This is a genomic window from Sphingomonas sp. IC4-52, assembly GCF_020707225.1.
Lineage (GTDB): Bacteria > Pseudomonadota > Alphaproteobacteria > Sphingomonadales > Sphingomonadaceae > Sphingomonas.
In genome coordinates this window covers 1,072,174-1,184,801 of the sequence record NZ_JAJFEU010000001.1, presented here as the reverse complement: position 1 = coordinate 1,184,801, position 112,628 = coordinate 1,072,174, and the positions used below count along the sequence as shown (strand labels likewise).

The 112,628-nt window shown below is 64.4% G+C and carries 113 protein-coding genes, 4 tRNA genes, 1 other RNA gene and 1 pseudogene (2 of these 119 only partly in view); 62 read left to right on the top strand and 57 right to left on the bottom strand.

Features of this window, described 5'->3' with window-relative positions; all coding sequences use genetic code 11:
* From lon to LK535_RS05840, 3 genes are all read left to right on the top strand, one after another.
* Positions 1–501, top strand: partial view of an endopeptidase La gene (gene lon / locus LK535_RS05850; RefSeq protein WP_227770898.1) — the end only. It extends 1,896 nt beyond the left edge of the window; the window shows 501 of its 2,397 coding nt (coding positions 1,897–2,397); its start codon lies beyond the left edge, outside the window; the stop codon is at positions 499–501.
* 159 nt (positions 502–660) lie between these two features.
* Positions 661–933: an HU family DNA-binding protein gene (locus LK535_RS05845; protein WP_088331639.1), complete on the top strand. Its 273-nt coding sequence runs from the start codon at positions 661–663 to the stop codon at positions 931–933.
* An 80-nt stretch (positions 934–1,013) separates the two neighbouring features.
* Positions 1,014–1,088: transfer RNA gene (locus LK535_RS05840), tRNA-Val, on the top strand.
* 199 nt (positions 1,089–1,287) lie between these two features.
* On the opposite strand, the gene LK535_RS05835 is transcribed toward LK535_RS05840, so the two are convergent.
* Positions 1,288–1,902 carry a class I SAM-dependent methyltransferase gene (locus tag LK535_RS05835; protein ID WP_227770897.1) on the bottom strand — a complete coding sequence of 205 codons (615 nt, stop codon included), beginning with the start codon at positions 1,900–1,902 and terminating at the stop codon, positions 1,288–1,290.
* 192 nt (positions 1,903–2,094) lie between these two features.
* Here LK535_RS05835 and LK535_RS05830 point away from each other — a divergent pair, with 192 nt between their 5' ends.
* From LK535_RS05830 to LK535_RS05795, 8 genes are all read left to right on the top strand, one after another.
* Positions 2,095–3,384: an MFS transporter gene (locus LK535_RS05830; RefSeq protein ID WP_227770896.1), complete on the top strand. Its 1,290-nt coding sequence runs from the start codon at positions 2,095–2,097 to the stop codon at positions 3,382–3,384.
* A gap of 104 nt (positions 3,385–3,488) precedes the next feature.
* On the top strand, positions 3,489–4,739 hold the full coding sequence (locus tag LK535_RS05825) for an argininosuccinate synthase (RefSeq protein ID WP_227770895.1): 1,251 nt from the start codon (positions 3,489–3,491) through the stop codon (positions 4,737–4,739).
* A 234-nt stretch (positions 4,740–4,973) separates the two neighbouring features.
* Complete coding sequence (locus LK535_RS05820; RefSeq protein ID WP_227770894.1) at positions 4,974–5,237, top strand: hypothetical protein; 264 nt, start codon at positions 4,974–4,976, stop codon at positions 5,235–5,237.
* Positions 5,238–5,242: 5 nt separating this feature from the next.
* Positions 5,243–6,817 carry a L,D-transpeptidase family protein gene (locus LK535_RS05815; protein WP_227770893.1) on the top strand — a complete coding sequence of 525 codons (1,575 nt, stop codon included), beginning with the start codon at positions 5,243–5,245 and terminating at the stop codon, positions 6,815–6,817.
* A 163-nt stretch (positions 6,818–6,980) separates the two neighbouring features.
* Positions 6,981–8,495 (top strand): NAD(P)/FAD-dependent oxidoreductase, encoded by a 1,515-nt coding sequence (locus tag LK535_RS05810; protein WP_227770892.1) that lies wholly within the window; start codon positions 6,981–6,983, stop codon positions 8,493–8,495.
* A gap of 103 nt (positions 8,496–8,598) precedes the next feature.
* Positions 8,599–10,419, top strand: a complete 1,821-nt coding sequence (locus LK535_RS05805) for a hypothetical protein (RefSeq protein WP_227770891.1) — start codon at positions 8,599–8,601, stop codon at positions 10,417–10,419.
* A 9-nt stretch (positions 10,420–10,428) separates the two neighbouring features.
* Positions 10,429–12,099, top strand: a complete 1,671-nt coding sequence (locus LK535_RS05800; RefSeq protein ID WP_227770890.1) for a hypothetical protein — start codon at positions 10,429–10,431, stop codon at positions 12,097–12,099.
* A 107-nt stretch (positions 12,100–12,206) separates the two neighbouring features.
* Positions 12,207–12,968 carry a DUF2490 domain-containing protein gene (locus tag LK535_RS05795; RefSeq protein ID WP_227770889.1) on the top strand — a complete coding sequence of 254 codons (762 nt, stop codon included), beginning with the start codon at positions 12,207–12,209 and terminating at the stop codon, positions 12,966–12,968.
* Position 12,969: 1 nt separating this feature from the next.
* On the opposite strand, the gene LK535_RS05790 is transcribed toward LK535_RS05795, so the two are convergent.
* The 4 genes from LK535_RS05790 to LK535_RS05775 all read right to left on the bottom strand — a co-directional run bounded on the left by LK535_RS05790 (position 12,970) and on the right by LK535_RS05775 (position 15,695).
* Entirely contained in the window at positions 12,970–14,100 is a 1,131-nt protein-coding gene (locus LK535_RS05790; protein WP_227770888.1) for a GNAT family N-acetyltransferase, read from the bottom strand.
* Between the two features lie 184 nt (positions 14,101–14,284).
* On the bottom strand, positions 14,285–14,749 hold the full coding sequence (locus LK535_RS05785; RefSeq protein WP_227770887.1) for a RidA family protein: 465 nt from the start codon (positions 14,747–14,749) through the stop codon (positions 14,285–14,287).
* Positions 14,750–14,781: 32 nt separating this feature from the next.
* A complete protein-coding gene (locus tag LK535_RS05780; RefSeq protein WP_227770886.1) occupies positions 14,782–15,423 on the bottom strand; it encodes an HAD family hydrolase in 642 nt (213 codons plus the stop codon).
* Entirely contained in the window at positions 15,420–15,695 is a 276-nt protein-coding gene (locus tag LK535_RS05775) for a DUF3572 domain-containing protein (protein WP_227770885.1), read from the bottom strand. Before LK535_RS05775 ends, LK535_RS05780 begins: the two co-directional genes overlap by 4 nt.
* A 37-nt stretch (positions 15,696–15,732) precedes the next feature.
* Between LK535_RS05775 and LK535_RS05770 the strand changes: the two genes are divergently transcribed.
* Positions 15,733–16,095, top strand: coding sequence for a response regulator (locus tag LK535_RS05770; RefSeq protein WP_227770884.1), 363 nt, complete (start codon positions 15,733–15,735; stop codon positions 16,093–16,095).
* Between the two features lie 17 nt (positions 16,096–16,112).
* Here LK535_RS05770 and LK535_RS05765 read toward each other — a convergent pair whose 3' ends face one another.
* Both LK535_RS05765 and mgtE read right to left on the bottom strand, forming a co-directional pair.
* Entirely contained in the window at positions 16,113–16,544 is a 432-nt protein-coding gene (locus LK535_RS05765) for a DUF1489 family protein (protein WP_227770883.1), read from the bottom strand.
* Between the two features lie 10 nt (positions 16,545–16,554).
* A complete protein-coding gene (gene mgtE, locus LK535_RS05760) occupies positions 16,555–17,964 on the bottom strand; it encodes a magnesium transporter (protein WP_227770882.1) in 1,410 nt (469 codons plus the stop codon).
* Positions 17,965–18,100: 136 nt separating this feature from the next.
* Here mgtE and LK535_RS05755 point away from each other — a divergent pair, with 136 nt between their 5' ends.
* A complete protein-coding gene (locus LK535_RS05755; RefSeq protein WP_227770881.1) occupies positions 18,101–18,556 on the top strand; it encodes a peptidylprolyl isomerase in 456 nt (151 codons plus the stop codon).
* Positions 18,557–18,662: 106 nt separating this feature from the next.
* Here the strand turns inward: LK535_RS05755 and LK535_RS05750 are convergent, their stop codons facing one another.
* The gene (locus tag LK535_RS05750; protein WP_227771094.1) at positions 18,663–19,553 is read right to left on the bottom strand and encodes a LysR substrate-binding domain-containing protein; all 891 of its coding nucleotides are present in this window, start codon (positions 19,551–19,553) and stop codon (positions 18,663–18,665) included.
* A gap of 326 nt (positions 19,554–19,879) precedes the next feature.
* Here LK535_RS05750 and LK535_RS05745 point away from each other — a divergent pair, with 326 nt between their 5' ends.
* Positions 19,880–22,171 (top strand): CDC48 family AAA ATPase, encoded by a 2,292-nt coding sequence (locus LK535_RS05745; RefSeq protein WP_227770880.1) that lies wholly within the window; start codon positions 19,880–19,882, stop codon positions 22,169–22,171.
* 54 nt (positions 22,172–22,225) lie between these two features.
* Here LK535_RS05745 and rlmN read toward each other — a convergent pair whose 3' ends face one another.
* The 3 genes from rlmN to LK535_RS05730 form a co-directional block, all read right to left on the bottom strand.
* The gene (gene rlmN / locus LK535_RS05740) at positions 22,226–23,407 is read right to left on the bottom strand and encodes a 23S rRNA (adenine(2503)-C(2))-methyltransferase RlmN (RefSeq protein ID WP_227770879.1); all 1,182 of its coding nucleotides are present in this window, start codon (positions 23,405–23,407) and stop codon (positions 22,226–22,228) included.
* A gap of 93 nt (positions 23,408–23,500) precedes the next feature.
* Positions 23,501–23,953: an invasion associated locus B family protein gene (locus tag LK535_RS05735; protein WP_227771093.1), complete on the bottom strand. Its 453-nt coding sequence runs from the start codon at positions 23,951–23,953 to the stop codon at positions 23,501–23,503.
* A 29-nt stretch (positions 23,954–23,982) separates the two neighbouring features.
* On the bottom strand, positions 23,983–24,624 hold the full coding sequence (locus LK535_RS05730) for a histidine phosphatase family protein (protein ID WP_227770878.1): 642 nt from the start codon (positions 24,622–24,624) through the stop codon (positions 23,983–23,985).
* A gap of 135 nt (positions 24,625–24,759) precedes the next feature.
* On the opposite strand from LK535_RS05730, the gene LK535_RS05725 reads away from it, so the two are divergent.
* The 3 genes from LK535_RS05725 (at position 24,760) to dnaN (ending at position 27,463) form a co-directional block, all read left to right on the top strand.
* Positions 24,760–25,350 carry an outer membrane protein gene (locus tag LK535_RS05725; RefSeq protein WP_227770877.1) on the top strand — a complete coding sequence of 197 codons (591 nt, stop codon included), beginning with the start codon at positions 24,760–24,762 and terminating at the stop codon, positions 25,348–25,350.
* A 223-nt stretch (positions 25,351–25,573) separates the two neighbouring features.
* Complete coding sequence (locus LK535_RS05720; RefSeq protein ID WP_227770876.1) at positions 25,574–26,224, top strand: outer membrane protein; 651 nt, start codon at positions 25,574–25,576, stop codon at positions 26,222–26,224.
* Between the two features lie 120 nt (positions 26,225–26,344).
* The gene (gene dnaN / locus LK535_RS05715; RefSeq protein WP_227770875.1) at positions 26,345–27,463 is read left to right on the top strand and encodes a DNA polymerase III subunit beta; all 1,119 of its coding nucleotides are present in this window, start codon (positions 26,345–26,347) and stop codon (positions 27,461–27,463) included.
* 116 nt (positions 27,464–27,579) lie between these two features.
* On the opposite strand, the gene LK535_RS05710 is transcribed toward dnaN, so the two are convergent.
* The gene (locus LK535_RS05710) at positions 27,580–28,101 is read right to left on the bottom strand and encodes a ferritin-like domain-containing protein (RefSeq protein WP_227770874.1); all 522 of its coding nucleotides are present in this window, start codon (positions 28,099–28,101) and stop codon (positions 27,580–27,582) included.
* Between the two features lie 35 nt (positions 28,102–28,136).
* Positions 28,137–28,991 (bottom strand): MBL fold metallo-hydrolase, encoded by an 855-nt coding sequence (locus LK535_RS05705; protein WP_227770873.1) that lies wholly within the window; start codon positions 28,989–28,991, stop codon positions 28,137–28,139.
* Positions 28,992–29,361: 370 nt separating this feature from the next.
* On the opposite strand from LK535_RS05705, the gene panB reads away from it, so the two are divergent.
* The 5 genes from panB to LK535_RS05680 all read left to right on the top strand — a co-directional run bounded on the left by panB (position 29,362) and on the right by LK535_RS05680 (position 34,300).
* Positions 29,362–30,222 (top strand): 3-methyl-2-oxobutanoate hydroxymethyltransferase, encoded by an 861-nt coding sequence (gene panB / locus LK535_RS05700; protein WP_227770872.1) that lies wholly within the window; start codon positions 29,362–29,364, stop codon positions 30,220–30,222.
* 65 nt (positions 30,223–30,287) lie between these two features.
* Positions 30,288–31,001 (top strand): tetratricopeptide repeat protein, encoded by a 714-nt coding sequence (locus LK535_RS05695; protein ID WP_227770871.1) that lies wholly within the window; start codon positions 30,288–30,290, stop codon positions 30,999–31,001.
* Complete coding sequence (locus LK535_RS05690; RefSeq protein ID WP_227770870.1) at positions 30,998–32,320, top strand: PQQ-like beta-propeller repeat protein; 1,323 nt, start codon at positions 30,998–31,000, stop codon at positions 32,318–32,320. The genes LK535_RS05695 and LK535_RS05690 overlap by 4 nt, the downstream gene beginning before the upstream one ends.
* Positions 32,321–32,425: 105 nt before the next feature.
* Complete coding sequence (gene der, locus LK535_RS05685) at positions 32,426–33,781, top strand: ribosome biogenesis GTPase Der (RefSeq protein ID WP_227770869.1); 1,356 nt, start codon at positions 32,426–32,428, stop codon at positions 33,779–33,781.
* A gap of 81 nt (positions 33,782–33,862) precedes the next feature.
* Positions 33,863–34,300: an Hpt domain-containing protein gene (locus LK535_RS05680; protein ID WP_227770868.1), complete on the top strand. Its 438-nt coding sequence runs from the start codon at positions 33,863–33,865 to the stop codon at positions 34,298–34,300.
* A gap of 150 nt (positions 34,301–34,450) precedes the next feature.
* Here the strand turns inward: LK535_RS05680 and bfr are convergent, their stop codons facing one another.
* The 9 genes from bfr to LK535_RS05635 all read right to left on the bottom strand — a co-directional run bounded on the left by bfr (position 34,451) and on the right by LK535_RS05635 (position 41,748).
* On the bottom strand, positions 34,451–34,936 hold the full coding sequence (bfr, locus tag LK535_RS05675; RefSeq protein ID WP_227770867.1) for a bacterioferritin: 486 nt from the start codon (positions 34,934–34,936) through the stop codon (positions 34,451–34,453).
* A gap of 97 nt (positions 34,937–35,033) precedes the next feature.
* On the bottom strand, positions 35,034–35,204 hold the full coding sequence (locus LK535_RS05670; RefSeq protein ID WP_227770866.1) for a bacterioferritin-associated ferredoxin: 171 nt from the start codon (positions 35,202–35,204) through the stop codon (positions 35,034–35,036).
* 73 nt (positions 35,205–35,277) lie between these two features.
* Positions 35,278–36,474, bottom strand: a complete 1,197-nt coding sequence (locus tag LK535_RS05665) for a DUF418 domain-containing protein (RefSeq protein WP_227770865.1) — start codon at positions 36,472–36,474, stop codon at positions 35,278–35,280.
* 104 nt (positions 36,475–36,578) lie between these two features.
* A complete protein-coding gene (locus LK535_RS05660; RefSeq protein WP_227770864.1) occupies positions 36,579–36,752 on the bottom strand; it encodes a hypothetical protein in 174 nt (57 codons plus the stop codon).
* Positions 36,753–36,826: 74 nt separating this feature from the next.
* Positions 36,827–37,627: a sulfotransferase family 2 domain-containing protein gene (locus LK535_RS05655; RefSeq protein ID WP_227770863.1), complete on the bottom strand. Its 801-nt coding sequence runs from the start codon at positions 37,625–37,627 to the stop codon at positions 36,827–36,829.
* 92 nt (positions 37,628–37,719) lie between these two features.
* A complete protein-coding gene (locus LK535_RS05650) occupies positions 37,720–38,946 on the bottom strand; it encodes a hypothetical protein (protein ID WP_227770862.1) in 1,227 nt (408 codons plus the stop codon).
* Positions 38,943–39,713: a hypothetical protein gene (locus LK535_RS05645; RefSeq protein ID WP_227770861.1), complete on the bottom strand. Its 771-nt coding sequence runs from the start codon at positions 39,711–39,713 to the stop codon at positions 38,943–38,945. Before LK535_RS05645 ends, LK535_RS05650 begins: the two co-directional genes overlap by 4 nt.
* 127 nt (positions 39,714–39,840) lie before the next feature.
* The gene (gene rpoH / locus LK535_RS05640) at positions 39,841–40,740 is read right to left on the bottom strand and encodes an RNA polymerase sigma factor RpoH (protein ID WP_227770860.1); all 900 of its coding nucleotides are present in this window, start codon (positions 40,738–40,740) and stop codon (positions 39,841–39,843) included.
* A 60-nt stretch (positions 40,741–40,800) separates the two neighbouring features.
* Entirely contained in the window at positions 40,801–41,748 is a 948-nt protein-coding gene (locus tag LK535_RS05635; RefSeq protein ID WP_227770859.1) for an RluA family pseudouridine synthase, read from the bottom strand.
* 18 nt (positions 41,749–41,766) lie between these two features.
* Here LK535_RS05635 and LK535_RS05630 point away from each other — a divergent pair, with 18 nt between their 5' ends.
* The 12 genes from LK535_RS05630 (at position 41,767) to LK535_RS05575 (ending at position 51,000) form a co-directional block, all read left to right on the top strand.
* Positions 41,767–42,171, top strand: a complete 405-nt coding sequence (locus LK535_RS05630) for a M67 family metallopeptidase (RefSeq protein ID WP_227771092.1) — start codon at positions 41,767–41,769, stop codon at positions 42,169–42,171.
* Between the two features lie 24 nt (positions 42,172–42,195).
* Positions 42,196–42,840: a histidine phosphotransferase family protein gene (locus LK535_RS05625; protein ID WP_227770858.1), complete on the top strand. Its 645-nt coding sequence runs from the start codon at positions 42,196–42,198 to the stop codon at positions 42,838–42,840.
* 39 nt (positions 42,841–42,879) lie between these two features.
* Positions 42,880–45,156 carry a chemotaxis protein CheA gene (locus tag LK535_RS05620; protein ID WP_227770857.1) on the top strand — a complete coding sequence of 759 codons (2,277 nt, stop codon included), beginning with the start codon at positions 42,880–42,882 and terminating at the stop codon, positions 45,154–45,156.
* Positions 45,153–45,584: a chemotaxis protein CheW gene (locus tag LK535_RS05615; protein WP_227770856.1), complete on the top strand. Its 432-nt coding sequence runs from the start codon at positions 45,153–45,155 to the stop codon at positions 45,582–45,584. The genes LK535_RS05620 and LK535_RS05615 overlap by 4 nt, the downstream gene beginning before the upstream one ends.
* A 61-nt stretch (positions 45,585–45,645) precedes the next feature.
* Entirely contained in the window at positions 45,646–46,011 is a 366-nt protein-coding gene (locus tag LK535_RS05610) for a response regulator (protein WP_227771091.1), read from the top strand.
* 5 nt (positions 46,012–46,016) lie between these two features.
* On the top strand, positions 46,017–47,078 hold the full coding sequence (locus LK535_RS05605; RefSeq protein ID WP_227770855.1) for a chemotaxis protein CheB: 1,062 nt from the start codon (positions 46,017–46,019) through the stop codon (positions 47,076–47,078).
* Positions 47,075–47,893: a protein-glutamate O-methyltransferase CheR gene (locus tag LK535_RS05600; protein ID WP_321576539.1), complete on the top strand. Its 819-nt coding sequence runs from the start codon at positions 47,075–47,077 to the stop codon at positions 47,891–47,893. Before LK535_RS05605 ends, LK535_RS05600 begins: the two co-directional genes overlap by 4 nt.
* 75 nt (positions 47,894–47,968) lie before the next feature.
* Positions 47,969–48,658: an N-acetylmuramoyl-L-alanine amidase gene (locus tag LK535_RS05595; protein ID WP_227770854.1), complete on the top strand. Its 690-nt coding sequence runs from the start codon at positions 47,969–47,971 to the stop codon at positions 48,656–48,658.
* Positions 48,659–48,866: 208 nt separating this feature from the next.
* Positions 48,867–49,667, top strand: coding sequence for a phytanoyl-CoA dioxygenase family protein (locus tag LK535_RS05590; RefSeq protein ID WP_321576538.1), 801 nt, complete (start codon positions 48,867–48,869; stop codon positions 49,665–49,667).
* A gap of 78 nt (positions 49,668–49,745) precedes the next feature.
* An RNA gene (rnpB, locus tag LK535_RS05585) (RNase P RNA component class A) lies at positions 49,746–50,136 on the top strand.
* A 40-nt stretch (positions 50,137–50,176) separates the two neighbouring features.
* The gene (locus LK535_RS05580) at positions 50,177–50,713 is read left to right on the top strand and encodes a J domain-containing protein (RefSeq protein ID WP_227770853.1); all 537 of its coding nucleotides are present in this window, start codon (positions 50,177–50,179) and stop codon (positions 50,711–50,713) included.
* On the top strand, positions 50,710–51,000 hold the full coding sequence (locus LK535_RS05575; protein WP_321576537.1) for a (2Fe-2S) ferredoxin domain-containing protein: 291 nt from the start codon (positions 50,710–50,712) through the stop codon (positions 50,998–51,000). The genes LK535_RS05580 and LK535_RS05575 overlap by 4 nt, the downstream gene beginning before the upstream one ends.
* Positions 51,001–51,096: 96 nt before the next feature.
* Here the strand turns inward: LK535_RS05575 and LK535_RS05570 are convergent, their stop codons facing one another.
* Positions 51,097–51,966, bottom strand: coding sequence for a LysR family transcriptional regulator (locus LK535_RS05570; RefSeq protein WP_227770851.1), 870 nt, complete (start codon positions 51,964–51,966; stop codon positions 51,097–51,099).
* Positions 51,967–52,062: 96 nt separating this feature from the next.
* Here LK535_RS05570 and bla point away from each other — a divergent pair, with 96 nt between their 5' ends.
* Positions 52,063–52,929 (top strand): subclass B3 metallo-beta-lactamase, encoded by an 867-nt coding sequence (gene bla / locus LK535_RS05565; protein WP_415837099.1) that lies wholly within the window; start codon positions 52,063–52,065, stop codon positions 52,927–52,929.
* 63 nt (positions 52,930–52,992) lie between these two features.
* Here the strand turns inward: bla and LK535_RS05560 are convergent, their stop codons facing one another.
* The 10 genes from LK535_RS05560 to LK535_RS16760 all read right to left on the bottom strand — a co-directional run bounded on the left by LK535_RS05560 (position 52,993) and on the right by LK535_RS16760 (position 56,521).
* Positions 52,993–53,409, bottom strand: coding sequence for a SufE family protein (locus tag LK535_RS05560; protein WP_227770850.1), 417 nt, complete (start codon positions 53,407–53,409; stop codon positions 52,993–52,995).
* Between the two features lie 61 nt (positions 53,410–53,470).
* The gene (locus tag LK535_RS05555; protein WP_227770849.1) at positions 53,471–53,710 is read right to left on the bottom strand and encodes a hypothetical protein; all 240 of its coding nucleotides are present in this window, start codon (positions 53,708–53,710) and stop codon (positions 53,471–53,473) included.
* 22 nt (positions 53,711–53,732) lie between these two features.
* Entirely contained in the window at positions 53,733–53,978 is a 246-nt protein-coding gene (locus tag LK535_RS05550; protein ID WP_227770848.1) for a hypothetical protein, read from the bottom strand.
* Between the two features lie 26 nt (positions 53,979–54,004).
* Positions 54,005–54,292 (bottom strand): hypothetical protein, encoded by a 288-nt coding sequence (locus LK535_RS05545; RefSeq protein ID WP_227770847.1) that lies wholly within the window; start codon positions 54,290–54,292, stop codon positions 54,005–54,007.
* A gap of 11 nt (positions 54,293–54,303) precedes the next feature.
* Entirely contained in the window at positions 54,304–54,633 is a 330-nt protein-coding gene (locus LK535_RS05540; RefSeq protein WP_227770846.1) for a hypothetical protein, read from the bottom strand.
* A gap of 14 nt (positions 54,634–54,647) precedes the next feature.
* Entirely contained in the window at positions 54,648–54,944 is a 297-nt protein-coding gene (locus LK535_RS05535; protein WP_227770845.1) for a hypothetical protein, read from the bottom strand.
* A 25-nt stretch (positions 54,945–54,969) separates the two neighbouring features.
* The gene (gene pspC / locus LK535_RS05530; protein WP_227770844.1) at positions 54,970–55,353 is read right to left on the bottom strand and encodes an envelope stress response membrane protein PspC; all 384 of its coding nucleotides are present in this window, start codon (positions 55,351–55,353) and stop codon (positions 54,970–54,972) included.
* Positions 55,353–55,640, bottom strand: coding sequence for an envelope stress response membrane protein PspB (pspB, locus tag LK535_RS05525; RefSeq protein ID WP_227770843.1), 288 nt, complete (start codon positions 55,638–55,640; stop codon positions 55,353–55,355). Before pspB ends, pspC begins: the two co-directional genes overlap by 1 nt.
* A 1-nt stretch (position 55,641) precedes the next feature.
* Positions 55,642–56,310: a phage shock protein PspA gene (pspA, locus tag LK535_RS05520; protein ID WP_227770842.1), complete on the bottom strand. Its 669-nt coding sequence runs from the start codon at positions 56,308–56,310 to the stop codon at positions 55,642–55,644.
* Between the two features lie 79 nt (positions 56,311–56,389).
* Positions 56,390–56,521, bottom strand: a complete 132-nt coding sequence (locus LK535_RS16760; RefSeq protein WP_265333985.1) for a hypothetical protein — start codon at positions 56,519–56,521, stop codon at positions 56,390–56,392.
* A 267-nt stretch (positions 56,522–56,788) separates the two neighbouring features.
* Between LK535_RS16760 and pspF the strand changes: the two genes are divergently transcribed.
* Both pspF and LK535_RS05510 read left to right on the top strand, forming a co-directional pair.
* On the top strand, positions 56,789–57,844 hold the full coding sequence (gene pspF, locus LK535_RS05515; RefSeq protein ID WP_227770841.1) for a phage shock protein operon transcriptional activator: 1,056 nt from the start codon (positions 56,789–56,791) through the stop codon (positions 57,842–57,844).
* Positions 57,845–57,910: 66 nt separating this feature from the next.
* Positions 57,911–58,519 carry a superoxide dismutase gene (locus tag LK535_RS05510; RefSeq protein WP_227770840.1) on the top strand — a complete coding sequence of 203 codons (609 nt, stop codon included), beginning with the start codon at positions 57,911–57,913 and terminating at the stop codon, positions 58,517–58,519.
* A gap of 304 nt (positions 58,520–58,823) precedes the next feature.
* Here LK535_RS05510 and LK535_RS05505 read toward each other — a convergent pair.
* The 3 genes from LK535_RS05505 to moaA all read right to left on the bottom strand — a co-directional run bounded on the left by LK535_RS05505 (position 58,824) and on the right by moaA (position 60,748).
* Positions 58,824–58,898 (bottom strand) — tRNA-Asn (locus tag LK535_RS05505).
* Positions 58,899–58,964: 66 nt separating this feature from the next.
* Positions 58,965–59,744: an NAD kinase gene (locus LK535_RS05500; RefSeq protein WP_227770839.1), complete on the bottom strand. Its 780-nt coding sequence runs from the start codon at positions 59,742–59,744 to the stop codon at positions 58,965–58,967.
* Positions 59,741–60,748 (bottom strand): GTP 3',8-cyclase MoaA, encoded by a 1,008-nt coding sequence (gene moaA, locus LK535_RS05495; protein ID WP_227770838.1) that lies wholly within the window; start codon positions 60,746–60,748, stop codon positions 59,741–59,743. Before moaA ends, LK535_RS05500 begins: the two co-directional genes overlap by 4 nt.
* 94 nt (positions 60,749–60,842) lie before the next feature.
* Between moaA and LK535_RS05490 the strand changes: the two genes are divergently transcribed.
* Genes LK535_RS05490 through LK535_RS05480 form a run of 3 tightly spaced genes read left to right on the top strand, consistent with a single transcriptional unit; the run spans position 60,843 to position 63,354 of the window.
* Positions 60,843–62,417 (top strand): bifunctional diguanylate cyclase/phosphodiesterase, encoded by a 1,575-nt coding sequence (locus tag LK535_RS05490; protein WP_227770837.1) that lies wholly within the window; start codon positions 60,843–60,845, stop codon positions 62,415–62,417.
* Positions 62,414–62,827, top strand: a complete 414-nt coding sequence (locus LK535_RS05485) for a YybH family protein (protein WP_227770836.1) — start codon at positions 62,414–62,416, stop codon at positions 62,825–62,827. The genes LK535_RS05490 and LK535_RS05485 overlap by 4 nt, the downstream gene beginning before the upstream one ends.
* Positions 62,828–62,859: 32 nt before the next feature.
* Entirely contained in the window at positions 62,860–63,354 is a 495-nt protein-coding gene (locus LK535_RS05480) for a DUF488 family protein (protein WP_227770835.1), read from the top strand.
* 21 nt (positions 63,355–63,375) lie between these two features.
* Here LK535_RS05480 and LK535_RS05475 read toward each other — a convergent pair whose 3' ends face one another.
* The 4 genes from LK535_RS05475 to LK535_RS05460 all read right to left on the bottom strand — a co-directional run bounded on the left by LK535_RS05475 (position 63,376) and on the right by LK535_RS05460 (position 67,729).
* Positions 63,376–63,819 (bottom strand): PaaI family thioesterase, encoded by a 444-nt coding sequence (locus LK535_RS05475; RefSeq protein ID WP_227770834.1) that lies wholly within the window; start codon positions 63,817–63,819, stop codon positions 63,376–63,378.
* 8 nt (positions 63,820–63,827) lie between these two features.
* Complete coding sequence (locus LK535_RS05470; RefSeq protein ID WP_227770833.1) at positions 63,828–64,178, bottom strand: DUF952 domain-containing protein; 351 nt, start codon at positions 64,176–64,178, stop codon at positions 63,828–63,830.
* A complete protein-coding gene (gyrA, locus tag LK535_RS05465; protein WP_227770832.1) occupies positions 64,175–66,961 on the bottom strand; it encodes a DNA gyrase subunit A in 2,787 nt (928 codons plus the stop codon). The genes LK535_RS05470 and gyrA overlap by 4 nt, the downstream gene beginning before the upstream one ends.
* A gap of 111 nt (positions 66,962–67,072) precedes the next feature.
* Positions 67,073–67,729, bottom strand: a complete 657-nt coding sequence (locus LK535_RS05460; protein WP_227770831.1) for an SDR family oxidoreductase — start codon at positions 67,727–67,729, stop codon at positions 67,073–67,075.
* Positions 67,730–67,854: 125 nt separating this feature from the next.
* On the opposite strand from LK535_RS05460, the gene LK535_RS05455 reads away from it, so the two are divergent.
* A complete protein-coding gene (locus tag LK535_RS05455) occupies positions 67,855–69,147 on the top strand; it encodes a hypothetical protein (protein WP_227770830.1) in 1,293 nt (430 codons plus the stop codon).
* A 184-nt stretch (positions 69,148–69,331) separates the two neighbouring features.
* Here the strand turns inward: LK535_RS05455 and LK535_RS05450 are convergent, their stop codons facing one another.
* On the bottom strand, positions 69,332–69,802 hold the full coding sequence (locus tag LK535_RS05450) for an Lrp/AsnC family transcriptional regulator (protein WP_227770829.1): 471 nt from the start codon (positions 69,800–69,802) through the stop codon (positions 69,332–69,334).
* A 184-nt stretch (positions 69,803–69,986) separates the two neighbouring features.
* On the opposite strand from LK535_RS05450, the gene LK535_RS05445 reads away from it, so the two are divergent.
* Together LK535_RS05445 and LK535_RS05440 are read left to right on the top strand one after the other, a co-directional pair.
* The gene (locus LK535_RS05445; RefSeq protein WP_227770828.1) at positions 69,987–71,666 is read left to right on the top strand and encodes a sensor histidine kinase; all 1,680 of its coding nucleotides are present in this window, start codon (positions 69,987–69,989) and stop codon (positions 71,664–71,666) included.
* Positions 71,667–71,668: 2 nt separating this feature from the next.
* A complete protein-coding gene (locus LK535_RS05440) occupies positions 71,669–72,688 on the top strand; it encodes a polysaccharide deacetylase family protein (RefSeq protein WP_227770827.1) in 1,020 nt (339 codons plus the stop codon).
* Between the two features lie 79 nt (positions 72,689–72,767).
* On the opposite strand, the gene LK535_RS05435 is transcribed toward LK535_RS05440, so the two are convergent.
* The 5 genes from LK535_RS05435 to LK535_RS05415 form a co-directional block, all read right to left on the bottom strand.
* On the bottom strand, positions 72,768–73,532 hold the full coding sequence (locus LK535_RS05435) for a Crp/Fnr family transcriptional regulator (protein ID WP_227770826.1): 765 nt from the start codon (positions 73,530–73,532) through the stop codon (positions 72,768–72,770).
* 122 nt (positions 73,533–73,654) lie between these two features.
* A tRNA-Pro gene (locus LK535_RS05430) sits at positions 73,655–73,731 on the bottom strand.
* A 52-nt stretch (positions 73,732–73,783) separates the two neighbouring features.
* Positions 73,784–73,856, bottom strand: a tRNA-Ile gene (locus tag LK535_RS05425).
* Between the two features lie 143 nt (positions 73,857–73,999).
* On the bottom strand, positions 74,000–74,266 hold the full coding sequence (locus LK535_RS05420; protein WP_227770825.1) for a hypothetical protein: 267 nt from the start codon (positions 74,264–74,266) through the stop codon (positions 74,000–74,002).
* A gap of 130 nt (positions 74,267–74,396) precedes the next feature.
* Positions 74,397–75,803, bottom strand: coding sequence for a M20/M25/M40 family metallo-hydrolase (locus LK535_RS05415; protein ID WP_227770824.1), 1,407 nt, complete (start codon positions 75,801–75,803; stop codon positions 74,397–74,399).
* Between the two features lie 106 nt (positions 75,804–75,909).
* Between LK535_RS05415 and ettA the strand changes: the two genes are divergently transcribed.
* Positions 75,910–77,589, top strand: a complete 1,680-nt coding sequence (gene ettA, locus LK535_RS05410; protein WP_227770823.1) for an energy-dependent translational throttle protein EttA — start codon at positions 75,910–75,912, stop codon at positions 77,587–77,589.
* A 90-nt stretch (positions 77,590–77,679) separates the two neighbouring features.
* On the opposite strand, the gene LK535_RS05405 is transcribed toward ettA, so the two are convergent.
* From LK535_RS05405 to LK535_RS05385, 5 genes are all read right to left on the bottom strand, one after another.
* The gene (locus tag LK535_RS05405) at positions 77,680–79,308 is read right to left on the bottom strand and encodes a M28 family metallopeptidase (RefSeq protein ID WP_227770822.1); all 1,629 of its coding nucleotides are present in this window, start codon (positions 79,306–79,308) and stop codon (positions 77,680–77,682) included.
* Positions 79,308–80,132 (bottom strand): NYN domain-containing protein, encoded by an 825-nt coding sequence (locus LK535_RS05400; protein WP_227770821.1) that lies wholly within the window; start codon positions 80,130–80,132, stop codon positions 79,308–79,310. The genes LK535_RS05405 and LK535_RS05400 overlap by 1 nt, the downstream gene beginning before the upstream one ends.
* Positions 80,133–80,165: 33 nt before the next feature.
* Positions 80,166–80,405, bottom strand: a complete 240-nt coding sequence (locus LK535_RS05395; RefSeq protein WP_227770820.1) for a hypothetical protein — start codon at positions 80,403–80,405, stop codon at positions 80,166–80,168.
* A 52-nt stretch (positions 80,406–80,457) separates the two neighbouring features.
* Complete coding sequence (greB, locus tag LK535_RS05390) at positions 80,458–80,940, bottom strand: transcription elongation factor GreB (RefSeq protein ID WP_227770819.1); 483 nt, start codon at positions 80,938–80,940, stop codon at positions 80,458–80,460.
* Between the two features lie 75 nt (positions 80,941–81,015).
* Positions 81,016–82,992, bottom strand: coding sequence for a lytic transglycosylase domain-containing protein (locus tag LK535_RS05385; RefSeq protein WP_415837097.1), 1,977 nt, complete (start codon positions 82,990–82,992; stop codon positions 81,016–81,018).
* Positions 82,993–83,110: 118 nt separating this feature from the next.
* Between LK535_RS05385 and dapA the strand changes: the two genes are divergently transcribed.
* The 9 genes from dapA to LK535_RS05340 all read left to right on the top strand — a co-directional run bounded on the left by dapA (position 83,111) and on the right by LK535_RS05340 (position 93,811).
* Positions 83,111–83,986, top strand: coding sequence for a 4-hydroxy-tetrahydrodipicolinate synthase (gene dapA, locus LK535_RS05380; RefSeq protein ID WP_227770817.1), 876 nt, complete (start codon positions 83,111–83,113; stop codon positions 83,984–83,986).
* Between the two features lie 197 nt (positions 83,987–84,183).
* Positions 84,184–84,390, top strand: a complete 207-nt coding sequence (locus LK535_RS05375) for a hypothetical protein (protein ID WP_227770816.1) — start codon at positions 84,184–84,186, stop codon at positions 84,388–84,390.
* Between the two features lie 48 nt (positions 84,391–84,438).
* A complete protein-coding gene (smpB, locus tag LK535_RS05370; RefSeq protein WP_066781057.1) occupies positions 84,439–84,921 on the top strand; it encodes an SsrA-binding protein SmpB in 483 nt (160 codons plus the stop codon).
* Positions 84,921–85,505, top strand: a complete 585-nt coding sequence (locus LK535_RS05365) for a DUF2062 domain-containing protein (RefSeq protein WP_227770815.1) — start codon at positions 84,921–84,923, stop codon at positions 85,503–85,505. Before smpB ends, LK535_RS05365 begins: the two co-directional genes overlap by 1 nt.
* Before the next feature lie 41 nt (positions 85,506–85,546).
* Positions 85,547–87,625: a M13 family metallopeptidase gene (locus LK535_RS05360; RefSeq protein ID WP_227770814.1), complete on the top strand. Its 2,079-nt coding sequence runs from the start codon at positions 85,547–85,549 to the stop codon at positions 87,623–87,625.
* Between the two features lie 57 nt (positions 87,626–87,682).
* Complete coding sequence (locus LK535_RS05355) at positions 87,683–90,076, top strand: response regulator (RefSeq protein ID WP_227770813.1); 2,394 nt, start codon at positions 87,683–87,685, stop codon at positions 90,074–90,076.
* A gap of 63 nt (positions 90,077–90,139) precedes the next feature.
* Positions 90,140–90,487 carry a response regulator gene (locus LK535_RS05350; RefSeq protein ID WP_227770812.1) on the top strand — a complete coding sequence of 116 codons (348 nt, stop codon included), beginning with the start codon at positions 90,140–90,142 and terminating at the stop codon, positions 90,485–90,487.
* Between the two features lie 811 nt (positions 90,488–91,298).
* Entirely contained in the window at positions 91,299–92,630 is a 1,332-nt protein-coding gene (locus tag LK535_RS05345; protein WP_265334081.1) for an NAD(P)H-hydrate dehydratase, read from the top strand.
* Between the two features lie 5 nt (positions 92,631–92,635).
* Positions 92,636–93,811, top strand: a complete 1,176-nt coding sequence (locus LK535_RS05340; RefSeq protein WP_227771087.1) for a class I SAM-dependent RNA methyltransferase — start codon at positions 92,636–92,638, stop codon at positions 93,809–93,811.
* Positions 93,812–93,820: 9 nt separating this feature from the next.
* On the opposite strand, the gene aguB is transcribed toward LK535_RS05340, so the two are convergent.
* Both aguB and LK535_RS05330 read right to left on the bottom strand, forming a co-directional pair.
* A complete protein-coding gene (gene aguB, locus LK535_RS05335; RefSeq protein WP_227770810.1) occupies positions 93,821–94,666 on the bottom strand; it encodes an N-carbamoylputrescine amidase in 846 nt (281 codons plus the stop codon).
* A gap of 179 nt (positions 94,667–94,845) precedes the next feature.
* The gene (locus LK535_RS05330; RefSeq protein WP_227770809.1) at positions 94,846–95,628 is read right to left on the bottom strand and encodes an SDR family NAD(P)-dependent oxidoreductase; all 783 of its coding nucleotides are present in this window, start codon (positions 95,626–95,628) and stop codon (positions 94,846–94,848) included.
* 278 nt (positions 95,629–95,906) lie between these two features.
* Here LK535_RS05330 and LK535_RS05325 point away from each other — a divergent pair, with 278 nt between their 5' ends.
* The 3 genes from LK535_RS05325 (at position 95,907) to LK535_RS05315 (ending at position 98,240) form a co-directional block, all read left to right on the top strand.
* Positions 95,907–96,068, top strand: a complete 162-nt coding sequence (locus LK535_RS05325) for a hypothetical protein (RefSeq protein ID WP_227770808.1) — start codon at positions 95,907–95,909, stop codon at positions 96,066–96,068.
* 592 nt (positions 96,069–96,660) lie between these two features.
* Positions 96,661–97,776, top strand: a complete 1,116-nt coding sequence (locus tag LK535_RS05320) for an acyltransferase family protein (RefSeq protein ID WP_227770807.1) — start codon at positions 96,661–96,663, stop codon at positions 97,774–97,776.
* A gap of 218 nt (positions 97,777–97,994) precedes the next feature.
* Positions 97,995–98,240, top strand: a complete 246-nt coding sequence (locus LK535_RS05315; protein WP_227770806.1) for a DUF6894 family protein — start codon at positions 97,995–97,997, stop codon at positions 98,238–98,240.
* A 42-nt stretch (positions 98,241–98,282) separates the two neighbouring features.
* Here LK535_RS05315 and LK535_RS05310 read toward each other — a convergent pair whose 3' ends face one another.
* The gene (locus LK535_RS05310) at positions 98,283–99,071 is read right to left on the bottom strand and encodes a Crp/Fnr family transcriptional regulator (RefSeq protein WP_227770805.1); all 789 of its coding nucleotides are present in this window, start codon (positions 99,069–99,071) and stop codon (positions 98,283–98,285) included.
* Positions 99,072–99,485: 414 nt separating this feature from the next.
* Here LK535_RS05310 and LK535_RS05305 point away from each other — a divergent pair, with 414 nt between their 5' ends.
* Together LK535_RS05305 and LK535_RS05300 are read left to right on the top strand one after the other, a co-directional pair.
* Positions 99,486–99,692 carry a hypothetical protein gene (locus LK535_RS05305; protein ID WP_227770804.1) on the top strand — a complete coding sequence of 69 codons (207 nt, stop codon included), beginning with the start codon at positions 99,486–99,488 and terminating at the stop codon, positions 99,690–99,692.
* 192 nt (positions 99,693–99,884) lie between these two features.
* On the top strand, positions 99,885–100,841 hold the full coding sequence (locus tag LK535_RS05300) for a manganese catalase family protein (protein ID WP_227770803.1): 957 nt from the start codon (positions 99,885–99,887) through the stop codon (positions 100,839–100,841).
* Between the two features lie 730 nt (positions 100,842–101,571).
* On the opposite strand, the gene LK535_RS05295 is transcribed toward LK535_RS05300, so the two are convergent.
* Positions 101,572–103,701, bottom strand: coding sequence for a TonB-dependent receptor domain-containing protein (locus LK535_RS05295; protein WP_227770802.1), 2,130 nt, complete (start codon positions 103,699–103,701; stop codon positions 101,572–101,574).
* 278 nt (positions 103,702–103,979) lie between these two features.
* Here LK535_RS05295 and LK535_RS05290 point away from each other — a divergent pair, with 278 nt between their 5' ends.
* Positions 103,980–104,426 (top strand): globin domain-containing protein, encoded by a 447-nt coding sequence (locus LK535_RS05290; RefSeq protein WP_227770801.1) that lies wholly within the window; start codon positions 103,980–103,982, stop codon positions 104,424–104,426.
* 60 nt (positions 104,427–104,486) lie between these two features.
* On the opposite strand, the gene LK535_RS05285 is transcribed toward LK535_RS05290, so the two are convergent.
* Positions 104,487–106,136 (bottom strand): ShlB/FhaC/HecB family hemolysin secretion/activation protein, encoded by a 1,650-nt coding sequence (locus LK535_RS05285; RefSeq protein ID WP_227770800.1) that lies wholly within the window; start codon positions 106,134–106,136, stop codon positions 104,487–104,489.
* 121 nt (positions 106,137–106,257) lie between these two features.
* Here LK535_RS05285 and LK535_RS16980 point away from each other — a divergent pair.
* The 3 genes and pseudogenes from LK535_RS16980 to LK535_RS05270 all read left to right on the top strand — a co-directional run.
* Positions 106,258–106,698, top strand: a pseudogene (locus LK535_RS16980) (FecR domain-containing protein); the annotation flags it as partial.
* A gap of 940 nt (positions 106,699–107,638) precedes the next feature.
* Positions 107,639–109,174 (top strand): hypothetical protein, encoded by a 1,536-nt coding sequence (locus LK535_RS16895; RefSeq protein WP_321576536.1) that lies wholly within the window; start codon positions 107,639–107,641, stop codon positions 109,172–109,174.
* A gap of 60 nt (positions 109,175–109,234) precedes the next feature.
* On the top strand, positions 109,235–111,571 hold the full coding sequence (locus LK535_RS05270) for an EAL domain-containing protein (protein WP_227770799.1): 2,337 nt from the start codon (positions 109,235–109,237) through the stop codon (positions 111,569–111,571).
* Between the two features lie 36 nt (positions 111,572–111,607).
* On the opposite strand, the gene LK535_RS05265 is transcribed toward LK535_RS05270, so the two are convergent.
* Positions 111,608–112,628 carry the 3' portion of a sulfotransferase family protein gene (locus LK535_RS05265; RefSeq protein ID WP_227770798.1) on the bottom strand. It continues 374 nt past the right edge of the window, so only the last 1,021 of its 1,395 coding nucleotides appear in the window; the start codon falls outside the window, past its right edge; the stop codon is at positions 111,608–111,610.

Genomic DNA, 112,628 nt, shown 5'->3' with positions numbered 1-112,628 from the left:
GCCGAGACGGCGATGAGCTTCATCAAGGCGCGGGCGCCGTCTTACGGGATCAAGCCGAGCCTGTTCCACCGCAAGGACGTCCACGTCCACCTGCCCGAGGGCGCGGTGCCGAAGGACGGCCCGTCGGCCGGCATTGGCCTCGTCACCTGCATCGTTTCCACCCTGACCGGCGTGCCGGTGAAGAAGGAAGTGGCGATGACCGGCGAGGTCACGCTGCGTGGCCGGGTGCTGCCGATCGGCGGCCTGAAGGAAAAGATGCTCGCGGCGCTGCGCGGCGGCATCACCACGGTGCTGATCCCGCAGGAGAATGAGAAAGACCTCGCGGACATCCCGCAGAACATCAAGGATGGCCTGAAGATCATCCCGGTGACGCATGTCGACGAGGTGCTTCGCCTGGCGCTGACCGAGCCGCTGGAGGCGATCGACTGGACCGACGCGGACGAACTGGCGGCCCAGCCGCCGGCCCCGATCGCGCCGGCCGGGGGTGAACTTCACCACTAAGTCGGCTTCAGCGTAGGAAAACGGTAACCACGGCGGTTCATCGCAGCCGCCGTGGTTTCGTTTGACACTGAACGGACCAGCCGTCTTACTGGTACGACCGGCCCTGCGCGGCCGAGTCCACTTTTTTGAATATCCGCACAGCGAAACGGGGGTCGGTGCATGAATAAGCAGGAGTTGATCGCGGCGGTTGCGAATGTGTCCGGGCTCGCAAAGAACGATGCGACCCGGGCCGTCGAAGCCGTGTTTGATACGATCAGCGCGCAGTTGAAGAAGGGCGATGAAGTGCGTCTCGTCGGCTTTGGCACTTTCGCGGTGACCAAGCGGAAGGCATCCACTGGTCGCAACCCACGCACCGGGGAGCCGATGACGATCAAGGCGTCCAGCCAGCCGAAGTTCAAGGCCGGCAAGGTGCTGAAGGATTCTCTGAACTGATCCAATTTTTGCGAACGGAGCGGTTTGCGGGCTGGACAGGGGCAATCTTGCCCCCTAAAGGCCCGCTTCCGGTTTCGATCGGGCGCGTAGCTCAGCGGTAGAGCACACCCTTCACACGGGTGGGGTCACAGGTTCAATCCCTGTCGCGCCCACCATATACAAAGCCCCGCGGTCGCCATGACCTGCGGGGCTTTTTGGTTTTCAGCGGTTTGACGATGGGGCGCTCCGGCGGGTCACTCGCGCCGGAGCGGATCTGACGGTCTCGCCGCGAGGGGACGGTGTCAATATCTCGAGGAGAGATGCCGGCGGCCTGGCCGGCACTTCTAGGGGAAGGGGACGGACCGAAACCGGCCGTCAGTCTTTCCAGCACCAGTAGAGCTGGGCCGGCGGCACGTTCCACCATTCCATGTCGTGGTCGATGCGCCCGAAATGCGGCGCGAGGAAGTCGCGGACCTTGGGGCTGAACTGATAAACGAGAAAGGCGCCGCCGGGGCGGATGACCCGGTGGGTGGCGGATGCGATCGCCGGGCCGACGCCGGCCGGCAACGTCGAGAACGGCAGGCCGGAGAGGACGTAGTCGGCCGATTCATGCCCACGCTCGGCAACGATCGACTCCACGTCGGCCGCGGAGCCATGCACCGCCTCGAAGCGCGAGTCCGAGATGGTGTGATTGAGGTAGCGGATGAAGTCCACGTTGGTGTCGACGGCGATAAGCGTCGCGTCCGGCGCCATCCGTTCGAGGATCGGGCGGCAGAACGTGCCGACCCCAGGTCCATATTCCACGAAGAGCTTGCAATTGGCCCAGTCGACCGGCGCAAGCATCTTGTCGATCAGCTTCGCCGACGACGGGATAACCGATCCCACCATCACTGGATGCTTCAGGAAGCCGGAGAAGAACATCTGCCACGGCTTGGGCACGCCATTGGCGCTGGTTTTCACGCGGCGCGCCGCACTGGTGGAGCTTGACATGAAGGAACAACAACTCCCCGAAAGATCGTAACTGTGCCGAACGCGGCACAAGCAGGAGAGTTGCCATAGCGGGGTTGCGCGCGGCTCCCAAGCGCCTAATCGAACCGTATGACAGGGGATCCGGCACAAGAGAGGAGCGCCGCGAGACGGCGCAAGCGGCCGCGACGTACGTTCGACAAGCGATTCGCGCTGATGTTCATGGTCATGCTGACCATCGCCGCCGGCAATACTGCACTTCAATCGGTATTGCCTGCGCTTGGTCGTTCGCTGGGCGTCGCCGACAGTGCCGTTGCGGCGGCGTTCTCGGTGTCGGCATTGCTCTGGGTGATCGCGGCGCCGTTTTGGGCCAACCGCTCCGATCGGCATGGCCGCCGCATGATGATCCTTCTCGGAATGGGCGGCTTCTGCCTTAGCCTCGCCACCTGCGGCGTGTTCCTGGCGGCGGGCATCAATGGCTGGATCAGCGGGACGGCCGCGTTCATTCTCTTCATCATGGGCCGCCTGATCTACGGCACCTTTGGTTCGGCCGCGCCGCCGGCCGTGCAGGCGATGGTCGCCGGCGATACCACGCGGGAGGAGCGGACCCGCGCGCTGACCCTCATTGCCAGTGCCTTTGGGCTGGGCACCATCCTGGGCCCGGCCATCGCTCCCTATCTGATCCTCGGCCACATCGGTTCGGTCGAGGTCGGGCTCGCCGGGCCTGCCTTTGTCTTCACCATTTTCGGCGTGGCGATGTTTCTGACGATCCGCGCAATGCTGCCGGACGACCGCAACATGGCGGAGGCGGTCCATGGCGGGACCAACGGCTATCCGTCGATCGGCGGGCAGGGGACCGGCGCCAGCGTGCGCGGGGCGACGGAGCCCAGGGGCGGGGTAAAGATCAGCTACTTCGATCGCCGCATCCGCACCTGGATGATCGCAGGGCTGGTGATGGGCCATGCGCAGGCTATGACGGGGCAGGCGATCGGCTTTCTGGTGATTGACCGCCTGAACCTGCCGCCGGCGCTTGCGCTGGAACCGACCGGCATCGTGTTGATGATGGGCGCCGGCACGGCACTGCTGGCGCAATGGGGCATCATTCCCACCCTGAATCTCGCACCCCGCGCGCTGGTGCTCGTCGGTCTGGTGCTGGCGGCGGCAGGCACGGCACTCACCGGCATGGCGACATCGCTCTACGGGATCGCCACCGCTTATGCGCTCGCGAGCCTCGGCTTCGGCTTCACCCGCCCCGGCTTCACCGCCGGATCGAGCCTGGCGGTCGGCCCGCAGGCGCAGGGCTCCGTCGCGGGCAAGGTGACGAGCGTCAACGGTGCCAGCTTTGTCCTGGGGCCATCGATCGGCGTTGGCTTGTATGAGGTCTGGCATTCGCTGCCCTATCTGGTCGCAGGGGTCGGATGCGTCGCATTGTTCGTTTATTGCTGGTTCGCCCTGCGCGAGCCGGACGAACAGGAAGTGGCCGCGTTCGACGATCCGGTGGTCTGAGCCTTCGCAAAGTGGATCCGGAACGGCGGCCATAACCGCGGGTGATCCACTGCTGATCCCCAAAGTCTTGTCGCGAGCGTCAACTGATCCTAGACGCGCGCGCCATGACCGACTCCTCCATCAAGCGCCCCGTCGGCGACGCCGGCATCAAGCGCGTCGTCCTTGCCTATTCAGGCGGCCTCGACACCAGCGTCATCCTGAAATGGCTGCAGCAGACCTATAACTGCGAAGTCGTGACGTTCACTGCCGATCTCGGCCAGGGCGAGGAGCTGGAGCCGGCGCGCCGCAAGGCGGAGCTGGCCGGGGTGAAGCCCGAGCATATCTTCATCGACGATCTGCGCGAGGAGTTCGTCAAGGATTACGTCTTCCCGATGATGCGCGCGAATGCGACGTATGAGGGGCTGTACCTGCTCGGCACGTCGATCGCGCGGCCGCTGATCGCCAAGCGCCAGATCGAGATCGCGCGTCAGGTTGGCGCCGATGCCGTCAGCCATGGGGCGACCGGCAAGGGCAATGACCAGGTCCGTTTCGAGCTTGGCTATTACGCGCTGGCGCCCGACATCAAGGTGATCGCGCCGTGGCGTGAATGGGAGCTCACCAGCCGCACCCGCCTGATCGAGTTCGCCGAGCAGAACCAGATCATGGTGACGAAGGACAAGCGCGGCGAATCGCCGTTCTCGACCGACGCCAATCTTCTGCACACCTCGTCCGAGGGCAAGGTGCTCGAAGATCCGTGGGAGGAAGTGCCGGATTACGTCTATTCGCGCACCGTGAACCCGGAGGACGCGCCGGACGCGCCGGAATATATCACGATCGATTTCGAGCGCGGTGACGGCGTGGCGCTGAACGGCGAGGCATGCTCGCCCGCGACGCTGCTGACCAAGCTGAACGAGCTTGGCCGTAAGCATGGCATCGGCCGGCTCGACCTGGTCGAGAACCGCTTCGTCGGCATGAAGAGCCGCGGCATGTACGAGACGCCGGGCGGCACCATCTATCACCTCGCCCATCGCGGCATCGAGCAGCTGACGCTCGATCGCGGCGCAGCGCACCTGAAGGACGAGCTGGCGATCAAATACGCCGAGCTGGTCTATAACGGCTTCTGGTTCTCGCCCGAGCGCGAGATGCTGCAGGCAGCTGTCGACTATAGCCAGGAGAAGGTCTCCGGCACGGTGCGGCTGAAGCTCTACAAGGGCAATGTCGGCGTCGTCGGCCGCAAGTCGCCCAACTCGCTCTACAGCGAGAAGGTCGTGACGTTCGAGGACGATCAGGGCGCCTATGACCAGCGGGATGCGGAAGGCTTCATCAAGCTGAACGCGCTTCGCCTGCGCCTGCTGGGTCGCCGCGACGGCCGCTAAGCCTTTCCCCTCTGGCGCATCGGTCCTCCGCCCCGGCTTCGCACCGGGTCGATGCGGCCATTCGCCCGGGGGGACTTGCAACTTGCGCCTTCGGCGCACTTCCGCCGCTAACTTTGAGATTGCGGTTTCTTCGACGGCCCCGCCGCGCGATCGTTATCCTTCAGGAACGATCCTGCTGCGATCGGCGTTGAACATGAGCCTGGGGCACTCGCCCCGAGTTCAAGGGAGATTGCAATGAAGGGTGCAACATTCGGCGCGCTGCTGCTTGGCGCGACCGTGCTCACCGCTTGTGCAAACAATCGGGAAGAAGTGGTAGCGCCGGCTCCGCCGCTTGGTCCGGGTGCGCTTGCCGGTACGGTGGCCGCCGACCGGGATGGCGACGGCATGGTCGACGGCTATTACACGCCGGACGGCACCTACGTGCCCTTCACCGCGCCCCCGTGCCCGACCCCGCCGCCACCGCCGCCGCCGCCCACGCCGCGCGGCGAGCGAGGCTGAGTTTGTTGGCCGGCCGCGGCGCGCCGGCCCGGCGCGCGGGCCGGCTGGCACTATCCATCCTCTTGCTTGCGTCGACGGCAGCCCTTCCGGGCGCTGCCGTCGCGCAGACAGGCTCCGAAACCAGCGCGCCCGCCAATGCGGTCGCTTCGGCGATCCGCCAGCAGGTCGGCGGCAAGCTGAGGGACTTCTATCGCGCGCGCGGCTATTGGCCGCTGTGGATCGTCGGTGAAGCACCGGGGCCACAGGCCAGCGCCCTGGTGGACGTGATCGAAACGGTGGAGGTCGATGGCCTCGACCCAGAGCGATACTCGCCGGAACGATTGCGGCGCCTGATCGACGATGCGGAAAGCGGAAACCTACGCTCGCTCGCCTCCCTCGAGGTGGCGCTAAGCGGCGCACTTGCGGATCTGGTGCGCGACATGCGCGAGCCGCGGATCGAGATCCGCTACCTCGAAGAATCGCTGGAGCCGACTCGCGCCAAGCCGGACGCGATCCTGCGCCGCGCCGCGCTGGCGAAATCGACGCTAGACTATGTGCGAAACCTCGGCTGGATGAGCCCGCTTTACGGTCAGCTTCGTGAAGCGTTGCTAAGCGCTGAACCCGGGAACGGCGATGCTCGCGTAAACGTACCTTCAGGTCCGCTGCTTCGCCCCGGCATGACGGGTGAGCGAGTGGCGCTGCTGCGTGCGCGCCTCGGCCTTCCGGAAGGGGATGCGTATGACGATGCGCTGAGGGATCGGGTGCGGCGGTTCCAGTCCTCGCGCGGCTTGCCGGCCGATGGTCTGGCGGGTGCTCGTACCGTGGCGGCGCTCAATCGCGGCGCGGCGAAGCCGCCGGTGGACCGGCGTGAACTTCTGCGGCTGAACCTGGAACGTGCGCGCTTGTTGCCGGACGCCTGGACCCGCCACATCGTTGTCGATGCCGCGGCTGCCCGCTTGTGGTATTATGAAGGTGGTGCCGAGCAGGGGACGATGCGGGTAGTGGCCGGCACTCCCGAGACGCAGACGCCGATGATGGCGGGCCTGGTGCGCTATGCCACGCTCAATCCTTATTGGAACGTGCCGGTGGATCTGGTGCGCAAGCGGATCGCGCCGAAGGTGCTGTCCGGCGTCTCCTTGGAACGACAGGGATATGAGGCGCTGTCCGATTGGACGGCGAACGCCCGCGTCATTCCAGCGTCGACGATCGACTGGCGCGGGGTCGAGGCCGGCACCGTCGAGCCGCGGGTGCGCGAACTGCCGGGTCGCGGAAACTCGATGGGATCGGTGAAATTCATGTTCCCGAATGATCTCGGCATCTATCTGCACGATACGCCGCAGAAGAACCTGTTTGCCAAGGCGGATCGGCACTTTTCAAACGGCTGCGTGCGGCTGGAGGATGCCGGTCGGCTCGGGAAATGGCTGTTCAGTCGGACGTTGAAACCGGAAAGCTCTGCGCCGGAGCAGCATGTCCCGGTGCCCGAACCAGTGCCCGTCTATCTGATGTATTTCACCGCCAGCCCCGATGCGGGCGGTGTCAAATATGTCGCGGACGTCTACAATCGCGATCGCCCGGCTTTGCAGCATCTGGCGAGCCGTTGATCCTCAGGCCGCCCGGTCAGGGGTGCCGGCTCGGCCACCTTGACCCGGGCCAGCATGGCCGCCGCTGCTTCTCGCGAGGGGCAGCGGCCGTGTCGCATCGTTAACCACAACTCAACCATCCTCCTCCATTGCCCCTGATGCACTGCTATGGGGCTGCACACAGATGGCGAAGAATGACGGCGCGGTTGATGTTGCGATCATCGGCGCAGGACCCGCCGGCCTCACGGCAGCATATCTGCTCGGCAAGGCCGGCTATTCCGTGACCGTGATCGAGAAGGATCCGCGCTACGTCGGCGGGATCAGCCGTACCGTGGAGCACAACGGCTACCGCTTCGACATTGGCGGCCACCGCTTTTTCTCCAAGTCTCAGGAAGTGGTGGATCTCTGGAATGAGATCCTGCCTGACGACTTCATCGAGCGGCCCCGGATGAGCCGGATCTATTATGAGGGCAAATTCTACAGCTATCCGCTGCGGGCGTTCGAAGCGCTGTGGAACCTCGGCATTTTCCGATCCGCTCTATGCATGGCGAGCTTTGCGAAAGCGAAGGCGCTGCCGAACCGCAAGGTGAAGAGCTTCGAGGACTGGACCGTCAATGCGTTCGGCTGGAAGCTTTATTCGATCTTCTTCAAGACCTACACCGAGAAGGTGTGGGGCATGCCCTGCGACGAGATGAGCGCAGATTGGGCGGCACAGCGTATCAAGGGGCTCTCGCTCTGGGGTGCCGTAACGGACGGCCTGAAGCGCAGCCTTGGCCTTAACAAGCGACCCAATGACGGCATGGCGGTAAAGACGCTGCTGGAGAGCTTCCGCTATCCGCGCCTTGGCCCGGGCATGATGTGGGAAGCCGCGCGCGATCTGGTGATCGGCCACGGCAATCGCGTGCTGATGGGGCACAAGCTGAAGCAACTCGCTTTCAATGAGGTGACGGACCAGTGGACGGTCACTGCGGTGGACTCGGCTGGCGAGCCGGTGGCCATCCGGGCGACTCATGTCATTTCCTCCGCTCCGATGCGGGAACTGGCCAGCCGGCTGCATCCGCTGCCCGCGACGCTGCCGGAAGCGGCCAACCTGAAGTATCGCGATTTCCTGACGGTGGCGCTGATGATCCGGTCGCCGGATTTGTTCCCGGATAACTGGATCTACATCCACGATTCCAAGGTGAAGGTCGGCCGCGTTCAGAACTTCCGCTCCTGGTCGCCGGAGATGGTGCCCGATCCTGACCTCGCCTGCGTCGGGCTCGAATATTTCTGCTTCGAAGGCGACGGGCTTTGGGCATCGAGCGATGAAGAGCTTGTTGCACTTGCGACGAAGGAAATGGCGCAGCTCGGCTTGTGCCGCGCGGAGCAGGTCGTCGGGGGCACGGTGGTGCGCCAGGAAAAGGCCTATCCCGTCTATGACGAACATTATGCGGCCAATGTCGAAATGATGCGGCAGGAGATCGAGGCCCGCTATCCGACGCTGCACTGCGTCGGTCGCAACGGCATGCATCGCTACAACAACCAGGACCACGCGATGATGACGGCCATGCTGACGGTGCGCAACATCGAGGCGGGCGCTCGGGTGTACGATATCTGGGCCGTGAACGAAGACGCTGAATACCATGAAAGCGGGAACGAGGGAGAGCAGGTCGCACTCGGCAGCCTGCGGGCCGTCCCCGAGCGATTGAAGGCCGCTTGAGCCCGGAGGGCGGCCGATTACTGCCCGAGTGACCTGCGAAACAGGCCGAACCGGCACCCTCAGCGAGCGAGATTTGGCGTCGATGCACGGAACAGCGACGGATATGAGCGTGCCCGCATCGCGGCAAACCGGCGCTGCTGCCGGCAGCGGGAACAGCGGCGGCGTGATGCGCGCTGCGCTCGTCGCTTGGCTCATCGCGTCGCTCATCTTCCTGATGATCGGCGCCAAGGATATCACTATCCTTCGCTTTTCGGACCCGGACGACGCAATGCGCCTTCTCGAAGTGCGCGACTGGCTCGCCGGTCAGAGCTGGTGGGACGTTGCCCAGCACCGGTTCAACCACGGCCACTTTCCCATGCATTGGTCGCGGCTGGTCGACTTGCCGTTGGCCGCCATTCTGATCGCCGCTACGCCGCTGTTCGGCGAACCTGCCGCAACGCGATTGGCCATGACGATCGTACCGTTGCTGTTGCTGCTCGCGACAATGCTGCTGTTGGTGCAGATCACCCGTCGCACGGCGGGGGTCGAAGCGGCTCGATATGCCGCATTGCTGACGCCGTTGACCCTGCCGTTGGTGGCGCAGATGCGCCCGCTGCGCATCGATCATCACGGTTGGCAGGTCGTCCTGGCACTGGTGGCGGTCACATGTTTGCTACACAGGCCCTCAGCGCGCCTTGGGGCGCTCGGCGGACTGGCACTGGCTGCCTTGCTGACCATTTCGATCGAAGGCTTGCCAATCGCGATCAGCATTGCCGCGGTTGCCGCCGTGGCCTGGGTCTGGAAGCCTGAACGGCGTTCGTTCCTGCTGGCGATGATGTGGGTTCTCGCGGTTTCCGCCATCGCACTCCATCTGGTGACTCGGGGGCCAGGCTTCTTCCAACCTGCGTGCGACGCCATATCTCCGGCCTGGCTACTGACGCTTGCGGTGGCGGCGGTGAGCACCTCGGTGGCTGTGTCCATCGGCCGATCCACGGCGATCGCTCGCTTCGCATCTTTGGCCATCGCAGGCGCGGTTACCGGGGTCGTTCTGATCCTGTATGCACCTCAATGCCTCTCGGGGCCGTTCGCAACGCTTCCGCCGCTCGCCTACCAGATCTGGTACCTGAATGTTCTCGAAGGCCGGCCGGTGTGGCAGCAGCCGATCTATCAGGCGTTTGTGACGATGGCAGTTCCAGTCGTGGGCCTGATTGCCACCTCCGCCGCATGGTTAAGGGCAGATTCGGAACACAAGCCACGCTGGGCCATGTTGCTTGTGCTTTTGATTGCGGCGACCACGGTGACGGTGTTCGTCGATCGCGCCGGAGCAACAGCCAATGCTCTGGCGATTCCAGGTGCCGCGGCCATGCTGCTCGCCCTGCTCATGCGAGCGCGCGCCATCCCCAATGTTGCTGTAAGAACAGCGGCAACCGCTGCAGCGCTGATCATCGCGTCACCTGGTTATCTCGCGGTCGCTGGTCTGGCGTGGGCGAGGAGCGGCGACCCAGTGTGGCACCATCGAACTGCGCTAAGCGAGGCCGGAAAGACCTGCAGGACGATCACTGACATCCGATCAGTCGCCGAGTTGCCACCCAGCTTGATCTTCGCGCCTCTCGACGTCGGTCCCGAGATACTCGCCACGACCCAGCACCGGGCGATCGGCTCCGGCTACCATCGTTCTCCGCAGCCAATGACGACAATCATCCGTTCCTTTGCGGCAGGGCCGGAACATGCAAGGCGGGCGATCCTCGCCAGCGGCGCTGACTATGTTGCGGTGTGCCCGGGGCTGAGCGAAACCGAACTGTATCGCCAGAAATTTCCTGCCGGCTTTTCGGCCCGCCTCGAACGTGGCGAGCAGTTCGACTGGCTCGAACCGGTCGCGCTGAGCGGGCCGGCACGGGCATGGCGTGTCATTCGGCCCTTGCCCTCGCCGACGCGCCGCCCGTAAGGCGGTCTGATGGACCAGTCGGGGGCGCCCCTTCGTTGGTGGCAGACGCGCACCTTTGTCGCACTCGCCACGCTGATCGCGATCGTTCCGTTACTGTGGCCGGATATTCCGCCGCTGGTCGATCTGCCGGGGCATATGGGGCGCTATCGCGTGCAGCTCACGCCGCTGGCGCATGCGCCGTGGCTAGCCGACTGGTACAATTTCGAATGGTCGCTGATCGGCAACCTGGGCATCGACTTGCTGGTGGTGCCGTTTGCCGCGCTTTTCGGACTGGAGCTTGGCGTCAAGCTGATCGTAATGACGATCCCGGCGCTGACGGTCGCTGGGCTGCTCTGGATCGCACGCGAGGTGCATGGCCGAATCCCGCCGACAGCCCTGTTCGCGCTGCCGCTCGCCTATAGCTACCCGTTCCAGTTCGGGTTCGTAAACTTCGCCCTTTCGATGGGCCTGGCACTTTGCCTCTTCGCCTTGTGGCTGCGGATGGCGCGTCTGAAGCGCATAGGGCTGCGCGCCGCGCTTTTCGTGCCGCTCTCCTGCCTGCTTTGGCTGTGTCACACCTTTGGCTGGGGCGTGCTCGGGGTGCTCGCCTTTTCTGCCGAGATGATCCGGCAGCACGATGCCCGCAAGGATGCGGGTTCGGGCCATTGGTTCGAAAGTTGGGTGCGGGCCGGGCTCGGCTGCGTTCCGCTTGCGCTGCCGATGATCCTCATGATCTTCTGGCGGTCGGGTGATCATGTCACCGGCCAAACGGCCGATTGGTTCAACTGGCAGGCGAAGGTCGCCTGGGTGATGATGGTCCTGCGCGATCGGTGGGAGTTCTGGGACGTAGCGTCCACCGCCGTGTTCCTGCTGGTTCTCCTCAAGGCCATTCGCGATCCGGCCATCGAATATTCTCGCAATCTGCTCCTGTCGGCCCTGTTCCTGGCCGCCGTCTACCTCCTGCTGCCGAGGATCGTCTTCGGATCGGCCTATGCGGACATGCGGCTTGCGCCCTTCGTCGTCGCCGTCGCCCTGATCGCGATAAGGCCGCGGATCGGCATGACGCTGCGCCATGCCGGCGTGCTCGCGATGCTTGGGATGAGCTTCTTTCTGGCGCGCACTGCGGGCACTACGGTCAGTTACTGGCTGTTCGATCGTGATTACGACACCGAGCTTGCCGCATTGGACAAGGTGCCCGTGGGTGCGCGCCTCGTATCCTTCGTGGGAACGAACTGCCGCAACGAGTGGAAGATGAGTCGCCTGGAGCATCTGCCGGCGATCGCTCTCGTCCGCCGCCTCGCCTACACGAATGATCAATGGTCCATGCCCGGCGCGCAGCTGCTCACGGCTCGCTACACGGCAGCCGGCATGTTTGCGCACGACTCCTCAGAGATCGTGACGCCCGGTTGGTGCCCGCGGGAGTGGTGGAAGCCGATCGACTTTTCGATCGCCCGTTTTCCCCGAGAAGCGTTCGATTACGTCTGGTTGATCCGGACTCCGCCCTTCAACCCTCGCTACGCGAGTGATCTCGATCGGATCTGGCGCTCGCCAACTGGCGCAAGCGCGCTACTGACCGTCAACCGCGAACGGCCGACGCCGCAGATTACGGACGAAGAACTCTACCCGCGATGGTTCCTGGAACTTCGCGCGCGTCGTATCCGCGAGCAGCAACTTCAGCTTCCCCCTCCGCCGCGCTCCTGAACCGTCGGCGCATCGTTGCATCGCAGAAATTTTGCTGCGCCGCGGCACTTGTCGCCTGTTCAGGTGTTCAGACCTGAAAAGGGGAGGGTCACGCCTTGAAGGGATGCTTGGCGGCTGGAGCCGCGATGCTGATGTGCCTGTCGGCACCGGCAACTGCGGATACGAACCACGGCGGGCAGATCTGGGGCAGTATCCAAGTTACCGCACCACTGACCGACGACGTCTTTTTGACCGGTGAAGTTCAGCCACGCTTTTCGACCCGCAATGCTGCAACTGCGCCAATCACCATCATTCCGCCGATCATCTCGTGGCGTAAGAGTGAATCTCTGATCCTGTCCGCCGGCTATCTCTACGCCTTTATCGATGGTGCGCGCCTGCCGCGGGACCTGCACGAAAACCGATTCATCCAGCAGGCATCCTACCGAGTTGGTGCGATCGGGCGCATCGGTATCCGCGCGCAAACCAGGTTTGAGCAGCGCCAGAGATCTACGGGCAAAGACTGGAACCTTCGCGTGGCGCAGCAAATCCTGCTCGCAACGCCGCTAACCAAGAAGGAGAGCGGTGGCCCCGTCGGCGTTGTTTCCGCGGAACTTTACTGGAACCTTACCGAGGCTGACTGGGGCGCTCGCAAGGGCTATGACGATCTGTGGACCTTCGTCGGAGTTCAGCTGCCGGTATCGTCGAGCACGGCGTTCGAGCTCGGCTATCTCAATCAGCGGCAGCGGCAGGTGAACGGGCGCGTGAACATGAACCATGCGGCGGTGATCGGCGTGTCGTTCCAACTAGCCCGAAAGATCGTACCGCCGAAGGTTGTGCCGACGACCGGGCCGGGGCTTCAGGCGGTGGCTGATCGTGAGCCCGTCCGCTAGGTCAGCCCCCCTTTCGGAACGGAGTGAGACGTTCAAGAAACTGCTGGTCCATCTCCACGGCCGCCCGCTCGCGCACCAGAAAGTCGGCCACAGCGCGGCGGAAGCCCGGATTGGGGATGTAATGCGCCGACCAGGTGGGAACGGGAGCATAGCCGCGGGTGAGCTTGTGCTCGCCCTGCGCACCAGCCTCTACACTGGTCAGCCCGCGCGCGATCGCTGCATCGATCGCCTGATAGTAACACAGTTCGAAGTGCAGGAATGGCACTTCCTGTGTCGCGCCCCAATATCGCCCGTAAAGTGCATCCGCCCCGATCAAGTTCAAGGCACCCGCGATCGGAACGCCGTCCCGCTCCGCAAGGATCAGAAGCAAGCGATCACCCATTCTTTCTCCCAACAAAGGGAAGAAGGAGTGGGTGAGATAGGGGCGGCCCCATTTGCGGCTTCCGGTGTCCTGGTAAAATGTCCAAAAAGCTTCCCACTCTCGCGTGCCGATCTGGGCACCAGTGAGATGGCGGATCTCCAACCCCTGAACGGCAGCGGCGCGTTCCTTGCGGATCGCCTTGCGTTTGCGGCTGGCCAGGGTCGAGAGAAAATCATCGAACGAGCCGTAGCCTTCGTTGCGCCAGTGGAATTGCGTTCCTTCGCGAATCAGCCAGCCGGCCGCCTCGAATGCAGGCACCTGATCCAGCGAAACGAATGTGGCGTGGGCCGAGGAAAGGTCGTGCTGGTCAGTAACGGCCTCCAGCGCCCCGATTAGCGCCGGCGCGGCGTCTTGATTACGGAGCAGCAGGCGAGGGCCAGGGACTGGGGTGAACGGAGCTGCGATCTGCAACTTCGGATAATAGGACCCTCCGGCCCGCTCCCATGCGTCGGCCCAGGCGTGGTCGAACACATATTCGCCCTGGCTGTGTGACTTGGCGTAAGCGGGCGCTACGGCGACGGGCGCGCCATCCGCGCCGTCCACGACGACGGGCACCGGTTGCCAGCCGCTGCGGCCGCCAACGCTTCCCGAATCTTCCAGAGTGGAGAGGAAGGCGTGGCTAACAAAGGGATTTCCGTTGCCCGCGCAAGCGTCCCACGATTCGGCAGGGATTTCGGCAACGCCACTTGCCAGATGGGCGGTGACGTTCATGGCCCGTCGTGCCCGCAGCGATTTTGGCCGCTTTTGATTATCTCAGAGGCGGCAACGGGAGCTCGGGTGGCGAGGCGCCTGGAGCAGGATCGCCGCTCGCCATTGCTCGACGGGAGCGAGTGTGATGACAAGCGGGGATCGTACAAAGGCACGCTCAGCCTGAACGGAGCAGTGAGACTTAAGTTCAGTTGTTCACCGCGATGATGGCGTCGACCTCAACAGCGGCGTTGCGCGGCAGGGCGGCGACACCGACGGCAGCACGGGCATGCTTGCCAGCATCGTCGAACAGCGCAACCATCAGGTCCGACGCACCATTTGCCACCTCGGGCTGATCGCCGAAGCCGGGCGCCGAATTCACGAAAACACCGAGCTTCACGATGCGCGCAACGCGCGACAGATCACCAAGCGCCCCCTTGGCCTGCGCAACCACCATCAGCGCGCACAGCTTGGCCGCTTCCTGGCCGGCGGCAACATCCAGATCGCCGCCGAGTTGGCCGGTCACAACCTTGCCGTCGCGGAATGGAAGCTGGCCGGAAACGTGAAGAAGACCTCCGGCCTCCACGGCTGGAACATAGGTGGCAACGGGCGCGGCGGCGGTCGGCAGGCTGAGGCCGAGCTCCGCAAGCTTTTGATCAATACGGTCAGTCATGCGGGAGTTTCAACACCAGCGATCGGCGTCGGTCAATGCTGCGCAGGCTGACCTGCGGCAAACCGGTCGGTGATCCACGTCAGCGCCTCGGGCCAAACGTCGATGCGAGCGTGAGCGGCGGGGGCAGGTGGTACGCCCGGTGCGAGCGTCGGCTCCGCGACCATGTGCAGCCGGTGCACGTGAGGCGCGAGCTCCGCCACGGACTGATGGTGCATGGGAAGATCATCGATGAAGACCGTTACCGGGTTGCCATGTTCGGCCACGAGCGCCGCCACCGGACCTCCCTTGGGGCCCTGATTACACTCGACGCGATGCTCGATGCCGAACGCGGCGAGCTGGTCGATGCGGTGGCTGCGGCATTGATCCTGAAGGTTGGTCAGGATCACAATATCCGCGACCTCCGCGATTTGCGCCAAGGCCTCGCGTGCGTGGGGGACGAGCGTCTGACGGTGCATCTCTCCCGGAAAGAAGCCGTCCAGAAAGCCCATCATTTCCTCGCGCGACGGAACGCCGCCGTCGTGGCGACGACGCATGTTGCGGCCCAGTTCCCAACTGGTCGGCTCAAAATCGATCTCGTGCGCTTCGCCCAGCCAGCTTCCGAAATGGCGTACCATGTGCAGGAGTACTTCGTCACAGTCCGAAATGAGCAATGGTCGTGAGGGCTGAGTGATCATAGCGACTCCAGTTGGTGACGGGCGCGTACCAACGCTTCCGGCGGAACATCGAGCGATTGCGCACAGGCGATAAGGTCGGGTTCGTGCGCTTCAAGGAACTGAAGGCACGCAGCCAAAACCGACGAATCGGTCAGGCGGGCGCGAAGATCGTCGGGATCGAGGCCGGTGAGTGAAAGCAGCCGACCTGCCCGATCGGAATCCGACAAAGTCCAGGCGAGGGCGCGAAGAGCAAGCGCGTCAGCCGGTTCTTCGTTTGAAACGCCTCGTTTCATTGCCTATCTTCGCCTGCCAAACGGGGGAAAGACGCGCGTGGCAAAGAAGGTGCTCGTTGTCGAGGACAACGAACTGAACCTGAAGCTGTTCTGTGACCTGCTGCGTGCGCACGAATATGCGGCTGAACCAGTGCGTGACGGCCGGGAGGCGGTATCGCGGGCGCGAGAGCTTTCACCAGATCTGATCATCATGGACATTCAGATGCCCCATGTGACTGGCTATGAATTGATCCTGGAGCTGAAAAAGGACGGCGAACTGCAAGCCATTCCGGTGATGGCAGTGACAGCCTATGCGGGACGGGATGATGAGGAACGCATCCGCGCCGCCGGGGCGGAAGCCTATGTGTCAAAGCCGATCAGCCTGTCGCGGTTCATGGATGTGGTCGGCACCCTGATCTAGATGTCGCAGTGCTGGATCTAGACCAACCCAAGCTCCGCGAGTTTTCCCATCAACGCCGGCGGGAGAGCGGCCATGCCGCTACGGTCGCCGCCCAAGTCCTCCGGGGCATCCGCGTGCTCAAGATAGCGCCACCCCTGATGCGCGCGTTTGGGTCTCGCCGCGACCAGCCGCAGGACAGGATCAATGTGGATCGCAACTCGGCCGCCCTCAGCCTCGCCGAAGGATAGAATGGGCGATCTGGCCACTAGCTGGTGCTTGATGATCCAGAAGAGCGAGCCGCGACCGGTGATCTCCTCATGGCGTTTCGGCAGGTAGCGCGTCGTCAGGAACAATGGCCCATGTTCGCCGCGTTCCCGCAGGCGCTCCGCGAGATGCTCGACGGTGGTGTGGCCGAAGGCGACTTTGGTGATGTGTAGAGGCGAGGTTTCAGACGGCATGGAAGCCGCCATGTGGGGAGCCTCAGCCTACGAGGCCAGAGGCAGTCGCGAGCCCCAGAAACGCGAGGAAGCCGATTGAGTCGGTCGTCATGGTGACGAACACCGATGACGATACCGCCGGATCGGCATTAAATCGCTCAAGCATCACCGGGACCAACACGCCCGCGAGGCCGGCGACCAGAATGTTGGTCATCATAGCGGCCGCTATAACGCCGCCCAGCATGGGATTGGCAAAGATGAGCGCCACGCCTGTGCCGATCACCAGCGCCACGGTGGCGCCGTTCAGCAAGGCCACGCGGATCTCGCGCGTGATCGCGCGCGCGGTGTTTGACTGAGTCAACTGATTGGTGGCCATGGCACGCACGGTGACTGCCAAGGTCTGCGTTCCGGCATTCCCCCCGACGCCGGCAACGATCGGCATCAACGTAGCCAAAGCGACCATGCGCTGAATCGTGTCTTCGAACCGCGAGATGATGAATGACGCGAGCAGCGCGGTGAACAGGTTGGCAATCAGCCAGCGCACGCGCGCCTTATAACTGTCGATCACCGGCTCATTGATATCGCCTTCGCCAGCGCCCGACAGAAGCAGGGCGTCCTCGCCGGCCTCTTCCTGGATGATATGAACGATGTCGTCGACCGTGATCATGCCGACCAGCCGGCCGGAACCATCAATCACGGCGGCGGAGATCAAGGCATATTTCTGAAAGCGAAGCGCCACCTCCTCCTGATCCATATCGACGGGGATCAGCGTCTGTTCACGCTTCATCACGTCGGACATGGAGATCGACCGGGGGGTACGCAGGATCCACGACAATGCACAGGTGCCGACGGGCTTGTGCGCCGGATCTACGACGAACACTTCCCAGAAGTCGGTTGTCAGCTCCTCGTGGCCACGCAGGTAATCGATGGTGTCGCCAACCGTCCAATGCTCTGGCACCGCGATCAATTCGCGCTGCATCAGGCGGCCAGCAGATTCCTCCGGATAGCTCAGCGCCTCTTCGATGGCGGCGCGATCGTCAGGCTCCATGGCCCGGAGCACTTCGCGCTGCTCCTCGGCATCGAGATCCTCGATGATGGCTACGGCGTCATCGGTGTCAAGTTCGGACGCAATGTCCGCGACTTGGCGAGCGTCAAGCGCATCGATCAACTGTTCGCGAACATAGTCGTTCATCTCGGCGAACACGTCGCCGTCGAGCAGGTCCGCTACTGCTGCCGCAAGCGGCGCGCGCTGATCCTCTGGAGTAAGTTCGAAAAGGTCGGCGATGTCGGCGGGATGGAGCGGCTCGACCAGGCGTTTGGCCTCTTCAGTCTCGCCCGCCTCAACCGCCTGCAAGACGGCATCAACGAATTCGGGCTTCAGCCGATCGTCTTCGTCTAGCTGGTGTTCGCCTTCTTCGATGCGATCGTCGCCGCGGAGTTCGGTATCGCTCATCGCCCGCCTCCCAACCGGCTGCCTGCTCTTGTCGCGCCTCTAGCGGCAGAGCCTGCCGGTGCCAACCACGGCGATTTGCGTTCGCGTCGGGGCGCGGGTAGGGCGCCGCATTCCCGATGACCGGAAGGAGCCTGCCATGGCCGATACCTATAGCACGCTGGTGATGACGCTGGACGGCGGCGACGTCACGATCAAGCTGCGCCCCGATTTGGCGCCCGAGCACGTCAAGCGCATTGCCGAGCTTGCCAACGAAGGCTTTTACGACGGCGTCGTATTTCATCGCGTGATCCCCGGCTTCATGGCTCAGGGTGGCGACCCGACTGGAACCGGTATGCACGGTTCCGATAAGCCGAACCTCCGGCAGGAGTTCTCCAAGGAGCCGCATGTGCGTGGAGTCTGCTCTATGGCTCGTACGAACGATCCGAACAGCGCCAATTCGCAGTTCTTCATCTGCTTCGACGATGCCCGTTTCCTCGACGGTCAGTATACCGTCTGGGGCGAAGTCACCGAGGGCATGGAACTGATCGATGCGCTCCCGAAGGGCGAGCCGCCGCGCCAGCCCGGCAAAATCGTGAAGATGCGCGCTTCTTAAGCGACGTCGGCCAGGTTGTTGCGGGGTGTCGGCAAACCGGCAACCCGCACGACCCCAGCGTTGATGACGCGTCATAAGGTCGCTTAGCGACGCCGATCGGAAGCTTTTATACGGTCTCAGAGCCCAAAGTGCTGATCAGCCAATCCCGAAATATGCGCACCTGTTTCAGTTGAAGCGCGCGGGGACGGCAGACGAACCAGTAGCTGTAAGGACTCACTACCTCGATATCGAAAAGCCTGACGAGCCGGGGGTCGGCTGCGTCCTGGAAATGGCTTTCGTGCATAAAGGCGACGCCCAAACCCTGGGCCGCAGCCTCCAGCATCAGCGCTCCAGAGTCGAAATGATCAATGGCGAGAGGCTCGATGTCGTGCAGCCCCGCCGCCGTCCGCCAGGCGACGAATGTGTCTGGCATCTCCCGGTGAACCAGCGCAGTTAGCGTCGCGAGCTGTTCAGGGCGCACAACCGGATCGGAGCGCTCGATCAGCGACCGAGCGCCGATCACGTAAACTCTGTTCCGGTCGAGGCGGCGGGCGTACAAACCCGGGTCGACATCCCGTGCAAGGGCAATCACCGCGTCCAACCCTTCGCCCAGACGCGCCACGCCATGAGCACCGGTATCAATATCGAGGTGGATTTCGGGATGGGCGGCGCGGAGTTCCGCCAGCCTCGGAAAGAGCCGCTGAGATGCGAACAGCGGCAGCACCCCTAAGCGGAGCCGAAGAACTTCCACGGCGCTGGTCATCGATTCTACAGCGTCGGATAATTGGTCCAGCAGCGGCGCGATTTGGGCAAGAAGCCGGTCCCCGTCGCCGTTGAGCACCATAGCTTGATGCCGGCGTTCGAAAAGCGAGCGCCCGAGGAAGCGCTCCAGTGTCTGCAGCCGGCGGCTGAGTGCCGGCGCGGAAAGCGCCAACTCTTCCGCAGCAGCTTTAACAGACCCAAGCCGCGCAACGGCGACGAACGCCTCGATCGCGGTGAGCGGAGGAAGTCGGCGCATGGGACGTTCAATCCTTCGCTGAGCGAGGTTGCCACTGGACACGTATCAGCCGCGAAACCCGTACTGTCCGTTTGCATATTTTGCAATCGCAGCGTTCTTCTTCGCACTTGCACAATAAGCGGGTTCGACGCACATAGGGCGGGCCTTTCAGGCATCCTCTCCTAAAAACTTCCATGGGCTGGCCTTCGGGCCGGCCCTTTTTTTGTGTCTTTGCCGGGGCATAGAACATTCGTGCGTCGCGCACGAAAAAGGCCGCCGGGCCGGCTACTCCAAAAGCGTTCGTGCGTATCTATCTTAGCGGACACGGATACCGAAGGAGAAGCGGCTTGGCCGACAGCGACACACAAGCCACCAAATTGCAGGTTGCCAACGCCCGCCCGGAAGACAGCGGGCGCGGTATCGCGCATTTGCCGCGGGCGTTCATGGCGTCGCTTGGCCTCACCGAAGGCGACGTGATCGAGATCATCGGCAAGAAGACCACGCCGGCGCGCGCGGTCGGCCCCTATTCCGAGGACGAGGGACTGGCGATCGTCCGCATCGACGGCCTGCAGCGCGCCAATGCCGGCGTCGGCTCGGGCGATTTCGTCGAGGTGCGCAAGGCCGAGTCGAGCCCGGCGACGCGCGTGGTGTTCGCGCCGGCGGCGCAGAACCTGCGGCTGCAAGGGTCGACCGTGGCGCTGAAGCGCACCTTCATCGGCCGGCCGCTGGCGCAGGGCGATGTGGTGGCGACTGCCGGGCACCAGCGCGTGGCGAACATGCCGCCGGGGATGCAGCAGTTCGTCAACGCCCCGGCCTATGCGTTGCAGGAGATCCGGCTGGTCGTCGTGTCCGCGGCGCCCAAGGGCATCGTCCACATCGACGAGAATACCGAGGTCGAGCTGCGGCCCGAGTATGAGGAGCCGAACGAGGCGCGCCGCGCCGACGTCACCTACGACGATATCGGCGGCATGGCGGCGACGATCGACCAGCTGCGCGAGATGGTCGAGCTGCCGCTGCGCTACCCCGAGCTGTTCCAGCGGCTGGGCGTCGACCCGCCCAAGGGCGTGCTGCTGCATGGCCCGCCCGGCACCGGCAAGACGCGGCTGGCGCGCGCGGTTGCCAATGAAAGCGACGCGCAGTTCTTCCTGATCAACGGCCCCGAGATCATGGGCTCCGCCTATGGCGAGAGCGAGGGCCGGCTGCGGCAGGTGTTCGAGGAAGCGGCCAAGAGCGCGCCCTCGATCGTGTTCATCGACGAGATCGATTCGATCGCGCCCAAGCGCGGGCAGGTATCGGGCGAGGCGGAGAAGCGCGTCGTCGCGCAGCTGCTGACGCTGATGGACGGGCTGGAGGCGCGCGCGAACCTGGTGGTGATCGCGGCCACCAACCGGCCCGAGGCGCTGGACGAGGCGCTGCGGCGGCCGGGGCGGTTCGACCGCGAGATCGTGGTCGGCGTGCCTGACGAGCGCGGGCGACGCGAGATCCTGGGCATCCACACTCGCGGCATGCCGCTGGGCGACAAGGTGGACCTGGGCGAGCTGGCGCGCACCACCTTCGGCTTCGTCGGCGCGGACCTTGCCGCGCTGACCCGCGAGGCGGCGATCGAGGCGGTGCGGCGGATCATGCCGCGGCTGAACCTGGAGGAGCGGACCATTCCGCCCGAGGTGCTCGACACGCTGGCGGTGACTCGCGAGGACTTCATGGAAGCGTTGAAGCGCGTCCAGCCGAGCGCGATGCGCGAAGTGATGGTGCAGGCGCCGACCGTCCGCTGGGACGATGTCGGCGGGCTGGACGATGCGCAGATGCGCCTGAAGGAAGGCGTCGAGCTGCCGTTGAAGGATCCCGATGCGTTCCGGCGCCTCGGCATCCGGCCGGCCAAGGGCTTCCTGCTCTACGGGCCGCCGGGCACCGGCAAGACGCTGCTGGCGAAGGCGGTGGCGCGCGAGGCGGAGGCGAATTTCATCGCCACCAAATCGAGCGACCTCTTGAGCAAATGGTATGGCGAGAGCGAGCAGCAGATCGCCCGCCTGTTCCAGCGCGCGCGGCAAGTGGCGCCGACGGTGATCTTCATCGACGAGCTCGACAGCCTGGTGCCGGCGCGCGGCGGTGGCCTCGGCGAGCCGCAGGTGACCGAGCGGGTGGTGAACACCATCCTTGCCGAGATGGACGGGCTGGAGGAATTGCAGTCCGTGGTGGTGATCGGCGCGACCAACCGGCCCAACCTGGTCGATCCCGCGCTGCTGCGGCCGGGGCGGTTCGACGAGCTGATCTATGTCGGCGTGCCGGACGAGGCCGGGCGGCGGCGCATCCTGGGCATCCAGACCGCCAAGATGCCGCTGGCGCATGACGTGGACCTCGACCTGGTGGCGCGGCGGACGGAGCGGTTCACCGGCGCCGACCTTGGCGACGTGGTGCGTCGCGCGGGCCTGATCGCGCTGCGGCGGTCGCTGGGTGCGCGCGAAGTGTACATGGGTGACTTCGAGGCGGCGCTGGAGGAATCCCGCGCGAGCGTGACCGAAGAAATGGAGCGCGATTACCAGCAGATCGCATCCAAGCTGAAGCAGGACGCGGCCTCGATCCAGCCGATCGGCTTCATCTCGCCGGGGCAGCTCAGCCCGCGCAACGACCGACGCGGCTGAATGCGAAACGGGGAGGGCGATGCCCTCCCCGTCATGGAAGTCGTGTCGACGCGATCAGGCGGTGGCGGCCTCGGCTGCCGCCTCGCGATCCAGCTGCGCACGGCTCTTGCGCTCGGCCGCGGTCTTGAGCTGGCCGCAGGCAGCGTCGATGTCGCGGCCGCGCGGCGTGCGGACCGGCGCGGAGATGCCCGCCTCGAAGATGATGTTCGAGAAGGCGCGGATCCGCTCCGGCGTCGAACATTCGTAAGCGGTGCCCGGCCAGGGATTGAACGGGATCAGATTGACCTTCGCGGGGAGCCGATAGTGGCGCAGCAGGCGGACCAGCTCGCGCGCGTCATCGTCCGAATCGTTCTTGTCCTTCAGCATCACATATTCGAAGGTGATGCGGCGGGCGTTGTTCGCGCCGGGGTAATCGGCGCACGCCTGAAGCAGTTCCTCGATGCCGTATTTGCGATTGAGCGGCACGATCTCGTCACGCACCGGCTTCGTCACGGCGTGGAGCGAGACGGCAAGGTTGACGCCGATCTCCGCGCCGGCGCGCGCCATCATCGGCACGACGCCCGAGGTCGAGAGCGTGATGCGGCGCTTCGACAAGGCAAGCCCGTCGCCGTCCATGACGACCGAGAGCGCGTCGCGCACATTGTCGAAATTGTACAGCGGCTCCCCCATGCCCATCATCACTATGTTGGTGAGCATGCGCCCTTCCGGCTGGCTCGGCCATTCGCCGAGGCCATCGCGCGCCAGCATCACCTGACCAACGATCTCGCCGGCGGTGAGGTTGCGCACCAGCTTCATCGTGCCGGTGTGGCAGAAGGTGCAGTTGAGCGTGCAGCCGACCTGGCTCGACACGCACAGGGTGCCGCGGTCCGCATCGGGGATGAAGACCATCTCGAAATCCTGGCCGTCGTCCGAGCGGAGCAGCCACTTGCGCGTGCCGTCCGACGACACCTGCGCCTCGACCACCTGCGGGCGACCGATCACAAAGCGTTCGGTGAGCCACGGGTGCTGCGCCTTCGCGATATCGGTCATCGCGGTGAATTCGGTCGCGCCGCGATTGTAGATCCAGTGCCAGATCTGCTTGGCGCGCAGCTTCGCCTGCCGCGGCTCGAGCCCGGCGGCGGCGAGCGTCTCGCGCAATTCGTCCTTGGACAGCCCGACGAGGTCAATACGGCCATCGGCGCGCGGGGTGACCGCACGGGCGACGGGCACGGGATAGAAGTGCCCCGGGATGGGCATGGGAGCGGCCGACACTGTCTGCATCGCGCGCATATAGTGGAAAACAGCGGCCGTTTCCAGCCGCGGTTGCTACTTCAACGGCGCAAGTCGGCCTTAGCGTCTTGCACATTCGAGCGCGGCGGCATCGATCGCGGTAGCGGCACCACTCAAAGCATAGCTATCGGCGAAGGGCCGTCCGCGCATGCTGACTGCGGAGATGCTCATGCTGCGGCCGCCGCGCATCGCGGAGATGATCGCGCGGTCGGTGGCGGCGTCGGGCGACCATGCCGAGCGAGTGTTGCCGGACAGGGTGAAGCGGCGTTCTCCGATTGCGAGCGTGATCGGGGCTGCCTGTGCGCGCCGTTGGGAGAGGTAGATGTAAATTGCCGGCCGTCCGCTGCGCCCGAAGCGTGCAGCGACGCTGGCGAACCCTTCGGTTCGGGCGCGCGTGGGCGCGCTGATCGCGTAGCAGCTGGCCGGTGATCCCTGGCGAAACGCACCCCAGGCGCCGTAAATGCCGACCGTCGCGCGCTCACCCGCCAACAGGCCGGCCAATGTCAAGACCATCGACAACAAACTAGCTCAGGTACAGTGGGTTAGGCCGGGGCATAGCCAGTGCCGAGGTGCACCACCGTCTCCCGGCCGCGCTCGATCATGGTTACCGTCCCCTGCGGGTGCCCCGCGAGAACCGGAGCGCCGCAAGGATCCACCGGTGCGCCGGTCATCACCCCTCGCATAACCCGACTGGAGATGCCGTGCATGATCACCAAGCGGTCGCCCTCGTCATCGTTGGTATCGGCAAGCCAGGTCGAGACGCGGGCGGCGATCGCCTCGTAACGCTCGCCGTCTGGGGCGCACCGCAGAAGACCGCGTTCATCCACAACGGGCCCCACTTCTCCGACAACGTCGGCATAATAACGGCCGCCCCAACTGCCCATGCCGATCTCGATCAGCCGATCGTCGTGACGCGCATCGTGCCAGTCGAGCTCAAGGTGTTCCGCGATAATCGCCAACGTCTGCAACGCCCGACCTGTCGACGACGCCCACATCGTCAGCTTCGGCTTGGGACCAAGGAAGTCGCGGAGAGCGCGCCCCATCTCCTCGGCTTGAGCAAAACCAGCGCGGGTGAGGGGCGTGTGCGGGGCATCACCTTGGAGCCGGCGAGCAGCGTTGAAGACTGTTTCGCCGTGGCGGGCGACGAAATCGCGACCGCGACGCTCAAGAGGATTCATCGTCATATCCGCGTCATTGGTCGCAGCGGGCGCGAAAGCAACGGCTTTCGGCGCGGCCGTGTGTCGGACGTCAGCAGGAGAACGGAAAGAGGCGGGGCAACGCCGCCATCCCGGCGGCAGTTTGGGAATGAAAGGGAACCCATGCGCCTCTTGCTTATCTCCACCGCGGCTGTGGCAGCCATGATGACCTCGCCCTGCGCAGCGCAGGAGAAGCCGGACTTCAGCGGCTTTCGCCTGGAGGCATTGGGTGGTTACGACCATCTTTCCGGAGGTGGCGACGGCAAGGACGGATTCGTCTACGGTGCCGCTACCGGCTATGATGCCGCGCTCGGTCGCGCCCGGCTCGGCCTCGAAGGCGAGATTACGGACTCGACAGTTCGACAGCGTGACGTCGACGTGCTTACCGCAGGTGATCGACTGCGCGCAGATGCGGGGCGCGACTTCTACATTGGCGTGCGCGCCGGGTACGTTCTATCCCCGAAGCTGATGGCCTATGCGAAAGCCGGCTACACCAATGCCCGGGTCAAAACGCGGTACACCAGTGGTACGGTGACGACGCGAGAGGCGGAAAATCTCGATGGTTTTCGGCTCGGCGCGGGTCTGGAATATGCGATCTCTCCGCGCTTCTTCGTGAAGGGCGAGTACCGCTACTCTCACTACGGCGACCAGAACGGCGAGGAGATCGATGCCGATCGTCACCAGGTGATGGCCGGCGTGGGTGTGCGTTTCTGAGCCTTGAGGCTCAGCGTCTCGCGGAGGAGCGCCGGTCACGAACGGGCTGAGCTGCCCCATAAGCAGGTGCCGCGTCGTTAGGCCGGCACCTGCTGAGTTCAAGTCACTGTGGCGTAAAAACAACGAAAGATGCTGTTTATCTGAGGTTCATGCAACAACCGCGTTGATCGCCCATTTGCGCACTGCCCGCCGACGTTGAAGGCGGAAGTAGATGGAGTTTTTTATGCGTAACCTCATCCTGGCGACCCTTGCCGCCACCACCGTTCTCGCCGTTCCCGCGGCTGCGCAGGATGCCGGTCCGTTCACCGGCCCGCGCGCCGGCGTAATCCTCGGCTATGATGCGCTGCGTCCCGGTGACACCCAGGACTCGCTGATCCGCGGCGACCAGGGCAGCGACGGTTTCCTGTACGGCGGCGACATCGGCTATGATGTAGCGTTCAACAACCTCGTCGTCGGCGTGGAGGGCGAAATCACCGGCTCAACCGGCAAGGTCACCAACGATCCGCGCAACCCCAACGATTTCGGCTACGGCCGCGTGAAGGCGGGCCGTGACCTGTACATCGGCGGCCGCATCGGCGTGATCGCCGCGCCAACCACGCTCATCTACGGCAAGGTTGGCTACACCAACGCGCGCCTCGACCTGACTCGTGACGACACGGTCACGACCACGGGCCAGAACTTCAATCTCGACGGCTTCCGCCTTGGTGCGGGCGTTGAGCAGTCGCTGAGCCCGAACACCTATGCGAAGCTCGAGTACCGCTACTCCAATTATGGTGATGCGCGTCTGAACTACCCGAACGGCGCCAGCACCGGCACCTTCGGCGTCGACACCGATCGCCACCAGGTTGCAGCTGGTCTCGGCTTCCGCTTCTAAGCGGCAGATCGAACTATCTGGCGAAAAGGAGGGTCGGGGCGCTTGCTCCGGCCCTTTCTGTTTGGCTAGGAAACGGGCGAGTTGCCCCTGGTCGATTCCTGAGGGCTGGGGGATGAAGTGATGAAGGCGACGATCGAACGCGCAACGCTCCTGAAGGGGCTGAGCCATGTCCAATCGGTGGTGGAACGCCGCAACACCATTCCGATTTTGTCCAACGTACTGATCGAGGCGACTGCCGAGGGATCGCTGCGCCTGATGGCCACCGATCTCGACTTGCAGATCAACGAAAGCGTGGCCGCGGCGGTAGACCAGCCTGGCGCGACGACGGTTTCCGCGCACACCCTGTTCGACATTGCACGCAAACTGCCCGAGGGCGCGCAGGTGTCGCTCACCGCGGCGGAAGGTCGCATGACGATCGTGGCCGGCCGTGCACGATTCTCGCTCGGCACGCTGCCTCGCGATGATTTTCCCGTCATTGCCGAAGGTGAACTGCCGACCCAGTTCGAAATGCCGGCCGAGGCCTTGAAGCAGATCATCGACAAGACTCGCTTCGCCATCTCGACGGAAGAGACACGTTATTATCTGAACGGAATATTCCTGCACGTGTCGGAGGAAGGTGGTTCGCAGCCAGTGCTGAAGGCGGCGGCGACCGACGGTCACCGACTGGCACGGGTTACCTTGCCGCGACCGGAAGGCGCGGAAAACATGCCGGACGTGATTGTACCGCGGAAGTGTGTGGCGGAGCTGCGCAAGTTGCTTGACGAGATCGACGGCTCCGTCGGCGTGTCCCTGAGTGGCACCAAGATCCGCTTCGACTTGGGGCAGGCGATCCTGACGTCCAAGCTGATTGACGGCACGTTCCCGGATTACAGCCGCGTCATTCCGACCGGCAATGACAAGATCCTGAAGCTGGACCCGTCTGCCTTCATGGAAGGCGTGGACCGTGTCTCGACCATCGCGACCGAAAAGACGCGTGCGGTGAAGATGGCTCTTGATCGCGACAAGATCACCCTCTCGGTGACCAGCCCTGAAAATGGCACGGCCGCCGAGGAAGTGCCGGGCGAATATGTTGCGGCTCCGTTCGAGATCGGTTTCAACAGCCGGTACCTGCTCGATATCCTCGGCCAGATCGACGGTGATCTGGTGGAAGTGCACCTTGCCGATGCTGCTGCGCCGACCCTGATCCGTGAGAATGACAAGGCGCCGGCGCTCTATGTGCTGATGCCGATGCGCGTCTGACCCGGTGGGTTTGATGAATTGAAAAGGACCGGACAGTGCGCTGTCCGGTCCTTTTTCTTACTGGGCAGGAGAAGCTGGATTGCTCCTGCCGGAGAGCCAAATTCGCGGAGCCCGGATCAGACCTTCGCTTCGGCTGATCCGCCCTCGGCGTAGAGCGAGGCATAACGGCGGGTTACCACCGGCAAGTTCTCGTCAATCCAGCGGGCCATGCTTTCTTCCTCGCCGAGCGATTGCTTGAGCAATGGCAACGCTTTCGAGAAGCCGCCATCTTCCGCCATCACGAGCAGCGACTTGTAGGCCGCAATTTCGAAGTGCTCGAAGGCATAATTCGCGAAGCTGTTCTTGATGATCTCGTCGCCGGCAACGCTATGCGCCAGCGCGGCCATGCCGCCAGACATGCTGAGACCAAGATCCTTAAGCGCCGATCCGCTGCTGTCGAAATCCGCGAGCAGTTCATCGATCCGCGCAATTTGGCCATTCGTTTCATCGATGTGGAGCCGTAGGCGATCGGCCACCTCTGGATAGTTTTCGATCCGCGAGACCTGCGGTGTCATGATGGAAAGCGCCTGCTTTTCGACGGCGTGGGCGTTCTTCAGGCCTACTACGAACAACTCGCGCAGAACGTCTTGATTCGTCATGTCTTGAAGCTCCTTTGCTATGGAAACGCCGGGCATCACATCGGGTTGCCTGCCTGGCACCGTTCCAGTTCGACGGGATCGTGCGTGCAGGTCACGGTCACTTCATCGCGGCGCTCGATCGAAAGTGCGCGCAGCCGCGCCTGGTTCGCCAGCCGGCTGGTGGCATCCACCTCCATCAGCCGCTGATAGGCGCGCAGGCCCGGGGTGCACTTGCGCCGTGCCGATCTCATCTCGCCGCGGTAGAAATAGGCGTCGCCGGCATGGAGGAGCCAGCGGCCGCTGTCTTGCCGCACCGCTACGCCGGCATGGCCCCAGGTATGTCCTGGCAGAGGAACAAGCAGGATCTCGGGAGGCAGCCCGTCGAGATCCCGGACCGCATCGAAGCCGAACCATGGCTCTCCGCGCGCACCATAGCGGCGCCAGTTGTGCACGTCGTTCAGCTGCCGGGTTCGCCAGCGGTTACGGGCGACGATGCCGGCGCGTGGGCCAGTGGCGTCGTCATACTCGCGCTGCATCACGTGAACAAATGCGTTCGGAAAATCTTCCAGGCCGCCAGCATGATCGAAATCAAGATGCGTGACGACGATGTGCCGCACATCTGACGCCTGAAATCCCAAAGCCTCGATCTGCCGAATTGCGGTTTCGTGCTCGTGCAGCCGGATGTTCAGCATCATGCGCCAAGGGACCGAGATGCGAGGGTCCGGCCGCTGGTGGGGACGAGCGACGTCGCGCAGGCCATAACCGGTATCTACCAGCACCAGGCCGCGCGCCTCCGTTTCAATCAGAAGGCAATGGCAGACGATATGCCCGAGCGGACCGATGCTGCGCCCATCAAACAGCGCGCCCCCAAGCGGGCAATCCGTGCCGCAGTTCAGATGATGAATGCGCATCTCAGCTCCTCACCCAAGTCGGTGTCACCGGCGCACTGGCGCATGGGAACCATGAGCCCTCAAGAGGGCAAGGCCACCGTTCCTCCGACCATCGATCGAGTGGGCTGGCGTGTCTGCACATTCGCTGTTCTCCGCACCGCGACCCCGACAGAGGCCGACCAAACAACACGTGAGTCGCGAGGAAGTTGTCGAGCGGCGTGCGCCTTTTCGGGCGAATGCAGTGATCTGGATCAAGCTGGGGTACGATTTCAGCGTAGGGCGGGCCGTTCCCAGGCGAGAAGCAGCTGAACCTGACCCGCTTCCGGGGCTCTCGGCGCCTTGGAGCGGTGAGCGGCTGGATCGTATGGGCTGAACCGGCTAAGCGCCGTGCATGTCCACCACCTTCACCATCGATAGCTCGACCAGCCGCGCCACGCCCGTGTCCGCACCGATGAAGCGCGTGACCGTTCCTGCCGTGCGCCAGCGCAAGGGCAAGGAGCCGCTCGTGATGCTGACAGCTTATACGGTGCGCACGGCCCAGATTCTGGATCCGCACTGCGACATGCTGCTGGTGGGGGACAGCCTGGGGCAGGTGATCTACGGGCTGCCATCCACGGTGCCCGTCACGCTGGAGATGATGGCCGCGCACGGCGCAGCAGTGGTGCGCGGCAGTTACCACTCGATGGTGGTGGTCGATATGCCGTTCGGCAGCTACGAAAGCAGCCCGGAAAAGGCTTTTGAAAGCGCCGCCTGGCTCCTGAAGCAGACCGGTGCGGCTGCTGTGAAGCTGGAAGGCGGGACAGCGATGGCGTCGACGGTCGCGTTTTTGTCCGAGCGTGGCATCCCAGTGATGGGGCATGTCGGTCTGACCCCGCAGGCGGTGAATGCGCTAGGCGGCTATGGCGCGCGCGGCCGTTCGGAGGCCGAGGCGCAGAAGATTGTTGGCGACGCGCAGGCGGTGGCCGGTGCGGGTGCTTTCTCCGTCGTGATCGAAGGCGTGGTCGAGCCGATCGCCATCGAGATCACGCGCACGATCAACGTCCCGACGATCGGGATCGGCGCATCTGCGGAGTGCGACGGCCAGGTCCTGGTGGCCGAGGACATGCTCGGCATGTTTGAGCGCGTGCCGCGCTTCGTGAAGCGGTACGGCGACATGGCCGGCTATATTGGCGAGCGCGCCGCCACCTATGCCGAGGAAGTGCGTTCGCGCTCTTTCCCGACCGCAGAGCAGACCTACGCCCCGAAGGCGTGAGCGGCTTTCGTTTTCCGGCGCGCGCGACTAAGGTCCGCCGCCTTCCCGCCAAGTTGGAGTAAGCCGTGGCGCTCACGCCGCAAAATAACGAAGCATTCCTGCGCGAGGTCGATGAGGAACTGCGCAAAGAGCAGGCGGCCGCCTTGTGGCGGCGTTGGGGCCTCGCGATCGCTGCTCTCGTCGCGCTGGGACTTGCCATCTTTGCCGGCTATCTTTTCTGGCAGCATCGTCAGAGCGAGGCTGCGGGCCGCGAGGGAGAGCAGCTGCAGCTGGTCTGGGACAATTTGGCCGCAGGTCAGACTGCGAAGGCGACTCCACAGATCGCCGAGCTCGCCAAGTCGGATTCAAGCGGGTACCGGGCGATTGCCCTGTTCACGCAGGCAGATCTTTCTCTTGAGAAGAATGATCTGAAGAATGCAGCAGCGAAGTTCGGCGAGATTGCCGCCGATGAGTCGTTGGCCGAGCCGTTCCGACAGCTCGCGCTCGTCCGGCAGACCATGGCCGAATTCGACACGATCAAGCCCGAACAGGTCGTGGCGCGGCTGCGGGGTGTGGCGGTGCCGGAAAACGCTTACTTCGGCAGTGCTGGCGAACTGGTGGCGCTCGCTTATCTGAAACAGGGCCGCCGCGATCTGGCAGGGCGGCTATTCGGGCAATTGGCTCAGGCTGAGCAGGTGCCGCCGTCGATCCGTCAACGCGCCGTTCAGATGGCAGGCGTACTGGGCGTCGATGCCGTGCCGGCTGACGCAGGCGCGAAAGAGGACGTGACGAAGCAATGAGGAAGTCGATCGCCGCTCCTGTCGCGCTTGCCGCGTTGATGGGGCTCAGCGCCTGCGGGGTTTTCAAGTCTGACCCGAAGAAGACGCCGACGGTCGGCAACCGCGTACCTATTCTTGCAGCTGAAAATGCGGCGGAGATCGATCCGGCGCTGTCAGGCGTTCAGGTGCTGCTGCCTCCGGCAGTCGCCAATGCGGAATGGTCTCAGCCGGGTGGCAATGCCTCCAAGTCGATGGGGCACCTGGCGCTCGGCGGGTCGCCATCGCGGCTGTGGAGCGCCACGATCGATGGTGGGTCCAATCGCCAGCGGCTCGGCGCAGCACCGGTCGTTGCCGAAGGGCGCGTTTTTGTCGTCGACGTAGACGCTCGTGTTCATGCTTTTTCTGCTGACAGTGGCGCAACGCAATGGACCGTAGCGCTATCCGACAGCGAAGAGAACAAGGCGGCGCGGTTCGGCGGCGGCGTCAGCTATGACGGCGGCCGAGTGTATGCCACGGACGGTCTTGGCGACGTCGTGGCCCTGAGCGTGACGGATGGTTCCGTGGCGTGGCGGGCAAAGCCGGGCGGGCCTTTGCGCGGCGCGCCGACGATCGCGAACGGCCAAGTCTATGTCCTGAGCCAGGACAACCAGCTGTACGCGCTCGATCAGAATGACGGCAAGGTGGTGTGGACCGGTACTGCCAGCGTGGAAACGCAGGGCGTGTTCGGTGTCGCGGCGCCAGCGGCGGCGGCCGGGACGATCGTGGCCGGCTTCTCGTCGGGCGAATTGAACGCCTATCGATATGAGAACGGGCGCACGCTGTGGCAGGATGCCTTGTCGCGCACGAGCATCTCGACTTCGGTGTCCAGCCTAGCCGACATTGATGCCGATCCGGTGATCGAGGATGGGCGCGCTTATGCCGTCGGTCAGGGGGGGCGCATGGTGGCGGTCGAAATTGCGACCGGCCAGCGGCTCTGGGAACAGAATTTCGCCAGCATCACGACCCCGTGGCTGGCCGGCGAGTGGCTTTTCGTCATCACCGATGACGCCCGCCTCGTTTGCCTTTCGCGCGCCAATGGCAAGGTGCGCTGGATCGGGCAGTTGCAGGCGTATCGCAACGTCGAGAAGAGGAAGGGCGCCTATACCTGGTACGGTCCCGTTCTGGCCGGCGACCGGCTGTGGCTGACCAATTCGCATGGTGAGCTTGTTGCTGCGTCTCCCGCTGATGGCAGCGTACAGGTGACGATCGATGCGGCGAAGTCGTTCACTTTGCCGCCGGTCGTGGCGAACCAGACGCTGTACGTTCTCGATCAGCAGGGCAAATTGTCCGCCTATCGTTGAGCCTTGCGGGGCGCCGCCGCTTCAGTGGCGCCCCGTGCGGCCCTTGGTCGCCGATTATAGGCGATCGTGCTTTCGCTACTGCGGCGGGAGTTGTAGGGGCACGCGATGGCACGCCTTCCCACCGTCGCAATCGTTGGTCGACCTAATGTCGGCAAGTCGACGCTGTTCAACCGTCTTGTCGGAAAGAAGTTAGCGCTGGTCGATGATCGGCCCGGCGTCACTCGTGATCGCCGTGAAGGCGACGCGACCCTCCTCGGCCTCAATTTCCGCGTCGTGGATACTGCCGGCTACGAGGATCACGACGCTCACTCGCTCCCCGGCCGAATGCGCCTCCAGACGGAGGCGGCAGTGGCTGCCGCAGATGTGGCGCTGTTCATGGTCGATGCGCGCGCCGGCGTGGTACCGTTGGACGAAGAGATCGCCCGCTGGCTGCGTGGATCCACGACGCCCATCGTGCTGGTCGCGAACAAAGCCGAGGGACGCGCGGGCGAACAGGGCATCCTGGAGGCACTGGCGCTAGGCTTTGGCGACCCAGTGCAGCTCTCCGCGGAGCATGGTGAAGGCGTTGCAGACCTGTTTGAGGCGCTTCTGCCACATCTTGAGCGCGAGGATGAGGCCGAGGCCGAGTCGGATGACGATGAGGATCTCGCCGCTCCTCTAAAGCTCGCCATTGTTGGGCGGCCGAATGCCGGCAAGTCAACGCTGGTAAACCGGATGCTCGGTGAAGACCGTATGATCACCGGCCCTGAAGCCGGAATCACGCGCGATTCGATCGCAATCGATTGGGAGTGGCAGGGGCGACCCGTCCGGCTCATCGACACAGCCGGGATGCGCAAGCGGGCGAAGGTGCAGGACAAGCTGGAAAAGCTGTCGGTGGCGGATGCGCTACATGCCGTGGACTTTGCAGAGGTCGTCGTGCTTCTGCTGGACGCTACGCTTGGACTTGAGTCCCAGGACCTTCGCATTGCCGATCGCGTCTTGGAGGAAGGGCGTGCGCTGATCATCGCGCTGAACAAGTGGGACGTGGCGCAAGATCCGTCCTCTTTGTTCAATGGCGTTAAGGCAGCGCTTGGCGACGGGTTGAGCCAGGTAAAGGGGGTTCCGCTGATTACCGTGTCCGCAATGACGGGACGCGGCATCGATCAGCTGCTGTCGGCGGCTTTCGAAACAAGGGAGGCCTGGTCTCGCCGCGTGCCGACGGGCGAGCTAAACCGTTGGTTCGAACGCGCGATCGAAGCCAATCCGCCACCCGCCCCGGGGGGCAAGCGGATCAAGATGCGATACGTTACCCAAGTGAAAACACGGCCGCCGAGCTTTGTGATCTTCGGCACACGGGTCGACCAGCTTCCGGCGAGTTACGAGCGCTATCTGGTAAACTCGCTGCGTCGCGATCTGGGCTTTGGTGCGGTTCCCATCCGTCTCACACTTCGCGCCCCGAAGAATCCATTTGGGGGACAATGACTATCTTCTCTTTACGCGCGCTATATTAGCCTGCGATGGAGAAGCATTCGGTCGCTTCGGGCCTGATTGAGGGACAAGATCGTGTCGTTCGAAGGTAGCACCCTTGTAGACTGGCCCTCGTTCGCCAAAACAAAGGCTGAGCTTGGCGCTGACCTGCTGCGTATCCTGGGTTACTTCCGCGAGGACGGGGTTAAATCAGTATCTGCCATCGAAGATGCGATGCGCGCCGGGAACGCTGCTGGTCTGGTGATCCCGGCTCATACATTAAAGGGCGAAGCGCGTCAGTTCGGCGCGTTTCCGCTGGCCGACCTTGCCGAGAAGATCGAGTTCGTTGCCCGCGATCTCGTGGAAACCCGCGACACGCCGGAAGCGGTGCTTGAAGACGTCGTGGGGCTCCGCCCATTGTTCACGCAAACGCTTGCGCTGCTGGAGCGCGAAGCCACTCCCGTGAGGGATCGCCGACCCGTGCTGGGCTTTGGCCGCCGTCCGGTTCAGGGTGGCGGCTTCGGTCGGGCCTGAGCGCCATCTGAGAGCGGGTGGTTGCTGCCCATCAAAGCGCTGGCGATCGGTGGCATAGCGAAGCCGTTGGCTGACCTTGATCAACCCTGACATTGATCCTGGATAATATGTCGCGCGAGCGTGTGACCAAGCCCGCGCGACGACAAGGTGTCAGCCGTGCGGCTTGTCCGCTTCGGCGTTGAGCTGAATGTAGTTCTGCAGGCCCATCCGCTCGATCATCTCGAACTGGCGCTCCAGCGTGTCTACATGCTCTTCCTCGCTGAGCAGGATCCGCGTGAACAGGTCGCGGCTGCCGAAGTCCTTGACCTCTTCGCAATAGGTGATCGCGGCCTTGAGTTGTGCGACAGCCTCGATCTCCATGGCGAGATCGGCCTTGAGCACCTCCTCAACGGTTTCGCCAATGCGCAGACGGCCGAGGAGCTGGAAATTGGGCAGGCCATCAAGGAAAAGGATGCGCTCCGCCAGCCAATCGGCGTGCTTCATCTCGTCGATGGATTCGTGCCGCTCATATTCAGCAAGCTTCTTGACGCCCCAATGCTCGAGCAGTCGGTAATGCAGCCAATATTGGTTGATGGCCGTTAGTTCATTCTTGAGCGTCTCGTTCAGAAACTCGATGACGCGCGCGTCGCCCTTCATTGTAGTGCCTCCGTGTTGGCATCGCCTCTACCTTGGCGAACCTACATGCAGCAATCAAAAAAGGGCGGATTTCTGCGGATTTTAAAAGCTGCGACTGTTACGCAGCAGCACGCTCTTCATCGATAATCGCTCGCGCAAACGGCGTGCACTGACCACATTTCGGCTGGCGCCCCAACGACCGATAAGCCTGGCACGCAGTTGTCGACCCAGCACGCGCGGCTTCACGAACTTGGCTTTCCCGGATGGCGTTGCAAACGCAGACAACCAATGGACCACTCCTTCTTGCGGCACGTCAGGTACCGCTAGTGCGAGGAGTTCGCAAGTAGTTTTGCGCATGGTTCTCAAAAGCGGTTCTCAGCCGTTGGTCGCAGTTGATTCATTTTACCTTGTGCAAGGGAGCGCCAGAGCCACTCGAACGGCCCATAGCGGAATCGGCGCAGCCACAGATGTGACCACACTAGCATCAGGACCCATATCGTCAGGACGACTGGATAAAGTTGCCACCGGGTCAGGTACCCGAACCACCCGAGGCCGTAACCGCAGAACACGAAGGTGCAGACGAGGCTGGTACACAGATAGTTGCTGAGCGCGGTGCGCCCGACGGCGACCAGTCGGGCGACGAATGGGGAACAGTACCCCATCTTAACGCAAAGAATGATGACGGCCGCATGCGCCAGCGTCATTCCCGGGCGGAGAAGCACCAGGTGAAGCGGGTCGGAAAGTAACAGAGTGATCGGATCGAAACCCGAACGATCAATCCACCACACCAAAGGTAGATACAACGGCAGGCACAGACCGTAACCGACAAACAGCACGGATTCGTATCGACGGCGTGACCACCCGCCGCTGAAGAATCCGCTTCGGTACAGCGCCATGCCGAGGAGCATCAGGGCGATCGTCTCCGGGAGCGTGGCTGGCAGGGCGTGTCGATGTGCCTCGGCGGTCATGGCAAAGCGCATCGGCAGCACATTGCTCCAGCCTCCGCGGAATGCCTCTAGCTCTGCGGTGGGGACGGCACGAAGCTGGTCCAGGCTGTTCCGATATTTCGTCCATTCGTCGCGAAGAGAAGTGGACGCGTGAGTAGCAGTCGCCCGCTCCTGGAACTGACGTGCAGCAGCATAATCCAGTGTGCCGCTTGCAAGCTGCGCCGCCATGAGCAGCGCTGCGACCGCAACCAGACGAGAGGTGTCCCAGCGCCAGGCGAAGAAAACGACGCAGCCGCAAAGCGCGTAGAGTACCAGGATGTCGCCGGACCAGATCATGTACGCGTGCACCATGCCGATCCCAAGCAGGCTGACCATGCGGGCAGCGTGCCGCCGTATGGGTGAAGCGCCGCTCGCAACCGTTCTCTCGGCAATCAGGATCGTCGAGGCGCCAAACAGCATCGTGAAGAGGCCGCGCATCTTGCCATCCGCCAAAACAAAGGCGAGCGCCCACGCCCACCAATCGGCTCCGGTCGCGCCACCATAGAATGTCGGATCGCTATAGGCATAGCGTGGCAGCCCGAAGCTCACGATGTTGAGCAGCAGGATGCCCATCACCGCGAAACCGCGCACGGCGTCAATCGTCTGGATTCGGGCAGTCTCCGCAACCGTCCTGACTTGGTCAGGAGAAGGCGCCTGGACTGCGAGAGGCTGCTGGGTCAGTCGATGAGCTCGCCGGCTTGATCGCCGTGTCCACGACGGACCCGGCGGCGCGCGTTCTTGCGGCGAGGCGATACCCTCTCGAGGGCGATGATTGTGACGACCAGCAGAACCAAAATACTGGCGAAGAAGATTCCGTAATCGGACGATAGATCAAATCGAAGCAGGCCCATGATCAGCTCGTCAGCCTAGCCCTCAAGGGCCAATCCGTGCTGCGATACAGCTGTCCGGGCAGGGAGGAAAGCCTTCAGCCAACCGGACGCGCCGTCTGCCGGAACGCGCGCCACTCGTCACGGGCTGCGAGCAGTTTGCGTCGAACCAGATCGTACAGCGCAGTATCACGCTGGTTGAATGCAGCGATCATCTCGCGAAGCGCGGGAGTGTCCTCGACCGCATTGTCGGCCGTGTCCTCCGTCTTGCGCTTGTGTTCAGAAGGCATCCGATCATGACCGAGCAACAACGACAGGATATTGAATGAGAGAGGGTACATCTCGAGCAAGCCGATGAAGGCATAGTTGGTGCTGATGAAGACATCGATCTCGGCTGGCGTGCGGACGTTTCCCGGCATGACGAACCTGGCCATCTTGTCCTGAGTCTCTGATGCCTCAACGTAGCTTTCAATCGTCGGGAAGCGCTCGATCGTCTCCTTGTACGTGGGGTGCGTTGGGGTACGCGAATATCGATAGTCCGAAATGACCCGCTTCACCGGGTCACGCAGGAACGTGAAAGCACGTGTGTCTTGGCGCGCCGCCCGAATGGGCTCAGCCTGCGTCCATGAGAAGTGGCCGGAGCATGATCGCGCCTCGATCAGCGCACCGCTGTCGATCACAGTCGCGATCTCGTCCTCGATCCGGGAGAAGGTTACGGTATCGCCATAGAAATAGCGGCGGTGGATGTTGTGATAAGGCGGGCGCATCCGGTCCAGCTCTGCCGAAAGCGATGACCCGGCAGTCTTGGGGATGTGGATAAACACGCAGAGTTCGCGGTCGAAGCGGTTCGAGTCGACGAACTCTTGCAGCGTACCCCGAGTAATGTCGCCAAACCCCACGATCGATCCTTTTGTTAAGCCGTGCCGGCGGCGATGGACGCAGCGAATGACAATCTACAAGCGGGCATCCGACCAGGCGTGAGGCGAAGGCATCAAGCTGCCGGTCGCAATCTCCGACGTTCCGGACGGTTATTATTCTCCAGGACGTCGTCCGCGATTCGCACGATCGGCGCGCGCTCAGTGACGTTTCGACCGATCCGCAGCCCCGGCGATTCGTAGATGCGTATACCCAGGGCGAAGCTGTCGGCGAGTCGATTGTTTTCAACCAATCCGCTGGCGTGAGCGAACATCAAGGCGTCGTCTCCTGTGCCGCGAAAATCGTTGCCGGTCACCAGATGGCCTCGCGTCTGACTCGGTTGCATCGGGTGGCCGATCTGAGGCCCGCCACTGCTACTCGCCAAAGCGAAGCGGATGCCGTTGATCGGTGGGGGCGGCGAGATCGAACAATCCTCAATCGTCACATAGTCGACGCGATGGAAGATGCCCCGAGTTTCCATCAACCAGCGGACGCCGCGAAAGGTGATGTGCGCACCGTCCGTGAAGCGATAGGCGTCACGACCAAATTTGGATTTTACGCCTATAAGATCGCCGGGCCGAAGCCGGGGCATGTTTCGGCCTTCCCGCAAGTTGAAGTGCCACCTGCCCTTTCCGCCCGGCGCTCGGACCGCTGACAGCCAGTTTACCTGCGGTTGCTCGACGTCGATCTGTGGCCCTTGCGGCGTCTCGTTGAAGCGGCGCAGCCATTTCCGATTGACCTCGCGGCCGTCGGCATATTCTTCCTGTACATTCGATAGCAGGCTCGTAGGCGCCGGAAAGCCTTGCGGTATATCGATGGTCACGGAATTCGGCGTCAGCGCCACGACATGGCCCTGCGTCGTTTCGATCTTCCGCCTCGTCATGGTGAGGTCCGCGACGGTGACGCAGCTGGTGCGTCGGCCCATGATTCCGACTAAATCGTCGTCAGTGATGATTGTGGTGCGGTCTTTGCCCGCGCCGGTGATCGTCAGCATGCCGGGGCAAGCGTCGATACGCGATAGATCGATAGAGGCGGCGCGTGCATCGCCGCCACTCAAATCATGAACGCCTGCGGGAAGGGCGATCGTGTAGCGCGATCCCGGCGATCGGGCGATCGCCGCTCGCGCATCAGCAATCGCGCCGGCGAGCGAAACTTGGGTCACGGTGCTCAGCCGCTGACCCGCCAACTGCCCGGACTGGGCGGAGAGCTGGGCGCTTCCCGCCAACGAGAGAAGCGCCGCGCCGCTCATCATTGCGGCATAAAGGCCGGCGGCGCGGCCGGTTGCCTTGGTGGCGCGCGTCAACGCTTCAACTCCCGCACTGGCGCTCCGTCGCGCAAGGAGACACCCCTGCGATCGGCTGCGCGTTTAGCGGCGAGGTAGGCAGCGCCCACAGTTGTGAGCGCGAGAAAGCCAACCACCAGCGCGTCAGCGGCCATCATGATCCACACGAGCCATTCCGGCCGCCCGATCGCGCCATAACCAAGGGCGTAGTGCAGCGCCATCAGCGGTAGTGCGCCGGCCACCATATACGCCACTGTACGCCAGAAACTGCCGGCCATGATCGCGATTGAGCGCAGGGGGCCGATCTGCGCATTGCCGAGCGGCCACGCTACCAGCCACGCGGTAAGGTAAACCGCGACGACGCTGACCCCGACTGTGGCGATCAGCTCAGCATAGCTGGACAGACGCGGCGCAAGGCCCAGCACGACGCCAATGGGAGGACCGAAAAGCGCCAGCCATTGCCATGCCGCCTGGATACCGAATTGCACCCCGAAAAGGGTTGCGGCCGGCCGCTCGATCCGCTTTGCCCGACGTGCGTCGCGATTCCAGGCGATGAAGCGTACGAACCAATAGCCCGGCAGAAGGAGGGCCAGGACCTTGGCAAAGCCAAGGGTAAGACGCCGTTGATCGAACGCGGCGGAGGCGGTGAGGCCGTGCTGGTAGAACCCGAGATCTATTTCTAGAACGTGTTGCGCAAACTCGATCACGACCGGGATCGAAAACAGGATCGGCAACGCCAGTGCGAACGCCGCACTGTCCGCATATAGCTGTTTTACGTCCCGCCACATGGTGGAAGGCTTTAGGGAAGTATCGAACCAGCCGCGAGTGCGGTGATGACGGACCGTGACACGAATGGTCCGTTGCGGGGATTACCGTGCTCCAGCGAAAACCGGAGCACGGGATGACCAACCGAAATCAGGCCGTGAGGAGACGCTTTTCGCCAGCGATCTTCATCATCGCCTTTTGCAGCTTCTCAAAGGCGCGAACCTCGATCTGACGGACACGCTCACGGCTGACGCCGTACACCTGGCTGAGCTCCTCCAGGGTCTTCGGATCGTCGGTGAGACGACGCTCGGTCAGGATGTGCTTCTCGCGATCGTTGAGGCTGTCCATCGCGTTGACGAGCATGCCGTGACGAACGTCCGCTTCTTGAGCTTCAGCGACGACCTGATCCTGCAGGGGCGAGTCATCCTGCAGCCAATCCTGCCACTGGCCCTCGCCATCCTCGCGCATGGAGACGTTGAGCGACGTGTCGCCACCCATCGCCATGCGGCGATTCATGCTGACCACATCTGCCTCGGTCACGCCGAGGTCGGTGGCGATCTTCTGCACATCCTCGGGGCGCAGGTCGCCGTCCTCAAACGCATCGAGTCGCGCCTTCATGCGCCGAAGGTTGAAGAACAGCTTCTTCTGCGCCGCGGTGGTGCCCATCTTCACAAGGCTCCACGACCGCAGGATGAATTCCTGGATCGAAGCGCGAATCCACCACATCGCATAGGTGGCGAGACGGAAGCCGCGATCCGGCTCGAACTTCTTCACACCCTGCATCAGGCCGATGTTGCCCTCGCTGATCAGCTCAGACACGGGCAAGCCATATCCGCGATAGCCCATCGCGATCTTCGCAACGAGACGCAGGTGGCTGGTGACGAGCTGGGCTGCCGCCTCAGGATCGCCATGTTCCTGAAAGCGCTTCGCGAGCATATACTCCTGCTCGGGCGCCAGGATGGGGAACTTCTTGATCTCGGCGAGGTAGCGGTTGAGGCTCTGCTCGCCGCCGAGCGCGGGGATCGTCGCAGGGACGTTGCCGCTAGCCATGAGTACCTAATCTCCCTTTCCGGGGAAACGCCCGTCGCCTGTTGGCGAGGCGCTTTGACCCTATACGTCGAGTTGACTGAACAGTTCCTGCATGTCTGCAGGCATCACGCTTTCGAACGATAAAGCGACACTTGTGATCGGATGAACGAACCCCAGCCTGGCGGCGTGAAGCGCCTGGCGGCGGAATGAAAGTTCATCAAGTTGACGCTTATGAGCTGGTTTTGTTCTACCATAGACCGGGTCGCCCAGCAAGGCGTGGCCGATCGAGGCCATGTGCACGCGGACCTGGTGCGTGCGTCCGGTTTCCAGCCGGCATTCCACCAACGCAGCTTCACGCAGGCGCTGCTCCGTACGGTAGTGCGTGACCGCTCGCTTGCCATTCGAGACAATCGCCACCTTCTTGCGGTTGTGCGGCGAGCGGGCGAGCGGGGCATCCACAGTGCCCGCAGGCGGCATGGGATAGCCGCCGACGATCGCCTTGTAACGGCGGTCGATCGTATGCGCGGCAAATTGCTTCGCCAGGCCTTCATGCGCGCGATCAGTCTTGGCCGCGACCATCAGGCCGGAGGTATCCTTGTCGATGCGGTGGACAATCCCCGGCCGGGCAACCCCGCCGATACCCGAAAGCGAGCCGCCACAATGATGCAGCAGTGCGTTCACCAGCGTCCCGTCCAGATTGCCGGCAGCGGGATGGACGACCAGCCCCGCAGGCTTGTCGATAACGATGAGGTGTTCATCCTCGAACGCCACCACGAGCGGAATATCCTGCGCTTCGTTGTGCGCGGGCGCCGGCGCCGGGACAGCGACCGCGAAAACCTCTCCAGCGGACGCACGCTTCGCAGGATCGCGGACCAACGTGCCGTCCCGTTCAACGTGCCCTGCGTTGATCAGCACCTTGAGCCGCTCACGCGAAAGGGTAGGCACGGCATCCGCCAGGGCGCGATCCAGCCGCCAGCCATCTGCAGCTGGAGCGATGGTCGCTTGAATGACAGAAACCCCCCGGTCCATTGAGTGTACTAGATGGATATGACGCTCCAGATTTCAAGATTGCTGGCCGCCCAAATCGTTTCGGAAACGATGCGTTTTCCGGTTGAGACCTGCGGGCTCCTACTGGGCAAGGATAGCGTCGTGGAAGCAATCGAGCCATGCGATAACGTCCACCCCGAGCCGGCTACCCATTTCGAACTGGATCCCGCAGCCCTGTTCCGTGCCCTGCGGCGGGCGCGTGCAGGCGGGCCGCAGGTGATCGGGCATTATCATTCACATCCGTCCGGCATCGCGATCCCCTCCGCGACTGATGCTGCCCAGGCGGCTCCCGATGGCGCCTTTTGGATGATCGTGGCAGGTACCGATCTGACCGCGTGGCGCGCATCAAGCGACGGAGCGGTGCACGGCCGCTTTGATCCGGTGGCGCTCGCCATTGCACCCTAAAGTCGGCTGCGTCATGGAGCGGTAATGACGATTGATCCCGTTGAGTTCGCAAGCCTCCTTTGCTCGCGGTTGTGCCATGATCTGCTGTCGCCGATCGGGGCCCTCAACAACGGGCTGGAGCTGCTTGCCGACGAAACCGACCCGGCAATGCGCGAGCGGTGCATGGAGCTGATGGCCGAAAGCGCGCGCACGTCGGCGGCAAAGCTCAAGTTTTTCCGCCTGGCGTTCGGGGCGGCTGGTGGCTTCGGCGAAGCGGTAGACACGCGGGAAGCGCAGCAGGCAATCGAGGGGCTGTTCGGCGAGACCAAGCGATTGCAGGTCAATTGGCTCGTGGATGAGCCGATGATGCCAAAGGCGGCAATCAAGGTGCTGCTCAACATGGCGATGATCGCCGGCGACACTCTGGTCCGCGGCGGCTCGCTCGATATCGGTAGCGAGACGAACGAAACCGCCATCGAGATCGTGCTAAAGGTTGAGGGGCCCCGCATCACGCTGGACGAAGAGCTGCGATCGACGCTGGTGGAAGGGCAGGCCTCCGAAGCGATCACCCCGCGCGCCGCCGCCGCCTTCCTGGTGCATGAAATGGTGAAAAGCGCGCAAGGACGCGTGCTGGTCAGCGCGCCGGCAGACAATGTCATGCTGTTCGGCGCGACGATGCGCCCAAGGTAAACCAGGAATTTACCCGTGCCGGTGCAAGGCCGGTACGCAATGGACGATCTGCTGCAGGAATTTATCGCGGAAACCCGCGAGACATTGGCCGCTCTGTCAGGCGAGATCGTCGCTTGGGAGGCAGACCCGTCCGATCGCGCGCGGCTCGACGCGATCTTCCGCTTCGTTCACACCGTCAAAGGCAGTTGCGGGTTCCTGGATCTGCCGAGGCTCGCCCGGCTGAGCCATGCGGCCGAGGACGTGCTTCAGGCGGTACGCTCCGGCGAGCGGGCGCCCGATCCTCAGCTCGTATCCGCGGTACTCGCGATCATCGACCGGATCGGCGAGATCGTGGAAGCGATCGATGCTGGCGCGGGACTGGACGACAGCGGCGAGGATTTGCTGCTCGCCGCGCTGGAGGGGAAAGAGAGCCCGGCGCCGCTGAAGCTGGTACCGCCGACGCCAGCGAACGCCACTGCGCCAAGGGCGGCGACCCGAAGCATTCGGCTATCCGTCGACCTGCTCGACCGGATGATGAACGGCGTGTCGGAGATGGTGCTGGCGCGCAACGAGCTTGCCCGCCGGCTGCGCGAGAGCGGCGATCCGTCGCTTGAGACCGCCATCGATCGGCTCTCGCTCACCGTTTCGGAACTGCGGGATACTGTCACCCGCACCCGAATGCAGGCAATCGAATCGCTGTTCTCGGCCTTGCCGCGGCTGGTTCGCGACACTGCGGGAACACTGGGCAAGAAGGTGTCCCTGGCCATCGACGGAGCGGACGTCGAGCTTGATCGCGAGATGATCGAACTGCTGCGTGATCCGCTTGTGCACATCGTGCGCAACGCGATCGATCACGGCATCGAAGCGCCGGACGACCGGCGGCGCGCAGGCAAGCCGGAGGCCGGGCGGCTGTCGATTGTCGCGCGGCAGTCCGGCAACCGGATCATCGTCGAAATCAGCGACGACGGGTGCGGCATCGACACGGCGCGGCTGCTGAAGAAGCGCATCGAGCAGGAGCCTGCGCGCGCGGCGGAACTGAGCGCGCTGAGCGAACGGGCACGGCTGGATCTCGTGTTCGAACCGGGGCTTTCGTCGCGCGATGATGTGACCGCGACGTCGGGGCGCGGCGTCGGGATGGATGTGGTGCGCACCAACGTCGAGCAGATCGGCGGCAGCATCCGGCTTCACAATATTCCCGGTCGGGGCCTGACGACGACCATCGAAGTACCGCTCACGCTGGCGATCCTGTCGGCGGTCATCATCGGTGCCGGGTCGGATCGCTATGCCGTGCCGCGGCAGGCGGTTGAAGAGATCGTGGCTGTCAACTCGGCGGCCGTGCGCATCGACACCGTGGGCGACGCGCTGCTGGCGACGGTGAGGGGAAGGCGGTTGCCGGTGGTGAGGCTTGGCGAGGTGCTGGGAACCACCGAAACGCTGGGCGACATGCTGATGATCGTGAACCTGCCCGGTGGCAGCTTTGCGCTCGGGGTGGATTGCGTCGACGATACGCAGGAACTCGTCGTGAAGCCGGTCGCACCCGCAGTGATGGCGGCGGGCCTGTATGCGGGGCAGATGTTGCCCGATACGGGCGTACCGTTGCTGCTGCTGGACTGTGCCGGTGTTGCTGCGGCGGCTGGCGTTTCGTTCGAGCGCGCGGTGGAAGCCGAGGTTGAAGAGGAAGAGCCGGTCGCTGAGGGTACGTCGGCGCTGCTGTTCGAGGCGCTGGACGGCGAGCGGCGGTTGATCCCGTTAAGTGCGGTGGAGCGCATCGAAGCGGTTCAGGCGGAAGCGATCCGTCAAGCCGGCGGGCGGTGGTGGGCGACGGCGCGCGAGGGACTGACAGCGTTGTTCGTCGATACGGAGGCGCCGCCGATAGAAGGGGAGCTGGCGGTGCTGATGCTGCCCGATGTGGAAACCGCCACCGGATTTCTCGTCCGCCGCGCGCTCGATATCGTCACTTACAGCGATGACCTCTTGCCCTCGGGCAAGTTCGGGGTCAGCGGCATCCTGGTGCTGGATGGCGAGCCGGTTGAGGTGATCGACCCGGCTTGCCTGACGCAGCAACCCGCCGGCAGCGGCACGCCCCCGATCTGCCTGATGCAAGGCGGCGATACCGCATGGGTCGAGGCGATGCTGAGCCCGTTGATCGAGGCTGCCGGCTATCGTGTGACGCACCAGCTGGCGCCGGGCGAGAGGGCGGCGGTGACGTTGGCCGCCGGTGACGACGTACCGGCCGAGGGGCAAGTGGTACGGCTGACCCGCGATCCCGACACGGGCCGGCCGCTACTGGATTCTCGTGCGCTGGCCAATGCGCTGGCGGCGGGGGCAGGGCGATGAGCGGCACGCTTCATCTCCTCGCGCACGTAGGCGGCCGCGCCATCGCGGTTCCGGCGGATGCCGTGGAGTCGGTCGTTGATATCGCCACGATCGTGGCGGCACCACGCGCGCATCCGGCAGTACGCGGCCTGGCCGCGCTGCGCAGCCGGGTGGTAACGGTGATCGACACCTGGCGCTTGCTCGATCTTCCGCCGCCGGACGAGGACGCAAGGCGTGCGATCATCACGGTGGTGGATGGGCATCACCATGCGGTGCTCGTCGACACGCTGGAAGATGTTGCACCGATCGAAGTGGAGCCGGTGCCGCCGGGCCTATCGTTCGGCCAGCGCTGGGCCGATGTAACGACCGGATCGGCAGACCGCAGCGGGGAACCGCTGCTGGTGATCGATATCGCTCGGCTGGTCAGCTCGATCGTGGCGGCCGGTTAACACCGTTCTTACGCTTGCCGTCCCATAATTGATGAACCAGCCAATGATGAGGTTCCAAATCATGAAGTCGTGTCTCGTCGTTGACGACTCGAAGGTTATCCGGAAGGTCGCGCGACACATTCTGGAAGGACTCGATTTCACCGTGTCCGAGGCCGGCGATGGGCAGGAGGCGCTTGATGCCTGTCTTGCCAGCGCACCTGACGTAATCCTGCTCGACTGGAACATGCCGGTGATGAGCGGCATGGATTTCCTGCGTGCGCTGCGTGAAACCGACATCAGCCCGCGGCCAAAGGTGGTGTTCTGCACCACGGAGAACGGCATGGCGCACATCCGCGCCGCCATCGAGGCGGGCGCCGACGAATACGTCATGAAGCCGTTCGATCGCGAGACGCTGGCCAGCAAGCTGCAGATCGTCGGCGTCGCCTGAACGCCATGGCCCGATCCCAGGCCTTGTCCGCGGCTCCGGCGAGTGCGCGTGCCCGCGTGCTGATCGTCGACGATTCCTCCGTCGCGCGCGCCGTGCTGACGCGGATGGTGGAGGAAGCGGCGGCCTGTTCGGTGGCGGCGGCGGTGCCCGATATTGCAGGGGCGCTGCGGTTCCTTGCCGCCGATCGGGTCGATGTGATCCTGCTCGACCTCGAGATGCCGGGCATTCATGGGCTGGTTGGCCTGCCGGATATCATTGCGGCGGGGGCCGGGGCGAAGGTGCTGGTGGTTTCCTCGGCGGCCGGCGAGGGCGCTGCCGCGACCATCGAGGCGCTGGCGCTGGGGGCGGCGGATACGCTGGTGAAGCCGGGCCGCTACGTGACGGCAGGCAGCTTCGCCATGACTCTGGCGGAAAAGCTGATCCGGCTGGCCGAGCAGTCGGAGCCGGTCCTGCGGCCTGCAACGGCGCAGCCTGCCGCTCACCATGACTTCGACGTGGTCGCGATCGGGGCCTCTACGGGCGGGATTCATGCGCTGAACAGCCTGCTCCAGGCGCTGCCGGCGACGTTTAGAAAGCCGATCGTGATTACCCAGCATCTGCCCGCCAGCTTCATTCCCTATTTTGCGGGACAAGTGGCCACCGCCACCGGACGCATGTGCCAGGTTGCGGCTGACAAGATGGTGATTGGCGACGATATGATCCTGGTCGCGCCAGGTGACGCGCATGTGACGGCGGTGCCGCTGCCGAAGGGACGGGCCGCCATCCGGCTGAACCGCGATCCCGTGGCGAACGGCAACATGCCGTCCGTTGATCCGATGTTCGAAAGCTTCGCGGATTGCTTTGGGCCCCGCCTGCTGGCGGTGGTGCTGAGCGGCATGGGGCGTGACGGCTTTGCCGGGGCACGACGGGTGCGGTCGGCAGGCGGCACCGTGGTCGCGCAGGATCAGGCAAGCTCCGTCGTGTGGGGGATGCCGGGCGCCGTTGCGGCTGCCGGTCTCGCCAACGCCGTGCTGACGCCCGGAGCAATCGGCGACTATATCGCCGCTCAACACGGCGTAGCGGCGTGATCGCTGATCGCACCCTTGCGCTGAGCGATGCCAGCGCAGTCACCATGTCCGCGCTCGCCGCCCTGCTGGAGGCGCGCACGGGTCAGCGGATTGCGCCCAATCGCGCGTGGAGGATCGACACCGCGCTGAAGCCGATCGCCGTCGAACGGGGCGCCGCCTCGATCGACGAACTGGTCGCGGGTGTGCGCGACGGTAGCAACATCGCGTTGGCCGATCGCATCGTCGACGCGCTGTTGAACCAGGAAACGTCCTTCTTTCGCGACGGGGGCGCGATCGAGTCCGCGGCGGAGGCGATCACCGCCGTCTCGAACGGCACGCCGCGCATCTGGTGTGCGGGCTGCTCCACGGGACAGGAGCCGCTGTCGCTTTCCATTGCCCTGACCGAGAGAGGGACGGCGCACGAACTCGTCGCCACGGATGTCTCCGGCCTGGCGATCAACCGAGCGCGCGCTGGCCGCTACTCACAATTCGAGATCCAGCGCGGACTGCCCATCCGCCGCATGTTGCGCTGGTTTGATCAGGACGGCTCGGACTGGATCGCTCAGCCCGAGCTGGTGCGGCGGATCACTTGGCGTCGCAGCAATCTGGTACTGGATGCGCCGCCCGCAGGAGGGCTTGACGGCATTTTCTGCCGCAATGTCCTGTTTTATCTCGCGCCCGATCTTCGCCCGCGCGTGCTCGACACAATCGCGCGCGCGCTTCGGCCTGGCGGTTTGCTGATGCTGGGCGCCGGGGAGACGGTGCTTGGTCAATCGAGCCGCTTTGCACCCAGCAAGCGCTTCCGGGGCCTGTACGAGCTGAGCCCAAACGGGTGATGGGCATGGCCGTAGCCGGGTAGCGGCACGGGATGCTAGGGTCGCGCATCCTATCGCGGGGCCGCAGGAGTAATCATGACGCCAGTTGAGGCGCCATCGCCGAATTTTGATGATCGTATGCTGCCGATCACGATGATCGTGCTTCATTACACCGGCATGGTGGACGGGGCCTCGGCGCTGGCCCGGCTTCGTGACCCGGAAGCGAAGGTTTCCGCGCACTATCTGGTCGACGAGGACGGAACCGTCACGCGGCTGGTGCCGGAGGACAAGCGGGCCTGGCATGCCGGCAAGTCACACTGGCGCGACATCGAGGATGTGAATTCCGCCTCTATCGGGATCGAGATCGTCAATCCCGGTCATGAGTTTGGCTATCGCCCGTTCCCGGACGTGCAGATCGACGCGGTGATCCGCCTGGTGCATGAAATCAAGGACCGGTACGAAATCACCCGCGGCAACATTGTCGCGCATTCGGACGTCGCACCGGCACGTAAGCGCGATCCGGGCGAGCTGTTCCCCTGGGGGAAGCTGGCACGGTTGCGGCTGGCATTGCCGCGGCCGACCAAGAACCTGATGGACCCCATGTGGGGAGAGGCTGCGTTCCTGCTGGCGCTTGAACGCTTCGGCTATGACGTGAGCGACAAGATGGCGGCGATCATCGCCTTTCAGCGGCGCTTCAGGCCCGAGCTGATCGACGGCGAAATCGATGCCGAGTGCCGCATGATCCTTCTGGCGCTGCTGCTGCCCAGGCCGCAGGGGGATGATTGAACTTTCGGCAGTTCAAGCGGCGACGATTGAGGCAGCTGCTGCCGTGAGCGGCGGATCTGGGGTCGAGCGCAGGAACGTTCTGCCGAAGATCCCACTCTTCTGTTAGCCTGCTCACCTGAGTTGATGCACGGTCTGTCACTGCCACGTATTGGTCGGCACACCGGCGACATGCTGTCAGTTGCTCTGACTCAAGAAGATTGGAGCGACGGTGTCCGAGCGACGCGAGCCGTCATTATCACGATTCGTGTCAGGACGAGACGCGCTCGAGCGCGATGGGTTTGTGGTGTTCGACCACGTATTCACGCCGGAGGAACTAGGCGAGGTCGAACGGCTTGCCGACCTTCTCCTGGGCGGCACCTTGCCAGTCCACCAGCAACGCCGGCTGCAGCAATTCATGGGCGATATGGCGCCGTTGGAAGGCGCCGAAGGGAATGCGCACGATGGGGGGTGGCGACAGCCCGAGCTGGAATATGCGTCCTGTCTGCAGCCGGGATTGCTGGACACCGGGGTGTTCCGGAAATGCCGGCAAATGGCAAAGGCGCTAGGCGGCCAGGTATCGCGGCGCTTCGATCATCTGATCTACAAGCTGCCGAATAGCCGAACGGCTACTCCCTGGCATCAGGACGCGGCCTATTCGAAACCGAGATTTGCCGGCGACGCGACCGCCCTTCATTTCTGGATTCCCTTGCAGGATGCCACGGCCGAGAACGGCTGCATGCATTTCGAACCAGGCAGCCACCGCGCGCTTCTGCGAACACATGGTCAGTTTACGCGGCGAACGGGTGAGAAGGGGTTTCAAGCGGCCGAGACAGAACCGGCAGGGGCAGTGGTTTGCCCTGTGCAGCGGGGTGGGCTGACCATCCACACGCCTCAGACGCTTCACTACGCCGGGCCCAATGTGACGTTGGAAACCCGAAAGGTCTGGATCATCCAGTTCGCGCGTTTCGGGGCGGTGCGGCTGAAGTTCAAGCAGCTGATCGGTCTCGCTCCCGGCCGCTTGCGCGGTTAGCTCAGCCGGGGTCATCCGCTCAGTTGCCGAGGACACCGCGATTGCATTCCCCCGTGGGCGCGCTACAGCCGGCGCACACCAGAGGGCCGGGCGGCCGCGTCGTGCCATGCGCACGCCGAGGAAAGTCCGGGCTCCATGGAACAACGGTGGCGGGTAACGCCCGCCGGGGGTGACCCCAGGGAAAGTGCCACAGAGAGCAGACCGCCCAATCTTCGGATGAAGGCTTCGGCCGGGCAAGGGTGAAAGGGTGCGGTAAAAGCGCACCGCGCTTCCGGTAACGGCGGCGGCATGGCAAACCCCACCGGGAGCAAGACCGAATAGGGGCGGCATGGGGACTTTGATCCCCGGGGTGTGTTCCCACCTGCTGCCCGGGTTGGTTGCTGGAGCGCGTCGGCAACGGCGCGCCGAGAGGAATGGTCGCCCATCCCGTAAGGGTGGACAGAACCCGGCTTACAGGCCCTCTGGTGTTTGCCTTTAACCTTGGCGCCTCAATCGCTAAATGGCGGGGGATGGCGCGTTCTTCCCGATCCAACGACTGGGGCTTTCCCCGCTGGCGCGAATATGGCTCAGCGCGCGAGGCGACCAAGGTACGGCTGTGCGACCGGCATGGTTGCAATGAGCCGGGCGACTGTCCCGCGCCCAAATCGCCCAACAGCCCGGAACGGTGGTATTTTTGTCAGACGCATGCCGCCGAATACAATCGCGGCTGGAACTATTTCGAGGGGCTGAACGCCGAAGAAGCTGCGGCGCGTGAGCAGGCCGAACGGCGCGATGCGTCGGGCTACGAACAATCACGTTACCAGAGCTGGGCCGGGTCCGGCGACGGCAGCCGGTCGCGTGACGAGATGCGCGCGCTCGAGGTTCTGGAGCTGGAGACCGACGCCACGTTCGATGATGTCAGACTGGCTTGGCGACGTCTGGCGAAGACCAATCATCCCGATGTGCGGCCGGGCGACAAGGATGCCGCCAAGCGCTTTCAGGCGATCCAGGCAGCATATGAAGTGCTGCGCGCGGCCGAAGATCGGCGGACGTGGAAGCCCGCGTGAAGCAGGCCAGGGCGCATTGGCGCGGTGCGGTGCTGGTTTGCGCAAAATGTTCGAAGAAGGTTGATGGCGGCTTTGGGCCGAAGGGGCGCGACCGACTGGCCAAGGCGCTGCGGCGCGAGCCGGGTTTCGGCAAGGGCCGAAAGGCGGACATCGGCGTGGTGGAGGTGAAATGCCTTGGCCTTTGCCCCAAGAATGCAGTGACGGTGGTTGATACGCGCCGCCCGCACGAATGGCTCGTGGTGCCCGCCGCTTCCGACGTGGCCGACCTGGCAACGCGCTTTTCCTGAACGTCGGGGCAAGTCGAGCCGCGTGAGCCCGGAAAACACCGCTTCGGCAAGGACCGAACGAAGCCGGGCCCGGGGCAGCCGGCGCAGTCCGCCTCTTCACGCGCCGGCTTCGACGAGCAGCCAATCACGAAAAGATCGCATCGCCGGATCGGGTTTGCGCGAGTGGAGGCGCGTGAGCCAGTACCGGCCCGCATCGACCTCGATCGCAAACGGCTGCACCAGCCGTTCCGACGCCAATTCCCGGCCGAACATGATCGACGGCGCAAGTGCAACGCCCAGCCCGGAGGTCGCCGCGGCTACCATCACAGCCGAGCTGTCGAACATCGCCCCGCGCGCCGGTGGCGGCGCGACTCCCGCGACCGAGAACCATTCGGCCCATTCGTTGGGTCGATAGGACCGGAGCAGTCGCTCGCGTGTCAGGTCTGCTGGCGAGTGTAGTCGCCGCGCCAGAGACGGAGTGCAAAGCGGCGTGAGCGGCGCCGTCATTAGGGCGTCGGCATGGGTTCCGTGCCATGCGCCGTCCCCGAAACGGATGGCGAAATGCAGCGCCTCGCCGGCGAGATCCACACGGTTGTTGTTGATCGTGATGCGACAATCGATGTGCGGGTGCGCGTCGGTGAAACGATCCAGGCGCTCGAGCAGCCAACCGGTCGCGAACGTGCCGACCACGCCGATGTTCAGCGTCTGCTGAAATCGCCCGTCCGCATAGCGATCGAGCGTTGCCGCCACTTTGTCGAAGGCTTCTACGACGGCGGGCACCAGTGCGTGGCCATCGTCGGTCAGGGCGAGGCCGCGCGGCAGCCGATCAAACAGCCGAGTGGACAGCCTGCGCTCCAATTGGGTCACCTGATGGCTCACCGCGCTTGGCGTGACGCAAAGCTCGATCGCGGCGCGCGTGAAGTTGAGATGACGCGCAGCCGCCTCAAAGGCGCGAAGGGCGTTCAGCGGTAGTTGGGCCCGGTCCATGGCCAACCATCAATTTTTCTCAAGCCTGTGTCGAGCTATGACCGTTTGTCGGATGGGAGCGCGCGGCACATGATCGCGGCCAAAGGAGATGCGATCATGTTCAGGCGATGCGCCTTTCTGCTGCCTGCTGCCCTCATCGGAATGGCGGCCGCCCCACAGGCGGACGATCCGTTGACACGGCCGCTGGCGGTAGAGCGAGAGCCGACATGGCTGGCGCCGCGTCCGCCGGTCCGAGTGATCGGCAATACTTATCTTGTTGGCTTTGGTGGGCTGAGCGTCGCGCTGATCGACACTGGCGAAGGGCTGATCCTGATCGACGGTGCCTTGCCGCAGGCGGTGCCGGCGATCCTCGCCAATGTGCGAGCGCTCGGCTTCGACCCGCGCGACATCAAATATATCCTTAGTACCGAGCCGCACTTCGATCATGCCGGCGGGGTCGCCGCGCTTGCGCGGGACACCGGCGCGACGGTCGTCGCCAGCGAACGTGGGGCGCAAGGGCTGCGGACCGGGCGCCTCGCTCAAGATGATCCGCAGCTTGGTTATGACGGCCGCTTTCCGGCCGTGGAAAGGGTACGGGTCATTCGCGATCGCGAGGTGCTGCGGCTGGGCAGGACGGGGGTCACGGCCGTCGCCACCCCGGGGCATACGCCGGGAAGCATGAGTTGGAGTTGGCAATCATGCGATGGGGGCGAGTGCAAGAGCGTCGTCTTCGCGTCCAGCCTCAACCCGGTCTCGGCGGACGGCTATCGGTACACATCGGCCCCCGGCAAAATTGTGGTGGCAGCTTTTCGGCACAGCCACCAAGTGATGCGGACGATCCCCTGCGATATCCTGATCAGCGCCCATGCCGATCAGAATGGCGCGACGGAGCGGTTTCTGACCGCCCCTGGCGCTTGCCGGGCCTATGCAGAGGCGTCGGAGCGCGCGCTGGCCAAAAGATTGCAGGAGGAAGGGGCGGAATAGGGCAGGGCATTATTCCTGCCGAAGCGCGGGCTGCTGCTGAACCGCTGGCCCGCGGCGGCTGCCTTAGAGGTAGCGGGCGGCTGTCTCGCGGATCAGGGTGATCATGTTGGGAATGCCCTGGGTCCGGTTCGAACTGAGCTGGTTCTTGAGGTCGAATGGCTTCAGTGCTTCTGAAATGTCCGTCCCCGCAATCTCGGCGGGCGCACGATCCTGCACTGTTTTCAGGACCAAGGCGATGATGCCCTTGGTGATGGCGGCGTTGCTGTCCGCGAGAAAGTGAAGGGTTCCGTCCTCACTGCGGGTTGGATAGACCCATACGGAAGCGGAGCAGCCGCGCACCAGCGTCGCGTCGGTCTTCAGCGCGTCCGGCATCGGCTCCAGTGCGCGACCGAGATCGATGAGGAGACGATAACGATCGTCGGCGTCGAGGAACTCATATTCATCGCGGATATCGGCGAGATCGGGCGAGGGCTCTGGCATCGCTGTTGCGACTAGCTCCTCGCCGGGGAGGCGGCAACCAGATGGAGGGCAGAGGGGAGGATCAAAGGTCCACCCCGGCTGCGATCGCCTCCAACTTGCGGATGCGCTCGCGAAGGTCTGCGATTTCGATGCGGGCGCTGGCGCTGGTCGGTGCAGGCGTACGGGCGTCGGCGTCCTGGCGGAGTTCCTGCTCCTTCAGGCGGAGCCAGCCGCGCCAGCCGGCGAGGCTAGCCGAGATCAGCATCGCCAGTCCCGCAAGAGCGGCTGTTGCCATGATCAGGTAGAAGCTCGGGTCGGACATGATGTCTGCTCCCTTGTTCGACTTAGCGACCGCGCAGTTCCTCGATCTGACGGCTCAGATCGACGCTGCCGTGATTGTCGGTGATGACGCGCTCCAGGACGGCAATGCGCTCCTTGAGCTGCCGGATCTCGTCCCGGTTCGCGATCAGTTCGGCGGGCGGCTGCCCCTCATCCAAGCGAGCCATCGCACGATATCTCTCCTTTGAGGTGCGAGCGATTGCGGTGATCAAGACAATCGCGATCACCATGAAGGCGACAGACCAGGGCATCACGCTATTCCTTTATCCAGGTGATTTCAGTTCGGGCGGTCGGAAATGGCCGGCACATCACGCAGGCTTTCGATCTGGTCCGCGATGGAGATGCCCTTGTCGGTGACGATCCGTTCGAGCACCCGTACCCGCTGCTCCAGCCGCTCGGTGTGAGCAGCATATTGTGCCGCCTTTTCTGCCGTCTGCGCGGTGAGCGCCTCCGCCATGCGTTCCTTGTGCTTAAGCCAGCGCTGGAACATGTTGCTGCCGATCCCGAGGATCACGGGCAATCCGACAACGATCATGAAGAAGGTGAGAAAGACCCAGGGCTGCATGATGTCGCTCCTCAGTTCGCGCGGGTGCGCAGCTGCTCGATTTCCTGCGCCACCATGTGGCCGCTGTCGGTGACGATCCGCTCCACGTTCTGGAGCCGGTCCTTGATCGCGCCCAGCTCTGCGCGAAGCTGGCCGTTCTCCTGAGTCAGCAGCTTGACCCGCTCGATCGTCTCGTCGTCCCGCTTGGGGTAGAGCGCCTGGCCCCACTGGCCGTCCAGAGGATAGCCATTGCGGATGCGCATCCAGGTCGTGGCGACCCAGCCGACCATCGCGGCGATGCCAACGGTGGCGATCACCGGCGCGAGAGCGGAGAACATCTGGATCTTTTCGGCCGCAGTCATGGCAATCGCTCCTTTCAGCGGGTGCGCAGTTGATCGATTTCGTGGGCGGTGCGGACGGCCGGGTCGGTGGCGATCCGCTCAAGGACGGCGATGCGTTCCTCCAGCCTGCTGACCATGCCGGCGAGGCGTTCGTTCTCACCCGTCAGCAACTCGACCTTTCGGGTCGCTTCCGGTGTATCCTTGCCGATGTTGCGGCCCCAATCGTCGCTGATCGAATAGCCGTGTTTGGCGCGGATCCAGTTGTTGATCAGCCAGGCTCCCGTGGCGATCAGGACGATCGCCAGCACGAAGAACGGTCCTCCGACATCCATCATCCGTCTCCTCAGGCGTTGGCGCTCAGCGCAGGCGCTCGATTTCTTCCGCCAGTTGCGTGTTGCGGCTGGTGTAGTGAGTTTCGATGTCGGCCAGGCGACGGTCGAGCTCCCGGAACTTGGAGCGGACCTCTGCCGTGGTGCGCTTCGGATTGGAGCGCACGCCCTGCCAGAACTTCGCATCCTCAGGCGATCCGTAGAGGTTTGCCGGGCGATCCTGTGCCATCCATCCGATCAGGAGATAGGCGATCAGCGTCCATGGGAAGCCGCCGGCGAGGGTCAGGAGGATCATGGCGATCCGCACCCAGAGTACCTCGATCCCGGTATAGTCGGCGATCCCGGCGCAGACGCCCTTCCACTTGCGCTCCTGCCGATTGAGGTAGAATTTCGTTCGGCTGTTGTCGGCCATCAGTTCCTCCTCAGGTTCCGGTCTTCGAGCCGGTAATCGGGTTGCGAGCGGTAGTCGGCGATGCCCGGGCGGAAGTCGGGATTGTCCGCGGCGACGATGCGTTCCACGGTGTTGACCCGGTCTTCCAACCGCTTCGCCAGCGAGTGAAGCTCATCGAGCAGCGCTTCGTCCTCGGTTGTCATGGCGCCGGGCGCCTGCTTCCACTTCGTCACATAGTGCATGATCAGCCAGGGCAGCCCGATGAAGAGCATGCCCACGACGAACACTGGTACGAGCACGTCTTCCATCTCAATTGTCCTTGTTCAGGCGAGCCTTCAGCGCGGCCAGCTCGGCATCGATCTTGTCGGCGGCCTTGAGTTCGGCGATCTCCTCGTCGAGGCTCTTGGGCAGGGCACCCAGCCCAAGGGCGTCGGCGCGTCCCTCCGCCTCGTCCACCTTGCGTTCCAGCATTTCGAAGCGGCTGAAGGCGTCGTGGGTGCGTGGGCCATTCCACATCTCCCGCAGGCGGGAGCGGTTGTTGGCGCTCTCCAGCCGGGTGGCGATGTTGTTCTGGCGGGTGCGCGCCTCACGCAGCTTGTTCTGCAGCTTGGCGATGTCCTCTTCGGAGCCGCGGAGCGTGTCGTCGAGCACCGCCACTTCGGCGCGAAGCTGCTCGATCATGTCCGTCGCCTTCTGACGCTCCATCAGTGCTGCCTTGGCGAGATCTTCGCGATCCTTGGACAAGGCGAGTTCCGCCTTTTCTGTCCAGTTCGCCTCGATCTCCGAAAGCTTGTTCATGTGGCGCCGCATCTCCTTGATGTCGGCGATCGTCCGTGCAGCGGAGGCGCGCACCTCGACGAGCGTCTCTTCCATCTCCAGGATGATCATTCGGATCATCTTGGCTGGATCTTCTGCCTTTTCGAGCAGCTCTGCCATGTTGGCGGCGACGATGTCGCGGGTGCGGGAAAAGATGCCCATCAACGAAACTCCTGGTGATGCCCTTTTATAGGCTTGCCGCCGGGGCGAAGCGAGGGAAGACCCGCCCCGGCGGCGCCGTTCACGCCACCGCGCGAACGATGGGGGCCGCGCCCCCGGCCGGACCGACGGCGCCGATCACCATGGTGGTGCTGAACACGACGGCGAAGGCGATGGCGGCAAGGCTGCGGCCGAGGTTTGCGAACTGGGTCATGGCGGATCTCCTTGCTGAACCTGGTGTCTTTTTCACCGCTCTCGGCGGTTATGCCGACTGCTTTGCAGGGGCCGTGCCAATTGTTGTCGCGCTAACCGCGGCGGCGCAGATTGCGGCGCGAAAAAATGAATAGTGCAGTTAAATCAATATGATGGGGCTCGCCGTGTGACCTGCCCCGATTGGGCGCCTGTGATTTGTAAGAGTCAAACACGTATTGCCAAGCATTGGTGAGATGCGCCAAAGCTTGGGTGAACAGGGCGGCGGGCGATGGCAGAGCGGACAAGTCAGGTAATCGGCCAGTCAGGGGCATTCCTCGATGCCTTGGAGCGCGCCAGCCGTGCGGCCGCACTCGACCGGCCAGTACTGGTGATCGGGGAGCGCGGGACCGGCAAGGAACTGGTGGCCGAGCGCCTGCACCGTCTTAGCCCGCGATGGGACCAGCCGCTTGTCGTGATGAACTGCGCCGCTTTGCCAGAGACGCTGATCGAAGCGGAACTGTTCGGCCACGAGTCGGGCGCATTTACCGGCGCGACCAAGGCGCGGGTGGGCCGCTTCGAGGAAGCGGACGGGGGAACGCTGTTCCTCGACGAGCTGGGCACGCTTTCGATGGGCGCGCAGGAGCGGCTGCTGCGCGCGGTCGAATATGGTGAGGTGACGCGCATCGGTGCGTCGCGCCCGATACGTGTTGATGTGCGCATCGTCGCGGCAACCAACGAGCATTTGCCCGACAAGGTCGATCGGAATGAATTTCGTGCCGACTTGCTGGATCGCCTGTCGTTCGAGGTGGTGACGCTGCCGCCGCTTCGCGCGCGCAAGAGCGACATCCTTATCCTGGCCGATCACTTCGGACGCCGGATGGCGGCGGAAATGGGCTGGGAACGCTGGCACGGCTTTTCACCAGCGGCGCAGGATGCGCTGCGTGAATATCGCTGGCCCGGCAACGTGCGCGAGTTGCGAAATGTCGTGGAGCGCGCCGTCTACCGTTGGGAACGCGACGGACCGATCGAGGCGATCGAGTTTGATCCGTTCCAGTCACCCTATCGCCCCGGCAACAGCGCTGCGCCCCAGCAGCAGCAGCCGGCGCCCGCGATGCCGCGGCCACCCCAGCCCGCGCCCACCAGCGACGGCGATGAGGTGGCGGCCTGCGACGTTGGGCCATCCGACTTCAAGAGCAGGGTCGCCCTGTTCGAAAAAGAGCTGCTTTCCCGCGCGCTGGCGGAGAACCGGTTCAATCAGCGCGCGACCGCTGACGCTTTGGGGCTCAGCTATGATCAGCTTCGCCACGCGCTTCGCCGCCATGACCTGATCGGAGCGGTTGCGTAACGAGGCGGGCGGAGCCATTTGGGTGGCGTCGCGTTCCCTTGCGCAACCCCGAAAAGGAGGATTTCCATGGCATTTGAACTTCCGCCGCTGCCGTACGACTACGACGCGCTCGAGCCGGTCATCTCCAAGGAGACGATGACCTTCCACCACGACAAGCATCACGCAGCCTATACCGCGAAGCTGAACGAGGGCGTGGCCGCCGATCCGAAGCTGGAAGGCAAGTCGATCGAGGAGATCATGGGCATGATCTCGTCGCTGCCGCCGCTCGTGCGCAACAACGGCGGTGGATATTGGAACCACGACTTCTTCTGGAAGATCATGACCAGCCCGTCCAAGAGCGGTCAGCCGACCGGCGCGCTGAAGGACGCGATCGATGCCTATGGCGGCCTCGACAAGCTCAAGGAAGATTTCAACACCAAGGGTGCGGGCCAGTTCGGCTCCGGCTGGGCCTGGGTCATCAAGGATTCGTCAGGCGCGCTGAAGGTCACTTCGACGCCGAACCAGGACAATCCGCTGATGGACGATGCCAAGGAGAAGGGCACGCCGATCCTGGGCAATGACGTGTGGGAGCACGCTTATTACCTCACCTACAAGAACGATCGCCCCGGCTACCTGAAGGCTTGGTGGGATCTGGTGAACTGGGAAGAGGCCGGCCGTCGCTTCGACGCTGCCTGATTTTGTCTGCCGCCTTGCGCGGGAGAGAAGGGGGCGGGCCCGAGCGGGCCTGCCCCCTTTTTCGTGGCGAGCAAATGGGCAGTGTGCGCGTACGCCTGCGCCGGCTTGGGGAAGGAAGCGACGTCATGCTGAACTTGCGCCAGCATCGGTTGCTTCAGGGGCGAGGCTGTAGCTTGCGCAAGTACGGACCCTGAAACGAGTTCAGGATGACGGTGCGTTGCAGGGGTAGGCTGCGGCTCTTTTCCGTCCGAAAGCGGAAGAGCCGATCATCGCTGGCGTCGTGGCGCGCGGGAAAGGGTCCCGCTGGCTCCCTGAGTAGGATTCGAACCTACGGCCGCTCGATTAACAGTCGAGAGCTCTACCGCTGAGCTATCAGGGAACGCTGCGGGAGGCGCGTCTTTAGCCGGATTCTCGGCGCTTGCAACCCCCGTTTGCGCAGAAAAAATCAGGCGACGAACTGTTCCATGGTGATCCGGTCGTCCAGCGCGTGCTCGGGGTCGAACAGCAGCGTCAGCTCGCGGGCGCGGTCGATGGCGATGTCGACCTGAGCCACGTCGCGGATCTCACGCTGGTCCGCCACTGCCGACACCGGCCGCTTGCCGGGATCGAGCACGCGCAAGCTGACGCGCGCCTTGTCGGGCAGAATAGCGCCGCGCCAACGACGCGGGCGAAAGGCGCTGATCGGCGTTAGCGCGATCATTGCCGAGCCGAGCGGCAAGATGGGGCCATGCGCCGAAAGATTATAGGCGGTCGACCCTGCCGGCGTGGCAACAAGGATGCCGTCGCAGGCCAGTTCTTCCAGCACGACGCGGTCATTCACCCGCACCTCGAGCTTGGCCGTCTGGCGGGTCTCGCGCAACAGCGAGACTTCGTTGATCGCCGGCATGGTATGGATGCGGCCGTCGATACCCGTTGCCGTCATCAACAGCGGCGTCACCTTGAAGGCGCGCGCGTTCGACAGTCGCTCCTCCAGGTCGTGCTGGCGCCACTCGTTCATCAGGAAGCCGACGGTGCCCAGGTTCATGCCGAACACCGGCACGTTGGCACGCCTGGTGTCCAGAAGCGTGTGCAACGTCTGCAGCATGAAGCCGTCACCGCCGAGGGCGATCACCACATCGGCTTCGTCGATCGTGCACCAGTCCCAGGCATCGGCAAGTATCGCGCGGGCGCCCTGGGCCTGGGCGGTTGGCGAGGCGACCAACGCCCGCCGCTGATAATCACTCATCCGCCTGTTACACTCATGTGCCGCGATACCGCGGGCGCTGCGTTGCGCTCGATGCGGAAGTCGTGCCGCGCCGGCTTGCCCGCGATGCCGAGCCGGATCGCATCGTCCAGCGCAGCCACGCCCCCGTCGCGCAAGGCGGCCTTCAGATCGACCTGATCGTCATGCCCGAGGCACGAGTACAGTCGTCCTTCGGTGGTAAGGCGCACGCGATTGCAGCCGTCACAGAAATTCGCTGTCAGCGGAGAGATCAGGCCGAGGCGAGTCTTGCCGCCATTTACCCGCCAGTAGCGCGCCGGCCCGCCAGTGCTGACGCCATCGCGTTCCAGGTCGAACTGCATCGACAAGCGATCGAATACGGCGGTGAGCGGCACGAAGCGGTCCGTGCGATCCTCGTCAATCGCGCCCAGCGGCATGGTTTCGATCAGCGTCAGATCATGGCCCTCACCGATGCACCAGTCGAGCATCGGGGCGATTTCATCTTCGTTCAGGCCCTTCAGCGCGACCATGTTGATCTTCACCGCCAAGCCGGCCCGCCTGGCGGCGTCAATTCCCTGAAGCACCTGGTCCACATCGCCATGCCGCGTGATATGCCGGAACAAGGCGGGATCGCGGCTGTCGAGGCTGATGTTCAGGCGCCTTATGCCTGCATCTGCCAGCGCCTCCGCATGATCGGCGAGGCGAGTGGCGTTGGTCGTCATGGTCAGCTCGTCCAAGCCATTGCCGACGTGGCTGCCGAGCCGCTGAACGAGTTCCACCACATCGCGGCGCACGAGCGGCTCGCCGCCCGACAACCGGATCTTACGCACGCCAAAATCAATGAAGCGCTCGGCGATGATCGCGATCTCTTCCAGCGCGAGCAGCTTGCTGCGCGGCAGGAACGTCATCTTCTCCGCCATGCAATACCGGCAGCGAAGATCGCAGCGATCCGTGACCGAAATGCGCAGATAGCGGATCGCCCGGCCGAAACCGTCGACAAGGCCGGGGGCGGCGGGCGTAACTCCCATAACGGAACAGCTAGGCGCTGAAGAGCCCAGGGACAAGGGTAGGTCCGTAGTTGCTGCCAGCCCGAGCCACTCATACGGTCGCCGGGTGGGCATCATGGTAAGCGAAACCGTCGAAGTGGCACTGGCCGAGGGCAGCGAAGCGCTGGCCGCTCTCGTCACGACTGCTGGCGCCCGCTCCGGTGGCGACTGGGCGGAAGTGTTGCTGGTCGATGCGCGTGCCGATCAGCGGTGCGTCGCCGATGCGGAAGCGATTGCGGCTACTGCCCGGCAAGCGCTGCTGGCCATCGTCTCTGACCAGTGCGGCGCCGCTGCGGCTTATGAAGCCGGGGCCACCCACGTCTCGCTCGGCGATCCCACCACCGAATCGCTGACGCTCGCGCTTCGCTTCGCCGGCCGATACGCGCGCCGGCTGCGTGGAACGGGCCGTATGCGCCGGGCAGGGGAGGCGGTCGAGGGCGCCGTCACCCGCTTCATTGGCGACGGCGATCCCGCGGAGCCGGCGACGGTGGCGCTGGTTGCGATTACCCGGTTCGATACGGTGAATGCTGCATTCGGGCGGGAAGCGGGCGATCAACTGCTGCGCCAGGCCGCGGCCCGGCTCGCGGCGGTCCTGCCGCCGTCAGCCGTGATCGAGCGCGATCATGGCGCCCGGTTTGTCATTGCGGTGCGCGAAGGAGGCGACGCCGCGCGGGCCCGGGTCGCGGCAATCGAGGGCGCGCTGGGGCGCGGCTTCACCCTTGGCTGCGAAGAAGCGCGCCTTGGCGTCCGAATCGGGGTTGCCCATCGCGAAGCTGGCGAGCCCGCACGCTCGCTGGTTACGCGCGCGACCGAGGCGCTGGCCAACGCCGCCGCCGGCGACGGCGCGAACGTGCGCTTTGCCCCGCGGCTGCATGTTACCGCGGGGCTGGATCTCGCCGCGGACCTGCACCGGGCGATCGACCGTCGCGAGATCGACATCCTGTTTCAGCCGCAGGTGATGCTGGATAGCGGGCGGATCACCGGCGTGGAGGCGCTGGCCCGGTGGGAGCATCCGGTGCACGGCGTGCTCGGCGCCAACACCCTGTTCTCGGCGGCCGATCGCGCCGGTTTGGGGCTGGCGCTGTCCGAGCATATCCAGCTGCTGGCGCTGACGCGGGCGGCAGCCTGGCAGGGCCAGCTTGCCGCCTTGCGGGTCGCGGTGAACGTCACCGCGGCGGATCTTGCCCGATCCGATTTCGTGACCCACTTCCTGTCGCTCGTGGAGCGTTCTGGCATCGCGCCCAGCCGGGTAACCGCGGAAGTGACGGAAAGCGGCTTCGTCACTGACCTTCCGTTGGCGGCCGAACGATTGGAGCAATTGCGGGCACGGGGGCTACGCATCGCCATCGATGATTTCGGCACCGGCTATTCCAGCCTCGCCTATCTGAAGGCGCTGCCGCTGGACTATCTGAAGGTCGATCGCAGCCTGACCAAGGACATCGCCGGCGCGCCGCGAGCGCGCGTGGTTGTGCGCGGGATCCTGGACATCGCGGCGGGACTGGGTTTGCAGACCATTGCGGAGGGCGTCGAGAACGCCCGCGAGCGGGATCTTCTCGCCGCCGAAGGCTGTACCCTTTACCAGGGATTCCTATGCGCCGGGCCGCTTGATGAGCGGGCCCTGAAGGCGCTGGTGGAGGGACATCGGCAATGATCCAAGCAATGCTGACCCCAGTCGCGGTCGCAGCGGCCGCACTGGCGTCGCCGCAGGCCGCGATTGAGGCGGAAATGGCGGCCAGCGCTGCCGGCTGGAACGCCGGTTCACCGGAGCGGTTCATGGCAGTTTATGCCGATGATGCCGTTTATGCGTCCGGTAAGGAGTTGGCGCGCGGTAAGGCGGCGATCGCGAGCCGCTATGCCAAGAGCTTTGCGGACGGGGCGAACAGCCGCGGACGACTGGCGTTCCAGCCGGTCGCGTGGCGTACGATCAGCAACGTCCACATGCTGCTGGTAGCGCGCTGGTCGCTGACGCCAGCCGCTGGTGAGGCGCAAGGCGGGCTCACGACGTTGTTGTTCGAGCGTCGCAAGGAGGGCTGGAGGATCATCGCCGATCACAGCTCCTGAGTGGTGGCGCCCCGGTCAGGAGGAGTGGCGGAATGAGGGTCTTCACCATCGGCTATGAAGGGGTGACGATGGACGAGTTCATCGCCGCCTTGCAGAAGGCGGGGGTGGAGCGAGTGATCGACGTGCGGGCACTGCCATTGTCGCGGCGGCCGGGTTTTTCCAAATCGATCCTGGCGGCGACGCTGCGCGACGCGGGCATCGACTATGTCCATCTAAAGGCGCTGGGCACGCCCAAGCGCGGGCGGGATGCGGCAAAGAAGGGCGATGTGGCGACCTTGCGCGCCGTGTACGAAGATCAGTTGGCGCTTCTGGAGGCGCAGGCCGCCGCGGCGCAGATGCGCGCGCTGGCCGCAGACAGGCCGTCCGCATTGCTGTGCTATGAGCGCGATCCCTGTCACTGCCACCGCACCTTGCTGTTGCAGGCCGAGGGGGACGGAGCCGAGGTGGTCGACCTCTATACGTGGGCGAGGTGGTGCTTCCGTATCTTTCGGAAGCGAGCGGCAAGGCGCTGCGCACGGCCGAAGTGACGGCCGAATGCCGGCGTACGCCTAGGGCAGCGCGTAGCCGACGGTAGACTGGGCGATCAGCCGATCCTCGCTGTCCTGCCAGATGCGGACGTCGACGCTGGCAAGTCGGCGGCCGAGCTTCAGCAGTCGCGCATCGGCGAACACAGCGCGGTGATTGCATGGCCGCAGGAAGGTGATGGACAGCGCGTTAGTGACGGCCATCTGCTCCGGGCCATGGTGCGCCGCGATCACGGCGTAAGCGGCGAGATCGGCCAGCGTCATCAGCGTCGGGCCGGAAACGATATTGCCGGGCCGAAGCGTGGACGCGTCGGGATCGAGCCGGATCCGCAGATGGCCGGGCGTGAGGCTGACGACCTCGCCTAGTTTTGCCGGATCGCTGGCTGGGAAAGCAGCGGTGAGGAAGCCGGTCACTTCCTCCGCCGTCAAACGCAGCGTGAGCGGTGATCCGCCGGAGGAACTGGCCATGGACGCGATCAGCCGGTGACTGGGAGCCGGACGGTGCCGTCATCCTCGCGGTGGAGCGCGCTGTACGCGACCACCGTATCGAGCGTCAGCGGGCCATAAAGGTGCGGGAAGAGTTGACCACCGCGGCTCTCTTCCCACCGGATCTTCTCGCCGAGCGCCTCCAGATCGACAGCCGCGACGTGCAGATCGTCCTGCCCGGCGAAGTGCTTGTCGACAGTTTCCGTCAACTGTCCTGCGGTGGACAGATGAACGTAGCCATCGGCCAGGTCCACCGGCGCGCCGGCAAAGGTGCCGTCGCGTTCGAGCGCGGCCATCTGATCGCCGGTCAGCACCTTGTAAGCAGTCTTCGGGTGGCTCATTGTCCGTCCTCTGGTCCCGCGGCGGCATCATCGCCGACCGTCGCGCCGGTGTCCGGAGCGATTTCAGGCGCGGACAGTTCCGCGGCCACCGCTTCCTCCAACGCATTCTCGGGCTCCGGCTCCTCATCGATCCGCGCACAGCCCACGACATGTTCGTTGTCGCTGACGTTGAAGAGGCGCACGCCGGCCGATCCGCGACCGATCACGCGAAGGCTCGCCAACGGCATGCGGATCATCTTCGCCTGATCGGTGACGAGCATCAGCTGGTCGTTCTTGCTGGCCGGGAAGCTGGCGACGACCGGGCCGTTGCGGGCGATATTGTCGATGTTGGTGATGCCCTGACCACCGCGGCCGGTGCGGCGATACTCAAACGCCGAGGACAGCTTGCCATAACCGTTCGCGCAGACGGTGAGGATGAATTGTTCGTGCGCGCGCAGGAATTCGAATCGGTCCATCGGGATCTGCGGCTCGCCTTCACGCTCGGTCGCCTTCCAGGGGGCGAAGCGGAGATATTCCTCGCGCTCCTCCTGCGTGGCGCCAGTGCGGTGCAGGATCGAGAGCGAAATCACCTCGTCGCCGGGCGCGAGGCGCATGCCACGCACGCCGGTGGAGTTGCGGCTCTGGAATTCACGCACGTCGTCGCCAGGGAAGCGGATCGCCTTGCCCTGGCGGGTGGCGAGGAGGACGTCGTCATTCTCCTCCAGCAGCGCGACCCCGATCAGGCGATCGTCGGCATCGTCGCCTTCGAACTTCATGGCGATCTTGCCGTTCGAGGGCACGTTGGTGAACGCGTCCATCGCGTTGCGGCGGACGCTGCCCCGCGCGGTCGCGAACATGACGTGGAGCTTGCCCCATTCCGATTCGTCCTCGGGCAGCGGCAGGACGGTGGAGATCGTCTCGCCCGGCTGGAGCGGGAGGAGGTTGATCATTGGACGGCCGCGGGTGTTCGCGCTGCCCTCGGGCAGGCGCCATACCTTCATGCGATAGACGCGGCCGAGCGTGGAGAAGAACAGCACCGGCGTGTGCGTCGAGGTGACGAAGAGGCTGGTGACGGCATCCTCGTCCTTCGTCGCCATGCCGCTGCGGCCCTTGCCGCCGCGCGCCTGGGCGCGGAACGCCTCGAGCGGGGTACGCTTGATATAGCCCTGCATGGTCACGGTGACGACCATGTCCTCGCGCTCGATCAGATCCTCGTCGTCGATGCCGTCGGCGGCAGCAGCGATCTCGGTCCGGCGCGGGGTGGCGAAGAGCGTGCGGATCTCGGTGAATTCCTCGCGCATCACCGCGTAGAGTTTCACGCGGTCGGCGAGGATGGCGAGCAGTTCGGCGATCGATTCGGCGAGCGTCTTGAGCTCGTCGCCGATCTCGTCCCGGCCGAGCGCAGTGAGGCGGTGGAGGCGCAGGTCGAGGATCGCGCGGACCTGGATTTCCGACAGGCGATAGCTGTCGCCGGTGATCTCGGTTTCGACCGCCTCGACCAGCTTGATGTAGCCGGCGATCTCCGCGATCGGCCATTCGCGCGCCATGAGGGCGGCGCGGGCCTCGGCCGGCGAAGCGGAGCCGCGGATGATGCGGACGACCTCGTCAAGGTTGGTGACCGCGATGACGAGGCCGAGCAAGATGTGCGCCCGGTCACGCGCCTTGGCGAGTTCGAACTTCGAGCGGCGGGTGATGACCTGCTCGCGGAACTGGACAAAGGCGGCGATGATGTCGCGCAGGCCCAGCATTTCCGGGCGGCCACCGCGGATCGCGAGCATGTTGGCGGGGAAGCTGCCCTGCGCGGGCGTGTGGCGCCACAGCTGGTTCAGCACCACCTCGGGCGTCGCATCGCGCTTCAGCTCGATGACGACGCGAACGCCGTCGCGGTTTGATTCGTCGCGGACATCGCCGATGCCCTCGATGCGCTTGTCCTTGGCGGCCTCGGCGATCTTCTCGACCAGCGCGTTCTTGCCCTGCTGGTACGGGATTTCGGTGAGGACGATCGAGCGACGCTCCCCGCGTCCTTCCTCGATGACGTAGCGCGAGCGGACGATGATCGAGCCGCGACCCGTTTCATAGGCGCTGCGCGCGCCCGCACGGCCAAGGATGACGGCGCCGGTCGGGAAGTCCGGCCCCGGCACGATCTCCATCAATTCCTCGGTCGTCAGCGGTTCGCCGCCGCTGACCGCGCGATCGAGATAGGCAAGGCAGGCGTCGATCACTTCGCCGAGGTTATGCGGCGGGATATTGGTCGCCATGCCGACCGCAATGCCGCCCGCGCCGTTGACGAGCAGGTTCGGGAAGCGCGCCGGCAGGACCGAGGGTTCGCTTTCCGAACCGTCATAGTTCGGCTGGAAATCGACCGTGTCCTTGTCGAGATCGTCGAGCAGGTAATCGGCGACGCGCGACAGGCGCGCCTCGGTGTAACGCATCGCGGCGGGGGGATCGGGATCCATCGAGCCGAAGTTGCCCTGGCCGTCGATCAGCGGGGCGCGCATCGACCAGTCCTGCGTCATGCGCGCCAAGGCGTCATAGATCGCAGTGTCGCCGTGCGGGTGATATTTACCGATCACGTCACCGACGATGCGGGCGGACTTTCGGTAGGGCCGATTGTAGGTGAAGCCGCTTTCGTTCGCCGAATAGAGGATGCGCCGGTGCACCGGCTTCAACCCGTCGCGAACGTCGGGGAGCGCGCGTGCCACGATCACGCTCATCGCGTAATCGAGGTAGCTGGTCTTCATTTCCTCGACGATGGAGATCGGCGCGATATCCGAAGGGTCGGCGAGGACGGTCTCGTCGGTCAAAACGCTACTTTCACTATGGGGTTCGTCTTGGTCTCGCTCTAGGAGGCTGCAACCCAAATGTCACGCGTACGTACGTGCGCGCGCGAGGGGAAGGATGCGGCCGCGAGCGGGTTAGGGCGCAATCTCCACGCCGTCCCAGCTGATCAGCTTCCCGCTGTCCTGCGGCTTCAGTCCGTCGATGACGTCCAGAAGCTGCACCGCGGCGCGATCCGGCTTGAACAGGTCGCGCCCGCTTTGCTGGAACGGTCGAGACAGCTTTGTATCAACCGTGCCGGGATGCAGCGCGACGACGATCCCGCGCTCGTTCCGTCGCCGGTCTTCTATCGCCAGGGTGCGGACAAGCTGGTTCAGTGCGGCCTTGCTCGCGCGATAGCCGTACCAGCCGCCGAGCCGATTGTCGGAAATGCTGCCCACTCGGGCAGAAAGCACGGCCAGCACGGATCGGCCGGTCCGCGGCATGATCGGCAGGAAGTGTTTTGCGACCAGTGCCGGGCCAATCGCATTCACCGCATATTGCCGCGCCAGCCAGGCGGGATCGAGATCACGCAGGGCCTTCTCCGGGCCATGCTCGCCATCGTGCAGGAGCCCCGTCGCCACCACCACCAGTTCGGGCGTGCCGGCGGCAGCTGCCGCGCGGGCGATGGAGGATTCGTCCATTAGGTCCAGCTGCGGACGGGAGAGGCGTTGTACGGCGGCTCCTTCGTCCTCCAATGCATCCGCCAATGCGCCGCCGATACCGCCCGAGGCGCCGATAATCACGGTCTTCATGCACGTGCGGCTAGGCGCGCAAATCATTACGTTCAATGTCCATTCAGCGCCTTTCCTTGATGGAGCGGCGCGAGGGCATTAAGCGCAGGCCCAAGTATTCACGCCCGAAGAGGAGAGCAGTTTCGATGAAGAGCATTTCCCGCGTTGCCTTCGCGGCCGCGTTGATGGCCGGCGCGGCGGGTCTCGCCGTCTCCCCGCCGGCGGTGGCCCAGAAGAAGAAAGAGGAGCAGAAGGCTCCGTCGCTGAAGCTCAGCAAGGAGGTGCAGAACGCCGCCGCCGCCGCCCAGAAGGCGATTGCGTCGAAGGATTTCGCCACCGCCTCGACTCAGCTGACCGCGGCGCAGGGTTCGGCCAAGAGCGATGACGACCGCTACATCATCGCGGCGCTTCAGCTTCAGGCAGAAGCCACCAAGCTGCAGGATGCGCGCGCGTCCAACCAGCAGGTCAGCGACCAGGGCCTGAAGGCGCCGCTGGAAGCGCTGATCGCCAATCCGAAGACCCCGGCGGTCGACGTGGCCAAGTACAATTACCAGCTCGGTGTCATGGCGTCGAACGCCAAGGACAGCGCCGGTGCCATCAATTATTTCCAGCGTGCGCAGCAGCTGGGTTATACCGATCCGAACCTGCCGCTTCAGATGGTCAAGCTGAAGATGGACGCGGGCGATATCGCGGGCGGCTCGGCCGAGCTGGAAAAGGCGATCGACGCCCAGACGGCAGCTGGCCAGAAGCCCAGCGAGGATCTGTACAAGTACGCCATTGCGCAGACCAACAAGAAGCGCATGGGCCCGCAGACCGCCGGCTGGATCAAGCGCTGGCTGGTTGCCTATCCGACCGCGCAGAATTGGCGCGACGGCATCGTCACCTATGGCATGACCCAGCAGAGCGCCGTGACGCTGGACAAGGGCCAGAAGGTCGACATGTATCGCCTGCTGCGCGCCACCAAGGGCCTGGCCGACCAGTATGACTATGAGGCGTACGCTCAGTGGACCTACGATCTGGGTCTGCCGTACGAAACCAAGACCGTGCTCGAGGAAGGCAAGGCATCGGGCAAGGTTCCGGCCAGCAGCAACTCGGCAAGCGACCTGCTGCGCCTTGCCAACCAGGCGATCGCAACCGAAGGTTCGCTCGCTCCGGTGGAGGCAAAGGCGAAGGCTGGCGCCAACGGCCGTATCGCGCTGAACACGGGTGACGCGTACCTCGGCATGGGCAATTGGGCCAAGGCGATCGAGCTTTACCGGGTCGCCCTGCAGAAGGGCGGTGTCGATGCGGATACCGTGAACACGCACCTGGGCATCGCGCTGGCGAACTCGGGTGACAAGGCAGCGGCCAAAGCAGCGTTCGCCGAGGTGAAGACCGCGCCGCGTTCGGAGATCGCATCCTTCTGGACGCTCTATCTCGACAACCCGCCGTCGGCCTGATCCGGTCGGCACAGGCTGAAAATGGAAGGGGCGGCTTCGGCCGCCCCTTTTGTTATGTGCTTCGTGCGCTCAGATGGTGATGCGGCCGCTCTATGAAGGCGGTCAGCCGCTCGCCGGATGTTGCGCGGTCACCCGCACGATTGCTGGGACCAGTTTGGCGAAGAATGTGCCCGGCGTTGCGACCTTAGTCCTCGGGAACTACGATGGGCACGCCCGGCTCGGCCTTGGCCGTGCGGATCGTCAATGACGATTTCACGCTGGCGACGTTCGGAGCCGCGGTCAGGTGGGTGGTGAGGATACGCTGAAATGATTCAAGGTCGGACGCCACGATCTTCAGGATGAAGTCGATTTCGCCGTTCAGCATGTGGCATTCGCGAACCTCCGGGATGCCGGCGACGTGGCGCTCGAACGCGGCAAGGTCGTGCTCGGCCTGGCTTCGCAGGCTGACCATCGCGAAAACGGTGATTGGGAAACCCAGCATCGCCGGCTCGCAATCGGCGTGATAGCCGCGGATCACGCCCGCCTGCTCCAGCGATCGGACGCGTCGAAGGCACGGGGGGGCCGTGAGCCCCACACGTTCCGCCAGATCGACATTCGTCATCCGGCCATCTTCTTGCAACAGGGCGAGGATCTGTCGGTCAATCCGATCAAGCACGGAAAGCACCGGTTGCACGCAGCATTTCAATCAAGAACATGGCTGCACCTATAGGATAGTTGCGTGGCAACGCAATTGTCCGTGCATGGGCTTGGTCACGATTCATTTGTTTTCGCGGGTGTATGGCTCCGCTACGAGCGACACCGGCAAGCGGTCTGGTCGCAGCTAGGGAATGAGGCAGTAGGTGCGGTTCGACGATAGCCTCAAGACGGTGTTGGCTGCCGACGCCTCTACTGCTTTCGGCGCGCAGGCGACGTTTCGGCAACTCGCCGATCTGATCGCGCGCGGGCGGGTGGCGGCGGATGATGAGACGCTGGGCCGCTTGCGCGGGCTGCGCGATCAGGTGCCGGTCACCGTTCGTGCTGCTGTTGCGCGAAGCTTCGCGCTGGGTCAGCCGCCGGTCGAGTTGGTCGCGCTGTTTGCGCAAGACGAGCCGGGCGTCGCATCCGCGGCGCTGCGCGCGGTGCGCTTGCCGTCCGACGACTGGGTCGCGCTGATCCCTCAGCTGGGCCCGAGCGGCCGCGCCACGCTTCGGCGGCGTGAGGATCTCGATGTGGAGGTGGAGCGGGCCCTGGCGAGCTTCGGCTCGACGGACTTCACGCTCGCGTACACGCCCACGCCATCAGCGGACACGCCAGTCCATGCGCCAGTGCTCGGCCTGGCAGAATCGATGGCCGGGCTGGTGGCAGAAGCCGCTGCCTCTCCGCTGCAGGCGGACACGGAGACGGATCGGCAACCCGGCAGCGCGAGCGGTTTCGACATCGCCGAGCTGGTTGATCGGATCGCCAGCTATCAGCAGCAGCGTGCCGGCTCGCCGGCTGCACCGATCGCACCCGTGGTGGATCATTTCCGGTTCCAGACCGACGCCGGAGGGGTCATCCGGTGGACAGACGCTGCCCCACGAGGTGCTTTGATCGGCTTGGAACTGGCGCAGGATTACGCCGCTGGTGCGGCTCAGGTAGATGGTGTGGTGCAAGGCGCGTTTCGTCAGCGCACAAGCTTCACCGACGCGCGGCTGACGCTGGACATGACCGAGAGCATCCGCGGAGAGTGGCGCATGTCGGCAGTTCCGCTGTTCGATCCCGTCACAGGTCAGTTCATTGGCTATAACGGCGCGGCGCGGCGTCCGCGCATTGACCAAGTCGCTGCCCGCATAGCCGAAAAGGGCAATGCCGAGGGATTGCGGCGGCTGGTTCATGAGCTGCGCACCCCGACCAACGCCATCGCCGGCTTCTCGGAACTTATCGAAACTCAGCTTCTTGGCCCGGTTGCCCCGACGTATCGAGAGCGAGCGGCAGCAATTCGCCTGCTCGCTGCGGATCTGGTGGCCGCGATTGAGGATCTCGATCTTGCCGCGCGCATCGAGGCGCATGCGCTTGAGCTTCGGCCGGACGTGGTCGAATTGGGGCCGCTGCTGACCCGGATCATGGCCGACCTTGCGCCGCTTGCCGCCCTGCGGGAATGCACGCTGGACCTGGCGTCTGTCGAAGAAGCGCCGACCATTGTGGGCGACGAGCGGGCGATCGAGCGGTTGCTGAGCAGGCTGATCGCCACTCTCGTTTCCAGCGGGCAGAGCGGGGAGGTGATCCACATTGCCGCCTCGTGGAACGGCAGCGCAAATGCACAGGTCACAATGACATGCCCTCGCGCGTTGGCCGAACTGCCGAGAGACAGTCTCCTGAACCTGGATACGGAGACCGAGAGCCAAACTCCCGGCACGCCTTTGCTTGGGACCGGGTTTGCTCTGCGCCTCTCGCAAAGCCTTGCGTCCCAGCTGGGTGGGCACCTGGCGATTGCGCCCGATCGCATGACCGTAACGCTTCAGGCGGCGGTTGCCGCCGCGCGGCGGGCGATAACGAGCTGAGCATGCCGCCCGGCGGATCGCAGGGCTGGCGTGTGCCTCCGCCGGCGCCTGCCCAGATCATCCGCTGGCCGGCGGACTTCGGGCGTCGCTTCATCGTCTTCGTCGATACAGAAGAGGAATTCGACTGGAACGCGCCCTTTTCTCGCGAGGCGCGCTCGGTCACCGCCATTGCCGCTCTTCCCGAAATGCACAGACGGTTTGTCGATCGGGGCGTTTTCCCCTGCTATTTGTGCGACTATCCCGTTGTCACCGATCCTTGGGCCGCCGACACACTACGGGGCCTGATCGCGGATGGTCGATCGGCGGTCGGGGCCCAGCTGCATCCATGGGTGAACCCGCCTCATCAGGAGCAGCCTTCCGCGCACCTGTCGTTCGCGGGCAATCTGCCGGTGGCGCTGGAAGCTCGCAAGCTGGACGTCTTGACCGCGGCGATCACAGACGCTTTCGGCTCCGCGCCGCAAGCATTTCGCGCAGGACGCTATGGCCTGGGTCCGCAGACGCTCGCGCTTCTTGCGGGCAGGGGGTACCGGCTCGACACGTCGGTGCGGTCTTATCACGACTATTCACGACAAGGCGGTCCCGACTTTCGCGCGATTGGCCCCGATGCGTTCAGGACGGGGCCGGAGAACAGGTTGATCGAAGCACCGCTGACCACGGTTTACACCGGCCGATTGCGTTCGGCCGGAGCGCGCTGGCACCGGATGGCGGGGAGGGTGCCCCGTGGCCATGGACTGCTCTCGCGTGCGGGGTTGCTGTCACGCGTGCCACTTACGCCGGAGGGGGTGTCGATCGAGCAAGCGACGGCCGCAGTTCGCCTCGCGGCTCAAGACGACATGCGCCTGCTCACATTTTCCTTTCACTCGCCCAGCCTCGTTCCAGGCCACACTCCCTATGTCAGGAATGCGGACGACGCGGTGCGCTTCAGGGTGTGGTGGGAGGTGATGCTGGACCAGCTCGACCAGCTTGGATTTCGCCCCCTCACTTTGGCTGAGCTGATGCGAGCGGCCGAAGAAGCGCGCTAAAATCAGCACGAGCTACCTTCGACGGGGCAGCCCCCTCGCGGCTGGCGTCGAAGGCAGCGCATCGTCAGATCCATTCGCGCTACCGAGTCGCGCGGCTTCGTTCGGGCAGTTCCGCGGAAAGATGGAGATAGGCCGGCTCGAATTCGGCCGCGCTGGCAAGCCGCTCCCAATCGAGGATCGCGACGATGCCCCGAGTGGCTTTCACAAGGCCGTCCTCGCGTAGCGCCTTCAGCGACCGATTCACGTGAACCGATGTCAGCCCCAGAGCATCTGCCATCTGTTCCTGGGTCATGGTCATCGGGAATTGCCCATTCTCTAGCCTACCGATGGACCAGTATCGAAGCGCCAGTTCACAGAGCAGATGCGCGACCCGCTCGCGAGCAGTGCGTCGCCCTGCGTTCACCAGCCATTGAGCAATGATCTGACCATCGATGACGCAATCCTGCCAAAGACCGAGCGAAAGATTCGGGTAGCGAACGCAGAGTTCCCGAAGCGCCGCATGGGGGATCAGGAAGATTGTGGACGCAGATAGCGCGACCAGCTGCGCAGAGCGCGTCGGCAAGACTAGCGAATGAAGATCAGCCATGTCCCCGGGAAGCTGGATGGCGATCAACTGGCGTCTGCCGTCATCAAGCTGCGCGAAGCGGGCGATCGAACCCTCCGCAACGAGGCAGACACAATCAATCGGGGTCACAAGGCGGGTAACTTCGCGGCGGGCCGCCACTTGTCGCGGGCTCGCCGGCAGGTTGAGGAGAGCTTGACCTTCGGCGTGCATAATCTCCATCCGACCGCGTAGTTTGGTCAGATAAAGCTGCAGAGCCGTGGACGCTGTGGGGAAAGCCATGGCTGGTCGCCAAAACAGCTGCAAAAACATCGGCATTGGCCGACGTTGCTCCAACGCGCCATCATCCGGATCAGGCCCGGGCAAGCGAATACGTAGGTCGCTGGGACACAAAATTGGGAAAGTGGTCGGGGAGACAGGATTCGAACCTGCGACATCCTGCTCCCAAAGCAGGCGCGCTACCAGACTGCGCCACTCCCCGACGCTCATGTTCGCTAGGCGTTGTTGTTGCCTCGCGCAAGTACATCACGCGGTGGGCCCGGCAGGACTCGAACCCGCAACCTAGCCGTTATGAGCGGCCAGCTCTAACCGTTGAGCTACAGGCCCCCGCGTGTTGCCTGACTATAAGCTACCGACGTTGGCGGCAATGCCAATCGCGTGGCCAGTTCAGGAAAAGAAAAGGCGCCCCAGCCAATGGCGGGAGCGCCTGTTTCTTTCAGAAGCAGCGGGCTTATCAGCCCGCCTCTGCCTTACTGAACGTTGTCAGCGGCTTCTTCGCCAGCTTCACGAACGTTCGACGCCGCGTCTTCCATGTTGTCAGCAGCGTTCTCGAGGCCTTCTGCTGCAACGGCGTTCGCCGAGTTGTCAGCCATGTCCTCGAGGTTGTCCGCCATCATTTCCATGTTGTCGGCCATCATGTCGGCGTTGTTCTCGACCGCGGCGGCCTCCGGCGACTTCGAGCAAGCAGCCACGGACATCAGGCCGGCGGCGGCAGCGATCAGAACGATCTTCTTCATTCGAATGCTCCCAAGCATTAATTCGTTTCGCGGCCGACCCGTTTGCCGTCGCGAGCCCCGGCAAATACCGCACCAATCCGGTGGGTCAATCGGGAAATTCATCTCGCAGCAAGGTTCGCGACGAACCGATTTATCGTTTTTCCCGCTCAACCGGCCCGATTTCCTCGGGGGCATTGGCCACAATCGCCAGCATTGCTGTCCATGCGGCGACGTTCTGGCGAAGATTTTCAGGGTCAACCCGGTCGAGCGTGTCATCCGGGGTGTGGTGCGTATCGAAATAGTCGAGACCGGACTGGTTGAGATCAACGCCAGCGACGCCGAGTGCCACGGTGGGGCCGATATCGGCGCCGTTTCCGCCAGATCCACTGCCGCGGACGATGCCCAGAGGCGCAAGCGCTGCCGCAAGCCGCTCGCCCATCGGTTTCGCTGAGTCGGGGAGGGTCATGCCCAGCCGCCATACCTTGTCCGCGCCAAAATCACTTTCCGCGGCGAGGGCATGACGCTCCTGCCCGTGCTTCGCGGCATAGTCGCGGCCGCCGAAGCCGCCGACTTCCTCCGCGCCGAACCAGACAACACGGATCGTGCGGCGCGGGCGCTTGCCGCTGTCGAGGATCCGCTTGGCCGCCGCCGCGGTGATCGCGACGCCGCTGGCGTCGTCGATCGCCCCGGTGGCGAGGTCCCAGCTATCGAGGTGACCACCGATCAGGACGATGCCGGCATTGGGATCGGTGCCAGGAACTTCGGCGATCACGTTTCCGGATTCCTGCTCGCCGACCTGCCGCGGCGTGAGCAGCAGCTTCATGCGGACGGGCTTGCCGCGCTTCGCCAGCGCCTCGATCAGTTTGGCGTCCGGCACCGAAACGGCGGCCGCGGGGATGGCTGTCGTGCCTTCCGGAAAATAGGTCGTGCCGGTGTGCGGCAGGCGATGCGTGTCGGTCCCGATCGAGCGGATGACGATGGCCGCAGCGCCCTTTTTAGCCGCGAGAGCAGGACCGGCGAAGCGAGCTACGCCGGCCTGGCCGTAGCTGGAGCCATCCTGAGTTTTCATCATCGCGTTACCGACATAGGCGATCTTGCCCGCGAGGCTCCCGTCCGGCGCGGCGGCCAGATCGCCGTAAGTCGGGAAGATCACCACCTCAGCTTCGATCCCGGCAGCCGGCGTCGCGCCCGAGTTGCCAAGTGCTGCAAGGTGAAGCTTCTGCGGCACGGGTGACACGATCTCCGCCCGCTCTTCGCCTCGGACCCATACCGGCATCCGATAGGTTTCGATCCGCACATTCTTAAAGCCCAGGGCCTTCAGCTTCGCAGCGCTCCAGGTGCGGGCACGTGCCTCGGCTTCTGTGCCGGCCAGCCGCTGTCCAACCTCCGTCGTCATCCCTTCCACGATGTCATAGGCGACATCATCCTTCAGTGCGGCGTCGCGAAGAGCGGCGACTTGGCGGTCCACCCGCGCCGGGGCAGGGGGCGCCGCACGCTGCGAAAGCACTGGTGCGGATGTGACAAGAAGGGCGGTGGCAATGGCGAAGCGGCTGATCATACGCCTCGCGTAAGTCGCCGCGTGAAGTTTGCCAACGGCCTGTCGCATCATTACATGCCCGCCGACCAATTTCAGCCATTCCAGTCTACGGAGCGACAGGCGACCCATGGCCGTCCAGTATACCTACGTCATGAAGGGTCTGACGAAGACCTTCCCGGGCGCCAACAAGCCCGTGCTCAACAACATCCACCTGCAGTTCCTGCCGGGCGCGAAGATCGCGATCATCGGCCCGAACGGCTCGGGCAAGTCGACGCTCATGAAGATCATGGGCGGGATCGACACCGATTTCACCGGTGAGGCCTGGGCTGCCGAGGGGATCAAGGTGGGTTACCTGCCGCAGGAGCCGCAGCTCGACCCCGACAAGACGGTGATCGAGAACGTGCGCATGGGTGCGGGGCCGGTCGTGCAGATGGTCGAGCGGTTCAACGCCATTTCCGCCGAGATGGGCGATCCGAAGGACGATACCGACTTCGACGCACTGATGGAGGAGATGGGCGAGCTTCAGGCGAAGATCGACGCCGCCGACGGATGGAGCCTTGATTCGCAGCTGGAGCAGGCGATGGAGGCGATGCGCTGCCCGCCGTCGGACAGCCCGGTCACCAACCTGTCGGGTGGTGAGAAGCGCCGCGTCGCGCTGGTCCGCCTGCTGCTCGAGAAGCCGGACATCCTGCTGCTCGACGAACCGACCAACCACCTCGACGCCGAAAGCGTCAGCTGGCTCGAGAATTTCCTGAAGGAATATACCGGCAACGTCATCCTGGTGACGCACGACCGCTACTTCCTCGACAATGTCGTGAACTGGGTGCTCGAGCTCGATCGCGGGCGGTATTACACCTACGAATCCAACTACTCCGGCTATCTGGAGAAGAAGGCCAAGCGGCTGGAGCAGGAAGAGCGCGAGGAGGCCGGCCGCCAGAAGGCGATCGCCGACGAGCTGGCGTGGATGCGGCAGACGCCCAAGGCGCGCCAGACCAAGAGCAAGGCGCGTATCCGTGCGTTCGACGAGTTGGTCGAGAAGCAGGAGAACCGCGCGATCGGCAAGGCGCAGATCCTGATCCAGATCCCCGAGCGCCTCGGCGGCAAGGTGATCGAGGCGAAGGGGCTGACCAAGGCCTATGGCGACAAGCTGCTGTTCGAGAACCTCGACTTCAACCTGCCGCCGGGCGGCATCGTTGGCGTCATCGGCCCGAACGGCGCCGGCAAGTCGACCTTGTTCAAGCTGATCACCGGCCAGGAGCAGCCAGACGGCGGCACGATCGAGGTCGGCCAGACGGTGAAGCTGGGCTATGTCGACCAGAGCCGCGATGCGCTCGACCCGAACAAGAACGTCTGGGAAGAGGTTTCCGACGGGCTCGACGTGTTCCGCTTCGGCAAGCAGGAACTGGGCACGCGCGCCTACGTTGGCGCATTCAACTTCAAGGGGCAGGACCAGCAGAAGAAGGTTGGCCAGCTGTCGGGTGGTGAGCGCAATCGCGTACACATCGCCAAGATGCTGAAGGAGGGCGGCAACGTCCTGCTGCTCGACGAACCGACCAACGACCTCGACGTCGAGACGCTGCGCGCGCTCGAAGAGGCGCTGGAAAGCTTCGCGGGCTGCGCGGTGGTGATCAGCCACGATCGCTTCTTCCTCGACCGCCTCTGCACGCATATCCTCGCCTTTGAAGGCAACAGCCATGTCGAATGGTTCGAGGGTAACTTCGAGGCATATGAGGAGGACAAGCGCCGCCGGATGGGCGATGCGGCGGATCGTCCGACGCGCCTTGCCTACAAGAAGCTGACGCGCTGATCCGGCCGGACCATCACCCCGGCGTCGAGCAGGGGTGACGGTGGATCAAGGGAAAGGCCCGCCCGGCAGATGCCGCGGCGGGCCTTTTCTTTATTGGCGCTGGTCGGCGCTCTTGGCGCGGATGGCGCGGAACTCGGACGCCGGCCGCCATTCGGGCCACACGCCCGCCTTCGAGAGCCGCTGACCCATGGTGTAGAACAGGTCGACGTCCTGCGCGGCGCCGGTGAAGTTCCAGTCCGGTGCCCAGGCGTCGCAGGTCTTATGGTAGCAGGCCATGTAGCCGTCGAGCCACTTCTGCCCTGCCTCGCGCCCGCCGACGCGCATGTCGCTCGCGCCGCCCAGCGCCATCAGCTGCAGCGCGGGAACGCCGCGGCGAACGACCGAGAAATGATCCGCGCGATAGAACAGGCCACGCTCGCTGGCTTCCTCCGGCGTCACGACGCGGTTCTGCGCGCGCGCCGCCTCGGTCAGCAGATCCTCGAGCGACGACTGGCCGGCGCCGACGAGGATCACGTCCTTCGCCTCGCCAGCGGTCTGCAGGATGTCGAGCGTCAGGTTCGCAACGGTCTTTTCCAGCGGGGCGGTGGGGCGGGTGGCATACCATTCCGACCCCAGCAGACCGCGCTCCTCGGCAGTCCACAGCGCGAACACGAGCGTGCGATCGGGCGCCGCGCCAGCCTTGAACAGGCGGGCAAGCTCCATCACGCCGGCAACGCCGAGCGCATCGTCGTTGGCGCCGGGACGGATGGTACGGCCCTGCGCGTCGGGCGGACCCTCGCCATAAGCGTCCCAGTGCGCGGCGAACTGGACGGTCTCGTCCCGCTTCACCTTGCCCGGGATCTTGGCGATGACATTGGCGCTTTCGATCCGCTCGACGGTGACGGGCAGCTTGGCGGTGAAGCGCGCCTTCATCGTGATCGGGCGGAAGGCGGCGGAACGGGACTGCCTGCGCAGCGCCGCGAGATCGAGCCCCTCGGCGGCGAAAACGCGGCTCGCCGCCTCACCCGACAGCCAGCCCTGCAGCGCGATGCGCTGGTCCTCGGGACCGCGAACGATGTCGTAATTTTCGCCATTGGAGGCATTGGCGGTGGACCAGGGATAGCCGGCGCCAGCGGTGTCATGGACGATCAGCGCGCCGATCGCGCCGCGTCGTGCCGCTTCCTCGTACTTGTAGGTCCAGCGGCCGTAATAGGTCATCCGCTTGTCGCCGAAGCGGCCCTTCGCGTCCTCGCCAGCGACCGCCTCGAAATCGGGGTCGTTGACCAGGAAGACCGCAACCTTGCCCTTCAGGTCGACGCCCTTGAAATCGTCCCACTCCGCCTCCGGCGCGTTGACGCCATAGCCGACGAAGACGAGCGGCGCGTTCTCGATCGACACCGACGGATCGGGGCGGACGGTGGTGAGCGCGACGTCCGTGCCCTGCTTCAGGCTGGTGGCGCCAAAGCTGACCGGGCCATCGCCCAGGCGGGTGTGGATCAGCGGCACCTTCTGCGTCCAGGCGCCGTCGGGCCCGCCGGGCTCAAGCCCCAGCGCCTTGAAGCGCGCGATCGACCATTCGATCGTCTTCTTCTCACCCTCCGTCCCCGGCGCGCGGCCGCCGAATTCGTCGGAGGCGAGCACCTTGGTCATTTCGGAAAGCTTAGCGGGGTCGGTCTTGGATGGCTGGGTGGCCGCGATGGCGATCAGCGGGAGGAGATAGGCAATCGTCTTGTTCTTCATCAACGCAACCTTCGCACGAAAACGCGGCCATCCTCGCGCCGCTCGGTCTGGAAATTGGGAACGGCGGCGATCAGGTCCGACAGCCGCTTGTAGCCATAGTTACGCACGTCGAAGCTCGACCGGTTGGCGGCGAGCTGCCCCATGGCTGACAGGCTGACGAAGCCCTTTTCGTCGCGCTTCACCGCGGAATAAGCGTCGATCAGCAGCTTCACCAATTCGTCGTCGATCGGTGCTGGGCCCTCAGGCGGAGCAGGCTCGGCCGCGACGGCGGGCTGAGGCTGCTGCGGCGCCGGCGGTTCCTTGCTGCTGGTCGGGGCCGCCGGTAGCTCCTTGGTCGGCGCGGGAGACGGCGGCTGCTTGGGCGCGTCCTCCTCCGCGGCCATCAGCTTGTCCACGTCGATGAACCGGGTGCAGGCGCGCTTGAAGCCTTCGGGCGTTTTGGCCTGGCCGAAGCCATAGACAGGCAGGCCATCCTGCCGAAGCCGGGTAGCCAAGGGCATGAAATCGCTGTCCGACGACATGATACCAAAGCCCTCGACCCGTCCGCGGAACAAGAGATCCATCGCATCGATGGTCATCTTCATGTCGGTGGCGTTCTTGCCCTTGGTAATGTCGAACTGCTGCTGCGGCTCGATGCCGTGCTTGATGGTCATGTCGCGCCAGCCGCTCAGCGCCGGCTTCGACCAATTACCATAGACGCGGCGGATGTTGACCGTCCCCAGTTCGGCAAGGACGGTCAGCACCGGATCGATCGCATGCCAGCTGGCATTGTCCGCATCGATCAGCAGGGCGATGTTGCGGGTGGGGGTGTCGTCGCTAGCCATCACGCGCAGCCATCGGCGCTGCCGTGGGGAAGGTCAATCGTTCGTGCGTCGGTCGCTGCGATACGCCTGACCAGCATCGATGTCGGCCTGTTTCGTTGGCCTCGTCGTGCCATCGGGATCATCGACCTGGTGCATATCGTCACGCGATCCGACGTCGCGTGCCAGCGCACCGCCGCTGGTGCCGGTCTGCGCCTCTCCGCCCGGGATCATGCCCTCGATCACGTCCTTGTCGTCGTGGTCGCGAGCGGTGGTGGTGCGGGGATTTTCTGCCATCGTTACTCTCCTTCGTACCGGTAAGAACGAGATGGCAGGGCTGGAGGTTTCGTCAGGCAGAAGGATAAGTGATGGCGATCACTTCATATTCCTTTTCCCCCGCGGGGAGCGCAACGCGCCTGAGATCCCCCACCGCCGCGCCGCGCAGCGCACGGGCCAGGGGCGCGTTCCAACCGATCAGACCGTGGCCGGCATCCGCCTCATCATCGCCTACCAGGGTCAGTACGCGGTGGTTATCATCCTCGTCAGCGATCGTGACGCTTGCACCAAAATAGACGCGCGAGCGGTCGGGCGCCTGAGAAGGATCGACCACCTTGGCCGCCTTCATCCGGCGCGACAGGAAGCCCAGCCGCCGGTCGATCTCCCGCAGCCGCTTGCGCCCGTAGATATAATCGCCGTTCTCCGACCGATCGCCATTGCCAGCGGCCCAGGCAATGGTTTCCACCAGTGCCGGGCGCTCGGTGGCGAAAAGCTGATCATATTCGCTGCGCAGCGCGGCATAGCCGGCTGGCGTGATATAGTTCGGGCGATCCATGCGGAGGGCTCTATAATCGACCGAAGCGGGATCCGCGACCTCCACTTGCCTGGCGGCAAGGAAGGTCGTGGCCTGTCAGCCCGCGCGATTGCGACCCAGATACCAGCTCAGGTTCGCCGGTCCCCGGCTTTTCGCGCGGGGCGGGTTCATCAGGTCATACACGACGGCATTTTCCAGCACGCGCTGCACATAGTTGCGTGTCTCCGTGTAGGGGATCGCCTCTATCCAATCGACCATGTCGATGGCGCCAGTGCGCGGATCGCCGTTGGCGCGCAGCCACTTGTTCACGTTGCCAGGTCCCGCGTTATACGCCGCGATTGCTAGCGGATAGCTGCCGTAACTGCCGAAGATCCGCTGGAAATAGCTGGATCCCAACTGGGTGTTGTAGCCGGTGTCGGTCAGCAGCCGGCCGGCATCGTAGGGCAGGCCCATCTTGCCCGCCTGCTCGCGCGCCGTGCCCGGCATCAGCTGCATGAGGCCGCGCGCGCCGGCAGAGGAAATGGCAGCGCGATCGAACTGGCTTTCCTGCCGCGCGATCGCGTGAATCATCGTCCACTGGCTTTCGTAGCCCGGCGGCACCGACACAGTGGGGAAGGCGATGGCGCTATATTCGGTCTGGTCATTCTGCATTGCCATGCGGCCGACAATCACCGCCAGGTCTGGGCGACGCAGCGAACGAGACAGTTCTTCGGCAAGGAAGTGATCCGCGTCCCCTTCAACATTGGCGGCGATCGTCCGCACGAACGCGGTCTGATCCTGATATTGCCCGATGGATCCCAGGAACTGTGCGGCTCGCACCGTCTCACGGTTGAAGAAGGCCTGGCGCGCCGCTGGATCGATAGCTGGCGAGGAGACATCCTTGGGCGGGGTGAGCGGGCGACGCAGATGTTCCAGGGACAACTGGCCGTAGAATACATCGCGATAACCGCCAGCGCGGGTGAAGAAGGCAGTCGCATCCGCCGTCCGGCCAGCCGCCTCCGCCGCCCGGCCGGCCCAGTAGAACCCTTTGGCTCTGGTCTGGGGGGACTGGCTGCCGCGCCCGTAGCGATCGAACATCGTCATCGCGTCGGCGGGGCGGTTGAGTTGCTTCAGTGCGGTCTGGCCTGCCAGCCAGACGAGACTGGTATAGTCGTCGCGCTCGCCATACGGCTTTTTCGAAACGTCTGTTCCAGCGGGATAGGCGTCATCAACCTGACGGGCGATGTCATAGGCGAGTTGGTACTGACGGTCGGCAGCCGCTGCCCGTGCGTTGGTCAGCAGCACTTCGTAGAACTTCTCGACATTACCGGGCAGGCCGACGCCCGGCCGGCGAATACGCGCAAGCCAGGATCGGGCGCTGGCACTTGCGCCGCTGTTGCGCAGCCAGGTCGCCTTATCGGCGATATAGCCGGCATCCAAGGCGCCGGCCGCGTCATTGGCCGCCGCGAGAGTGGATGCGGTCTCCGCATTGGTGCGGAAGGCGAGGCGCGCCTCGAACAAGGGGCGACGGCTAGGGGAGGTCAAGGCAATCTGGCGAGCGGCTACGCTGGTCGAGCCCTGCCACAGCAGCGCGTCCATGCGCGCATCGTGATCATCGGAACGCAGCGCCCCGGCGAAGTTGGTGAGGATCGCCGATTCGTCGGTCGGCGTTAGTGCGCCGCGCCGCCACGCGTTCCGCGCCGCCTCATAAGCCTCTGCGGTTGCGCCAGTGGCTTGCAACGCCTTTGCCTGTGCCACCGCGCCGGCTGCGGTTAGCGGAGGATAGCGCCTGAAAAATGCGACGACGCTGGCAGGGGAGGCGTAGCCGTTGCTGGCCTGCCGCTCGGCCGCGCGGCGGTTCGCCGTCTCGTTCGGCCAGCCGGGGTGGGCCATCACGAAGCCGGCGTAGCTGTCGAACGGTAGCGCGTCGGTCTGCCGCAGCGCCCGCCACTGTGCCAGTGCTGCCGCCAGATCCGCATTGCTGGTCGCTTGCGCGGTGGTGGCGGGCTGCCCCTGCGCGAGTGCGTTGGCTGCTCGCGTGCGCGCAGCGTCATCCTGCCCCTGAGTGACGAGCAACGCCACTCCCAAACCCATTCCCAGTGCGATCAATGCCCCTGCCCTCAAACCAGTCACCATTGTGGACAGAATAGCCAGGCTGCCCGTATCTGTCCTGAACGACCCAACGCACCACATCCCGTTTCAGGAGCAAGACATGTTTTCCGGATCGATTCCGGCGCTCGTGACGCCGTTCGACGCCGACGGCCGGTTCGTCGAGCATGCCTATCGAGAGCTGATCGAATGGCAGATCAGCGAAGGTTCTTCCGCGCTCGTGCCATGCGGGACGACGGGGGAGGCGGCGACCCTGACCAAGGATGAGCAATTCGCCATCGTGAAGGTCTGTGTCGATCAGGTGCGCGGCCGCGTACCCGTGATCGCCGGCGCTGGGTCCAACGATACGCGGGTGGCGGCCGCCAACATCGCCGCGGCGAGGGATGCAGGTGCGGACGCTGCGCTGATGGTCCCGCCATACTACAATCGACCGTCGCAGGAGGGCATCTTCCAGCACTTCGCCGCGCTTGCGCCCACGTCGCCGCTGCCGATCGTGCTGTACAATGTGCCGGCCCGCACGGTGACCGACATACAGCCGGAAACGCTGATCCGGATTGTTAGCGCGTTTCCGAAGGTGTTCGTCGGAGTGAAGGACGCGTCGGGCGTTCTCCAGCGTGTATCGCAGCATCGCGCAGCGCTGGGTGATGGCTTCTGCCAATTGTCCGGCAATGACGATCTGGCGCTCGCCTTCAATGCGATGGGCGGGGTGGGTTGCATCTCGGTCACTGCCAATGTCGCGCCACGGCTGTGCGCGGATTTCCAGGCGGCAGGTGTCGGGGCCGAGGCGCTAACGCTCCATGATCGCCTGTTCGCGCTTCACACGTCCCTGTTCACCGATGCCTCACCCGGCCCGGTGAAATATGCGATGACGAAGGTCCGCCCGAACTTCCCTCAGGGGCTCCGCTTGCCGATGACTTGGCCGGGCGAGGCGAGCCGCGCTGCGGTGGACGCAGGGCTGGAGCGCGCCGGCCTCATCTGACCGCTCCATTGCGGAGGCGTTTCGGAAAGCCTCTTATTCCGGCCGCAATTCGTCCTCACGATCCGGCGGGATAGGGGGGCGCCATGCCAGCTTGGTGGATGCTCGCGTTGCAAGTAGTCGCCGGGCCGCCCGCGCCAGTTGAACGGGCGTCGTCGGAGCGCCCCTGTCCAGCTGGCCGGGCCGGCGATGATATTGTGGTGTGTGCCCGGCCCAACGACCGCTTTCGGCTAAAGCCGCTTGCTGGCCAGTTCCAGGCCGAACGTGCCCCGCCAAAGGCCGAAGCTGCCATCAACGGGGTGGGCACCGTGGCCGTCGAGGCTGAGCGCGCGGCCGACGCGCAGGGCGCGCCCATCAACCGCGCGATGATCCGCCTTCGTGTCCCGATCGGTGGCAAGAAGCGCTGAACACGCCGCCTTCCCACAGGACGCGCAACGCCCTACATCGCCCCGTCCATGCCACGTCCCAAGCCCGCCACCTTCGACAAGAAGAAGATCGTCGCCGAGAACCGCCGCGCGCGTTTCGATTATTCGATCGACACGACCTACGAGGCCGGGATCGTTCTGACCGGCACCGAGGTGAAGAGCCTGCGTTTCGGCGAGGGCTCGATCGCCGAAAGCTATGCCGAGGTAAGCGACGGCGGCGTCTGGCTGGTCAATTCGAACATCCCCGAATTCAGCCACGGCAATCGCTTCAACCACGAACCCAAGCGCCCCCGTAAACTCCTGCTTCATGAGCGGGAAGTTAGGAAGCTCCACGGCGCCGTGGCGCGCGAAGGCATGACGCTGGTCCCGCTGATGATTTACTTCAACAGCCAGGGGCGGGCGAAGGTGGAGTTGGCGTTGGCAAAGGGCAGAAAGGCGCACGACAAGCGCGACGCGATCAAGGAGCGTGATTGGAAGCGCGAGGCGGGCCGCCTCATGCGTGAGCGCGGCTGATGAGTACGCGTGCGCTGACCGTCTGGCAGCGCTTTGCGGCGTGGTGCCACCGCAATCTGCCGACGCGCGAATCGCTTGAGGGCAGCCGTTTGCTCCGGCCAGTCGCTCATCGCGTACTGGCCCCCGAACTGTGGCGATTCACCCGGCGCTCCGTGCCGCGGGGCGTGGCGCTTGGGATGGTGACTGGGATCCTGTTTCCGGTTGCCCAGATACCGTTTTCAGCGATGCTAGCGCTGCCGTCGCGGGCCAACATCCCCGCTGCGGCGCTTACGACCTTCATCACAAATCCTGTTACCACGCCGCCGCTGTGGGTGTTGGCATACTGGATCGGGAAATGGGCGCTTCACCTTGATCAGGCGCTGCCCGGAGACCCGATGAGCAAGGCCGCACATGATGCGGCGCAGTCCGGATGGATGCAGTGGCTGATGTCTGATGCGGCGCCGGCCACCGCCCTGGGGCTTCTCATCGTTACCGGGATCCTTTCCGTTGCAGGCTATGGGTTGTCCGCGCTCGGCTGGCGATTGTGGATCGCGCGCAAGTGGCGGCAGCGTCACGGCAGCCGCCACATTGACGAGGCGTCTTAACGAGATAGAACACGTGCCTTCACTTACCGAAGGCCATTTCCATGCGTCCGTCGCTACTTATTGCCGCGATTCTTTCTACCACCGCTGCCGCAGCAATTGCGCAAACCGCGGCCCCTAAAGCGGCCAAGACCAACACTCCGAACACTGGCAGCGCCACATCGAGCGCTGCCGAGCAGGCCGGCCCCGCAATCGGCACCTTTGGCTTCGACATGGCGGGGAGAGATACCAGCGTCCCGCCAGGCGATGACTTTTACGCCTATGCAAACGGCACCTGGGAAAAGAACACCGAGATTCCGGCCGACCGCTCTTCCTACGGCATGTTCCATCGCCTCCAGGATCTGTCGCGTGAGCAGACGCGTGCACTGCTTGAAGAGGAAAAGGGTAAAGCTGACAGCAAGTCGGGTAACTTTTACGCGAGTTTCCTCGACGAGGCTGCGGTGAATGCAAAGGGCGTCACGCCGGTGAAGCCCTGGATCGCCGCCATCAAGGGCGCGAATAGCAAGGAAGCGCTGGCCGCTGAAGCCGGACGCATGCAGCGCCGCGGCGTTGAGTCGTTCTTTGGCCTCTACGTCAATCAGGACGACAAGGACCCGGAGACCTATGCCGTCGTATTCGGACAGGCGGGTCTGGGTCTGCCTGATCGTGACTATTACCTGAAAGACGATGCCAAGCTCGCCGCTACCCGCACGGCTTATCAGGCATACCTGGCAAAGATGCTGACGCTGGCCGGGGAGCCGAACGCCGACGCGCGAGCCGCTGCAGTGGTCCAGTTGGAGAAGGCGATCGCCGAAGCTCACTGGACCCGTGTTGAGAGCCGCGACGCCGACAAGGTCTACAACAAGATGACCTTTGCGGAACTTGCCGCGCGTGCGCCGGGCTACGACTGGACTAGCTACCTGCAGGCAGCGGGCATTCCGGCGGACGCCCCGTTGATCGTGGCGCAGCCCACGGCGTTTACCGGCGAGGCCAAGGTATGGGCTGATGCGCCCGTGGCAGTGCTGAAGGATCATCTGCTGCTACGCATGCTGTCGACCTATGCCCGTTACCTGTCGGCGAATTTCGATCAGGCGCGCTTTGCATTTTACGGCACCGAACTGACCGGTGCGCCTGAGCAGCAGGCTCGCTGGAAGCGCGGCGTGGATCTCGTCAGCAATCATCTCGGCGAAGATCTCGGCAAGGCCTATGTGGCTCGGTACTTCCCGCCAGAGTCGAAGGCTGCGGCAGATGCACTTGTCCGCAACATCATCGCGGCGATGGGCGAGCGCTTGAAGAAGCTGGAATGGATGGCGCCGGAAACGAAGCAGAAGGCGCTGGCGAAGCTCGCCGCCTTCACGCCGAAGATCGGCTACCCCGACAAGTGGCGCGACTATTCTGAGTTGGAGATCCGACGCGACGATCTGCTCGGCAATGTCGCGCGTGGAAACGAGTTCGAGTTCCAGCGCAACCTCAACAAGATCGGGAAGCCGATTGATCGGGGCGAGTGGTTCATGACGCCGATGACCATCAACGCTTACGCCAACCCGACAATGAACGAGATCGTGTTTCCGGCCGCCATCCTGCAGCCGCCGTTCTTCGATCCGAAGGCTGATCCCGCAGTGAATTACGGGGCGATCGGCGCGGTTATCGGCCACGAGATCAGCCATCACTTCGATGATCAGGGCCGAAAGTACGACCCAAGCGGGAAGTTGGCGGACTGGTGGACCGAGCAGGACGTTGCGCGCTTCAAGACCTTCACCGACCGCCTTGTGGCGCAGTATGACGCGTATGAACCGCTTCCGGGACAGCACGTGCAGGGCGCGCTCACGCTTGGCGAGAACATTGCTGACTTGGCGGGCGTGATCGTCTCCTATGACGCGTATCGCCTCTCGCTAGGCGGCAAGAAGGCGCCCGTCATCGATGGGACCACAGGAGAACAGCGCTTCTATCTTGGTTATGGTCAGGTCTGGCGCACCAAGTACCGGGAGCCGATCTTGCGGCAGATGCTGTTGTCCGATCCCCATTCGCCAGGGGTGCAGCGCGCCAACATCGTTCGGAACGTGGATACCTGGTACGATACGTTCGGAGCGCGGCCGGGACAGAAGCTGTATCTCACCAAAGAGCAGCGCGTCCGTATCTGGTGATCGCATCCGTGCCGCGCGCCGCTTGACGGGCGTGCGGCACGGATCAAGGGCCGTTGAATGGCGACGCTTCCTTCCATCCGTACGCACCGTTTGACCTCGGAAGGGGCGCTCGGGATCGCGATGGCCGCTGGCCTGATCGCCGCGGTTCTTATCCTGTGGCTACTGGGGGATCCCGTGGTCGCCATCGGGTTTCTGGCAGCAGGGATCGTGGTTGGAGGCGCGGCGGTCGCGTGGCGGGCACTTGCACCGATCGCGCCGCCGCTTGTGCCGGAGATTGACTGGCAGCTGGTCCGGGCGCTCGCGGAGGAAAGCCCGGACGCGATTGCGATTACTGACCGGGCGGGGCGCCTCGTCTGTGCCAATGACCGGTTCGAACAGATGTTTTCCGGTTTGCCGACCCCTCCGGGCCTGCCGATCGGCGAGGCGGGCGTCGGCGCCCTGGCTGCGGCAGGACGCGCGGCCTGGCGCGACGGGCGCGCTCGCGTGGATCATGCGGAAGTCGCGGGACGCGCGATCGCAATCGATGTCTCAAGAACCGGGCAGCAACAGGACCTGCTCGTATGGCGCGCCGCTTCGGCGATCGAGGCTGACGGCAGCCGCGCCCTCGCAGAGGCGCTGTCGGGGGCACTTGGAAAAAGGCTGGCGGGCTCCGGCATCATGGCTGCGTTGCTGACCACGGACGGTCGCGTGCTTGCCGCTGATCCCGTGCTGCGTACCCGGGCAATGGGACATGCCGACGCGCCAGTCGAGGGCGCGGACTTCGCCCGCTTCCTCGCGACTGACAGCCGCGGCCTGATCCGTTTCGAGCGAGAAGGGATAGAGGGCAATCCCCTGCGCCTGGTGCAGGTTCCGTTTGCGGATGTGGAGGGGGCGCCAATCCTGGTCGCTCTTCTCGACGAGGATGAAACGCCGGTTAGCTACGGCAACGGAGCCGCAGCCCATATACGAACCCTGGTGCAGTTGATGCCGCTCGGCATTGCGTTGGTGGATCGCGACGGCCGCTTCATCGAAATGAACGACGCCTTCGTTCGCGCCGCTTCTGTCGATCGCAACGCTCCGCCGCTCTACCCCGGCGATCTCGTGGTTCGCGAGGACAAGGCGGCGGTCGCTGACGCAGTGCGACGGTTTGCAGGGGGTGGGGCCGCACACGTCGCCGACATGGCCGTTCGTCTGCGGGACCATCCCGAAGAGCCCGTCGTGCTCTCGATTGCCGGCGCGCGTGGGCTCGGAGATGCCTCGGTGGTGCTGAGCCTCAAGGACAATGGCGAGGAAACGCGACTGAAGCGGGAAGTTGCGCAGGCAACCAAGATGCAGGCCGTGGGGCAGCTTGCCGGCGGGGTCGCGCACGATTTCAACAACATCCTGACCGCAATTATCGGCCACTGCGATCTGATGCTGATGCGTCACTCACCCGGCGACAGCGATTATGATGACATTCAGCAGATCCGGAACAACTCAAATCGGGCGGCCGGCCTTACTCGGCAGCTATTGGCGTTCTCCCGCCAGCAAACTCTGCGCCCGCAAATCCTGCAACTGCCCGACGTTGTGTCGGAGGTGTCGAACCTTCTGAAACGATTGCTGGGTGAGACGGTGACCTTGGAGGTTCGACACGGGCGGGATCTGGGCCCAGTGCGGGCGGACCCTGGACAATTGGAGCAGGTGGTCGTCAATCTGGCGGTCAACGCACGCGATGCCATGCTTGCCAAATATCCGCATGGCGGGGGCAAGTTAACGATCCAGACCCGTTCGGCAACCATCAGCGAAATCCGTCGTAGAGGCCCGGATATCATGCCGGTAGGTGAATATACCGCGCTTGAAATATCCGACACCGGCTCCGGCATCCCTCCGGAGGTCCTGCCCAAGATCTTCGAGCCGTTCTTTACCACCAAGGAGGTCGGCAAGGGCACTGGGCTTGGACTCTCGACGGTCTACGGCATCGTAAAGCAGTCCGGTGGCTACATCTTCGCGGACTCAAAGCCTGGGATCGGTGCGACCTTCACCATCTATCTCCCGGTACACGCCACCGGAGAAGTGGCGCCGCCAAGAAGTGCCGTGGCAAGGAAGCGCCCAACCGATGTCTGGGGAACGGGCACTGTGTTGCTGGTGGAGGACGAAGACATGGTGCGCGCAGTCGCCGAGCGGGCGCTGACGCGGCAGGGCTACACCGTGCTGACCGCAGAGAATGGCGAAGTCGCACTTGAACTGATCGAGAAGAATCCGCGACCTGATCTGTTGGTTAGCGATGTGGTGATGCCGGCCATGGACGGGCCCACGATGGCGCGGCGCGTGCGGCTACGATACCCTGATCTGCCGATCCTCTTCATGTCCGGCTATGCCGAGGAACAGTTGCGTCGCTCCATTGATCTGGAAAACGTGGCGTTCATCCCCAAGCCGTTTTCTGTTCAGCAATTGGCTGAAGCGGCCCGCGACGCGCTTGGCCAAGGCGATTGAAACAGTTCCTTGTCTGAACGGCCGACCGTTGCGGGATCGATCTGTTCGCTCTAAGGGCCCGACATGACCAATCGCGTCTTGCTCGTCGAGGATGAGCCGCTTATCGCCATGATGCTCGAGGATTTTCTCGATGTGCTCGACCGGCAGTGCGCCGGAACGGCCGACTGCGTTGCGGCGGCACTTCCGCTGATCGAAGCAGGGGGCTTCGATTGTGCAATCCTCGACGTCAATCTGCGCGGGGGCGAAAAGAGCTGGCCGATCGCGGCTGCTCTGGCTGAGCGTCAGGTTCCGTTCGTCTTTGCGACTGGCGGCGCAGACGACATGATTGCGGACGAGTTCCGTGGGCGCCCCATTCTGCAAAAGCCGTTCACCCTGGACGGCGTAGAGAAGGCTCTCGACGCACTCGCCTGATCGCCCGTTGTGGCGAACGGGCCAATGGTGCGGTGTGCGGGCTGGGGTGCGCGCTTGCCTGCCTGAGTCGTTGCGAGTGTGCGCAAACGACCCTCACCGTGCGTGGGAATTCTGCGGCCAGTCTTTAGCTCACCCCTCTCACGTGCAGAAACTTGAAGCTATTGTCTGTTCTGAGGCGATGCTTGAAATGCAGCCGCTCGCTGCGCGCTCTGAAGACCGACAAAGAGCGAGCCGATCGGGCTTCTGGGAGGGCTGCAATGATCCGGTTCGATGACCCAGAGGGCTCGCGAAGAGACAACCTCGAGTGCCGGGATACTTTAGAACCCGGAGCGGCGTATAACGATGGCGCCACTCACTCCCGCGGTCACTTGAGACTTACGGTTATGCGGACGATCAACGTGATATTGCTGTTGGCGCTCGCCGCCTGCGAAGGCGCGCCGAATGAAGGGCAGCCCACAAAGCGCGCGGAGGCGGGGCCTGCAGTTGATTCCGTCGAGGAAGAGTGGGTCGAATGCGCAATAAACGGGGCGCCCGACTTTACGCGAGTTTGCAGCGTTGAGCGGTCAAGGGCGAGTTCGGGTCTTATCTTGACGATGCGGCACCCCGATGGCGGTTTTCGCAGACTGCAGGCGATCGAGGATGGCAGGGGAGTGGTTGCTGCCGACGGAGCCGAGCCTGCCCAAGTGACGCTCCTGAGACCGGACGGAATCGAAGTGACAATCGGCAACGATCATTATCGGCTTCCTGCCACGATCAGGGGGTCCGGACAGTGATACGGATCGATGGGCAACCGGTTCTCACCGTAGAGGAAATGCGCGCTGCCGAGGGGCGGGCGATAGCGTTGGGCATGACCGCAGAGAGCCTGATGGCGCGCGCTGGAGAGGCTGTTGCCGAGCAGGTGCGGCGGCTGGCCGCGGGGGCTGAAGTGCTCGTCATGTGTGGCCCGGGCAACAACGGTGGCGACGGCTATGTCGTCGCTGACACCCTTCGCAGGGCGGGGCATCCGGTCCGTGTCGCCGCATTGAGCAGCCCGACCACGGCGTCGGCAGCGGCTGCGCAAGCCCGCTGGGCGGGGCCGATCGAGAGCCTGGCGGATGTTGCGCCGGCACCTGTCATGGTCGACGCGTTGTTCGGTATCGGCATGAACCGGCCGCTTAGTTCGGAGGCTGCCGAGTGGCTCGGCGGCGCCATCCGTGCCGCCCATTTGTCCGTTGCGGTCGATGTGCCCAGCGGCGTGTCAACCGATGACGGAGCCACTCTCGGTGCTGTCCTTCCGTTAAATCTTACGCTTGCGATCGGCGCTGTTAAGCCTGCGCACGTGCTCCAGCCCTCTGCTGCACTGTGCGGCGAAGTGCGCCTCATCGACATTGGACTCGACGCGGAGAGCAACGTGCGCGTGGCTGAAGTGCCGAGGCTCAGCGCTCCGCCAACGGGCGCTCATAAATATTCGCGTGGGCTGGTCGTGGTGATCGCAGGCAGGATGCCGGGCGCTGCGGCATTGGCGGCGTGCGCTGCGGGGCATGGCGGGGCGGGCTATGTACGGCTGCTTGGCAGTTCTACCGACCGCTTGCCCAACGCGATTGTTCGCCAGCCGTTCACCAATGAAGCGTTGGCCGACACCCGGATCGGCGCCATGGTAGTCGGGCCTGGGCTAGGCCGCGACGAGAAGGCGAAGGAACGTCTCGCCGCCGCGCTTCAGTCGGGTCGGCCGCTGGTTATTGACGGCGATGCGCTTCACCTGTTGGGTGACGAGCAGGCTCGCGTGCCGACGGTGCTCACGCCCCACGCCGGGGAGTTTTCTAGTTTATTTGGTGATCTGGCCGGCAGTAAGATTGACCGGGCGCAGCAGGCCGCGCGCAGATCCAACGCGGTCGTCGTGTTCAAGGGAGCCGACACCGTGATCGCCTCTCCGGATGGGCGCGCCGTGGTACATTCCACCGGCCCGTCATGGTTGGCGACGGCAGGAACCGGCGATGTCTTGGCCGGCATCATCGGTGCCCAGTTAGCCGGAGGCGCAGACGCCTTCACAGCTGCTACGAACGGCGTCTGGTTACATGCGGAATCCGCTCGACTTTCGGGGGCCGCCTTTATTGCTGATGATCTTGTCGCGCATTTGTCTGCGGCGTTTGGAGCGTGCCTGTGACCGACATGTCCACCATCATTCGGGTTGCTGCCCGCGGCGAGGGCGTAACCGCCGATGGCCGACATGTGCCGTTTGCCGCGCCCGGCGATCGCCTGCGCGACGACGGCGCCATCGAGCATGGCGCGCACCACCAGACGCCGCCGTGCCGGCACTTTCCCGAGTGCGGCGGATGTCAGTTGCAGCATCTCGACGATGCGGCGTGGAGCCAGTTCATTGTCGATCGCATCGCCGGAGCGTTGGCGGGGCAGGGGCTGTCGGCGGACATCAGGGCGCCGATCCTGTCGCCGCCCCGGACACGCCGCCGGGCGGCGCTCCATGCTGAACCTTCCGGCAGGGTGGGCTTTGCCGTCGAGAAGAGCCATGCGATCGTCGACCTCGCCGAATGCCATGTACTCGCGCCCGAGCTTTTCGCGCTGGTCGCCCCGCTGCGGCGGTTGGTACACGTGCTCCGGCCTCGCCGCCGATTGAACCTGCACCTTACGTTAGCCGATCAAGGCGTTGATTTGCTGGTAAATGGTATCATGCCGGAGGGGCTTGCCGCTGCCGAGGCCATTACGGCTTTTGCGCAAGCCAATCGTCTGGCCAGGGTAGCGTTCGACGAAGGTTACGGGCCTGAAGTACGGTGGGAACCTGAGGGCGTGACCATCACGCTCGGCGGCGTGCCGGTGCCGCTGCCGCCCGCGTCCTTCCTGCAGGCGACCCGCGAAGGCGAGGCAGCCTTGGTTAGCGCGGTACGATCGGCAGTCGGCGAGGCGCCGGTCGTGGCGGACCTGTTTGCGGGCCTGGGAACATTCGCGCTGGCGCTGCCCGGTAGAGTGTACGCCGCCGAGGCGGGCCGTGAAGCGATCATGGCGCTGAAGGCGGCAGCGTCGCGATCGCAGCGCCCCGTGTTTACCGAGCACCGCGACCTCTACCGCCGGCCGCTGACACCCGCCGAGCTCGACCGATTTGCGGCCATCGTGATCGACCCGCCACGTGCGGGCGCCAAGGAACAGGCGCAGGCACTTGCCTTGTCGCGCGTGCCCCGGGTTGCTTATGTCTCGTGCAATCCCAGCAGCTTCGCCCGCGATGTAAAGACCATGGTAGAAGGGGGATGGCAGGTCGACTGGATCCAGCCGGTAGGCCAGTTCCGCTGGTCGACCCATGTGGAACTGGCCGCTAGCCTCAGCCGGGGCGACTGACGCTCCCGCTCAGATGTCAGCGGTCAGCCGGCCGTACAATTCCGGCCGGCGATCGCGAAAGAAGCCGAAGGCTGCACGGTGGCGTTTGACCCGATCAAGGTCGACGGTGGCGGTGATGACGCCTTCTTCGTCTCGGCCGAGTTCCGCGAGGATGTCACCGCGTTCGTCGCAGATAAAGCTGGTGCCATAAAAGGTCTGACCGTGTTCAACGCCGATGCGATTGGCGGCCACCACTGGAACCACGTTCGAGACGGCATGACCGACCATCGCCCGGCGCCAGAGGCGTGCCGTATCCAGTGACGTGTCGTGAGGTTCGCTGCCTATCGCCGTGGGATAAAACAGAATTTCTGCGCCCATCAGCATCAGAGCCCGGGCGGTTTCAGGATACCATTGGTCCCAGCAGATGCCGACGCCGAGCTTCGCTGGGCCGTCCCACACCTTGAACCCGGTATTGCCGGGGCGGAAGTAGAACTTCTCCTCATATCCGGGTCCATCGGGAATGTGGCTCTTGCGGTACACGCCCTGGATCTTTCCGTCAGGGCCGATCATCGCCAGGCTGTTGTAGTGATGAGGGCCGTCGGCCTCGAAAAAGCTGGTGGGAATCGAAACCTTTAGCTCCGATGCCAAAGACTGCATGGCAAGAACCGCCTTGTGCTCGGCAGTCGGCCTCGCGTTGGCGAACAGGCCTTCGTCTTCGATCCGGCAGAAATACTCGCCCTCGAAAAGCTCCGGCGGGAGGATGACCTGGGCGCCACGCGAGGCGGCCTCCCGCACCAGGCGGGAGACGTTCGCGATGTTGGCGTCCATGTCGGCGGAGAAGGCGAGCTGAAGCGCAGCGACGGTGATCTCGGTCATGCGCGGCCATGTAGGGGATCGCGCAATCGCCCGCCACCCTCCGCCCGCAGACGGCCGCGTGCAGGGTACGAATGGCCGCGCATGGAAGCCGGCCGGCCGCCTTCCGGCGCAAATTGGCCGCCGGTTAGCGCAGGCCGGCCTCTGTCTCCGGCAACGATCATTGGCTCGTCGCGAACCGATCAGAAGATCGTGTAGCCGCCGTCAATCGTGAAGGTATCACCGGTGTGGAAGCGCGATGCATCGGAGGCAAGATAGACGGCAATGCCGCCGAAATCCTCCGGCTCGCCCCAGCGGCGCATTGGCACCCGCGAGATGACCTTGTCGTTGAACCGCTCATTCCCCTGCGCCCGCGAGGTCATGTCCGTCGCGATCCAGCCCGGCAGGATCGCGTTGGCGCGGATGCCATGGCGGGCATATTCGACCGCAAGCCCGCGCATCATCGGCAGCAGCGCGCCTTTCGTAGCGGCATAGGCCTGGTTGCGAGGGGCGCCATGGACGGCGGAGGTGGAAGAGGTGGCGAGCAGCGAGCCGCCGAGATCACCAGCCTTGGCCCGGTCCACCATGTGGCGAGCCGCCGCACGCAGCGTCCAGAACACGCCGTCGAGATTCACGGCCAGCACCCGGCGCCACAATTCGGTGCTCATCGTATCGAAGCTTTCGGCGCCTTCGCCCACGCCAGCATTGGCGGCGACGAAATCAAGGCGGCCCATCATGTCCACCGCGCGCGCCACGCCGGCATCCACCGCAGCCTCATCCGCCACATCGACGCGTTCGACCAAGACGCGCGTGCCATGCGCGGAGAGCCGCTGCTCCGCCGCGGCGTTCTTGGCGGGATTATTGCCCCAGATCACCACGTCTGCCCCAGCCTGCGCCAATGCATCCGCCATGCCGATCCCGATGCCGCCGTTACCGCCGGTGATCAGCGCGACGCGTCCGCTGAGATCGAAGGGTGAATAGGCCATGATCCGCTCTCCTGTGCTGTTTTCACAGCCAGCCTAACCGCGGAGCGGGCTCAGACGCTAGCTCCCGAGCGGTCGACCAATGCGGGCATGGCGCGGGCGCATGTGGAGCGCTGGCTGATGGAAGTGTCGAGACCTGCCGCCGGACGCCAGTTTCGGGCGGGTTGAGTGGATTGAATGGCGGCCACTGACCGTTTTTGATCGGGGGCTTCTGGCATCGACGTGGCGCCGTGCAGCGTTCGAGATTGGGCGGTAAGCGGAGGTTAGACATCCACGACTTGGTGACAGGCAAGCTTCGCATTCCCGCGCGCCTTCGTGTCGCCTTTGGTGACTTCGCGGCTAACCTGCTGTCGATCGATGCGGGTAAGCAGCATCCCGAGGTTCACCTTTCCGAAGCGCTGCGGGTGTTCTGGGAGCAACCGGCGGCGAGGCGGTGGGCATAGGAGTGGGTATCCGACGGACGAGCGGCAGCATTGGTTCGCGAGCGTTCGGGACGAGGAGGTAAGCGGACGTCAATTTCGAAGGCTCCGTCTCGTCGCCGAGATGGAGGTTGCCTTGGCGAACGGCAAACCAACGTGGCGGGCCTGCGCGACGATCGACCAGATGCCGGCGCGGCTCAAGGCCGAGGACGGCAAGGTTTGAGCCGTAGAATGCCTTGGCCCCGGTGCAGTCTTTCAATCCGGCAGTGCCATATGCCAGCGTACCCGTGGCTTGGTCCTACATCCGGTCCAGAGCGCCGGGAAGAGTTATGCGTGTGCCAGCAATCGGGACGTTGTTGCAGTCGGCAGCTCGGTGGCCGGGGAATTAATCCGTCGTTTCACGTAAGCGTTCTTTGTTCGTGTGAGACTTGGTGATGGATGTACCGCTCTGTTATTAGTTCCTTCGAGACAAGAAGGAAGGGCTGGGAGAGGCGGCAAGCTTATTGTTTCTATGAAATAGACGTGAACACCCTCAGGTGAAGACCTCTATTTTTCCATCGTTCACAATTGCCCGTACATTGTTTCACCAGACTCGCATGTACAGGAGGCCCCTTGTATGAGGGCGGAGTATGCAAGCGATACTGTCACGCGCTCATCTGGTACGGAACGGGTCCGGAGCATCGACGCGCTTCGCACCATCATGTGCGCCGGGATAGCGGTCAATCATTTCACGCCCTATTTCTTCTCCGGCCAGGACTCGGAGTTGCAGGTCGCGAGATACCTTTCGTATTTCACGGATATCTTTGCAGTTCTCGCGGGGCTATTTACCTCTCCTTATCTGGCTCAGCGCTGGACAGGTGCAGGCTATTTCCGCTTTCTGGTGACCAGAACGGCGCGATTATATCCGCTGCACGTCTTTACCATGTCATTCTATGCGGTCCTGGCGGTGCCGATTCTCTTGGGTGTCCTGACACCGGAAAATGCCGACCGGTATGATTTGGCCGCCGTCCCCGCGCATCTCACGCTGACCCATGCCTGGGGAGTGGGGCCCGTTATGGCGCTGAACTATCCATCGTGGATGATCAGCGCGATCTTCGGTTGCTACCTGATCCTGCCGGCGATCAGCATGCTGGTTCGGCGGGTGCGCTGGGCGATGATGCTGGTACTCGCCGGTGCGCTGGCGCTCAGTTACGCATTCGCGTGGAGCCTTGATCGCGAAGTCACCAGTCTTCAGCGCGAGGGGTTCGGGATCATGCGAGTTCTCCCGTCCTTTGTCTTCGGGCTGTTACTGGGGCAGGCCAAGATCCATGGTGGAAAGGCAGGATCCTCGCTGCTTTTCCTGGCTGGGATGATCGTCGCTTGCGCTACGCCGAGTCCGCTTGAAGGGGCATCCCGCTTCGCGCTGATCTACACGCTGGTCTATGCGGTACTGCGAATGGACAAGGCGCAGGTCGCGACGCCGTTCAACCTTGCCGTCCTGCAGAGCGCGGGGAAGCTCTCCTTTGGCGTTTACTTGTGGCACGGGCTGGTTGCGACGGTGCTTTACCGGATCGTCCTTCCGCGAGCGCTCGACACGAGCCTGATCCGGGTGGGGGATGTCCATCCCATGTTCGCTTACGGCCTGATCGCGGCCGGCGTCGCAGTGGCGTTCGTGCTGGCGGCGATAAGCCTTCGGACGATTGAGCCATATGGCGCGGCGCTTTTTCGGCGGGCCGTAGGCGCCCGCGGATGAACGGGCGCGGCTGCGCGCTCGCCCCTTTGCATAAAAGGACGGACTGGCGGCTGATGCGGTGCCGGGTTGACGCACGTGCGGATTGACACCGAACCCGTTGCTTTGGTTCTGGCTGGCCGCCCCGAATTCTGGTAAGACATTGTAACGCCGGGCTTTACCAGGAGGTCGACGGCGGAGAGTCGCAATGTGCTGCCCTCCTCAAAGGCAGGAGCCGGTGTATGGCCCGCTACTTCTTCCATCTTCGAGACCATGACAGCACGCTTCTTGACGAGGAGGGTGTGGAGTTGGCGGACCTGGCGGTGGTGCGGCAAAAGGCGCTCGATGCGGCGCGCGATACGCTCAGCCATGACATTCGGGCCGGCTTCATCGACTTGCGGTTTCGAATCGACGTCGCGACAGAGGACGGTGCCGTTGTTCATTCGCTTGCGCTGGAGGATGCGTTCGTGGTGCGCGGCCGGGATTAGGTCGGAGCGAGGCATCGCGCAGGTCAGCGCCTCCAAACGCCCTTATGAAGCGTCTGGCGACACGAAGAGCGTGTCCATCGGCACAGCGAAGCGTGGAGACACCTGGTCGAGGTGCAGATAGAGCGGGTTGAAGTCGCCGACCTGGCTGAGCGCCTTCCAGTTCGCGATCATGATCGAGCGACCGCTGTGCTTGATGAGCCCTTCGGCCGCGAGCGCCTTGATGGTCCGGTTGACGTGAACGCTGGTCAGCCCGGTGGCGTCGCCCAATTGCTCCTGGGTCATGGGAAGAACAAAGTTCTCGCTGTCGCCGATCAGCCCGGCGCCGCGCATGCGGACGGCAAGTTCGCAGAGGATATGCGCGATGCGCGCGCGGGCATCACGCCGCCCGACGCTCAACACCCATTCGCGAAAAATCGACGCTTCGATCAGACTGTCCACCCAGAAGGCGCGAGCGATCGCAGGCCGTTCCAACATCAGGCTCTCGAGGTCATCACGAGCGATATCCGCAATCACTGCCTCGGTCAGTGTCTGTACGCTGTGGTCGGCGATGTTGAGGAACAGATGCTGTAGGTCGAGCAACTCGCCCGGGAGGTGGACGGAGATGATCTGACGCGCGCCATCGGCGGTCAGTTTCTGTCGAAACGCGAGCCCGGAGATCAGCAGGGCACAGGTGGAGCGTGGCGGCTCGCCTTCCCGGATGATGTACGCGTTTGCGTTCACGCGTCGGCGAGCATGGGGCAGGGCCGCAAGGGCTTCGCTGTCGCTGTAGGACAGGATGGCGCGGTCTGACATCCGGCTGGAGAAAAACGCGAGGTTTGCTGGAGTGGACACGTGCGTCTCCTTCGGGCGGGAGCACAAGCATCTCTCAGTCGCCGCGGTGCCAAGCAAGAAGCAGGCGATTGCTCACCTTAACACGGCGGTTAACATTGGACCTAACATTATCTTGGAAACGTAGCCTGCCGAGGATTTTCCCGTACGAAAAACCACGGAGCTGGAATACCCGGCGGCGTTGCTGCCATGATGCGGAGCAGCAACCCTCAGCTAACGGTATTGTGCCTTGCAGCATGTGGAAGTTTATCCCTTCGAAGGCGGAGAATTGGCATGGAAGAGGGCTGGGCTAGCCCCTGCCGAGGCGCGATTTCGACCGAAGTAGTTCAAGTTGTCCAAAAAAGTGCACCAGACCACAACTTTTATTATAGACTGGGGGCGACTCGAGCCGATACTCCTTGGGGCAGGAGAAGACCTATGCTGTTGAGCGACGAGGACTACTTCTACGCACGTGCGGAAGCCGAGCTGAAGATGGCGAAGGCCGCGCGCGTGCCGATCGCGGCCCAGGCGCATTACACGCTGGCTGGCCACTATCTCAACCGCGCCTATGGCGGCCGCAGCGATCATGAAACGTCGGCCGACCAGCTCAGGGCCCGCATCCCGTCGCTATCCAGCCGGCAGTGAAGACGGCACCTCAGGCCAGTACCGATTTGCCACAATGGGCTGAAGCCCGCCGCGGCGCTGCGAGCGTAAGGGATTAACACGCGCCTGGATTTGATGACGATCGGGTTCGTTTCGGGCCGGGCAGGCGCGGCGTGATGGAACGCCACGAGCGCTGAATCGCTGAATGCGCTCAAGCCCAGCGGAGACCCGACCATGTTCATGCACAACAAAAGACTGCAATATACCGTCCGCGTGTCCGAGCCGAACCCGCGGCTGGCGACCATGATGATGGAGCAGTTCGGCGGCGCAGATGGCGAGCTGGCCGCGGCGATGCGTTATTTCACGCAAGGGCTGGGCGAGGATGATCCCGGCCGCAAGGACATGCTGCTCGATATCGCCACCGAGGAGCTGAGCCACCTGGAGATCATCGGCTCGATCGTCGCGATGCTTGGCAAGGGCGTGAAGGCGCAGATGGCCGAAGGGCAGATGAAGGAGGCCGAACTCTACCAGATGATCGGTGCGAGCGGCAGCAGCGCCAAGGAAGCGATCCTGTTTGGCGGGGCGCCGGCGCTGTGCGACTCTGCCGGCGTGCCATGGACCGCCGCTTATGTGGATTCGCGTGGCGAGCCGACGGTGGACCTGCGATCGAACATCGCCGCGGAGGCACGCGCCAAGATCGTGTATGAGCGTTTGATCAACATCACCGACGATCCGGGCATCAAGGATGCGTTGGGCTTCCTGATGACGCGCGAGGTCGCCCATCAGAAGTCGTTCGAAAAGGCGCTGTACGCGATCGAGAACAACTTCCCGTCGGGCAAGCTGCCGGGCGTCGAGAAATATGCCAGCATGTACGTCAACACCTCGCAGGGCGAGGGCGACACGACCGGCCCCTGGAACACCGGTGACGAATGGGATCGCGTCGATGATCTGGAGCAAGTAATGCCCGCCGACGGCGGCGATGGCACCGCGAGCGTCAAGCTTCCTGCCAAGGACAAGAAGGTGGCGACCAAGATGGCGGAGCGCACCATGTCCGATCCATCCGCCGACCCGACCACGGGCGCGGATCTGGGGGCAGGCCCGGGGGCCGGACGCACCAAGGGCGGCGACATGGGCGGCGCGCCGGACATCGAGTCCGCGCCTGCCATGGCCGAGGCTACCAAGGGCAAGTGAGGTCGCGGGCAGCGCTCATGGATTGAGCGCTGCCCCTTTGGCCGACGCGTCCGTCCATCCCCCCTCGCGGGCGTCGATGCAATCGGCGGTGGCGCTGATCGGGAAAGCCGGCTGTCTTACCAGGATACCGGCACGGACGGAGATGTCGCTTCCGCGGGGGAAGCGAGCTGGCTGCCTGCTTCTGGGTGCGGGCGATTGGCTAGGCAAGGGACGGTTGGCTGCGGAAGATCGTTCTTCGGTCTCTTTTGCGGAGCGAGGTGGGCCTTAGCGGCTGAGATGATTAGGCGGGGCAACCGCGACAAGTGTTGTGGCCGTCACGGTGTTCCAGTCGAATGCAGGATCGTCATGAGCGCCAAGAACATGACGACCGCGGGAGGTAAGTACCCGCGGCATTGTCGTGAGCCGGATCAGAGAGATGACCGACGCTATCGCAAGGGTCGGGCCCGCTGATCACGAGATAATGACCGGGGCGAGCGATCAGCCCAATCCCAGCCGCTTCGCTCCGGCCATCTGGCCAGGTTCCTCTGGGAGGTTTCTGACCTTGCTTGGCTGAGCACGGCAACGAGCGGTAGCCGTTGCCGCCTGCGCCGAGAGAAGGGAGCGCCGGGCTCCGTTCTCGCAAGCGAAGGAAGATTGCCGATCACGAAACGCCGGCGGGGGTAGCGGAGCAGGCAACCGGGGATCGGGGGGAGCGGGCATCGCGCGAGCGATCCGACGGCCCCCCGGTGCCTTAGAAGTCGACGTTTGCGGAAATCAGTATCCGGCGACCCTCCTGATTGATCGAATAGGCGGGGGTGAAGGCCGTCGTCGTGTTGGAGGCATAGGGCAGGTACACGGCATAATCGGTGTCGAGGATGTTGTAGAGCGTCGCGGCGAGGCGGAAGGCGGGCGTGACCTGATAGGAGCCGCCGAGGTGGAAGACCTCATAGCCCCGGAAATCGCCCAGCGCGCGCTGCTGATCATTGTTTCCGCGCCAGCGGCTGGAACGGACCTCGGCGCGAGCCCAGAGGGTTGCCTTGTCGTCGATGCTCCATCGCAGGTTGCCGTTGAGCATGTGCCGGGGCGTGCCGATCAGCGGCAGGCCCTCCTCCGGGCCGCTCAGCTGTTCGCTTTCGGTGTAGGTGTAGTTCAGGCCCAGTGAGACGGCAGGGGTGAAGCGGAAGCTGGTCGCCACTTCCACGCCGCGGGTGCGGGCTTTGTCGATGTTGATCGACTGGCTGAAGAGATCGACGGTGGGAAAAGGGCCGACGTCGAGGCAGCCGGGGCGGTTCGGATTGCCGGTGAAACGGCAGTTCGGGATGCCGGGCCCAGCGGCGATCTTGTCGGTGAAGTCGTTGTTGAACAGCGTGACGTTACCGCTGAACATGTCGCCACTGTCGTAATATAGCGCTGCTTCGTAGCTGGTGCTGGTTTCGGGCACGAGATTGGGAGAGCCGAGCAGCGGGATCCGACCCTGGCCGCCGAAGCCGATGATGCCGCTGGCGATCTGTTCGACGCGAGGCGTCTTGAAGCCGCGGCTGACGCCACCCTTCAGTGTCAGCTGCCGGTTGATGTTCCACACCGCGTAAGCGCGGGGCGACCATTTGTCGCCGAAGGTCGAGTGATCGTCGTAGCGGGCGCCGCCGGTAATGTTGAAGCTGTCGGCCAGCGTGAGCGTCGCTTCGGCAAAGCCGGCCCATTGTGTGAAGCGGAACGGCTCCGGAGCGACGCCCTCGACCATCCGGGCGCGCCAATATTGGCCACCGACGGTGAAGGCGACCGGCCCCTCGCGCCCGGCGAAGCGGGAGTCGATGATGTCGTTCCGCGCCTCGAGCGTGCGCGGGCTGCCAGGGGTCGCACCGGGAGTGCCCGCAGGGATGAGGCGGCCGATCGTCTCCGTCTCGTTGCGGGTGAGTGTGGTGTCGAGCGTGCCGAGCCGGGTGCGCCAGCTGTGGGCGAGGACATAGTTGCTGCGGTTGAACCGCTGCTCTGGCGCATAGCCCCCGGAGCCGAGCGTACCCAGCCGGCCCTCACGATTGTCGTACCGCTGTTCGTTGCGATCATATTCGAGCCACAGATCGTGATCGGCATGCGGCGTGAGCGTCAGGCGCCCGCCATAATTGTAGATGTCCGACCGGACAGGATTGCGGCCGAGCGTGAGCGCGGGATCACCGGGGATGGCAATATTCGAACCCTCACGGTGGAACACGCTGCCGCGCAACGTGAGGCCGAGGAGATTTGGCACGACCGGGCCCTGGGCGAAGGCGTTGATCGACTGGATGTTGCCGAACCGCTCGTCCCCCTGGATCGTGCTTTCGGCGGTGGCGGTGCCGACCCAGCGATTGCCAACTTTGCGCGTGATGATGTTCACGACGCCGCCCATCGCATCCGAACCGTAGAGCGTGGACATTGGCCCGCGCACCACCTCGATCCGGTCAATGGCGGAATAGGGTGGCAGGAAGCTGGTGGAGGTTTCGCCGAAGCCGTTGGGGGTGACGCCACCGGGCGCGTTCTGGCGCCGGCCGTCGATCAGCACGAGCGTATAGTCGCTGGGCATGCCGCGCATGGAGATGGTGAGGCCACCCGTCTTCCCCGCCTCGCCGCCGACATCGACGCCCTGAACATCCTGCAGCGCCTCCGCCAGGCTGCCGAAGCGCTTCTCTTCGAGGTCGGCACGGTCGATCAGGCTGATACTGGCAGGGGCGTCCTTGATGCGCTGTTCATAGCCGGCAGCGGTGACGACGATCGCATCGTCCGCATCCGCCACGGTGGCAGGTGCGCGATCAGACTGCTGCGCGTGCGCACCGGTCGCCAGCATCGCTGCGACGAGGGCCGCAGCAGAAGAGCGCCGCGCAACGCGCAGCGTACCGGTGGTCAACATTTGGTAACCCCCCAATTTAGCTATCAAGAATGACTTGCAATAGCGTCTTGTTGTTCCTGGCGAGGAGTGGGGTCAACCATTGCGCGCCGTTGGCAACACTTTGTTACAGGGCGTTAGGCAGTCTCACAGGGCGGCCTCAAGGACGTAGCGCTGCGGGAGAAGATTGGAGCAGACCAGCGCCGAACGATGGCGATGGAAAGAAACTACGGGTAATTGCGTATGGAGACCCGCGGAGGATCAAGCTTTTAGCCATCGCCTGTAATCTGGAGAACGTCAGCATGTCCAAGCCGCTTTCGCCCGAAACCATGGCATTGGTGAAGTCGACCGCGCCCGCGCTTCAGCAGCATGGCGTGGAGATTACCACCCGCATGTACCAGCGCCTGTTCGTGGATCCGGAGATCAAGGCGCTGTTTGACATGGCGGCCCATGAGTCCGGCGCGCAGCCCAAGCGGCTTGCTGCGGCTATCCTCGCGTTCGCGCAGAATGTGGACAAGCTGGATGTGCTGAAGCCGGCCATCGAGCGGATCTGCGCACGGCACGTCGAGACGCACATCAAGCCGGATCATTATCCCGCCGTGGCCAACGCCTTGCTGCCGGCCATTCGCGACATCCTGGGTGATGCAGCGACGGACGACATCCTGAATGCCTGGGGCGAGGCATATTGGTTCCTGGCCGACATCCTGATCAACCGGGAAGCCGAAATGTATCAGGCCGAGGCAGCCTGACCGGCCCGTCTTGGTTGCGGCAGCGCGCGCCAGGGTGCGCACTGCCGGCCACGCGGGCGATCAGAACGAGCGGACGAGCCGCAGGTTGAGTTTCGGTGTGCGGTCACCGGTGTCGTAGCGGGGGCCGGTCAGCGGCACGCCGACTTCCATGTTGACGCCGAGCTGATGCCGAAGATCCGCACGCAGGCCACCCCCCGCAGAGGCCAGTGACCCGCCGCCAAAGCCGCCCTGCAGGTTGCTGACCTCGCCGCCGTCGACGAACACGTATAGCTGCGCGCGATCGACGAAGCTGGCGGGCTGCTTCCAGAGGTAACGCAGTTCCGCCATGCCAGCAGCGCCGCGGTCGCCGGTCCGTTCGCTCCAGTCATAGCCGCGCAGGAACGCGGTTCCGCCCAATCCGGCCTCTTCGGTGATCAGCAGCGGTTGCGACGCCACCTGGCTGAACACGCCGAGGCGAAGGCTGAGCGGGCCGGTCAGCCCCTTTGTCCATTCCGCCCAGTTACTAAGCGCGGTGAACGTCCCATCGGCGTCCCGGCGAGAGGCGAGGGGATCACCGGCCCGGGTCGCACCCAAAACGTCGAAACCCTGCGACAAGGTGGTGCTGATCCGCAACTGACCGCCGGCCACCGTTCCATAGCCGTACAGCGACACTCGCGCGGCCCTGACGTGATCGTCGCGTACGCGAACGGAGCGCTGATATTGCACAAGGTTCCGCGCGCCGAGCTCTGCCTGTAGCCACAGGCTGCTGTCGCGGCGCCGAAGCAGCGGCTGGAGCAGCTCAACCCCGGCGAACCAGCTGCGGCTTTCGAGATCGTAATCGTCGAGATAGGCGCCCGGGCGGGCGATCGATCCCGACGCAACCACTGCGACCTCCGTGCCCGAGGCATTCACCCTTTTCGCATAGCGCAGCCGAGCGAATTGCAGCTCGCGCGGTTCGAACAGGGTGCTGGAGTAAGTAAGCGTGAGCGAGTCATCGGACGCGAAAATCGCGTTCAAGTCGACATCGACCCTCAACTGCTCCGGACCGAGCGGCTTGGTGCCCTCGTTCGACAGGCTGGCACGGGCCGTCACTCGATCCTGCGCGACGTTGATTAGAAGAACGCCCTTGCTGCCCTCCCGGACGAAGCGGCTGGCGGTGATGCGAGCGCCATCAATGTCGCCGGCGATCAAAAGCCGGCGTTCCACGTCCTGAAGCCGCGCGGGTGCGCCGTTCACCAGCGGCTGCAAGGCGCGGCGAACGGCGGGATGGTCGCCGTTCTGGACACGGATCTCATCGATGCGGCCCTCATCGATGCGCACGCGAAGAACGCCATTGGCGATCCGCTGTGGCTCGATCCAGGCAGAGGCAAAGGGATAGCCGCGCGCTTGCGCCTGAGCGGCAATCGCGCTTGCGAGTGCGGCCAGTTCGACTGACCCGAGCAAGGAGCCGATGCGCGGTGCAATCACCGGCGCGAAGTCCGCCGGGGTCAGCGCCTGGAGCCCGTCGATCACCACTGCGCCGACGAGCAGCGGCGCCGAGCTATCCGCAGTTCCGCTGGCAGCGTCGCTGGAAATGACGGCAGGAGGATCGTTCGCGGGGAGATCGGCAGGCGTGATTTGCGCGGGGCTGTTGGTCGGCGCGATCCGGTCGAGCGCACGCTGCGCATCGGCGACCCCGATCAGCGAAGGGACCGTCAATGCGGTGAGAAGCGGAAGACCGAGGATGCGCATGAACTGCGCGATAGCCACTAAGGCCTTACGAAATCCTCAAATTGCATGAAGTTAACCAAGGCCGCCAACCGCCCTTAAAGTTTCCGCCCCGTAGGAGGCAGGGGAATCTGGGGGAATGTGAATGAGTATCCTGCGTCTTTTTGCGGCGGCTGCGCTTTGTTCGTGTGCACCGGCCGCCCTGGCGCAATCGCTGAACTGGACGGTCAGCGAAACATCCGGCACCGTCACGGTGCGTGATGCGAGCGGCACCCATGCTGCGCGCCGGGGCAGCGTTGTTGCCGCAGGGGCAAGTGTGGCCGCCGGGCCGGGCAGCCGCGCGGTGCTGGTGCGCGAGCGGGATTTCGTCACCGTCTCCGCGAACAGCCGCATTCAGTTGCCGACGGCTACCCAGAAGGGCGGCATCCTGGAAGTGCTGCAGGAATGGGGCAACGCGGTTTTCCAGATCGAAAAGAAGCAGGCGCCGCATTTCGGCGTGCGTACCCCGTATCTGGCGGCGGTGGTGAAGGGCACCACCTTCTCGATCACGGTGTCGAATGAAGGCGCGGCGCTTCAGGTGCTGGAAGGCGTGGTCCAGACCTCGACGATCGATGGTGGTGCGACCGAGCTCATCCGGCCGGGCATCCTGGCCAGCGTGGCGGCGGGCGATCGCTTTCGCCTGACGGTGCAGGGGCAGGAGGCGCGCGCCATCGATTCGCCGCAGCGCCCGGCATCGCCAAGCCCCGCCACGCCCGAAGGTGCGCCGGCGACGGGATCCGCCGATGGCTCGGCACCGTTGGCGCAGGCTGGCAGTAGCGGGAATGATGTTGCGGGAGCGACCTCCGTGCCAGCGGCGGACGCCCCCGGCCCCATTGCCGTGCAGCAGGCGGTTCTGTCGGCGCCGACCACGAGCGCGGTAGCGGAGCCCTCGGTAACCCAGGTTCTGACTCAGCCGATCATGGCAAAGCCGGTGGATCTGGCGCAGGTGACCAACGGCCTGGTCGGGGGAACCAGCGCGGCACAGGTGGCCAGCGTGCAAGCGGCGATCATTCGCGCGAGCGCACCCGGCGGAGACGCTGCCCCCACCACCCCGGAGAAGGGTGGCCCCGCGGCCGACAATCCCGGCAATGGCAATCCTGCCACCCCCGCCCCCGAGAAGCCCGCGAACGGGAACCCTGGCACCGATAAGCCCGGGAATGGCGGTCCCGGAACGGAGATGCCTGGCAACGCTACTCCGGGAGGCGGCGATGCCGGTAATGGAAAGCCCGGCAACAGCACGCCCGGAGAGAGCACTCCCGGGGCCGAAAACCCCGGAAACAGCAATCCGGGGAACGAGAGTCCCGGCAGCGGTACGCCGGGCAATGGCACCCCGGGCAGCGGCACCCCAGGCGACAGTGGTCCTGGGAATGGCAAGCCTGAGCCGGGCGGTCCTGGGAACGGGAACCCGGACGCCGGCGGCCCCGGCAACGGGAACCCGGGCAATGGCACCCCGGGCGACGGCAAGCCCGAGAACGGTGGGCCCGGCGATGGCAAGCCTGAGCAGGGCGGTCCTGGGAACGGGAACCCGGACGCTGGCGGTCCCGGCAATGGGAATCCGGGCAATGGTACTCCGGGTGACGGCAAGCCCGGGAACGGTGGGCCCGGCGATGGCAAGCCTGAACCGGGTAGTCCCGGGAACGGGAACCCGGGCGCTGGCGGACCCGGCAATGGAACTCCGGGTGACGGCAAGCCCGGGAACGGTGGGCCCGGGGATGGCAAGCCTGAGCCGGGCGTTCCTGGGAATGGCAACCCGGGCGCTGGCGGTCCCGGCAATGGGAATCCCGGCAATGGTACTCCGGGTGACGGCAAGCCCGGGAACGGTGGCCCTGGGAATGGCAAGCCTGAGCCGGGCGGTCCTGGGACCGGGAACCCGGGCGCTGGCGGTCCCGGCAATGGGAATCCCGGCAATGGTACTCCGGGTGACGGCAAGCCCGGGAACGGTGGCCCTGGGAATGGCAAGCCTGAGCCGGGCGGTCCTGGGAACGGGAACCCGGGCGCTGGCGGACCCGGCAATGGGAATCCCGGCAATGGTACTCCGGGTGACGGCAAGCCCGGGAACGGTGGTCCCGGGAATGGCAAGCCTGAGCCGGGTAGTCCTGGGAACGGGAACCCGGGCGCTGGCGGACCTGGCAATGGGAATCCCGGCAATGGTACTCCGGGTGACGGCAAACCCGGGGACGGTGGGCCCGGCGATGGCAAGCCTGAGCAGGGCGGTCCTGGGAACGGGAACCCGGACGCTGGCGGTCCCGGCAATGGGAATCCCGGCAATGGCACTCCGGGTGAAGGCAAGCCCGGGAACGGTGGTCCCGGGAATGGCAAGCCTGAGCCGGGCGGTCCTGGGAACGGGAACCCGGGTGCTGGCGATCCTGGCAACGGGAACCCGGGCAATGGTGCTCCGGGGAATGGCAATCCGGGGGACGGTGGGCCTGGGAATGGCAAGCCTGAGCCGGTCGGTCCCGGGAACGGGAACCCGGGTGGTGGCGATCCTGGCAACGGGAACCCGGGCAATGGTGCTCCCGGAAATGGCAATCCCGGCGACGTTGGCCCCGGGAACGGCAAGCCTGAACCGGGCGGTCCTGGGAACGGGAACCCGGGTGCCGGCGATCCTGGCAACGGGAACCCGGGCGCTGGTGCTCCGGGAAATGGCAGTCCGGGGGACGCTGGCCCCGGGAATGGCAAGCCTGAGCCGGGTGGTCCCGGGAACGGGAACCCAGGTGCTGGCGATCCTGGCAACGGGAACCCCGGCAGTGGTGTTCCGGGAAATGGCAATCCGGGGGACGCTGGCCCTGGGAATGGCAAGCCTGAGCCGGTCGGTCCCGGGAACGGGAACCCGGGTGGTGGCGATCCTGGCAACGGGAACCCGGGCGCTGGTGTTTCGGGGAATGGCAATCCGGGGGACGCTGGACCTGGGAATGGCAAGCCTGAGCCGGGCGGTCCCGGGAACGGGAACCCAGGCGGTGGTGCTCCCGGTAACGGGACTCCGGGAAATGGCGGGCCTGGGCGGGGGAATTCGTGAGGTGTGATCCGTCGTTGACGGTCCATTAGCACGACCCCGCTACCGCCGTCTGATGGGGGTTCCGGTTATGAACTCGGCTCGTATTTCCGGCATCCGCTGGCGATTGATCGCGCTGGCGGTCGGCGCGGTCGTGGGTGTGCTGGTCGGGCTGGGCAATATCGGCGTGTCGATCGATCGCGCGCTTCGCTCGGTTGCATGGGAGCTGCGCAGCCAGCCGGCAAGCGGGAGTGTTCATGTCGTCGAGGTCGATGCACGCAGCATCGCGGCCATTCCGCAATGGCCATGGCCGCGGAGCAACTATGTCAAGGTTGTGGATCAACTGCGTCGGGCAGGGGCAGCGACGATTGCCTTCGACATCGACTTCTCCTCCCCCTCCACCGCTGCGGAAGACACCGCCTTTGCCGATGCCTTGAAGCGTAGCCGCGGCCAGGTCGTCCTTCCCACGTTCGGGCAGACCGCCAGCGGCGCCTCCGATGGATGGCGCGATGCGGTGCCGATCCCGGCCTTGCGGGCCCATTCGACGCTGGCGGCGGTGAGCATCCTTCCCGACCCCGACGGTTATGTGCGGCACGCCCCGATGGGAACGATCACCAAGGGCATGGCGCGGCCGTCGTTTTCCGCTCTCCTGTCCGGCCGAAGTGGCAGCGCCGGCCAGCACTTTCCCATCGACTTCTCGATCGACCCGGCAACCGTGCCGCGGCACAGCTTCATCGACATTCGCGACGGGCGGTTCGCCCCGGGATCGTTGAAGGGCAAGACGATCCTGATCGGCGCGACAGCGGTGGAGCTGGGCGACCGCTATGCCGTGCCGAATCATGGCGTGATCGCGGGCGTGGTGATCCAGGCTTTGGGTGTCGAAACGCTGATCCGCGGTGTTCCGCGCGAGGCAGGATGGCTCCTGCCGCTGCTGCTGGCGCTTGCACTCGCGGTGCCGATACTTGTGGTTCGTTCACGCAAGGACCTGGTGGCGGCGATTGTTGCCATCCCGATCATCCTGTTTGCCGTCGCCGTCCTGATCGATCATGCGGCCGGCTGGTCATTTCCTCTGGCGCCTGCCTGGGCCGCTTTGGGCACGATCAGCACCGCAGCGCTCGCGGTACGCTGGTTGAATGCGGCGCATCGCCGCCGCGGGATCGATCGGGAGAGCGGGCTGCCGAACCGGATCGCGCTACGCGAAGACATGCGGGAGCGGCAGGCCCCCGGCATTGCCGCGGCGCGTATCGCCGATTTCGAGAAGCTCGGCGCCGGGCTCAACGACCAGGCAATGGTGGACCTGATCCATCGCGTGCGTGACCGCATCGCCACCACCATGGGAAGCGAGCGGATCTTTCGCATCGAGGACCGCGTGCTGGCCTGGCGGGTAGCGGACGAGGAGGCCCTGGAGCCGTCGCTGCTGCGTCTTCGCAGCCTGATGCTCACCCCTGTCGAAGTGGCGGGAAGGCGCGTGGACGTGACCCTGGCCTTTGGGTTTGTGCGGACGTGCGAGAGCGAGGGAACCGAGCGGGCCATCGCGCAGGCCGTTCTGGCCGCCGATCGGGCACAGAATGATGGTGTGGACTGGTATGCCCATCAGCAGGACGATCATGACGTCGTGGAGCGCGAGCTTTCGCTGCTGGGCGAGCTGGACGTGGCGATTGGCGGCGGTGAGATCGACGTTCATTACCAGCCCAAGCTCGACCTGAAGCGGGGCGTGGTGACCAGCGTGGAAGCACTGGTGCGCTGGCATCATCCGACGCGCGGGTTCCTGAGGCCGGATCTGTTCATTCCGCTCGCCGAGCGGAACAACCGGATCGCGGCGCTGACGCTGCATGTGGTTGAGCGGATGATCATGGACCTGCGGACGTGGCAAGCGGCGGGCCACCGGATCGCAGGGGCGGCAAACATTTCGGCAAAGTTGCTGAGTTCGGGCGAGTTCCTGGGCCAGTTGCGGGCGCTCATTCAGGAGAGCGGGTTCGAGCCGGAGAGGCTGATTTTCGAGGTGACGGAAACCGCGGCAGTCAGTGATCCCGTTCAGGCGGCCCGCGCGCTGGAATCGTTCCGGGAACTGGGCGTTGCGATCTCCATGGACGATTATGGCACCGGTCAGTCCACCCTGAGCTATCTGAAGGAGCTGCCGCTCAGCGAATTGAAGATCGACCGCAGCTTCGTTCAATCCGCGCATGAGGACCGAGGTGACGCCGCGCTGGTACGGTCAACCGTTCACCTGGCGCATGAACTGGGCCTGCGCGTGGTGGCTGAGGGTGTCGAGGATGCAGCCTGCCTGGCGTTTCTGCGGAGCGTCGGATGTGATCTCGCACAAGGTTATCACATCGGAAGGCCGATGCCCGTCGGCGCACTCGCCGACTTCCTTGATGATCATGCGGCGAGCAGGAGAGAGGCGCGGGCGCTGTCGGCCAGCGGCTGAGCGCGTTGGCTAACTGGCCGCGCGCTTCTTCCGCCACTATGCAGGGTGCAAGGCGCAGGGTCTCAGCTCGCCGCAGGAAAGGACGGTGCAACGCGACGGGGCTGCCGCTGTCCCCTTAGCAAGTCCGAAGTCCTCGGCACGATAGCGGTGTCGTGCATGGCTCCCGCTGCGGGATCGGCGGACATAGTCGCGCATCCGGGCCAGCACGCTCTCCGGCAGCGGCATGTTCAGCATGCGGTACACGCGGCTTATTTCGCGCTGCCAATCACGCCCCACGTCGTCATAGGCGAGGTCGACTTGCGGCGCATCGCTGCGATCGCGGGCGCTGGCGGTTCGCCGGTCACGCAACGCGACCTTGCGAGTCCATTCGCGGCCGATCCATTCGCGATCGACTGAAGACGATTGCACCATCATCTGATTGCAGACCAGCGAGGCGGATGAGGCGATCACTTGATGCTGATCGCGGCTGAGGCAGACCAGACGTGCATCGGGGAATGTGTGAAGAACGGCGGCGAGATCTTGGCTGAACTGCGGGACCTTCAGGATCCAGGGGCGTGTGCCGTCATCCCGCCGGAGCCATGCAACCGTCTGCAGCAGGCGGCGAAACTCGGCATAAGCGGCGATGCCGTCATCCGCTTCGACAGCGGCGGCATAGCCGGGGATTCGCCATTGTGCCTCAAAGGCGGAGCCGAAGATCGACACGCTCTGTAGCCCGATCTCCTCATCGGCAGCATCCCACCGGGTGGGATGAATGGCATCAAAGGCGGGATTGAGCAGGCGTACGCTCAACGTGCCCAGCCACCCGCGCAGCTTGCGATCGTCGAACCTGCTGCGGGCACTGTTCCGCGGCAGGGGGTTCCAGCTTTCAAAAAAGCGCGTGAACGTCAGCCGCGGATCACAGGCGAGCAGGCGCTGGGCCCGCGTCGTGCCTGATCGCATCTGACCGACGATGATGATCGGTGCGGCGATTGGCTGTTCCGCGATTTCAGGGTGGCGGTGCCACAGTGCCTGGAACCGGATGCGGTTGCACAAGGCGGCGACGAGCTGGCCATGCGCG

Coding starts and splice junctions, on each gene's coding strand:
- LK535_RS05345 (WP_265334081.1), top strand. CDS start 91,299: ATGCGCGCTGCCGAGGGGCGGGCGATAGCGTTGGGCATGACCGCAGAG.
- pspB (WP_227770843.1), bottom strand. CDS start 55,640: ATGGAAGACGTGCTCGTACCAGTGTTCGTCGTGGGCATGCTCTTCATC.
- LK535_RS05420 (WP_227770825.1), bottom strand. CDS start 74,266: ATGAAGAAGATCGTTCTGATCGCTGCCGCCGCCGGCCTGATGTCCGTG.
- LK535_RS05285 (WP_227770800.1), bottom strand. CDS start 106,136: ATGCGCATCCTCGGTCTTCCGCTTCTCACCGCATTGACGGTCCCTTCG.
- moaA (WP_227770838.1), bottom strand. CDS start 60,748: ATGGGAGTTACGCCCGCCGCCCCCGGCCTTGTCGACGGTTTCGGCCGG.
- LK535_RS05800 (WP_227770890.1), top strand. CDS start 10,429: ATGGACCAGTCGGGGGCGCCCCTTCGTTGGTGGCAGACGCGCACCTTT.
- LK535_RS05415 (WP_227770824.1), bottom strand. CDS start 75,803: ATGATCAGCCGCTTCGCCATTGCCACCGCCCTTCTTGTCACATCCGCA.
- LK535_RS05475 (WP_227770834.1), bottom strand. CDS start 63,819: ATGGCCAGTTCCTCCGGCGGATCACCGCTCACGCTGCGTTTGACGGCG.
- LK535_RS05625 (WP_227770858.1), top strand. CDS start 42,196: ATGACGATTGATCCCGTTGAGTTCGCAAGCCTCCTTTGCTCGCGGTTG.
- pspA (WP_227770842.1), bottom strand. CDS start 56,310: ATGGGCATCTTTTCCCGCACCCGCGACATCGTCGCCGCCAACATGGCA.
- LK535_RS05435 (WP_227770826.1), bottom strand. CDS start 73,532: ATGGCTTTCCCCACAGCGTCCACGGCTCTGCAGCTTTATCTGACCAAA.
- LK535_RS05825 (WP_227770895.1), top strand. CDS start 3,489: ATGACCGACTCCTCCATCAAGCGCCCCGTCGGCGACGCCGGCATCAAG.
- LK535_RS05690 (WP_227770870.1), top strand. CDS start 30,998: ATGAGGAAGTCGATCGCCGCTCCTGTCGCGCTTGCCGCGTTGATGGGG.
- LK535_RS05630 (WP_227771092.1), top strand. CDS start 41,767: ATGACGCTCCAGATTTCAAGATTGCTGGCCGCCCAAATCGTTTCGGAA.
- LK535_RS05725 (WP_227770877.1), top strand. CDS start 24,760: ATGCGCCTCTTGCTTATCTCCACCGCGGCTGTGGCAGCCATGATGACC.
- pspF (WP_227770841.1), top strand. CDS start 56,789: ATGGCAGAGCGGACAAGTCAGGTAATCGGCCAGTCAGGGGCATTCCTC.
- LK535_RS05300 (WP_227770803.1), top strand. CDS start 99,885: ATGTTCATGCACAACAAAAGACTGCAATATACCGTCCGCGTGTCCGAG.
- LK535_RS05570 (WP_227770851.1), bottom strand. CDS start 51,966: ATGGACCGGGCCCAACTACCGCTGAACGCCCTTCGCGCCTTTGAGGCG.
- LK535_RS05620 (WP_227770857.1), top strand. CDS start 42,880: ATGGACGATCTGCTGCAGGAATTTATCGCGGAAACCCGCGAGACATTG.
- LK535_RS05550 (WP_227770848.1), bottom strand. CDS start 53,978: ATGCCCTGGTCTGTCGCCTTCATGGTGATCGCGATTGTCTTGATCACC.
- LK535_RS05545 (WP_227770847.1), bottom strand. CDS start 54,292: ATGCAGCCCTGGGTCTTTCTCACCTTCTTCATGATCGTTGTCGGATTG.
- pspC (WP_227770844.1), bottom strand. CDS start 55,353: ATGGCCGACAACAGCCGAACGAAATTCTACCTCAATCGGCAGGAGCGC.
- LK535_RS05705 (WP_227770873.1), bottom strand. CDS start 28,991: ATGCGCATTCATCATCTGAACTGCGGCACGGATTGCCCGCTTGGGGGC.
- LK535_RS05605 (WP_227770855.1), top strand. CDS start 46,017: ATGGCCCGATCCCAGGCCTTGTCCGCGGCTCCGGCGAGTGCGCGTGCC.
- LK535_RS05845 (WP_088331639.1), top strand. CDS start 661: ATGAATAAGCAGGAGTTGATCGCGGCGGTTGCGAATGTGTCCGGGCTC.
- LK535_RS05305 (WP_227770804.1), top strand. CDS start 99,486: ATGCTGTTGAGCGACGAGGACTACTTCTACGCACGTGCGGAAGCCGAG.
- LK535_RS05490 (WP_227770837.1), top strand. CDS start 60,843: ATGGTAAGCGAAACCGTCGAAGTGGCACTGGCCGAGGGCAGCGAAGCG.
- ettA (WP_227770823.1), top strand. CDS start 75,910: ATGGCCGTCCAGTATACCTACGTCATGAAGGGTCTGACGAAGACCTTC.
- LK535_RS05535 (WP_227770845.1), bottom strand. CDS start 54,944: ATGGATGTCGGAGGACCGTTCTTCGTGCTGGCGATCGTCCTGATCGCC.
- LK535_RS05340 (WP_227771087.1), top strand. CDS start 92,636: ATGTCCACCATCATTCGGGTTGCTGCCCGCGGCGAGGGCGTAACCGCC.
- LK535_RS05755 (WP_227770881.1), top strand. CDS start 18,101: ATGGCCGATACCTATAGCACGCTGGTGATGACGCTGGACGGCGGCGAC.
- LK535_RS05615 (WP_227770856.1), top strand. CDS start 45,153: ATGAGCGGCACGCTTCATCTCCTCGCGCACGTAGGCGGCCGCGCCATC.
- LK535_RS05720 (WP_227770876.1), top strand. CDS start 25,574: ATGCGTAACCTCATCCTGGCGACCCTTGCCGCCACCACCGTTCTCGCC.
- LK535_RS05645 (WP_227770861.1), bottom strand. CDS start 39,713: ATGTGGCGGGACGTAAAACAGCTATATGCGGACAGTGCGGCGTTCGCA.
- LK535_RS05405 (WP_227770822.1), bottom strand. CDS start 79,308: ATGAAGAACAAGACGATTGCCTATCTCCTCCCGCTGATCGCCATCGCG.
- mgtE (WP_227770882.1), bottom strand. CDS start 17,964: ATGAGCGATACCGAACTCCGCGGCGACGATCGCATCGAAGAAGGCGAA.
- LK535_RS05710 (WP_227770874.1), bottom strand. CDS start 28,101: ATGACGAATCAAGACGTTCTGCGCGAGTTGTTCGTAGTAGGCCTGAAG.
- panB (WP_227770872.1), top strand. CDS start 29,362: ATGTCCACCACCTTCACCATCGATAGCTCGACCAGCCGCGCCACGCCC.
- LK535_RS05820 (WP_227770894.1), top strand. CDS start 4,974: ATGAAGGGTGCAACATTCGGCGCGCTGCTGCTTGGCGCGACCGTGCTC.
- rpoH (WP_227770860.1), bottom strand. CDS start 40,740: ATGGCTAGCGGCAACGTCCCTGCGACGATCCCCGCGCTCGGCGGCGAG.
- LK535_RS05500 (WP_227770839.1), bottom strand. CDS start 59,744: ATGAGTGATTATCAGCGGCGGGCGTTGGTCGCCTCGCCAACCGCCCAG.
- bla (WP_415837099.1), top strand. CDS start 52,063: ATGTTCAGGCGATGCGCCTTTCTGCTGCCTGCTGCCCTCATCGGAATG.
- LK535_RS05510 (WP_227770840.1), top strand. CDS start 57,911: ATGGCATTTGAACTTCCGCCGCTGCCGTACGACTACGACGCGCTCGAG.
- LK535_RS05580 (WP_227770853.1), top strand. CDS start 50,177: ATGGCGCGTTCTTCCCGATCCAACGACTGGGGCTTTCCCCGCTGGCGC.
- LK535_RS05470 (WP_227770833.1), bottom strand. CDS start 64,178: ATGAGCCACCCGAAGACTGCTTACAAGGTGCTGACCGGCGATCAGATG.
- LK535_RS05480 (WP_227770835.1), top strand. CDS start 62,860: ATGAGGGTCTTCACCATCGGCTATGAAGGGGTGACGATGGACGAGTTC.
- LK535_RS05780 (WP_227770886.1), bottom strand. CDS start 15,423: ATGATCACTCAGCCCTCACGACCATTGCTCATTTCGGACTGTGACGAA.
- LK535_RS05315 (WP_227770806.1), top strand. CDS start 97,995: ATGGCCCGCTACTTCTTCCATCTTCGAGACCATGACAGCACGCTTCTT.
- dnaN (WP_227770875.1), top strand. CDS start 26,345: ATGAAGGCGACGATCGAACGCGCAACGCTCCTGAAGGGGCTGAGCCAT.
- LK535_RS05785 (WP_227770887.1), bottom strand. CDS start 14,749: ATGACTGACCGTATTGATCAAAAGCTTGCGGAGCTCGGCCTCAGCCTG.
- LK535_RS05400 (WP_227770821.1), bottom strand. CDS start 80,132: ATGGCTAGCGACGACACCCCCACCCGCAACATCGCCCTGCTGATCGAT.
- LK535_RS05385 (WP_415837097.1), bottom strand. CDS start 82,992: ATGGGTTTGGGAGTGGCGTTGCTCGTCACTCAGGGGCAGGATGACGCT.
- LK535_RS05735 (WP_227771093.1), bottom strand. CDS start 23,953: ATGGTCTTGACATTGGCCGGCCTGTTGGCGGGTGAGCGCGCGACGGTC.
- LK535_RS05665 (WP_227770865.1), bottom strand. CDS start 36,474: ATGGGCATCCTGCTGCTCAACATCGTGAGCTTCGGGCTGCCACGCTAT.
- LK535_RS05775 (WP_227770885.1), bottom strand. CDS start 15,695: ATGAAACGAGGCGTTTCAAACGAAGAACCGGCTGACGCGCTTGCTCTT.
- LK535_RS05295 (WP_227770802.1), bottom strand. CDS start 103,701: ATGTTGACCACCGGTACGCTGCGCGTTGCGCGGCGCTCTTCTGCTGCG.
- LK535_RS05485 (WP_227770836.1), top strand. CDS start 62,414: ATGATCCAAGCAATGCTGACCCCAGTCGCGGTCGCAGCGGCCGCACTG.
- LK535_RS05560 (WP_227770850.1), bottom strand. CDS start 53,409: ATGCCAGAGCCCTCGCCCGATCTCGCCGATATCCGCGATGAATATGAG.
- LK535_RS05790 (WP_227770888.1), bottom strand. CDS start 14,100: ATGAACGTCACCGCCCATCTGGCAAGTGGCGTTGCCGAAATCCCTGCC.
- LK535_RS05270 (WP_227770799.1), top strand. CDS start 109,235: ATGAACTCGGCTCGTATTTCCGGCATCCGCTGGCGATTGATCGCGCTG.
- smpB (WP_066781057.1), top strand. CDS start 84,439: ATGCCACGTCCCAAGCCCGCCACCTTCGACAAGAAGAAGATCGTCGCC.
- LK535_RS05360 (WP_227770814.1), top strand. CDS start 85,547: ATGCGTCCGTCGCTACTTATTGCCGCGATTCTTTCTACCACCGCTGCC.
- LK535_RS05290 (WP_227770801.1), top strand. CDS start 103,980: ATGTCCAAGCCGCTTTCGCCCGAAACCATGGCATTGGTGAAGTCGACC.
- LK535_RS05365 (WP_227770815.1), top strand. CDS start 84,921: ATGAGTACGCGTGCGCTGACCGTCTGGCAGCGCTTTGCGGCGTGGTGC.
- LK535_RS05540 (WP_227770846.1), bottom strand. CDS start 54,633: ATGACTGCGGCCGAAAAGATCCAGATGTTCTCCGCTCTCGCGCCGGTG.
- rlmN (WP_227770879.1), bottom strand. CDS start 23,407: ATGCCCATCCCGGGGCACTTCTATCCCGTGCCCGTCGCCCGTGCGGTC.
- LK535_RS05330 (WP_227770809.1), bottom strand. CDS start 95,628: ATGGCCTATTCACCCTTCGATCTCAGCGGACGCGTCGCGCTGATCACC.
- LK535_RS05555 (WP_227770849.1), bottom strand. CDS start 53,710: ATGTCCGACCCGAGCTTCTACCTGATCATGGCAACAGCCGCTCTTGCG.
- LK535_RS05355 (WP_227770813.1), top strand. CDS start 87,683: ATGGCGACGCTTCCTTCCATCCGTACGCACCGTTTGACCTCGGAAGGG.
- dapA (WP_227770817.1), top strand. CDS start 83,111: ATGTTTTCCGGATCGATTCCGGCGCTCGTGACGCCGTTCGACGCCGAC.
- LK535_RS05730 (WP_227770878.1), bottom strand. CDS start 24,624: ATGACGATGAATCCTCTTGAGCGTCGCGGTCGCGATTTCGTCGCCCGC.
- LK535_RS05610 (WP_227771091.1), top strand. CDS start 45,646: ATGAAGTCGTGTCTCGTCGTTGACGACTCGAAGGTTATCCGGAAGGTC.
- greB (WP_227770819.1), bottom strand. CDS start 80,940: ATGGATCGCCCGAACTATATCACGCCAGCCGGCTATGCCGCGCTGCGC.
- LK535_RS16760 (WP_265333985.1), bottom strand. CDS start 56,521: ATGACCCAGTTCGCAAACCTCGGCCGCAGCCTTGCCGCCATCGCCTTC.
- LK535_RS05320 (WP_227770807.1), top strand. CDS start 96,661: ATGAGGGCGGAGTATGCAAGCGATACTGTCACGCGCTCATCTGGTACG.
- bfr (WP_227770867.1), bottom strand. CDS start 34,936: ATGAAGGGCGACGCGCGCGTCATCGAGTTTCTGAACGAGACGCTCAAG.
- LK535_RS05830 (WP_227770896.1), top strand. CDS start 2,095: ATGTTCATGGTCATGCTGACCATCGCCGCCGGCAATACTGCACTTCAA.
- LK535_RS05765 (WP_227770883.1), bottom strand. CDS start 16,544: ATGGCGGCTTCCATGCCGTCTGAAACCTCGCCTCTACACATCACCAAA.
- LK535_RS05350 (WP_227770812.1), top strand. CDS start 90,140: ATGACCAATCGCGTCTTGCTCGTCGAGGATGAGCCGCTTATCGCCATG.
- LK535_RS05460 (WP_227770831.1), bottom strand. CDS start 67,729: ATGAAGACCGTGATTATCGGCGCCTCGGGCGGTATCGGCGGCGCATTG.
- LK535_RS05595 (WP_227770854.1), top strand. CDS start 47,969: ATGACGCCAGTTGAGGCGCCATCGCCGAATTTTGATGATCGTATGCTG.
- LK535_RS05635 (WP_227770859.1), bottom strand. CDS start 41,748: ATGGACCGGGGGGTTTCTGTCATTCAAGCGACCATCGCTCCAGCTGCA.
- LK535_RS05395 (WP_227770820.1), bottom strand. CDS start 80,405: ATGGCAGAAAATCCCCGCACCACCACCGCTCGCGACCACGACGACAAG.
- LK535_RS05660 (WP_227770864.1), bottom strand. CDS start 36,752: ATGGGCCTGCTTCGATTTGATCTATCGTCCGATTACGGAATCTTCTTC.
- LK535_RS05440 (WP_227770827.1), top strand. CDS start 71,669: ATGCCGCCCGGCGGATCGCAGGGCTGGCGTGTGCCTCCGCCGGCGCCT.
- LK535_RS05455 (WP_227770830.1), top strand. CDS start 67,855: ATGAAGAGCATTTCCCGCGTTGCCTTCGCGGCCGCGTTGATGGCCGGC.
- LK535_RS05750 (WP_227771094.1), bottom strand. CDS start 19,553: ATGCGCCGACTTCCTCCGCTCACCGCGATCGAGGCGTTCGTCGCCGTT.
- aguB (WP_227770810.1), bottom strand. CDS start 94,666: ATGACCGAGATCACCGTCGCTGCGCTTCAGCTCGCCTTCTCCGCCGAC.
- der (WP_227770869.1), top strand. CDS start 32,426: ATGGCACGCCTTCCCACCGTCGCAATCGTTGGTCGACCTAATGTCGGC.
- LK535_RS05835 (WP_227770897.1), bottom strand. CDS start 1,902: ATGTCAAGCTCCACCAGTGCGGCGCGCCGCGTGAAAACCAGCGCCAAT.
- LK535_RS16895 (WP_321576536.1), top strand. CDS start 107,639: ATGGCAAGCCTGAGCAGGGCGGTCCTGGGAACGGGAACCCGGACGCTG.
- LK535_RS05810 (WP_227770892.1), top strand. CDS start 6,981: ATGGCGAAGAATGACGGCGCGGTTGATGTTGCGATCATCGGCGCAGGA.
- LK535_RS05805 (WP_227770891.1), top strand. CDS start 8,599: ATGAGCGTGCCCGCATCGCGGCAAACCGGCGCTGCTGCCGGCAGCGGG.